The organism is Lachnobacterium bovis DSM 14045 (assembly GCF_900107245.1).
Taxonomy (GTDB): Bacteria; Bacillota; Clostridia; order Lachnospirales; family Lachnospiraceae; genus Roseburia; species Roseburia bovis.
This window is the reverse complement of the sequence record NZ_FNPG01000006.1, coordinates 6291-121633: the sequence shown is the minus strand read 5'-3', so window position 1 is coordinate 121633 and position 115343 is coordinate 6291. Positions and strand designations below refer to the sequence as shown.

General features: G+C 30.7%; 109 protein-coding genes, 3 tRNA genes, 1 pseudogene and 2 riboswitches (1 of these 115 only partly in view). Of the genes and pseudogenes, 25 read left to right on the top strand and 88 right to left on the bottom strand.

Annotation, left to right across the window (positions count from 1 at the left end; genetic code table 11):
* From BLV79_RS02665 to BLV79_RS02635, 8 genes are all read right to left on the bottom strand, one after another.
* Positions 1-555, bottom strand: the 5' portion of a protein-coding gene (locus BLV79_RS02665; protein ID WP_074715949.1) for a vitamin B12 dependent-methionine synthase activation domain-containing protein. It extends 117 nt beyond the left edge of the window; the window shows 555 of its 672 coding nt (coding positions 1-555); it begins with the start codon at positions 553-555; its stop codon lies beyond the left edge, outside the window.
* A 251-nt stretch (positions 556-806) separates the two neighbouring features.
* A complete protein-coding gene (locus BLV79_RS02660) occupies positions 807-2375 on the bottom strand; it encodes a methyl-accepting chemotaxis protein (protein WP_074715947.1) in 1569 nt (522 codons plus the stop codon).
* Positions 2376-2524: 149 nt separating this feature from the next.
* Entirely contained in the window at positions 2525-2680 is a 156-nt protein-coding gene (locus tag BLV79_RS12705) for a hypothetical protein (protein ID WP_159429318.1), read from the bottom strand.
* Position 2681: 1 nt separating this feature from the next.
* The gene (locus tag BLV79_RS02655) at positions 2682-3353 is read right to left on the bottom strand and encodes an ABC transporter ATP-binding protein (protein WP_022749581.1); all 672 of its coding nucleotides are present in this window, start codon (positions 3351-3353) and stop codon (positions 2682-2684) included.
* Positions 3350-4570 (bottom strand): ABC transporter permease, encoded by a 1221-nt coding sequence (locus BLV79_RS02650; RefSeq protein WP_074715945.1) that lies wholly within the window; start codon positions 4568-4570, stop codon positions 3350-3352. Before BLV79_RS02650 ends, BLV79_RS02655 begins: the two co-directional genes overlap by 4 nt.
* Positions 4557-5003: a hypothetical protein gene (locus BLV79_RS02645; RefSeq protein ID WP_074715944.1), complete on the bottom strand. Its 447-nt coding sequence runs from the start codon at positions 5001-5003 to the stop codon at positions 4557-4559. The genes BLV79_RS02650 and BLV79_RS02645 overlap by 14 nt, the downstream gene beginning before the upstream one ends.
* 462 nt (positions 5004-5465) lie before the next feature.
* Positions 5466-6851: an NAD(P)/FAD-dependent oxidoreductase gene (locus BLV79_RS02640; RefSeq protein WP_074715942.1), complete on the bottom strand. Its 1386-nt coding sequence runs from the start codon at positions 6849-6851 to the stop codon at positions 5466-5468.
* A gap of 9 nt (positions 6852-6860) precedes the next feature.
* Positions 6861-6956, bottom strand: a riboswitch (purine riboswitch).
* A 122-nt stretch (positions 6957-7078) separates the two neighbouring features.
* Positions 7079-7663 (bottom strand): biotin transporter BioY, encoded by a 585-nt coding sequence (locus BLV79_RS02635; protein ID WP_242871414.1) that lies wholly within the window; start codon positions 7661-7663, stop codon positions 7079-7081.
* A 265-nt stretch (positions 7664-7928) separates the two neighbouring features.
* Between BLV79_RS02635 and bioB the strand changes: the two genes are divergently transcribed.
* The gene (gene bioB / locus BLV79_RS02630) at positions 7929-8888 is read left to right on the top strand and encodes a biotin synthase BioB (RefSeq protein WP_200795866.1); all 960 of its coding nucleotides are present in this window, start codon (positions 7929-7931) and stop codon (positions 8886-8888) included.
* A 65-nt stretch (positions 8889-8953) separates the two neighbouring features.
* Here the strand turns inward: bioB and BLV79_RS02625 are convergent, their stop codons facing one another.
* From BLV79_RS02625 to BLV79_RS02575, 11 genes are all read right to left on the bottom strand, one after another.
* On the bottom strand, positions 8954-9640 hold the full coding sequence (locus BLV79_RS02625) for a winged helix-turn-helix domain-containing protein (protein WP_074715938.1): 687 nt from the start codon (positions 9638-9640) through the stop codon (positions 8954-8956).
* Between the two features lie 94 nt (positions 9641-9734).
* Complete coding sequence (locus BLV79_RS02620) at positions 9735-12278, bottom strand: ABC transporter permease (RefSeq protein ID WP_074715936.1); 2544 nt, start codon at positions 12276-12278, stop codon at positions 9735-9737.
* Positions 12271-12960: an ABC transporter ATP-binding protein gene (locus BLV79_RS02615; protein WP_074715935.1), complete on the bottom strand. Its 690-nt coding sequence runs from the start codon at positions 12958-12960 to the stop codon at positions 12271-12273. The genes BLV79_RS02620 and BLV79_RS02615 overlap by 8 nt, the downstream gene beginning before the upstream one ends.
* A 200-nt stretch (positions 12961-13160) precedes the next feature.
* Positions 13161-13577: an ATP synthase F1 subunit epsilon gene (atpC, locus tag BLV79_RS02610; RefSeq protein ID WP_022749114.1), complete on the bottom strand. Its 417-nt coding sequence runs from the start codon at positions 13575-13577 to the stop codon at positions 13161-13163.
* A gap of 3 nt (positions 13578-13580) precedes the next feature.
* Positions 13581-14984: a F0F1 ATP synthase subunit beta gene (atpD, locus tag BLV79_RS02605; RefSeq protein WP_074715934.1), complete on the bottom strand. Its 1404-nt coding sequence runs from the start codon at positions 14982-14984 to the stop codon at positions 13581-13583.
* A gap of 37 nt (positions 14985-15021) precedes the next feature.
* Positions 15022-15921 (bottom strand): ATP synthase F1 subunit gamma, encoded by a 900-nt coding sequence (gene atpG, locus BLV79_RS02600; protein WP_074715932.1) that lies wholly within the window; start codon positions 15919-15921, stop codon positions 15022-15024.
* 14 nt (positions 15922-15935) lie between these two features.
* Positions 15936-17471, bottom strand: a complete 1536-nt coding sequence (gene atpA, locus BLV79_RS02595) for a F0F1 ATP synthase subunit alpha (protein WP_408606270.1) — start codon at positions 17469-17471, stop codon at positions 15936-15938.
* A gap of 3 nt (positions 17472-17474) precedes the next feature.
* Positions 17475-17987, bottom strand: a complete 513-nt coding sequence (gene atpH / locus BLV79_RS02590) for an ATP synthase F1 subunit delta (protein ID WP_074715927.1) — start codon at positions 17985-17987, stop codon at positions 17475-17477.
* The gene (gene atpF, locus BLV79_RS02585) at positions 17968-18417 is read right to left on the bottom strand and encodes a F0F1 ATP synthase subunit B (protein ID WP_074715926.1); all 450 of its coding nucleotides are present in this window, start codon (positions 18415-18417) and stop codon (positions 17968-17970) included. Before atpF (BLV79_RS02585) ends, atpH (BLV79_RS02590) begins: the two co-directional genes overlap by 20 nt.
* A 41-nt stretch (positions 18418-18458) precedes the next feature.
* On the bottom strand, positions 18459-18683 hold the full coding sequence (gene atpE, locus BLV79_RS02580) for an ATP synthase F0 subunit C (protein ID WP_143470203.1): 225 nt from the start codon (positions 18681-18683) through the stop codon (positions 18459-18461).
* Between the two features lie 26 nt (positions 18684-18709).
* Positions 18710-19405, bottom strand: coding sequence for a F0F1 ATP synthase subunit A (locus BLV79_RS02575; RefSeq protein WP_074715920.1), 696 nt, complete (start codon positions 19403-19405; stop codon positions 18710-18712).
* Between the two features lie 799 nt (positions 19406-20204).
* On the opposite strand from BLV79_RS02575, the gene BLV79_RS02570 reads away from it, so the two are divergent.
* Both BLV79_RS02570 and BLV79_RS02565 read left to right on the top strand, forming a co-directional pair.
* On the top strand, positions 20205-22304 hold the full coding sequence (locus BLV79_RS02570) for a methyl-accepting chemotaxis protein (protein WP_074715918.1): 2100 nt from the start codon (positions 20205-20207) through the stop codon (positions 22302-22304).
* Positions 22305-22487: 183 nt separating this feature from the next.
* Positions 22488-23495, top strand: coding sequence for an AraC family transcriptional regulator (locus BLV79_RS02565; RefSeq protein WP_074715916.1), 1008 nt, complete (start codon positions 22488-22490; stop codon positions 23493-23495).
* Positions 23496-23563: 68 nt separating this feature from the next.
* Here the strand turns inward: BLV79_RS02565 and BLV79_RS02560 are convergent, their stop codons facing one another.
* From BLV79_RS02560 to BLV79_RS02540, 5 genes are read right to left on the bottom strand one after another with little or no spacing between them, the layout of a single operon-like run.
* Positions 23564-24697, bottom strand: coding sequence for an ABC transporter ATP-binding protein (locus BLV79_RS02560; RefSeq protein WP_074715915.1), 1134 nt, complete (start codon positions 24695-24697; stop codon positions 23564-23566).
* A complete protein-coding gene (locus tag BLV79_RS02555) occupies positions 24698-25756 on the bottom strand; it encodes a FecCD family ABC transporter permease (RefSeq protein WP_074715913.1) in 1059 nt (352 codons plus the stop codon).
* A 44-nt stretch (positions 25757-25800) separates the two neighbouring features.
* Entirely contained in the window at positions 25801-27138 is a 1338-nt protein-coding gene (locus BLV79_RS02550; RefSeq protein WP_074715911.1) for an ABC transporter substrate-binding protein, read from the bottom strand.
* Positions 27125-28126, bottom strand: coding sequence for a hypothetical protein (locus BLV79_RS02545; RefSeq protein WP_074715909.1), 1002 nt, complete (start codon positions 28124-28126; stop codon positions 27125-27127). The genes BLV79_RS02550 and BLV79_RS02545 overlap by 14 nt, the downstream gene beginning before the upstream one ends.
* 38 nt (positions 28127-28164) lie before the next feature.
* On the bottom strand, positions 28165-29067 hold the full coding sequence (locus BLV79_RS02540; RefSeq protein ID WP_074715907.1) for a sirohydrochlorin cobaltochelatase: 903 nt from the start codon (positions 29065-29067) through the stop codon (positions 28165-28167).
* A gap of 120 nt (positions 29068-29187) precedes the next feature.
* A riboswitch (cobalamin riboswitch) is annotated at positions 29188-29362 on the bottom strand.
* 250 nt (positions 29363-29612) lie between these two features.
* Between BLV79_RS02540 and BLV79_RS02535 the strand changes: the two genes are divergently transcribed.
* The 3 genes from BLV79_RS02535 (at position 29613) to BLV79_RS12700 (ending at position 33219) form a co-directional block, all read left to right on the top strand.
* On the top strand, positions 29613-31580 hold the full coding sequence (locus BLV79_RS02535; protein WP_074715905.1) for an OPT family oligopeptide transporter: 1968 nt from the start codon (positions 29613-29615) through the stop codon (positions 31578-31580).
* A 94-nt stretch (positions 31581-31674) separates the two neighbouring features.
* Positions 31675-32046, top strand: a complete 372-nt coding sequence (locus BLV79_RS02530; RefSeq protein ID WP_074715903.1) for a PqqD family protein — start codon at positions 31675-31677, stop codon at positions 32044-32046.
* Positions 32047-33051: 1005 nt separating this feature from the next.
* Positions 33052-33219, top strand: coding sequence for a hypothetical protein (locus tag BLV79_RS12700; protein WP_159429317.1), 168 nt, complete (start codon positions 33052-33054; stop codon positions 33217-33219).
* Between the two features lie 134 nt (positions 33220-33353).
* Here BLV79_RS12700 and BLV79_RS02525 read toward each other — a convergent pair whose 3' ends face one another.
* Positions 33354-33581: a hypothetical protein gene (locus BLV79_RS02525; RefSeq protein ID WP_173334934.1), complete on the bottom strand. Its 228-nt coding sequence runs from the start codon at positions 33579-33581 to the stop codon at positions 33354-33356.
* Between the two features lie 220 nt (positions 33582-33801).
* On the opposite strand from BLV79_RS02525, the gene BLV79_RS02520 reads away from it, so the two are divergent.
* The 5 genes from BLV79_RS02520 (at position 33802) to BLV79_RS02500 (ending at position 38370) form a co-directional block, all read left to right on the top strand.
* On the top strand, positions 33802-34293 hold the full coding sequence (locus tag BLV79_RS02520) for a gamma carbonic anhydrase family protein (protein ID WP_200795864.1): 492 nt from the start codon (positions 33802-33804) through the stop codon (positions 34291-34293).
* Between the two features lie 63 nt (positions 34294-34356).
* A tRNA-Glu gene (locus BLV79_RS02515) sits at positions 34357-34428 on the top strand.
* Positions 34429-34684: 256 nt separating this feature from the next.
* A complete protein-coding gene (locus BLV79_RS02510; RefSeq protein ID WP_074715901.1) occupies positions 34685-36268 on the top strand; it encodes an alpha-amylase family glycosyl hydrolase in 1584 nt (527 codons plus the stop codon).
* A 608-nt stretch (positions 36269-36876) separates the two neighbouring features.
* Positions 36877-37425, top strand: coding sequence for a hypothetical protein (locus tag BLV79_RS02505; protein WP_074715900.1), 549 nt, complete (start codon positions 36877-36879; stop codon positions 37423-37425).
* Between the two features lie 270 nt (positions 37426-37695).
* A complete protein-coding gene (locus BLV79_RS02500) occupies positions 37696-38370 on the top strand; it encodes a TIGR00266 family protein (RefSeq protein WP_074715898.1) in 675 nt (224 codons plus the stop codon).
* Positions 38371-38488: 118 nt separating this feature from the next.
* On the opposite strand, the gene BLV79_RS02495 is transcribed toward BLV79_RS02500, so the two are convergent.
* The 5 genes from BLV79_RS02495 to BLV79_RS02475 form a co-directional block, all read right to left on the bottom strand.
* Positions 38489-39331 (bottom strand): HAD family hydrolase, encoded by an 843-nt coding sequence (locus BLV79_RS02495; RefSeq protein WP_074715896.1) that lies wholly within the window; start codon positions 39329-39331, stop codon positions 38489-38491.
* Positions 39332-39480: 149 nt separating this feature from the next.
* Positions 39481-40425, bottom strand: coding sequence for a transketolase family protein (locus BLV79_RS02490; RefSeq protein ID WP_074715894.1), 945 nt, complete (start codon positions 40423-40425; stop codon positions 39481-39483).
* Positions 40413-41252: a transketolase gene (locus BLV79_RS02485; protein ID WP_074715892.1), complete on the bottom strand. Its 840-nt coding sequence runs from the start codon at positions 41250-41252 to the stop codon at positions 40413-40415. The genes BLV79_RS02490 and BLV79_RS02485 overlap by 13 nt, the downstream gene beginning before the upstream one ends.
* 182 nt (positions 41253-41434) lie before the next feature.
* On the bottom strand, positions 41435-42088 hold the full coding sequence (fsa, locus tag BLV79_RS02480; protein ID WP_074715891.1) for a fructose-6-phosphate aldolase: 654 nt from the start codon (positions 42086-42088) through the stop codon (positions 41435-41437).
* Positions 42089-42139: 51 nt separating this feature from the next.
* Complete coding sequence (locus tag BLV79_RS02475) at positions 42140-42871, bottom strand: L-ribulose-5-phosphate 4-epimerase (protein ID WP_074715890.1); 732 nt, start codon at positions 42869-42871, stop codon at positions 42140-42142.
* Between the two features lie 259 nt (positions 42872-43130).
* Between BLV79_RS02475 and BLV79_RS02470 the strand changes: the two genes are divergently transcribed.
* Positions 43131-44996 (top strand): hypothetical protein, encoded by a 1866-nt coding sequence (locus BLV79_RS02470; RefSeq protein WP_074715888.1) that lies wholly within the window; start codon positions 43131-43133, stop codon positions 44994-44996.
* 4 nt (positions 44997-45000) lie between these two features.
* Positions 45001-45633, top strand: coding sequence for an ATP-binding cassette domain-containing protein (locus tag BLV79_RS02465; protein WP_074715886.1), 633 nt, complete (start codon positions 45001-45003; stop codon positions 45631-45633).
* Positions 45634-45758: 125 nt separating this feature from the next.
* Here the strand turns inward: BLV79_RS02465 and BLV79_RS12695 are convergent, their stop codons facing one another.
* The 8 genes from BLV79_RS12695 to BLV79_RS02430 form a co-directional block, all read right to left on the bottom strand.
* Positions 45759-45908, bottom strand: coding sequence for a hypothetical protein (locus tag BLV79_RS12695; RefSeq protein WP_022748832.1), 150 nt, complete (start codon positions 45906-45908; stop codon positions 45759-45761).
* Positions 45895-46536: an ATP-binding cassette domain-containing protein gene (locus BLV79_RS02460; protein WP_074715884.1), complete on the bottom strand. Its 642-nt coding sequence runs from the start codon at positions 46534-46536 to the stop codon at positions 45895-45897. Before BLV79_RS02460 ends, BLV79_RS12695 begins: the two co-directional genes overlap by 14 nt.
* Before the next feature lie 13 nt (positions 46537-46549).
* Positions 46550-47080: a stage II sporulation protein M gene (locus BLV79_RS02455; protein ID WP_074715882.1), complete on the bottom strand. Its 531-nt coding sequence runs from the start codon at positions 47078-47080 to the stop codon at positions 46550-46552.
* Positions 47081-47141: 61 nt separating this feature from the next.
* Positions 47142-48239 carry a hypothetical protein gene (locus BLV79_RS02450; RefSeq protein WP_143470202.1) on the bottom strand — a complete coding sequence of 366 codons (1098 nt, stop codon included), beginning with the start codon at positions 48237-48239 and terminating at the stop codon, positions 47142-47144.
* Between the two features lie 536 nt (positions 48240-48775).
* Entirely contained in the window at positions 48776-49396 is a 621-nt protein-coding gene (locus tag BLV79_RS02445; RefSeq protein ID WP_074715878.1) for a LytR/AlgR family response regulator transcription factor, read from the bottom strand.
* Between the two features lie 104 nt (positions 49397-49500).
* Positions 49501-49722, bottom strand: coding sequence for a circular bacteriocin, circularin A/uberolysin family (locus tag BLV79_RS02440; protein ID WP_074715876.1), 222 nt, complete (start codon positions 49720-49722; stop codon positions 49501-49503).
* A 194-nt stretch (positions 49723-49916) separates the two neighbouring features.
* Complete coding sequence (locus tag BLV79_RS02435) at positions 49917-50699, bottom strand: TatD family hydrolase (protein WP_074715874.1); 783 nt, start codon at positions 50697-50699, stop codon at positions 49917-49919.
* 101 nt (positions 50700-50800) lie between these two features.
* The gene (locus tag BLV79_RS02430; RefSeq protein ID WP_074715872.1) at positions 50801-51361 is read right to left on the bottom strand and encodes an NUDIX hydrolase; all 561 of its coding nucleotides are present in this window, start codon (positions 51359-51361) and stop codon (positions 50801-50803) included.
* A 209-nt stretch (positions 51362-51570) separates the two neighbouring features.
* On the opposite strand from BLV79_RS02430, the gene BLV79_RS02425 reads away from it, so the two are divergent.
* Complete coding sequence (locus tag BLV79_RS02425; protein WP_074715870.1) at positions 51571-52416, top strand: hypothetical protein; 846 nt, start codon at positions 51571-51573, stop codon at positions 52414-52416.
* Between the two features lie 88 nt (positions 52417-52504).
* Here BLV79_RS02425 and BLV79_RS02420 read toward each other — a convergent pair whose 3' ends face one another.
* The gene (locus BLV79_RS02420) at positions 52505-53431 is read right to left on the bottom strand and encodes a LicD family protein (RefSeq protein WP_074715868.1); all 927 of its coding nucleotides are present in this window, start codon (positions 53429-53431) and stop codon (positions 52505-52507) included.
* A gap of 500 nt (positions 53432-53931) precedes the next feature.
* On the opposite strand from BLV79_RS02420, the gene tyrS reads away from it, so the two are divergent.
* From tyrS to BLV79_RS02400, 4 genes are all read left to right on the top strand, one after another.
* Positions 53932-55155, top strand: coding sequence for a tyrosine--tRNA ligase (gene tyrS, locus BLV79_RS02415; protein WP_074715866.1), 1224 nt, complete (start codon positions 53932-53934; stop codon positions 55153-55155).
* 314 nt (positions 55156-55469) lie between these two features.
* Positions 55470-55667 carry a hypothetical protein gene (locus tag BLV79_RS12535; RefSeq protein WP_143470201.1) on the top strand — a complete coding sequence of 66 codons (198 nt, stop codon included), beginning with the start codon at positions 55470-55472 and terminating at the stop codon, positions 55665-55667.
* A gap of 111 nt (positions 55668-55778) precedes the next feature.
* Positions 55779-57644 carry a hypothetical protein gene (locus BLV79_RS02405; RefSeq protein ID WP_074715863.1) on the top strand — a complete coding sequence of 622 codons (1866 nt, stop codon included), beginning with the start codon at positions 55779-55781 and terminating at the stop codon, positions 57642-57644.
* A 4-nt stretch (positions 57645-57648) separates the two neighbouring features.
* The gene (locus tag BLV79_RS02400; protein WP_027422224.1) at positions 57649-58278 is read left to right on the top strand and encodes an ATP-binding cassette domain-containing protein; all 630 of its coding nucleotides are present in this window, start codon (positions 57649-57651) and stop codon (positions 58276-58278) included.
* A 59-nt stretch (positions 58279-58337) separates the two neighbouring features.
* Here BLV79_RS02400 and BLV79_RS02395 read toward each other — a convergent pair whose 3' ends face one another.
* The 24 genes from BLV79_RS02395 to BLV79_RS02280 form a co-directional block, all read right to left on the bottom strand.
* Positions 58338-59228 (bottom strand): hypothetical protein, encoded by an 891-nt coding sequence (locus BLV79_RS02395; protein WP_074715861.1) that lies wholly within the window; start codon positions 59226-59228, stop codon positions 58338-58340.
* 49 nt (positions 59229-59277) lie between these two features.
* Positions 59278-59811 (bottom strand): hypothetical protein, encoded by a 534-nt coding sequence (locus tag BLV79_RS02390; protein ID WP_074715859.1) that lies wholly within the window; start codon positions 59809-59811, stop codon positions 59278-59280.
* Positions 59812-59816: 5 nt separating this feature from the next.
* Entirely contained in the window at positions 59817-60563 is a 747-nt protein-coding gene (locus BLV79_RS02385; RefSeq protein WP_083354406.1) for an ATP-binding cassette domain-containing protein, read from the bottom strand.
* Between the two features lie 112 nt (positions 60564-60675).
* Complete coding sequence (locus BLV79_RS02380; protein WP_074715855.1) at positions 60676-61335, bottom strand: putative bacteriocin export ABC transporter; 660 nt, start codon at positions 61333-61335, stop codon at positions 60676-60678.
* Between the two features lie 3 nt (positions 61336-61338).
* Positions 61339-63543 carry a hypothetical protein gene (locus BLV79_RS02375; protein ID WP_074715854.1) on the bottom strand — a complete coding sequence of 735 codons (2205 nt, stop codon included), beginning with the start codon at positions 63541-63543 and terminating at the stop codon, positions 61339-61341.
* Positions 63544-64074: 531 nt separating this feature from the next.
* Positions 64075-66156, bottom strand: a complete 2082-nt coding sequence (locus tag BLV79_RS02370; protein WP_074715852.1) for a right-handed parallel beta-helix repeat-containing protein — start codon at positions 66154-66156, stop codon at positions 64075-64077.
* Positions 66157-66604: 448 nt separating this feature from the next.
* Positions 66605-67207, bottom strand: a complete 603-nt coding sequence (locus BLV79_RS02365; RefSeq protein ID WP_022748852.1) for an ATP-binding cassette domain-containing protein — start codon at positions 67205-67207, stop codon at positions 66605-66607.
* 23 nt (positions 67208-67230) lie between these two features.
* The gene (locus tag BLV79_RS02360) at positions 67231-68835 is read right to left on the bottom strand and encodes a hypothetical protein (protein ID WP_074715851.1); all 1605 of its coding nucleotides are present in this window, start codon (positions 68833-68835) and stop codon (positions 67231-67233) included.
* Between the two features lie 90 nt (positions 68836-68925).
* Positions 68926-69486, bottom strand: coding sequence for a stage II sporulation protein M (locus BLV79_RS02355; protein ID WP_074715849.1), 561 nt, complete (start codon positions 69484-69486; stop codon positions 68926-68928).
* Between the two features lie 280 nt (positions 69487-69766).
* Entirely contained in the window at positions 69767-70177 is a 411-nt protein-coding gene (gene atpC / locus BLV79_RS02350; protein ID WP_074715847.1) for an ATP synthase F1 subunit epsilon, read from the bottom strand.
* 10 nt (positions 70178-70187) lie between these two features.
* Positions 70188-71576: a F0F1 ATP synthase subunit beta gene (gene atpD / locus BLV79_RS02345; protein WP_074715846.1), complete on the bottom strand. Its 1389-nt coding sequence runs from the start codon at positions 71574-71576 to the stop codon at positions 70188-70190.
* A gap of 39 nt (positions 71577-71615) precedes the next feature.
* Positions 71616-72476, bottom strand: coding sequence for an ATP synthase F1 subunit gamma (gene atpG, locus BLV79_RS02340; protein WP_074715845.1), 861 nt, complete (start codon positions 72474-72476; stop codon positions 71616-71618).
* A gap of 28 nt (positions 72477-72504) precedes the next feature.
* The gene (gene atpA, locus BLV79_RS02335; protein ID WP_074715844.1) at positions 72505-74010 is read right to left on the bottom strand and encodes a F0F1 ATP synthase subunit alpha; all 1506 of its coding nucleotides are present in this window, start codon (positions 74008-74010) and stop codon (positions 72505-72507) included.
* Positions 74007-74573, bottom strand: a complete 567-nt coding sequence (gene atpH / locus BLV79_RS02330; protein ID WP_074715842.1) for an ATP synthase F1 subunit delta — start codon at positions 74571-74573, stop codon at positions 74007-74009. Before atpH (BLV79_RS02330) ends, atpA (BLV79_RS02335) begins: the two co-directional genes overlap by 4 nt.
* A complete protein-coding gene (gene atpF / locus BLV79_RS02325) occupies positions 74561-75094 on the bottom strand; it encodes a F0F1 ATP synthase subunit B (protein WP_083354405.1) in 534 nt (177 codons plus the stop codon). Before atpF (BLV79_RS02325) ends, atpH (BLV79_RS02330) begins: the two co-directional genes overlap by 13 nt.
* 43 nt (positions 75095-75137) lie before the next feature.
* Positions 75138-75392 (bottom strand): ATP synthase F0 subunit C, encoded by a 255-nt coding sequence (gene atpE / locus BLV79_RS02320; protein WP_074715840.1) that lies wholly within the window; start codon positions 75390-75392, stop codon positions 75138-75140.
* Between the two features lie 35 nt (positions 75393-75427).
* Positions 75428-76165 carry a F0F1 ATP synthase subunit A gene (gene atpB, locus BLV79_RS02315; protein WP_074715838.1) on the bottom strand — a complete coding sequence of 246 codons (738 nt, stop codon included), beginning with the start codon at positions 76163-76165 and terminating at the stop codon, positions 75428-75430.
* Complete coding sequence (locus tag BLV79_RS02310; RefSeq protein WP_074715836.1) at positions 76162-76614, bottom strand: hypothetical protein; 453 nt, start codon at positions 76612-76614, stop codon at positions 76162-76164. Before BLV79_RS02310 ends, atpB begins: the two co-directional genes overlap by 4 nt.
* A 101-nt stretch (positions 76615-76715) precedes the next feature.
* Entirely contained in the window at positions 76716-76958 is a 243-nt protein-coding gene (locus BLV79_RS02305; RefSeq protein WP_074715834.1) for an AtpZ/AtpI family protein, read from the bottom strand.
* Positions 76959-77263: 305 nt separating this feature from the next.
* Complete coding sequence (locus BLV79_RS02300; RefSeq protein WP_074715833.1) at positions 77264-77749, bottom strand: deoxycytidylate deaminase; 486 nt, start codon at positions 77747-77749, stop codon at positions 77264-77266.
* A 219-nt stretch (positions 77750-77968) separates the two neighbouring features.
* Positions 77969-78598, bottom strand: coding sequence for a uracil phosphoribosyltransferase (gene upp, locus BLV79_RS02295; RefSeq protein ID WP_074715831.1), 630 nt, complete (start codon positions 78596-78598; stop codon positions 77969-77971).
* 21 nt (positions 78599-78619) lie between these two features.
* A complete protein-coding gene (locus BLV79_RS02290) occupies positions 78620-79075 on the bottom strand; it encodes an arsenate reductase/protein-tyrosine-phosphatase family protein (RefSeq protein WP_074715829.1) in 456 nt (151 codons plus the stop codon).
* A 19-nt stretch (positions 79076-79094) separates the two neighbouring features.
* Positions 79095-80147 carry an L-threonylcarbamoyladenylate synthase gene (locus tag BLV79_RS02285; RefSeq protein WP_074715827.1) on the bottom strand — a complete coding sequence of 351 codons (1053 nt, stop codon included), beginning with the start codon at positions 80145-80147 and terminating at the stop codon, positions 79095-79097.
* Positions 80148-80338: 191 nt separating this feature from the next.
* A complete protein-coding gene (locus BLV79_RS02280; protein ID WP_074715825.1) occupies positions 80339-81898 on the bottom strand; it encodes a cellulase family glycosylhydrolase in 1560 nt (519 codons plus the stop codon).
* Positions 81899-82194: 296 nt separating this feature from the next.
* Here BLV79_RS02280 and BLV79_RS02275 point away from each other — a divergent pair, with 296 nt between their 5' ends.
* Positions 82195-82365 (top strand): DUF362 domain-containing protein, encoded by a 171-nt coding sequence (locus BLV79_RS02275; RefSeq protein WP_022748875.1) that lies wholly within the window; start codon positions 82195-82197, stop codon positions 82363-82365.
* Positions 82366-82489: 124 nt separating this feature from the next.
* Here the strand turns inward: BLV79_RS02275 and dnaB are convergent, their stop codons facing one another.
* From dnaB to rpsF, 9 genes are all read right to left on the bottom strand, one after another.
* Positions 82490-83821: a replicative DNA helicase gene (dnaB, locus tag BLV79_RS02270; RefSeq protein WP_074715823.1), complete on the bottom strand. Its 1332-nt coding sequence runs from the start codon at positions 83819-83821 to the stop codon at positions 82490-82492.
* A 68-nt stretch (positions 83822-83889) separates the two neighbouring features.
* A complete protein-coding gene (gene rplI, locus BLV79_RS02265) occupies positions 83890-84336 on the bottom strand; it encodes a 50S ribosomal protein L9 (RefSeq protein WP_074715821.1) in 447 nt (148 codons plus the stop codon).
* Positions 84333-86384: a DHH family phosphoesterase gene (locus BLV79_RS02260; protein WP_074715818.1), complete on the bottom strand. Its 2052-nt coding sequence runs from the start codon at positions 86382-86384 to the stop codon at positions 84333-84335. The genes rplI and BLV79_RS02260 overlap by 4 nt, the downstream gene beginning before the upstream one ends.
* Before the next feature lie 344 nt (positions 86385-86728).
* Complete coding sequence (locus BLV79_RS02255; protein ID WP_074715816.1) at positions 86729-87730, bottom strand: SPFH domain-containing protein; 1002 nt, start codon at positions 87728-87730, stop codon at positions 86729-86731.
* A gap of 100 nt (positions 87731-87830) precedes the next feature.
* Positions 87831-88298 (bottom strand): NfeD family protein, encoded by a 468-nt coding sequence (locus BLV79_RS02250; protein WP_074715814.1) that lies wholly within the window; start codon positions 88296-88298, stop codon positions 87831-87833.
* A 56-nt stretch (positions 88299-88354) separates the two neighbouring features.
* A complete protein-coding gene (locus tag BLV79_RS02245) occupies positions 88355-89506 on the bottom strand; it encodes a PucR family transcriptional regulator (protein ID WP_074715813.1) in 1152 nt (383 codons plus the stop codon).
* Positions 89507-90191: 685 nt separating this feature from the next.
* Positions 90192-90443: a 30S ribosomal protein S18 gene (gene rpsR / locus BLV79_RS02240; RefSeq protein ID WP_074715812.1), complete on the bottom strand. Its 252-nt coding sequence runs from the start codon at positions 90441-90443 to the stop codon at positions 90192-90194.
* A 31-nt stretch (positions 90444-90474) separates the two neighbouring features.
* Complete coding sequence (locus tag BLV79_RS02235) at positions 90475-90927, bottom strand: single-stranded DNA-binding protein (RefSeq protein ID WP_074715811.1); 453 nt, start codon at positions 90925-90927, stop codon at positions 90475-90477.
* 12 nt (positions 90928-90939) lie between these two features.
* Positions 90940-91230: a 30S ribosomal protein S6 gene (gene rpsF / locus BLV79_RS02230; protein WP_074715809.1), complete on the bottom strand. Its 291-nt coding sequence runs from the start codon at positions 91228-91230 to the stop codon at positions 90940-90942.
* Between the two features lie 567 nt (positions 91231-91797).
* Here rpsF and BLV79_RS02225 point away from each other — a divergent pair.
* Positions 91798-92529: an NAD-dependent protein deacylase gene (locus BLV79_RS02225; protein WP_074715807.1), complete on the top strand. Its 732-nt coding sequence runs from the start codon at positions 91798-91800 to the stop codon at positions 92527-92529.
* Positions 92530-92719: 190 nt separating this feature from the next.
* The gene (locus BLV79_RS02220) at positions 92720-92911 is read left to right on the top strand and encodes a DUF951 domain-containing protein (RefSeq protein ID WP_074715806.1); all 192 of its coding nucleotides are present in this window, start codon (positions 92720-92722) and stop codon (positions 92909-92911) included.
* A gap of 150 nt (positions 92912-93061) precedes the next feature.
* Here BLV79_RS02220 and BLV79_RS02215 read toward each other — a convergent pair whose 3' ends face one another.
* The 12 genes and pseudogenes from BLV79_RS02215 to BLV79_RS02160 all read right to left on the bottom strand — a co-directional run bounded on the left by BLV79_RS02215 (position 93062) and on the right by BLV79_RS02160 (position 104795).
* Complete coding sequence (locus BLV79_RS02215) at positions 93062-93721, bottom strand: potassium channel family protein (RefSeq protein ID WP_330389909.1); 660 nt, start codon at positions 93719-93721, stop codon at positions 93062-93064.
* Between the two features lie 154 nt (positions 93722-93875).
* A tRNA-Met gene (locus BLV79_RS02210) sits at positions 93876-93948 on the bottom strand.
* Positions 93949-94089: 141 nt separating this feature from the next.
* Positions 94090-94935, bottom strand: coding sequence for a 16S rRNA (cytidine(1402)-2'-O)-methyltransferase (rsmI, locus tag BLV79_RS02205; protein ID WP_074715802.1), 846 nt, complete (start codon positions 94933-94935; stop codon positions 94090-94092).
* 13 nt (positions 94936-94948) lie between these two features.
* Entirely contained in the window at positions 94949-95692 is a 744-nt protein-coding gene (locus BLV79_RS02200; protein WP_173335063.1) for a tRNA1(Val) (adenine(37)-N6)-methyltransferase, read from the bottom strand.
* A 621-nt stretch (positions 95693-96313) separates the two neighbouring features.
* Positions 96314-97201, bottom strand: a pseudogene (locus BLV79_RS13265) (PSP1 domain-containing protein); the annotation flags it as partial.
* A 1-nt stretch (position 97202) separates the two neighbouring features.
* Positions 97203-98192: a DNA polymerase III subunit delta' gene (gene holB / locus BLV79_RS02190; RefSeq protein ID WP_074715800.1), complete on the bottom strand. Its 990-nt coding sequence runs from the start codon at positions 98190-98192 to the stop codon at positions 97203-97205.
* Between the two features lie 44 nt (positions 98193-98236).
* Positions 98237-98677 (bottom strand): YaaR family protein, encoded by a 441-nt coding sequence (locus BLV79_RS02185; RefSeq protein ID WP_074715798.1) that lies wholly within the window; start codon positions 98675-98677, stop codon positions 98237-98239.
* A gap of 67 nt (positions 98678-98744) precedes the next feature.
* The gene (locus BLV79_RS02180; protein WP_074715796.1) at positions 98745-99332 is read right to left on the bottom strand and encodes a nucleoside/nucleotide kinase family protein; all 588 of its coding nucleotides are present in this window, start codon (positions 99330-99332) and stop codon (positions 98745-98747) included.
* A 26-nt stretch (positions 99333-99358) separates the two neighbouring features.
* Positions 99359-100780, bottom strand: coding sequence for an aminotransferase class I/II-fold pyridoxal phosphate-dependent enzyme (locus BLV79_RS02175; RefSeq protein WP_074715794.1), 1422 nt, complete (start codon positions 100778-100780; stop codon positions 99359-99361).
* Positions 100781-100854: 74 nt separating this feature from the next.
* Positions 100855-101787 carry a hypothetical protein gene (locus tag BLV79_RS02170; protein WP_074715792.1) on the bottom strand — a complete coding sequence of 311 codons (933 nt, stop codon included), beginning with the start codon at positions 101785-101787 and terminating at the stop codon, positions 100855-100857.
* 36 nt (positions 101788-101823) lie between these two features.
* Positions 101824-102450, bottom strand: coding sequence for a type IV toxin-antitoxin system AbiEi family antitoxin domain-containing protein (locus BLV79_RS02165; protein WP_083354402.1), 627 nt, complete (start codon positions 102448-102450; stop codon positions 101824-101826).
* Positions 102451-102752: 302 nt separating this feature from the next.
* Positions 102753-104795, bottom strand: a complete 2043-nt coding sequence (locus BLV79_RS02160; protein WP_083354401.1) for a pectate lyase family protein — start codon at positions 104793-104795, stop codon at positions 102753-102755.
* A 319-nt stretch (positions 104796-105114) separates the two neighbouring features.
* On the opposite strand from BLV79_RS02160, the gene BLV79_RS02150 reads away from it, so the two are divergent.
* Both BLV79_RS02150 and BLV79_RS02145 read left to right on the top strand, forming a co-directional pair.
* The gene (locus BLV79_RS02150; protein ID WP_074715790.1) at positions 105115-106149 is read left to right on the top strand and encodes a 3-deoxy-7-phosphoheptulonate synthase; all 1035 of its coding nucleotides are present in this window, start codon (positions 105115-105117) and stop codon (positions 106147-106149) included.
* Positions 106150-106413: 264 nt separating this feature from the next.
* The gene (locus BLV79_RS02145; RefSeq protein ID WP_074715788.1) at positions 106414-106920 is read left to right on the top strand and encodes a hypothetical protein; all 507 of its coding nucleotides are present in this window, start codon (positions 106414-106416) and stop codon (positions 106918-106920) included.
* A gap of 193 nt (positions 106921-107113) precedes the next feature.
* Here the strand turns inward: BLV79_RS02145 and BLV79_RS02140 are convergent, their stop codons facing one another.
* Positions 107114-108367: a D-alanyl-D-alanine carboxypeptidase family protein gene (locus tag BLV79_RS02140; protein WP_074715787.1), complete on the bottom strand. Its 1254-nt coding sequence runs from the start codon at positions 108365-108367 to the stop codon at positions 107114-107116.
* Between the two features lie 218 nt (positions 108368-108585).
* Here BLV79_RS02140 and trmB point away from each other — a divergent pair, with 218 nt between their 5' ends.
* Entirely contained in the window at positions 108586-109230 is a 645-nt protein-coding gene (gene trmB, locus BLV79_RS02135) for a tRNA (guanosine(46)-N7)-methyltransferase TrmB (RefSeq protein ID WP_074715786.1), read from the top strand.
* A gap of 233 nt (positions 109231-109463) precedes the next feature.
* On the opposite strand, the gene BLV79_RS02130 is transcribed toward trmB, so the two are convergent.
* The 3 genes from BLV79_RS02130 to BLV79_RS02120 form a co-directional block, all read right to left on the bottom strand.
* Positions 109464-110681, bottom strand: a complete 1218-nt coding sequence (locus tag BLV79_RS02130; protein WP_074715784.1) for an iron-containing alcohol dehydrogenase — start codon at positions 110679-110681, stop codon at positions 109464-109466.
* 565 nt (positions 110682-111246) lie between these two features.
* A complete protein-coding gene (locus tag BLV79_RS02125; protein ID WP_074715782.1) occupies positions 111247-113277 on the bottom strand; it encodes a YgiQ family radical SAM protein in 2031 nt (676 codons plus the stop codon).
* Between the two features lie 242 nt (positions 113278-113519).
* Positions 113520-113592 (bottom strand) — tRNA-Lys (locus tag BLV79_RS02120).
* A 255-nt stretch (positions 113593-113847) separates the two neighbouring features.
* Here BLV79_RS02120 and pepT point away from each other — a divergent pair.
* Positions 113848-115074 (top strand): peptidase T, encoded by a 1227-nt coding sequence (gene pepT, locus BLV79_RS02115; RefSeq protein WP_074715780.1) that lies wholly within the window; start codon positions 113848-113850, stop codon positions 115072-115074.
* Positions 115075-115343 lie beyond the last annotated feature (269 nt).

Genomic DNA, 115343 nt, shown 5'->3' with positions numbered 1-115343 from the left:
TACTGACTTTCTTGGAATCAAGATTCCACTATCACTAACTGTAAGTCCTATTGTTTTTGCAGTATTTAATGTATCGCAAAACTGATTTTGAATTTCAATTGGTAAATCACCATAACCTGGTGAAAAACGAGTCGTTAAAAATAAACCTTCTCTCGCTACCTCTTTCCTCAAATTGGATTCAACCGTATCACAAACGACCTCTATTAAGACACTTGCACAAGCATCCATAATAACAGCATTAGACATATTCCTGATTTGTTCTCTTCTGATTAACCTTTCAACATTTATACCTATTGTTGCAGCCATCAAAACAACTTTGTGACAACCTTTAAGATGATTTTTTATTCCATCTCCCTTTAAAAAAATGAGCTCCTTGGGAAAACTGTTTTCTTCCATCTCAAAAACTTTATAAATATATTTAGCTTCTGAAGCTTCATTAACCCTTGTAATAGAATCAAGCACTTGCTGTTTAATTCCTTCATCAAGTGCTTGATTATTGTATGCTAAGTATCTTAAAATTTCTTTAATATCACTACTTATCAATTTCACATCCATTATCACGCACTGCTCCTACTTTTATACTTTAATTCTATAAATTAAAACATAAATAGTCAAATTATTTTTTTCATTATCTAGTCATAAATAAAATTTATGATAATGATTTATTACTATAAATGTGATACTTAGTATTTATTTTATATTTTCTTATATTTTATCGATTTTTTCCCTACCTATCTTATTTTGCACCTATATTCTTGTTCAAACACATTTTAGCTCAATATAATTTGCAATAATTTACATAAATCCTACTCTGTAACAAACTTATTAACACTTTCCTTAAGTGAATCAGAAGACAAAGAAAGTTCATTACTAGAAGCCGCACACTCTTGTGAAACAGCCGAATTATCAGTTACAACTCCAAGTATTTCTGCAGACAGCTCATCAATCTCCTTCATCATAACTAATTGTGAATAACTTTGTTCTTTAAGTTTGTCAATAATACTGTCTACTGCATCCGTGTTTTCAATAATTCCATTTAAAGACTCTGCTGCAACATTTACAACCTTTGTTCCATTTTCAATACTCTCTAAAGTATTAGAAATCAAAGCACTAATGTTTTGCGTAGATTTAGCTGATTGCTCTGCAAGCTGTCTAACTTCCTCTGCTACAACTGCAAAGCCTTTACCAGCTTCTCCAGCTCTTGCAGCTTCTATTGATGCATTAAGTGAAAGTAAACTAGTCTGATTTGTGATTCCTTCTAGTGCTACCAAAATAGATTTAATCTCTTCTGACGCTTTAGAAATCTCATTAATAGCATTTACAACATTATTCATTTGCTCTTTACTTTCCTCAACGCTGTCCTTCGTGTTTCCACTTGATTTTAAAGCATCCTCTACATAACTTTCAACTTTTTCATTTTCTCGCATAGTAACACCAATCTTATCCTGCAACGTTTGTATGCTGTCTGTTTGATTTACTGCACCTTCAGCTAAACTCTGAGACACTTTAGAAACTTCTTCTGCACTAAGAGCTACACTGTTTGCCAGTTCTCCCATCTTTGAAATTTCTGTACTCAACGATTTTCTAATATGATTAATATTTTCTTGTATAGAAACATAGTCGCCAACGTATTGCATACCGGTATCTGTCACCAAATCTCCCGAAGCCATAACGTTCAAATTATCGTCAATGTCAGCCACATAATCAACAAGTCCTAATCTCATATTATTTAACAGTTTATATAATATTCCAATCTCATCATCCCTTGTATAAACAAGTTCCTCGCTCAAATGTCCTTCAGAAAGCTTGTTTAGATTACCCTCTAGTGACATAATCGGATCAACAACTCTAAATTTAAAAATTCTGTTTATGCTCTTAAGTACAGCAAATGTTGTAATAACAAAGGCAACTAACATGATATATAAAATTACAGCTATAACATCTACTAAATTTTGAGCATCATTAACCATCGTGTTAGTCATTGTAAAAAATTTTTCACTTTCCTCTAGAAGTTCACTAGCATCCTTTTTATCAGAATTTTTATAATTTTCAATGGCCTCTGACAGTTTCGAATTCCAGTATTTTTCAACTTCATCTCTGCTCGAAGGAAATTTACCAAAATGCATTTTTCCATCTAAATCTTCAATATTAGCAGACACTTTAGAAACCATCTCTGTCTCATCTGCACCAGCCAACACCTGTTTTACGGCTCTTTGGCTTCCTCCTCGTACAACTCCAGCCTCATTAACAACGCCAGTATATCTTGTAAAAACATATAAGCTTACTATAATTATTACTGATACAACCGTCACTAAAATCAGTATTCTTTTTAACAGCTGTTTAATTAAATATGCAATACTCGCTTTTTTATTCATTTACATTCCCCCCAGAATTATTCTACACATGATTAGTTAATTAACTTCCCTAATGTATATTTTTCTTTCTAAATTTATCGTAAAAAAAAACACCAAATGTTAGCTATAACTTTTCTAACATTTGGTGGTCTTATGAACTGTATATGCTTTTATTTTGGTAGTCCCATATATATTGCTGCTCCTAATGATACAATACCTAAAACTATAAGTACTATACGTATAACCTTATTTGTTTTTTTAGTTGCTCCTGTCGCAATTAAAGCAATTCCCACAAAAAATGCTAATAGCATTACATAAAATCCCATTCTACTTACTCCTTTCAAGACGTATTACTCTGTCATGTTGATTGGCAACTTCCAAATCATGCGTAACAGTAATTATCGTTGTATTATACTTTTCATTCATTTTAAAAAGTAAATTCATTATTTTTTCTTTATTCTCAACATCTAACGATGATGTAGGCTCATCTGATAGTATAATGTTTGGCTTCATTATGATGCTTCTCGCAAAAACTGCTCTCGATCTTTGTCCACCAGAACATTGATTGGGTTTTTTCTTTAAAATAGATTCTATACCAATTGTATGTATCATTTCGTTATATTCCTTCTGATCAAAACTTTGATCTTTTGAATCAATATACATTAGTGGTAATTTAATATTTTCCTCAATAGATAATGAATCTATAAGAGCTGACTCTTGGAGTGCAAAACCTATTTTTTTATTTCTCAATTTTGCCTTCTCCTTCTCATTCAGTTTTAAAGTATCTTCACCAAATAATCTATATGTCCCATCAAAATCACTATCAATCAATCCCAATATATTAAGCAAAGAAGTTTTTCCTACTCCTGACTCTCCTACAATAGACAGCTTCTCACCCTCTTTTACCTCTAGATTGAATTTATTCAATATTGACAAGCTTTCTTCTTTTTTTTTACTATACACCTTTTCGTTAATGTTAATTTCTATAATATTTTTCATTGTAACACTCCTAATGAAATTGGAATCTTTTTTATTTTATACATCATGCTTTCTACAAGTATTGTTCCAACTATAACATCTACTACGATAACAATTAAAAGAGCCATCCAATCCTTGTCCGCAAGTCCTAAAACTCCATATATACATCCATATGAATTTTTTTCATGCCATGCTCTCTTTCGGTCAAAAAATATAATCAAAAAAACAATCATAGTATCTGCAGAAAACATCAATGTATAGAAGCTATATAATATTTTTCTCAACTTTGAATAACTTAGTCCCGTCAATAAGCTTATTGTAAAATCTTTTTTCATAAGTCGTACACTTACGATTACGTTCCAGATAGATATACTCATTGTAATCAATAGTATAATTCCTACAATTATACCTATAAATCTAATTGCACTATATAAATAATCATCAAAAAATGCTTTGTTTTGCTCTCTACTCATAAACTCTATGTTAATATTAAGTTTATCTTTAATGACCTTGCTTACTTTATTAGCACTTTCCTTGTTAGTGTTTAAAATAATTAAATTATATAGTCCATTTTCAAGTAAATCCAAATTGGCATTTTTAATTACACTTCTATTTACCGGAAATATAATTGAAAAATTTTGATACTCCTGTGAACAAAACAAACGATTATTAGTATAACAAAAATCCTTCTTCAACACACCTGAAACTTTAAGGACAATTTTTTTATCAAATGATCCTGTCTTGATTTTTATTTTCGATCCAATAGGATAATCTTTAGCTAACTCATTACCTACTAGTACTGGTATTTCAGCATTTTTTGAAAATTTAAAATCAAAATTCAATTTCTTGCCCTTAGAAAGTTCAATATTGCTCAATTTATAATATTCTTCATTAATATAAGTAATTGGGATCTCAGTAATTTCATTATTTATTGGAATATGTATCATTTCTCCCTCGTGATACATTGAATATTGACAATTTTTTTCTAGATATTTGTATACTTCTTGTACTTTCTCCTCACTAATATCTTGTTCATCATCAGACACATTTTCCATTCCAACATAACTATTTTCTGGATTCATACTCTGCATCTGTTTACTCCCCTGATAAGAGGAAATTAAAGTTCTAGATGAAGAAAACACCGTATAATTTACAAAAAGCATCAAAAATATCACACTAATACAAAGTACTATTTTTCTTAAAAAAATTTTATTTACAAAAAATTTAAATGCTCTCATAGTTTTTCATCCCACTTGTACTAACTAATATATACATCAAAAAACAAAAGAACAGATATGAATTTTTAAAGACATCTATATCCAAATATATACTTATTACGTTAAATAATAGATAATTAAGTAACAAAATAGTAACGTTTTCTAATATATATCTTTTTTTAATGTCCTGTAAAGTATCACCAACCAATATTCTACAATAGATTTCCTTCTTTTTGCGAAATACAAATTGATAGTGATAAACGACCACTACAATAGAAAACAATAATACTATTGGTATCTTATATCTTGCAAACCCTGATAAAAAATATTCAACTATTTCTATATTTATTTTAATGTTCTTTATATTTTCAAGCATAAACTCTAACATAAAACAAACAATATATAAAATACACAACTCAATAACATCTTTTTTTCTAAATAATGACTGTTTCATAACTGCCCCTTTATCTCATCTATTTAGTAATTTATCTTATTTTTTTCTATTCCATTTAAAATGAGTAACATATTTATCCCCCAAATACACCTAATGCTACTGTTGTAGCTACTGTTGAAATTAGTTTTTTTCTTGTTTCTTGTTTCATTTATATTTCCTCCTCTATAATTTGAATGTTTTAGGTGTTTATCAAACACCTACGGCCTATCTCTACTACTGCCTCTGCTTTTAGCATAGCACTTTAAAAAATTTTTTCAAGGCTTTTTTGTCAAAAAAAACACATTTTTCATATGATAATATTATGTATTTACAATACAATATTTTTAATTCTAAGCACCTTCTCTTGTAAATCTTATATATTGTAAGTACAAAAAGTACTCTTGTCCCAAAAACAAGTCTTATCAATAAAAATAACCCTCCTTACTGAATTTTACGTTATCCAATAAAGAGGGTATATAAATTTTAATTATTTTCCACTATTCTATCAGCCACATAGACTCCACTAGCTGATGCGTGTGAAAGCGAATGTGTCACTCCACTACCATCACCAATAATATATAATCCCTTATATTTTGTCTCTAGATTTTCATCTATGTCAACTTCCATATTATAAAATTTAACTTCTACACCATATAACAATGTGTCATCATTAGCTGTTCCTGGTGCAATTTTATCAAGAGCATTAATCATTTCAATAATACCATCTAAAATTCGCTTTGGTAAAACAAGACTTAAATCTCCTGGTGTTGCAGCTAATGTTGGACGAACTGTGCCTTCTTCAATACGTTTTTTATTACTTCTTCGTCCTCTAATCAAATCACCAAAACGTTGAACAATTACGCCTCCACCTAGCATATTAGAAAGTCTGGCAATACTTTCTCCATATCCATTACTATCTTTAAATGGTGCTGTAAAATGCTTCGCAACAAGTAAAGCAAAGTTAGTATTTTGTGTTCTCATTTTAGGATCTTCAAAACTATGACCATTTACTGTAATTATTCCATTCGTATTTTCATTTACAACACTTCCATATGGATTCATGCAAAATGTTCTAACTTTATCTTCAAACTTCTCTGTTCTATATACAATTTTGCTTTCATATAACTCATCTGTTAAATGCGAAAAAACTACAGCTGGTAACTCAACTCTAACTCCGATGTCAACACGATTAGATTTAGTTGGAATATCAAGCTCTTCACAAACATGTTGCATCCATTTACTTCCACTTCTACCAACTGATACTATACACTGTTTACAATCACAATATTCCATTTGTCCAGCTTTTTCATATACAATTCTGTATAATCCATTCTCTAGGACTTTAATTGTTTTAATTGGGGTAAAGAAATAAAAATCAACTTTATCCTTTAACTCATTATACATATTTCCTAAAACAACATAATTTTTATCAGTTCCAAGATGACGAACCGAGGCATCTAATAAATTCAACTTATTCTGAATACAAAGTTTCTTTAAATTTGTCCCAGCTGTCGAATACATTTTAGTACCTTCGCCACCATGCTCAACATTTATCTGATCAACGTATTTCATTAATGAAATAGCTTTATCTTTACCTATATGCTCATACAATGTTCCACCGAAATCGTTCGTAATGTTATATTTGCCATCCGAAAAAGCACCTGCTCCGCCAAATCCACTCATTATTGAACATGTTTTGCATTTTATACAACTTTTAACCTTATCGCCATCTATAGGACAATGTCTCTGTTCTAACGATGCACCTTCCTCAAAAACTGCAACGCTTAAGTTTGAATTTTTTTTCATTAATTCATAGGCAGAAAATATTCCTCCAGGTCCCGCTCCTATAATAATAACATCATAATTCATAAAAAATTACCTCCTTTTTTTATGAGTTATAGTGAACTATTTACGGTAGTTGTAGAGACGTCTGACCAATTACAGACTTATATAACCCACCTCAATATAGCACATTCTTTCTTATATATTCAACGAAAATAACGCATTATAATTAATTTGCATGATTACAATAAGCATATCTAATATGTTATAATACCAGTTAGGAGGTATTAACCATGTTTTTTATATATTGTCACTTAATCTTCTATTACATTAGCAGCGATAAGTCTACGTCTAACAGATCTTCCCACTATAATTCCCACTATAACCTTTACAATATCAAAAGGAATAAATGGGAAAACGCATTGTGTAAGTGCTACCTTAAGATTACATTTCATTAAAATCATAAACCAAATTGTTCCACACCCATAAGCTAGAAGAATTCCTAAAAACATTCCAATGCCCTGGATTACAACATTTTTATAAAATCTGTGAATAAAAAATCCACTTAATAATGCCATAAAAATAAAGGATACCAAATATCCTCCTGTTGGACCAAATACTACACTAGGTCCTCCTGAGCCCCCTCCAAAAACAGGTGCCCCAACTAAACCTAGCAACAAATAAATACTATAAGCAATTGTTCCTCTAACAGTTCCAATAATGTATACCGCAAGAAAAACAGCCAATGGTAAAAGAGAAATAGGCACCCGACCAATAGGTACTGAAAAAGGTCCTAAAACACATATAACCGCTGTCATCATTGCAATGGTTGTCATATTTTTTACACTAAAAAAAACAGAACTATTAGATTTTTCCCTTGAGATTTTCATATTGTCCATAATTTTTGCTCCTCCTAAATTATATCAATTTTTAATAATTTACAACCACATTATAATTACAACGCTTTTGATTGTCAACCTGTTTTATTTTTAGGTTGACAATTCATTTTTTTAGTTTTATACTTGCTTTGTTAGAAAATCGTTTCAAAAAAATTATCCCATGTTTTGGATATTTTACTTGTAAAAAAAATTGTCATTAAGACGATAATTATATTTTTTTATTAAATATTTAATATTACATTTTCCGGGAGGTTTAGTTATGAAAGTGAATTTATTAGAATTGGCAAATGAAATAATAGATGGAAAATTATTACAAAAAGATGATAACTTAGATTTTTTGGTCACATGTGACCTCTCTGAGCTAAAAGAAGCAGCAAACCGTATCCGCAAAGCTTTCTGTGGTGACACTGTAGATTTGTGTACTATAATTAATGGAAAAAGTGGCAATTGTGGCGAAAACTGCAAGTATTGTGCCCAGTCATCCTACAATCATACCTCTTGCAAAAATTATAATTTTTTAAATGGCGATTTAATTTTAAGAGAAGCCCGCAATAATGCTAGTGAAGGGGTAAATCGATTTGCGATTGTAACTTCTGGCAAAAGTTTAAGTGGAAAAGAGTTTGAACAAGCCCTGGACATTTATTCAAAAATAAATAAGGAGACAACTCTTTCATTGTGTGCGTCTTTGGGATTTTTAACTAAGAATCAGTTTAAAAAACTTTATGATGTTGGTGTTCGCAATTATCACGATAACATAGAAACTTCAAGAAGGTATTTTCCTCATATTTGTACTACTCATTCGTTTGACGAAAAATTAGCTACAATAAAATTAGCGCAATCTGTAGGTTTTAATGTTTGTTCTGGTGGAATTATAGGTATGGGAGAAACATGGCAAGATAGAATTGACATGGCTTTAACTTTACAAAATTTAAAAATAAAATCAATTCCTATAAATGTTTTAATGGCTATTCCAGGAACTCCTTTAGAAAACCAAGCTCCACTTTCACCTGAGGAAATACTTAGAACTATCGCTATCTTTAGATTAATTAACCCTTCTGCCGATATCCGTTTAGCTGGTGGTCGTAAACTTCTTCCTAATAATGGAAAAGAAGCTTTTTCCTGTGGAATCAGCTCAACTATCACTGGAAATATGCTCACTACAAGTGGATCAACTATAAAAAGTGATAGAAACATGCTTAAACAACTTGGCCGTATTGTAATATAAAGCTTTCTATTGTACTGTCATTAAGTACATATTTTTTAATATTCGTTGTTATTTACTTTTTTAGATTATACCACTTTTTGATTTTCATAAAATTTATATCCGATTCCCTTTACATTTACGAAATACGTCTTCCCTTCCCCTAATTTTTTTCTAAGTCTGCATATTTCTACATTAAGGGTATTAGTTTTTTCTATATCACAATCCCATATTCTATCGATTATATATTCCCTCGGTACTATTTTGTTAGGATTTTCCATAAAGATTTGTAAAATCACCATTTGATTTTTTGTTAACTCTAAATTTTTTCCACCCTTGTTAACTGTATTGTTATCTAAATCATATACAATATCCTTTACCACCAGTACACGATTTTTATGATACTCTAATAATTTTTCTAATCTCATCTCTACTATATCTGGTATATCTAATCTCGATGTATACTCTGCTTTTTCATACTTTAAAACTTTCTTTTCTAGATTTGCGCTATATTTATTAGAAACTATAAAAAATAAATTTTCTTTATTAATCTCCTTAACATAAGAAAAAAGTTCTAATAAATCGCCTTCATCTCCTATGTCGCCCTCCCTATTTTTATAGTCTATGCAAGCCCCTATAAAGTCATATTGTAATAAATTTTCATTTTCTAAAGCCATTTCTATATTTTCTTCAAAAGATAAAGAATCATTTTCTTTAAAAACTTTTTTTACTATCTGCTTAAACATAATATTTTTCCCTATAATTAGTGCCTTCATGTCTTTGCCTTCCTGTCTATAATAACATTTCAAGGACAAACTGAACTGCAATGTCCAATTTGTCCTCTAGTAACCAATCCTTACATTTCCATTATTATAACATATTTGTAACAACATGTTCTGAAAGTACTTTTTTAATTGATACTATAGCTGTAAAAATGCTTACAACTAAGTTTATAATTGCAATGAAAACTATTGCCTTTAAATCGTATTTTACAACTGGATGATAAAGAAAACATACACTTTTAAGGTGTTGACACATTAAATTAGTAACAATATATATTCCTAAAATCATGCATAAGTTTGTATAAATACCATATATTGCCCCTTCTTTGGCCATTACTCTCAATATTTTTTTCTCGTTTGTTCCAATTGCTCGGATTATTCCAATTTCTTTTTTTCTTGATGAAAACATATGTCGCATACTATTAAGCATATTAAAAATGCTAATTAAAATAACGGAAATTGCCAAAACATCTATTAAATTTTCTTGGCGACGTAAACTTGCGTTTTGTTCTTCTAACTGTGTTCTGTTATCTTGGAAATTCATTCTTGGAACATCCTTAACAACTTCTTGTACATCATTTGCTAACTTTGCACTATCTACGTCTTCTGTTTTATCAGCACAAGCTATATCATATTTTGAAATTCCATATAACTTTTCCATTTCTTTATTTGACATAATCAAATCTAAGCCATTACCAGCTGTCCAATAATCGCTAGATACTAATCCCATACGAACTGTTGCTAATACAGTTAACTTTTTAGTTTCATATCTTGCTTCATCGCCTTTGAATGTTAAAATATCTAGCTCATTTTGATTTTGTAATTTTGGTGTTTTAACTTCTAATGTGTCTCCAGCTTTAATATTTAAAATGGTATTAGTTGCTCCTGTTGCGCCATCAACTGGAATAATCACTATTACATATTTTCCCGTATCAAGTTTTGCTTTATCTATTTTTCCTGTTTCAAGATACATCTTCTCTTTTTCAAGCATATCTTCATCATAACCATTTATGTCACCTTTTAATAAATAGTTATTATTTAAATCTTTATTTAATATTCCGTTGAAATAGCCCTTTAATCGCTTATCTTTATTTGCATCTTTATATGATGCATCTGATACCATTTGCTTCTTATGAAGTTTAGTTTCTCCCATAAATTGCTTAAACGCATATATGTTTTTAATTCCATCAACCTTTTTAAGTCTATCTAAATCGCTATTTTTTAGTCCTGAATCAAAAACGTTATTTTCTGATTTAAAAGCATAGTCATAAGCTAACCCTTCATCTCCACCTGCAACTCTCATTTTATTTTCTTCTTTTATAGTAGAAAAATAATAATTAGATCCGCAAAGTATAACTCCGCAAAGAGCTAAAGAAATAATAGTGCATGCAAAAGATACCGGTCTCATTTTACGATATCTTGAAAAAATAGAAGGAATCAAATCTCTTTTTTTACTAGATAGAATAATTCTTTTTTTCTTTAAATGTTTACTTATTTCTCCGAATGAGTTAAGCAAAGTTTTCCTATTTATTTTGTAGGTTATAATATATGACATCACTACAATTAAAATAAGGTATATCGCAAACCCAATGCTTATAGCATTTTTGCTTAATATGAAAATATTAGACTGTGATACTATATAATCATTTGGTCGTAATTTAAACAATATTTTTGAGCCATAAAATCCTACTACTGCACCTATCGTATAACCTGCTACTAAAAGAGTTAATAACTCATTAAATATGATTCTAAACAATTTATATTTAGTCGCGCCTAATGTTACTAGTATTCCATATTGTCTCATTCTTTGTGTCAAAATAATATTTAATACACTATATGTAATAAAGCATCCAAACACTGCAAATAATATCGCAATAACCTTTTCATTTGATGCAATCTGCTCTACAATTTGTGCAAAAGTGCTTTCATCTTCAGATGCAGCATAATAACCTAAAGCTTCTGTCGTATCTCTGTTAACTAAATAATTTTTTGAAGAAACTTTAAACTCATCTTTTAATGTTTTACTTTCTTTTAAAATATCTGATTGATAATCAAAATTTACATTTACCTCATACTTAGGACTAATCGGTTCCTCAACATCTACAAATGTATAACCTACATTTGTATTTGATGTTTTCATGTATGAATCCGAAACTATACCAACTATTTTATATTTTTTACCTTGAAATTTCATAGATGAATTTATTGCTTTTGTCAAAGACATATTAGAAATGCTCCACTCTTCAATTAGCATTTCACCTTTTTTATTTGGATATCTTCCCTTAAGTAATTTAATATTATTTTGCTTAAAAAAATTTCTATCGCATAAATATAAATCAAAATATTTTGGCTTATCTATAGAACACATCCTACTCAAAATACTCCAAGAGTCTACATCTGCTTTGGAATTCTCTATCTTTTTTTCAATGTTTTTATAATTTTCATTTTCAATTCGGTATTTATATTGATAATTTCCTGTTTGTTTGGCATAATATTGGCTTTTATTAATCTGCATACTTTTTAAAGTTGATGTGACACCCACCAACAAAATTGTTGATACAACAATACATAACAATAAAGCAAAAGTATTATTTATATTTTTCTTTATATACTGCCACGAAATTTTATACATTTGCTGTCACCTCTTCTAGTTTTCCATCACTAATACGAATCTGTCTATCACATTTTGCAGCCATATCATTTTCATGAGTAACCATAATGATTGTCTGATTATATTTTTTTGAACATTCACCTAATAGCTTCATTACTTCTAATGTATTTTTTTGATCAAGATTTCCTGTAGGCTCATCTGCCAAAATAATGTCTGGTTCAACAAATAGAGCTCTTGCTATTGCAACCCTTTGTTGCTGACCTCCCGATAATTCGTTTGGATAATTTTTTCTCTTATTCCAAATCTGTAAAGATTCCATTAATGATTTTGCTTTTTCATGGTCTATTTTACATTTACCGTTTATCGTTGCACCTAAAACTACATTGTCATATACATTTAACACTGGAATTAAGCTATAATTCTGAAAAACAAATCCAATATGTTTACTTCTAAATCTAGTTAATTTATCATTTTTCAATGCTGTCATATCTTTATCTGCAATTTTTATTTTTCCTGATGTTGGGACATCTAAACCTCCCAACAAATTTAAAAGAGTACTTTTTCCAGAACCTGATGTTCCTACTACTGCTACAAATTCTCCTTTTTTAATATCAAAAGATATATTTGATAAGGCCTCCACCTTATTTTCATGGCTTCCATATTCTTTGCATAAGTCTTTTACTTCAATAATTGTTTTCTCCATCATATGCTCCTTTTTAACAATAAGCTTTTTGCATACATTATACTCCCTTATCATTACTTAAACATTACTTTTTGTTTCCTTTTTGTTTTTAATTTAACTTTCATTTTTCAAAACAAAATCATAATAAAAAAAGTGCAATAAATCAGTTTATAAACTAATCTATTGCACTTATTACTATATAATATCTTTATATATTCATTTTAAGAATTACGTCTTCCACTTGTAAATTTTAGTCTTGCCATAGCTCTTTGAAGTGAAGCTCTTGAATGATAATATTCTTGAATACTCTGCTTTTGTCTAAGCTGTTCTTCTGCTCTTTCTTTCGCTTCCTCCGCTCTGGCTCTATCAATATCTTCTGGTCTTTCAGCTGTTTCTACAAGTAAAATAACACGGTTATTCGCAATTTGGACAAATCCTTTTCCAACTAAAGCAACTCTCCATTCCGAAGATCCTTCTTCCTGAAACTTAACTTCCCCACCTTTTACAGCAATAACCATATCTTCGTGATAAGCTAATATTTCTTTTTGTCCATCAAACTGAGGAACTATTAAAGATCTAACTCTACCATTAAAAAAATCTCCAGTGGCCGCAATAATTTTCAAATAATATGAACTCATACATTAAGCCCCACTTTCTTTCATTGCCTCTGCTTTCGCTTTTACATCTTCTATAGTACCAACGTTAAAGAATGCAGCTTCTGGATATTCATCCATTTCGCCCTCTAAAATTGCTTTAAATCCTTTAACTGTTTCCTCTAATGGTACATATACACCTGGTACACCAGTAAAGTTTTCTGCAACATGGAATGGTTGTGATAAAAATCTCTGTATTTTTCTTGCACGATAAACTACTAATTTATCTTCATCACCTAATTCTTCCATTCCTAAAATTGCTATAATATCTTGTAATTCTTTATATTTTTGTAATGTTTCCTGCACTCGTCTTGCAACTTCATAGTGTTCTTCTCCAACAACATCAGCTTCAAGAATACGTGAACTTGACTCTAATGGATCTACTGCTGGATAAATACCTTGTTCAACAATTTTTCTTGATAAAACTGTTGTTGCATCTAAATGAGCAAATGTTGTTGCAGGAGCTGGATCTGTTAAATCATCCGCTGGTACATATACTGCCTGTACTGATGTAATTGAACCACTCTTTGTTGATGCAATCCTTTCTTGTAACTCACCCATTTCTGTGGCAAGTGTTGGCTGATAACCTACGGCTGATGGCATACGTCCTAACAATGCAGATACTTCTGATCCTGCTTGTGTAAAACGGAAAATATTATCAATAAATAATAACACATCCTGGTTTCTTTCATCTCTAAAGTATTCTGCCATTGTAAGTCCTGTTTCAGCAACTCTCATACGAGCTCCTGGTGGCTCATTCATCTGTCCAAATACTAATGCAGTTTTTTCAAGAACGCCAGATTCTCCCATTTCAGTCCAAAGATCATTTCCTTCTCTTGATCTCTCTCCTACTCCAGTAAAAATAGAATATCCGCCGTGCTCTGTTGCTACGTTACGAATTAATTCTTGAATCAATACTGTTTTACCAACACCGGCACCACCAAACAAACCAATCTTACCACCCTTTGCATATGGTGCTAATAAATCTATTACTTTGATACCCGTTTCAAGGATTTCAACAGCTGGCTTTTGATCTTCAAATGATGGTGGTTCTCTATGGATTACCCATTTTTCTCCATCATCTAATTTTTTACCTTTATCTAATGTCTCACCTAAAACATTAAATAATCTACCTAATGTCTGCTCGCCTACAGGAACCTTAATTCCATCACCTGTAGCTACAACTTCCATATCTCTATGTAAGCCTTCTGATGCTGCAAGCATAATACATCGAACGGTGTTATTTCCAATATGCTGAGCTACTTCCATAACAAGACGTTTTCCTTCAACTGTTACTTCAAGAGCATCCTTAATATTTGGTAACTCTATTCCTTCTTCAAATTCAACGTCTACTACAGGACCTAAAACTTGCACTATTCTTCCTGTATTCACTTGGAAAACACCTCCCTTTCTTCTATAATTTCAAATGTTATTTTTTCTTTTTTTTCTTTTTCTGAGACTTAGCACCTGCTATTACTTCTGTAATCTCTTGAGTAATCGCCGCCTGTCTTGCTCTATTATATAAAATATCTAAATTATGAAGCATATCCTTTGCACTCTTCGTAGCTGCTTCCATTGCCATCATTCTAGCATTTTGTTCACTAGAGAACGATTCGATGAGTGCACCATAAATGAATCCCACAACATAATCTGGTACAATCTGCTCCATTACTTTTTCTGGAGATGGATCAAACTTTAATTCTTCCATCTGAACATCTACCGGAATATCTGAAGCATTAAATTCATGTTTCTTTAAAGGTAATAACTGAGTTATTACTGCCTCTTCCTGCATTGCATTCTCCATCTTAGTAAATACAATGTGTACCTCATCTAACTCACCTTTTAAATATAACTCAAGAACAGTTTCTGAAATATTACGTGCTCTGTTTAATGATGGATTTTGAACTGTATATTGAAACTGTCTATCTATATCAATATTTCTGTGTTCAAAATAATGGCGTCCTAATTCTCCTAAAACAAAAAGCTCATAATTTGGACAATGTTTTAAATGTTCTTCAGCCAACTTTAAAACATTATGATTGTATGCACCAGCAAGTCCCTTATCTGCTGTTATTACAATATATCCAACTTTTACATCTTCTCGTTTTTTTCCTTCATTAGACTTAAAATATATACTTTCCATGTCAGGAATATGTCTTAATATACGAGCCATAGCCGATTGCAAAGTGTAAAAATAATTTTCAGTTTTTTCCAAACTTTTTCTTGCTTTTTTTAATTTAGATGATGAGATCATATACATCGCATTAGTTATTTTTAATGTATCCTGTATACTACTCATTCTGTCTTTTATTTCCTTTGTATTTGCCATTTAAGCACCTACTTTTATTCTTGACTACTTAATAAGTTCCTACTTACTTTGTATTCCTCTGCTGCTTTAAGTAAAGAACTAATAAGTTCATCATCTATTTTTTTGTTTGTTTCAATCTGTTGTCCAATTTCTGGATGTGTAGCATCCATGAAAGATAACACATCTAATTGTGTACTCTTTACTTTTTTTACATCAACTATATCGAAAAATCCTTCATTAGCAAGTGTAAGTGTTATTACTTGTTCATGTAATGACAATGGATGATTCAAAGGTTGTTTTAACAACTGCATCAAAGCACTTCCGTGTGCCAACTGATTCTTTGTCTGCTCATCAAGATCTGAAGCAAACTGTGTAAACACTTCCATTTCTCTGTACTGTGCTAAATCAATACGAATACTTCCTGATGCTTTTTTCATCGCTTTTGTCTGCGCAGCTCCACCTACACGGGATACAGACAAACCAACGTTTACAGCTGGTCTCATACCTTCAAAAAATAAGTTAGACTCTAAGAAAATCTGTCCATCAGTAATTGAAATAACGTTTGTTGGAATGTACGCTGATACATCTCCAGCCTGTGTTTCAATAATTGGAAGTGCTGTAATAGAACCTCCACCTAATTCATCTGACAAACGACTTGAACGCTCTAACAATCTTGAATGTAAATAGAATACATCACCTGGATAAGCTTCACGGCCTGGTGAACGTTCTAATAAAAGTGAAATTGCTCTATATGCAACCGCATGTTTTGATAAATCATCATAAACTATCAAAACGTCTTTGCCTTGTGCCATAAAATATTCAGCAAGAGCTGTTCCTGAATATGGTGCGATATATTGAAGTGATGCTGGATCACTTGCAGTTGATGACAACACTATTGAATACTCCATAGCACCATTTTTCTCTAAAGTAGATACAACTTTTGCAACTGTAGAAGCCTTCTGTCCAATTGCAACATATACACAAATTACATCTTTTCCTTTTTGATTAATTATTGTATCTGTTGCAATTGAGGTTTTACCTGTCTGACGATCTCCGATAATTAACTCTCTTTGACCTCTACCAATTGGAAACATTGAATCTATTGCGAGAATACCTGTCTCAAGAGGTGTATCAACCGACTTTCTATCAATGATACCTGCTGCTTCACGCTCAATTGGATTATATCCATTAGATTCAATTGCACCTTTTCCATCAATTGGTTCACCTAATGCATTAATAATTCTTCCAACAAACGCATCACCTACTGGTATACCTGCTTTTTTCTTTGTTCTTGTTACTTTTGTTCCTTCTTTGATTCCTGTGTCCCTTCCAAATAAGATAACACCTATCTCATTACGGCGGATATCCTGAACCATACCTTTAACTCCATTATCAAAGACTACGATTTCTCCATACATTGCATGATCAATACCGTAAATAGTTGCAATACCATCGCCAACATATATTACTTCACCTGTTTCACGATCTGTTGCTTCCCATGAAAAATTTTCTATTTCTTCTTGGATAATAGAGATTATATCTGTCGCACTAATTGCGCCCACAGGACTCACCTCCTAAGTTAATTTTCTTTCAAGTTCTTTTAAATAACCTTCATAGCTTTCATCATATTCTGTATTTCCAACTTTAACAAGTCGGCCACCTAGAAGTGACTCATCTACGGCTATATCTAAAACTATTTTCTTACCAGGATATTTTTCTTCCAACGATGCTCTTGTCTTATCGACCTCTACATTCTCTGGATTCTTAGCAAAAATAGCCTTGGCTCTAACAATACCTTCAGCCATGTCACATAAATAAAAATAATATTCAAACACATCCGCCATCTCTGATAACGCATCGTTTTGACATGACTTTCTCAAAAAATTTTTGATTATTTCAGGCTGATTAGTTCTGTTTGAAACTTCATCTATGATTTTATATTTTTTTATCATAGATACTATAGGATTATTTAAAACCATGTTTAATGCAGGTGTTGCAAAATACATTTTTTTAAAACCTTCAACATCAGAACGGCTCTGACACAAACCAAACAAAACCTTTGCCTGATTAATTGCTTCTTGCGTCATTTTGTTCACCTGTTTTTATAATTTTTCTTGCTGCTATAATTGCAAGTCTGGCAACTTCTGCAGAAACCTCATCCTTAGCTTTCTTTTGCTCTGCAACAATATTTTCTTTAGCTTTTGCAATAATTTGCTGACTTTCATTTTTAGCATCTTTTATGATTAATTCTTTTTCTTTTTGTGCATTATCTTTAGCTTCCGAAACAATTTTCTCTGCTTCTGTTCTTGCACTTTCTAATTTTTTTGAGTATTCTTCCTTTTTTCTATCAGCGTCTTCATTTGCCACTCTTGCATCCTCGAATTGTTTTTTTATCAATTCGTCTCTTGCATTAATTGTGTCCATTACCTGCTGTAAAAAAAGTTTTTTAATTACAACATACATAATCAGGACGTTAATGATAGTCAAAATGATTGTACTTAATTGAATGTTTAACATCTATAACCACCTTCACTCACGAGATTTCGTTAAATCAATGATTACTTTAAGAATAAAATAATTAATACACCGATTACGAAACCGTATACAGCAGTTGCTTCTGCTAACGCACAACCTAAAATTAAGTTACTTCTGATTTTACCTGCAGCTTCTGGCTGTCTTGCAATCGCATCTACTGCTGATGATGTTGCTTTACCAATTCCGATTCCTGCTCCGATTCCTGCTAATGCTGCTACTCCTGCTCCAATTGCTATTAATGACATAATGATAATCTCCTTTACACTTTTTATTTTTATTCTTCTGTTTCTGTTTCCTCAGCTATAAATAGCGATGTCAAGAATACAAAAACATATGCCTGGATTCCTCCGTCAAATAAATCAAAATAAAGACTAAATAATCCAGGGACTACAACAGGTGCTACTATTTTTAGAAGCTCCATGATGATAAATGCGCCTAGCACATTACCAAACAATCGCATACAAAGCGATAAGGGTTTAATAAAAATTTCTAGAATGTTAAGTGGTAATAAAACCGGTACTGGCTGCATAAATCCCTTTAGCCATCCTCCAACTCCTTTTTGAATAATACCGCTTAGATGAATCAATATAATACTCATCAATGCTAGCGCCACAGTAACACTCATATCCTTTGTTGGTGGTTTAAATCCAATTACACCGATTATGTTGGCAAATCCTATATAAATCATAACGGTCATCAAATAAAAAATATATCTGACACCATTCTTACCAACACTTTCTGCAACCGTATTGTAAAGACCTTTTACAATCATCTCAATTACAAGTTGCTTTCTACTTGGATTTTCAACGCTCAGATTTCGCCCTAGGAAAAAACACAATACAAAAAGCACTGCCATTATAATCCAGGTAACTACCACTGATTCAGAAATGGAAATTCCACCAAAAATGGGAATTTCAAAAACATTTCGACACTCTAACTGTTCTAATAAATCCTTAACAAGAGCATCCATACATTGAGTCACTTCCTTTCTGAATACAACGTCATTACTTGATAGTCAATACAAACGCATACACTCTCATCGAGAATACTATCGTTTATTTTTTTTTATCAGTATATATTCAATATGCACAAAAAAAAATAAATAATTGGGCAAGTATAATAACCAATGATTGTATACCAGTATAATCTATCATATGTTTTTAATGAACAATCTGTACTTATTAACCGATTTTAACACTATTTTGCACAAAGTCAACACTTTTCACCTATTTAATAAGAAGTAACCTTTCAACTTATTATTGTACTATTTTCAATATTTTTTTATCAATACTTTTTTATTTTTGTCTATTTTTTCTATTGTTTTGCCCAAAAACTTTTACAATTCAAAAAATATCAGTATATTTTTATTTATAAATTCCATAAAAGCGGCAAAATTTTTGTTTCTTTTGTTTGTTTTTTCTAGACAAAATAATAAATATCAAAAAAAAGAGAACATTTTTTAATTTTTCACTTGCATATAATCCTCAAGGACATTATGATATATAAGGAAGCTAATTTTGAAATTAAGCCAAATGATTTATAGCAAAATAAATGTCTCACCATTCATGCCTTTGGTGGGACATTTATTTTTTTATAAAATTTTTTTCAAATATTCCGATAACTATAATGTAAATTCCAACAAATCATATGTGGAATTCGGATTCTAGAGCGGTAGTCTCACTCTTAAATAATCCCAGTACTACTTTATTTTTCAAATACATATATAAAATTTAATCTTAGAATAATTCTATGCAAGGAGGCTATTTATAATGAAAAACACTAAACCGGTGAATGCAAAAAAAGAGGTTTCTTTTTTTAAATCCATAAGTGGAAAACTTATTGTAATTCTTATTCCTTTAATCACAATAATTACTATCACTTTAATGGCATTTATTTTATCTAACGCAGAAAGCGTAATTGTTACAGCGACCAAAGACTCTCTTGATAATGAATCTCACTATCAGGCCGAAAAAATAGCTCTTAAATTAGAGCGTATAGCTACTAACTTTGATGGAGTTGTTGCATCGATTGAATCATTGGATGATTGTAATAATGCGGATATTTTAAGAATTTTAAAACCTACACGTAAGTATGATGAACTTTGCTCTTCTGGGGTATATCTAGGTTTTTCAAACAAGGATTTTTTATACTACAATGAATTTGATAAATCTGATTATTCTGTAGAAACTGATCCTTGTTATAAAGATGGTTATGTACCTGCCGAACGTGGCTGGTATTCTGGTGGAAAAGACAATGAGACCTTTAAATTTGTTGGCTCTCCTTATATTGATAATACAACAGGTGATACTGTAATTTCTATGGCACGAAAAATTAAATTGAAAGATGGCAGAACCGGTGTTGCAGCTGCTGACATATATCTAAATCCACTTGTAAAAGAAATTTCACAAATTAAACCTATGGATTCAGGTGTCATGGTTTTATTAAGTGGCGATGACATTATCTCATATAATGATTCTAAACAAAACGGAAAGAAACTATCTGAACTTACGAACGACTCGTTTGCTTCACATTTGCAAACAATTTCCAAAAAAGCCACAAATAAAATTATATATGGAGAAGATAATCCTACAACTGTAATAACTAGCGATGATGGACAAGGTTATTATGCTTCACCGGCTGTTGTTGGCTCAACCGGATGGACTGTTGTAAGTTGCGTTTCTGAAAATGTTGTTTTAAGTACATTACATAAATTCAAAAATATTGCATATATATTCCTAGTTTTAGCAGTAATTGCTCTTACTGTATTAATGTTAGCTTTAATTAGAACTATTGTTTCTAAGCCTATTAAAGCTATCACAGAAGTTATTCGCGTAATCACAGGAAATGACTTCACAGTAGATATTAATATAAATTCAAAAGATGAAATTGGAGTAATGGGACAATACTTGAAAACTTTTATGAAACAAATGAATGGTGCTTTGAAAAATGTACTTACAGTATCATCAGACCTTACTCTACAGGCAGATAGCAGTAGACAAGCATCTGAATCTCTTAGCACACAGGCAACCGAGCAATCCGCCTCTATGGATCAGATTAAGCTTGCAATGGATGGAATGACTGATGCCGTCACAGAATTAGCCAATAATGCAACAGATTTGGCTGGAGAAGTTAACGGACTTGTTGAAAAAGGTAATAACGCTAACGATACTATGAATTCTCTCGTTACTAAAGCCAAAAATGGACAAAAAGACATGAACAATGTTAAAAACGGAATGGAAGGCATTGCTGCTTCTATGAGCGAAATGAATGAAGTCGTATCAGCTGTCGGTGAGTCTACCCAAAAAATTAATTCTATTATTGAAATGATTAACTCTATAGCTGAACAAACAAACCTACTTTCTCTAAATGCTTCTATTGAAGCTGCCAGAGCCGGTGAAGCCGGAAAAGGTTTCGCTGTTGTAGCAAGTGAAATTGGAACACTTGCTTCCGATTCAGCTGATTCAACCACACAGATAGCTGCAATTATCAAGGACATCACTAACCAGATTGAGCAATTATCTAATAAAGCAAAAACAAATGTTGAAGAGATTGCAAACAGCACCGAAGCAGTTCATATTGCTGGGGATACATTTGCTCAGATATTTGATGGTGTAGAAGAAACCAATACCACAATAAAAGAAATGATTGAAATGATGAACACAGTTGATAGTATAGCTTCTTCTGTTGCTGCTATTTCAGAAGAACAATCTGCTAGTAGCCAGGAAGTTTCCGCAACAGTTGACAAACTTGCTGAAAGCGCACAACAAGTTGCTGCAGAAAGTGAAGAAGTTGCCGCAAGCGCTAATACTGTAACTGAATCTTCTAGTAAGATTAATAGTGCTTTAAACATTTTTAAAACAATTGAATAACTTTCAATAATTACTATTCTCCTTTAATTATTGTTTTGTTATATTTATTTTATACTCTATTAGGCTCCGTAATATTTTTTTACGGAGCCATTAAATATCATTTGAACAATTCACCATTTTTAGTATAATTAAATTATAAATAGTTTCAATCCACACTTTTTCATACACAAAGGAGGAAAATGAATGATATCTCAGGGTAAAGTAGATATTACATATGAATTAGATGTTGACTCTAATATTGATTCAAATGTTGGTTCTGATCTTGATTCAACTGTACTTTCTTCCCCAGAAGCTAATCAGATTCAACCAACTAATAACCTTGATTCTATAACCCAAGTACACTATAACCGTCCTGAAGTTCCACTTTATATCAGCGAACAGAATATTTCCTCTTTTCCCTCAAAACATACCATACCCCATTGGCATGAAGATTTTGAATTAATAAGAATTGACTCCGGTGAAATGCACTGTAAAGTCAACACCAAAGTATTACATTTACACCCAGGGGATTGTTTGTTTATTAACTCTTCACAGATGCATTTTTTCCATTCAAACAATACTGAATGCGTTTATAAATGCATAAATATCCATCCATCTTTTATAACAGGTATAGTATCTTTGTATGATGAATTTATTATGCCTTTTTTTAACGAAAAAGCACAAAATTATATTTATTATCCACACTACAACAAGGATAACTTCGTTATTCAACAATTTATTGATAAAATATTCGAGCTTGAACGGAATAAACCAAAAGCATATGAGCTGAGCATCGTTGGTTTTATAAATATATTGTTTGTCAATTTCTACGGAAAACTTCCTGACGAAGCAATAAGCTTAAATTACATTAACAGGCGCAAAAAAAAGAGAACTGATTTAAAAATATTACAAACCATGATCTCTTTTATACATAACAATTATTCAAAAAAAATTTCACTAAATGATATTGCTGCCTCAGGTGGCATCAGCAGGAGTAAGTGTTGCAATATTTTTGCTGATTTTTTGCACGAATCTCCAAATGATTTTTTAAATTTTTACCGCCTCGATGTAAGTTATAATCTTTTAAAAACAACAGATAAATCTATTACAGATATTTCTGTTTTATGCGGTTTTAAGCATCTTAGTTATTTTTCTAAAAGCTTTTTGCAAAAATACCATTGTACTCCATCTGAGATTAGAAAAAGCAACTAAGATTCTCATCTAATCAAGAACTCTTGTACCTGCGTATCTGCATTCATGTAAGCCACAAAAACATCTGGCTAGGGTACACAAATGAGTTTCTTCGCTTTATTTTTTGCATATTCTACTACTTCTTTTAGCTTAGCATTTGAATCACCATAAGTTAACGGAAGTAGTATTATTTTGTCCATTTTATCTATCTTTTTTTTTGCACACAAAACGTCCTCATCTGTTATTTTTTCAAATGGGGCAATCTCGATGTAATCTACCGCCAGCTTTTGTGCTAGATTATAATCAATATCATTTTTATAGACTATTCCTGCATGAAAAGGAACACCTTCCTTCTGAAGCTGTCTATAAATATCTATTCCTTTTCCGCAATTCGAAAGCACCATAATCTTTGGTTCTCCCGTAACTCTAGAAAATTCCACCGTTGAAAAAACGGGATCATAGCCAATTTCATTCTCATTAATATCATACAACCTATTAATTGTATCCTCACTGAAAACTTCGTTAGTTTTACCATACTTAAATATAGATTTATTTTTTACGCAAATTACTTCGTCTGAAATTTTTTGCGCGAGCTCGACTTCATGTAATGTCATAATTATTGTTATTCCTCTCTTCTTAGCCAAACTCCTTAATGTTTGCAACAATGAAATCTTATGCTTAATATCTAAAAAGGACGTTGGTTCATCTAAAATTAAAATTTCTGGGTTTTGGCAAAGTGCTCGCGCTAATAATACTCTTTGTTTTTGGCCGTCACTGATTTTATTAAAGTCCATATATTCTAAATCTTCTAATTCAAAATTCCTTATAGTCTGTTGAACTATTTCTTTATCACTATCCTTTAACATTCCAAACTGTCCAGTATATGGATAGCGCCCCATTTCAATCACCTCTTTAACAGTCATAAGCTCTGTCGACACTTTATTCGTCAGCATGACCGAAACCTTCTTTGCAAAATCATTCTTGGGAATAGTTTCCAATTTTTTGTATTCATTCTCATCCTGTACATAAATTCCGCCTTTAATCGTCTTAAGTTGTCGAATTATACTCTTTAAAATTGTTGACTTCCCTGCTCCGTTTGGTCCGATTATTACAGTTATTTTTCCTTTTGTTATATCTATATTTATTTTTTGAACAATCGCTTTAGAGCCATATCCAACATCAACATTATCTAATTTAATGCAACATACTTTTTCTGTACTCATCTACCCTCTCCTCGCGTTTCTTGAAATTAACATTACAATTACAACTGGCGCACCAAAAATAGAAGTAACTGTACTTATGTTTATTTCTGATGGTGCAAGTGCAACTCTTGAAACAAAATCACACCCCATACAAAATACTCCTCCGCCTAAAAATATCGCCGGCAAAATCAAAATTGGTTTAACTGTTTTTAACAGAAACTTAATCAAATATGGGACAGCAATTCCTACAAACGAAATTGGTCCTGCAAACGCTGTAACACAAGCAGATAAAAGGCTAGACAGTAAAATTATAACTACTTTAAATTTTCTTACATCTACACCCATTGTCTGCGCGTATTCTTCGCCTAATTGAAGTGCACCAATTGGTTTTGACAAAAACCATACTATAACAAAAACAATTCCAACTAGAATTGCAATAAAACAGACGCTATCAAGATTACTTCCTGAAAAACTTCCCTGAGACCAGCCATGTAAATTAACTATATCTTCATCAGCAGCAAATGTTGTCAAAAAATCTGTTATCGCTGAACAAATATAACCTATCATAATGCCTGCAACTAAAAGTGATGACATATTTTTTACACGATTTGATACAAGTAAAATAAAAAATATAACTGTAAGGGATCCTAAAAAAGCTGCCATTACAAGTGTAATTGAATTCACATAAGCAAATTTTTTTAAAAAAACAATTAAAGTAAATGCAACAAACATTTTTGCTCCGGACGAAATTCCCAAAACGTAAGGGCCTGCTATTGGATTATGAAAAAATGTCTGCAATAAAAAACCAGATACTGATAATGCTCCTCCCAAAAGTAGCGCCTCTAACATTCTAGGAATTCTGATATCTAAAATTATACTTTTTTGCGTTTCACTGACTTTTTTTAACCCAAATAAAATATCAATTATACTTTTAGTTGAAATTTCAGTTGATCCAACACATATATTTAACAGTGCTAAGCCTGTTAGCAATAAAATCAGGCCTACAAAAACAAAAAAACACCTAATTCTTTGTCTTGCATTATAGTCTGTTTTTTTCTTTTTCATATTTTCAGTTTTCATTACACATCCTCACTTTTTTTCATTTCATCCATAATATTTTGCATCTATTCAATATGTTTAATGAAGACTAAATTTTTATAATCCGATTTTAATATCATATTTATATCCACAATAAATTCTGCTACACAGTCACTCGCCTGATACATATATTTATCAGTATTAAAAACATGACCATTTTTTACTGCCTTAAATTTCTTAAACAGATTATTCTTTTGTATCAAATCATCAATGCTTTTTATTGGCGAATCAATTGTTGAATTATAAATCAGATAATCACAATCTTTAGCCTTCGAATAAAATTCTTCCATAGAGATAGTTACTGAACCACTTTTATTCTCTGGATTTGAATTTTTTAAACCTTTAAAAATATAATCTCCTCCACCCAATTTTATCATATTCGGTATATAATCATCACTCTTTCTCACTACAACTTTCCCTGTAGAATTTATAAAAAAATAAGCAACTTTGTTATTTTTTTTATTATGTATTTTATTTTGTGCTCCACTTTTTTCAATACTCTTTTCAGAGTCCACAACCTGACGTTTTATATTATTTACTATCTTTATTTTTTCTTTAAAAAAATCATCTGCCTTATCCCTTTTATTTGTTAGTTCGCCATAAATTTTTATCCATTCAAGTCTGCCTAATGGATTACTTTCATAACTTGATTCATCTATTAAAACCGGAATATTTAGCTTCTCTAGTTTTTCTTTTACCTTTGGAGTGTGTAAAATCATTGTCGACTGTATTGATAAATCGCATTCATTCTCAACAAGACTTTCATAATCTGGCTGTGAATACTTTCCAGCATATTCTATTTTTCCTGATTTCATTGCTTCTTTAGCTTCATCTATATACCATCCATCTGTATTTGTTCCACTAAATCTTATAACATCAAGAGCATCTATTGACTTAAACAGGGACATTACCGATGAGGCGACTAGGTAAATATTGTGGCTCTCCTGATTTATAACAGTATAATTTTTCCAAGCCTTATATATACTCAAATCTGATTTACTAAGACTGTTCTTTGAGCTTTTTGTTTTATACTCCATATACTTCATATAATCTGTTTTTGGAACAATTAAATAATCTCTTCCATTAACTGTCTTAATCATTTTGTATTTTTTGTTTTCATAATAATATATTCTAAAGCCACTAGCATATTTTATCTTTTCTGATTCCATTAATTTATCTTTTTTTAACCCTGTCAAATTTGGAATCTTATTTAAGTTTTCTTCCTTTTTTACTTCTTTTTTTATCCCCATATTATCATTATGATAAGTATTAGAGCATCCCATAACAGCAAAAAGCATACTAAAAAGTATGCTTATTACTGTTGCTAATTTTATTTTTTCTGTTAGATAATTATTTTTTCTCATTTTTCTTTTTCCATACTAAAATACCACCTAATACAGCTACACATGCTCCAATAATGGCAACTACGGCTATATTAGTAGCTTTGTTATGACCAATTTGCTCTTTTTCATTTGCAAATTTAGCACTTTTTTTGTCAAATGTCATACGATACTCGATTTCATGAGGTTTGCTCATTGCTGTAGTATCACCAATTACTATCATTTCTTTATCCAAAACTAAAACCGGTATTTCAAAAACTGAATTACCTTTTTTATTTACAGGAGTATATTTTTTACCATTCACAATCATATAATCATAGTGTTTACTACTCCACTGAATTTTTGCTGTTGCTTTTTTATTTTTTACTACAACTTCTGCTGGTGAAGTAATTTTAGCTCTTCCTGAACCACCTTTTAATGAAACTTTCATTAAATACTTACCATTTTTTAAATCTATTGGAGCAACGTTTGATTTATGACGTGCTTTAGAAGCAGATGCCTTAATCGCACCAGCTGGTAATGAATCTGCTCTAAACAAAATCTGATGATCATACCATTTTTGTTTTCTCTTACTAAATCCAGTGCATTCTAAACTTTGATCTAAAGCATCAACTTTAACTTCATATGTGTAAGCTCCCTTAGCATCCTCGACATATTTAGAATAGGCATCCTCGCCTTTAGTTACAGCTTCTTCGCCTGTTCCCATATATAGCTTTTCATATCCTTTTCCACCAAGTGTAATGACCGCAGTCATACCTTCTGGTTTTACAGATAATTTTGCCTTAACGACTCTAAACATTGAAGAACTAGACTCTACTTTGACATCATATTTTCCTTCAACTACATCTGAAGCTTTGATAGAGTACATACCCTTTTCTTCTACATCACTTTGCTTTATTCTTTCACTTTGCGTTGCAACCTGATTATTTGCTGATGCGTAAGTTGGTACAGCTGATGCCAAAAACATAGCTCCCATTATTAATGAGATTGTAAATTTTTTTAATTTATTCATTGTTATTACTCCTGCAAACATTGATACTTTATCTTATTCTATTTAATTTTATTTACATACATCTGTTGTACGTTGTAATCCTGTCCTAAGCCTTCTAAAACACATGTAACTTCATAGCCTTGAGCTGTAAATTTTGATTTCCATGAATCTGGCTCATCTCCTGCCATATCATTATTAGCATGATCTCCAGCTACAACCATAAGTGGCATAATAACAACTTTTTTGTACTTTGGATTTGCCTTGATTTTTGCAATCAAATCATCAACAGATGGTTTAGCTTCAACAGTTCCAACGAAGAAGTTTTCCTTACCTAAACTTGTAAAGACATTTTGGAATTTTGCATAAGTTTCATTTGATTTTGCTTCTGTACCATGTCCCATAAAACAAATAGCGGTTTCGCCATCATCATATTTTTTATATTTTTCACTCAAAATATTAGCAAGTTTTGTATAATCCTCATCCTTTGATAAAAGTGGCTCACCTACAACTACGCTTTTAATACCTTTTCCATATTTTTTAACATCTTTTTTTACATCTGAGTATTCAAATCCTGACATTAAATGAGTAGGAACAATTGTTAAATCTGTTACACCATCTTTTTGAGCTCTTTGAAGTGCCTGTTTAACATTATCAATTTCAATTCCATCTCTCTTTTTTAACTTGTCGATAATTATTTGAGATGTAAATGCTCTTCGAACGTCACAACCTGGATGAGCTTCTCTAATTGCAGATTCGATACCACCAATAGTGATATTTCTACTATCATTATAGCTTGTACCAAAACTTACAACTAAGATTGCAGATTTTTGCTCTTTTTTTGACTCGCTAGAAGTTGCTTTCTTATCCTCGGAAACAGTTTTACCGCATCCCCCTAATATAGAAGCAGTCATAACTGACACACAACATGCAACTACTAGTTTTTTTAGAATTTTTTTTGACATTTTATAATCTCCTTTTCTTTCCTTGAAATTACCTAATGCCACGTATTGATCAAGTTATAAAATTATTTAACAAACTTATAATTTTATTATACAACCAATTACTCGTGGTTTAAGCATTTCGCTTTTGTATAACAATAGGCAGGTCTCCTGACTTATAGATTTGCTTTTTACACCTTCCCAATTGCTCAGTGGCTTCGTAAAAAATATCTATTTACAGTGACGAGTTCGTATAGGACTTACACCTATTTCCCTTTTCACCTAATAAAAACTAGGCACCTATTGCGTTTGTTAATTACTTCATGTGTTATAGTACACTAAACGAATAAGTTTTACAATACAATTTTGGTCATTTTTCAATTGTATAAACAATGTATACACTATGAATAATCTTTTATTTTTATTCATTCTATGCTATAATTGTTATCTGTGCAAAAAACAAATGTCTTTGCTAGACGAATAATATATAAAGTATCGACTAATTAATACATTTGTTTAATCCGATGCACATAACTATAAAACCAATCATAACTATAAAGGAGAAAAAAATGAAAAAAGCAAATTCAAATGCCAATGAATTCAAACCATTCATTTCATCTGATCAAGTTATCCCTGAAATGACGTTTACTTCAATTCTTCTTGGCATAATCCTTGCAGTTGTATTCGGTGCTGCTAATGCTTACCTTGGATTAAAAGTAGGTATGACAGTATCCGCATCTATCCCTGCTGCAGTAATCTCAATGGGAATTATTCGCGTTATTTTAAGACGTGACTCAATTCTCGAAAATAACTTAGTACAAACAATCGGATCAGCCGGTGAATCCCTTGCTGCTGGTGCAATCTTTACTTTACCTGCAATATTTATGTGGATTAAAGAAGGAAAGGGAGCTCACATTTCTTTCCTTGCTATCGCAGTAGTATCAATTGCAGGTGGTTTATTAGGTATTTTATTCATGATTCCATTACGTACAGCACTTATCGTAAAAGAACATGAAACTATCCCTTATCCAGAAGGAACAGCATGTGCCGAAGTTCTTATCGCTGGTGAAACAGGTGGCTCTGCCGCATCAATTGTTTTCTCAGGTTTAGGACTTGCTTCAGTATATAAATTCTTCTCTGAAGGTCTTCACCTTTGGCCAGGATCAATTAATTTTGAACTCAAAAAATATAAAGGTGCAGCAATCGGCGGCGACCTTCTACCAGCTTTATTAGGTGTAGGTTACATTTGTGGTCTTAGAATTGCATCATTTATGTTTGCCGGTGGTGTTTTGGCATGGTTCGTTATTATGCCACTTATTTCTTTATTTGGTGGTAACGCAGTCATCGCTCCTGGTTCTATTCCAATCAGCAAATGTGATTCATTTACTCTTTGGAAAAGCTACATTAAATACATTGGTGCTGGTGCAGTAGCTGCCGGTGGTATTATTTCACTTGCTAAATCTACTCCACTTATTATCCGTACATTCGTTGATAATATCGCATCATTAAAAGATAAATCATCTACAGATAAATCACTCAGAACAAGCAAAGACTTATCTGTTAGATTTATTGGAATTTCAATAGTTGTAATCTGTGCAGTTTTATTATTAACTCCTGGATTACCATTTAACATTCCAACATTATTATTAATTCTAATTTTTGGTTTCTTCTTTGCAACTGTTTCTTCAAGAATGGTTGGATTAGTAGGAAGCTCAAACAACCCAGTATCTGGTATGGCAATTGCAACTTTACTTATTTCTTCATTCGCTTTAAAAGAAACTGGAAATGCCGGTGTTACTGGAATGGTTGCTGCTATCATGATTGGTACTGTTGTATGTATCATTGCTGCTATCGCAGGCGATACATCACAAGATTTAAAAACTGGTTATCTTGTAGGTGCAACTCCAAAAACTCAGCAAATTGGTGAATTTATTGGTGTAATTGCATCTGGTTTAACAATCACTGGTGTATTATATCTTTTAGATAAAGCTTGGGGATTTGGTTCCAAAGAACTTCCTGCTCCACAGGCTGGCTTAATGAAAGTAGTGGTAGAAGGTGTTATGAGTAACAACCTTCCTTGGACATTAGTTTTCGCTGGTGTTGCCATTGCAATCGTATTTGAAGTATTACAACTTCCTGTTTTACCAATTGCTATTGGTTTATATTTACCAATTACTACATCAACACCAATCCTTCTTGGTGGACTTGTTAGATACTTTGTAGAAAAACGTGCAGAAAAGAAAAATTCAGAAGATAAAGAAACAATAGTTACAAATGGTATTCTTTACTCTTCTGGTTTAATTGCAGGTGAAGGTTTAATCGGTATCATCCTTGCAATATTCCAGATTATTCCAGTTAAGAACTATACTAACCTTGCTGAATTTATTGCTGTTCAACCACGATTAGCTGGTTCAAGCAATGCAGCATTAAAAGGTCTTTCTAACATTTTAGCAAGCGATATTCTTGGTTTAGTAACATTCTTACTATTAACATTATCATTACTTCGCTTCTGCTATAGAAAACATAAAAACAACTAATGTTTGTTTATCAATAACTAAATAAATCATCCCTATCTAGTTTGTGCTCATAAATTAGATAGGGATTTGTTTTATCCACGAAAGGGGACATAAAATGTTCAAAAAGCACAAATCATCTTTCAACTATGTTGATTACATCCCATCTCACAATCCAAAATACAAATGGGATAAAAAAGAAAAAGACTCAAATGAACTAGTTACAATCTATATTGAAAGAAAAAATTTGTCCGATAAATTTGCTCAAAGATTTTTCAAAAAACCAAAAGTAACAAATGTTGACCTTGATAAATTTGGAAGCTTTGTATGGCTAAAAGTAGATGGTAAAAAGACCATATACGAAATCGGAAAAGAAATAAAAAAAGAATATGGCGAATCCGTTGAACCTCTATATGAACGACTAGCCACATTCATCGAAATACTAAGAAAAAATCAATTCGTTAAATTAGAGAAATCTATTAAAAACTAAATACATATAAATACACAAAAAAGAAGTGCCAATGACTCTCGCATAATCATCGACACTTCTTCTTTTACGCTCTCTTAGTCCCCCAACCAAAATAGCTCTTCTCTTTTTGTAAAACCTGTCTTCGATATACGCTTCCCCAAACATATATCTCAAACTTTAATTACCTTTTTGTATATACCATATACTGTTTTTCCATTCCTTTATTCCTATATATACATTCCAATTCCCATATTCTCTTCCTTATCGCGCTCCCCAGCACTTAAGGTATCAAATATTCATTCATTAACTATACTCAATACTCCTTATTAATAGTCCAAAGCCTCACCGTGATCAACTTTTATAACTATTTTATACGCCCTGATAATTCAATTTTTGTATACCTACCTATTAACAACTACTCCCTCCTTGTTTCATTATTTATCAGGTATGGTTATATTATAGCAAATTACCCAAATAAAATCCATCTTTTATTATCATTTTTGATATTTTCTACTATTTGTATAGACTAACTTTTAACATTTTTTAACATTTCGACAATCCCGTTTCCATTTTTGTCCATGACACTTCGGGCTCAGTGGCAATTTTTTTTATTTATATGAATTTCACTATTACTTTTTATTGTTGGAAATACAACATTTTCTATAATTTTTGCTCTTTTTTTTATTTTTAATACCATTTTTTTCTACGAAACTTTTTAGGAAACAATTCGTTTTTGTTCAAAAACAGTTTTCTTTTGTATTTTTTAGAGAACATTAAGTTTTTTGTACACTTTTCACAAAAATGCTCTTTACAACAGAATCGAAAATGATTATAATCTAATTTGGCTGTAAAGAAAATAGCTTTTTAAATCCCTAATTTTATTTAATTTTTTACTATTTATAGATACGACTTTAAACTATATATTATGTAATTTATATTTTTTAAAAAATTAAATCAAGCTATTTTGTAGACAACTTATTACTAAACTATACACTTTATTAATCAAACACAAAAGAGGAGAAGAAAATGAAAAACATTACCCCAAAAAAGAAAAAACTAATTATTAACTCAGTAAAAGCATTGGTTTCAATCACTTTATTATTAGTAATTGCTACTCATGCACCTAATTTGACAAATACACATAATGATTCTTATGCACAAAAAGCAAATTCATCATATTGCCAAAACAAATAATTTCTATTTTCGATAAAATCCCATATTAAGATATACCTTGGGTACAAAGGTGAAATTTAAATAAAAAAGACGATAACGGCAAATAAAACATTATTTATCACTATCGTCTTTTTATTATACTTTTTATTACTTAACTATTTTAAATTTTTCAATTCATTCATAATTTCTAAATCTGAAGCAAGAACCTTCATGTTTGTAGTTATAGGATCTTCCCCAGGTTTTGTTACTGTAACCTCAATAATTGTTCCTTCTGGCATTCCGTTAACTACAACTCTTCTAAAAAACTCAGCCACTTTTGGATGATTATTTATAAATTTATTGCGCATTCCCATTACTTTCATTAGTGATGCTGGATTAATCATTTTTTATACCTCATTTTCTAAATTTTTTTGTAAACCTATTACAAGTTTCATTTACCATAATTATACTTTTTCAGATGTTATTGTCAACGGATTAAATAAAATTATGAATAATTTCTTTTTTGCGTTATAATTAAACAGTGTTTAAAGGTTTAAAAATAAATCTTTAATTAAATATCAAAAAACAAAACTATATAAATTCTATTCACAAAGGAGAACTACTATGATGCAAAAAAACACCCCAAATATTGATAATTCGTGCTTTCTTGCCGATGGATGTATTGTAAGACAAGATGTAACACTAGAAAAAGATTGTAGCGTTTGGTTTAATGCAACACTTCGTGGTGATGAAGACTCTATCTACATTAGGTCCTGCACAAACATACAGGATAATGCCGTGATTCACTGTGACAAAGGTTTTCCTGTTACAATTGGTCATAATGTTACAATTGGTCACGGAGCAATTATACACGGCTGTTCTATTGGCGACAACAGTTTAATTGGTATGGGAGCAATCATCCTAAACGGAGCCAAAATCGGTAACAACTGCATAATCGGAGCCGGTTCTCTTATAACTCAAAACACAATAATTCCAGACAACACAATGGCTTTTGGAAATCCTTGCAGAATAAAAAGAGAGCTTACACCAGAAGAAATTGAATCTAACCAAAGAAATGCTAATTTTTACGTAGAACTTTCAAAAAGTTATCAATAATTTTTTCATGTTTTTCAAAAAAATCTATTGATTTTTTTTATTTACTGTGATATTATAATAAACGGTTCGTTGGTCAAGCGGTTAAGACGCCGCCCTCTCAAGGCGGAATCACGGGTTCGATTCCCGTACGAACTGCTATAGCACATCAGAGGATGTGCTTTTTTTATACCCAAAAACATTATTCTAATTTTATTCTTTTTTATATTTCCTTTTTTATTTCATTATCATTTCTATTCTTTTTTATATTTCACTATTTATTTTTTTCACAAATGTGTTATACTTTGTATAGAAGAACCTTTTCGTTTTTTTTCGAAAAATAATGTTTTATTGTTCTTCTTTACAAAAATTATTACACTTTTAAAACACTTATATTTAATGGAGGAATTTAATTATGCCAAAATGGTTACAAGATGCGGTTTTTTATGAAATATATCCACAGTCTTTTAATGATACTAACGGGGATGGTATCGGAGATCTCGATGGAATAGTCGAAAAACTTGATTACATTAAATCTCTAGGATGCAATGCTCTTTGGATTAATCCATGCTATGATTCACCTTTCAAAGATGCTGGATATGACGTAAGAGACTATAAAAAAGTAGCACCTAGATACGGAACAAACGCAGATTTATATCGCTTATTTGGAGAAGCCCACAAAAGAGGTATACACGTTTTATTAGATCTTATTCCTGGTCATACTTCTGAAGAACACGCTTGGTTTAAGGCTAGTCAAAAACAAGAACGTAACGAATATTCTGACCGTTATGTATGGGCCGATCATACTTTTAGAATTGAAAACTATCCTTACGTTGCTGGAGAAAGCGAACGTGATGGAATTTATATGTTAAATTTTTACAAATGCCAACCTGCACTTAATTACGGATTCTTTAATCCAACTGAACCTTGGCAGATGTCTTATAAAGACCCTGCTTGCCAAAAAACAAAAGAAGCATTAAAAGATGTAATGCGTTTTTGGTTAGATCGCGGATGCGATGGCTTTAGAGTTGATATGGCAAACTATCTCGTTAAAGGGGAAGATGAGAATCGTACAGGTACATGCGCAATATGGAAAGATGTTCGAAAAATGCTAGAAAAAGATTATCCTGATGCAGCCCTTGTTTCAGAATGGGCAAATCCACCACAGTCGATTGGTGCCGGCTTCCATATGGATTTTCTTTTGAATAACCCTGGAACAGGATATAGCACTCTTATGCGTGATTACAGCAATGCTAAATCAAATGCTAATACAAGTGGTGTCAACAACAAAAAAGTGGACGTCACTAGCGACAGAAGCTTCTTTAAAAAAGATGGTAATGGTGATATCATGCGATTCTTGAATGATTATTTGCCTATGTATAAAGAATCAAAAGAAAAAGGGGGCTATGTAAGTATCGTTACTTGTAACCACGATACTCCTCGTGCAAGAAGAACTCTTGATTACGATGAATTAAAACTAGCATATGCTTTTATTTTCACCATGCCAGGTGTGCCATTCCTTTATTATGGTGATGAAATTGGTATGAGATATCTAGATATTCCAACCAAAGAAGGTGGATACGGCAGAACCGGAAGCCGTACTCCTATGCAGTGGAATAGAAATAAAAATCTTGGTTTTTCAGATGCTCACGAAGAAGATATTTACCTTCCTGTAGATTCATCTTCTGATGCTCCTACAGTTGAAGCCCAAGAAAAAGATCCAAACTCTCTTCTTAATACAGTTAGAAACATTATAAATTTAAGACATGAATACACAGACTTAAATGCTGATGGAGACTTTGAAGTAATATACGCTAAAGAAAGCGAATTACCTTTCATTTATAAACGCGGAGAACTATATATAGCAATCAACCCTTCAGCTAAAACAGTAACTGCTAATGTTAAAACAGGATCAAAAATCATTTATTCCATTGGGAATGGCACCCTAAACAACGAAGGCATTACTCTAGAACCACAGAGTTTTGTAGTTATTAAATAATATTTTTTATTAACACATTTTTCTCTGTTTTCCTTTTCATAATTTTTTCATGGAATTTTCTCCATGTATTAAATAAGCCACCGTAATTGGTGGCTTATTTCTTTTTATCAATGTTATATTTCTATTACAAGTTTCTTTTTTCTAAAATTTGCTTCGTTTAATGCATAAAAAAAACACCACAAATGCATTAGCATTTCTGGTGCATCGTTCTGATTCCTAACAGAACATAAGGTAATATAATTAATAAAGGAATTTAAGGAAATGGTTTACAATATATAGTCAAACGAATTACGGGGGGGGAAAATATATAATTCGTTTACTAATCTATCGCTTCAACACGTATATAATATCATGGTTTTTTTTATCTTCAAGGTAGTATTTTTGATTGTCAAATTTGACCCTGTTTTGATTGTTTTTGAATGATTTTTGAATTTTTTTGCCCTTTTGTGAGAGTTATAATACGTTTAAACCATAACTAAGAGAACATATATTTTAATTGATAAAGTTTTCTTTTTTTAATATAATTATAGTGTCATAAGTTGTTTCAACTTACGTTCAACGATATATAGACTATAATATTTTATTACACATAGAAAAGGATGAAGCATATGAAATCATATTTTAAAAATTTATATAATTATCAATTAGTACCCTTTGAAAAAGAAATAGTTTTGTTTTGTTCTAGAGACTATATTAACGAAGCACTTAATATCCGAAAGGATTTAAACGAAGAAATCGTTGCAAAGGCTTTTTTTGCCTCTGAAATCGATTCATACATAGAAGATGTCGCTAACAAGATTCTTGAAATTGTAATGGAACAAACTGAATGGTTTTTAGATGACAAAGAAAAAGAAGCTGCATACCAGGCAGAGCTAGATGAAACTATTACTTCTATCGAAGAAACCGAAGGTATATCTTTTGATGAATTGACAACTGAAGATTGCTTGGACTTTTGGGGAGTCGAAACAAAAGAAGAAGTTCTTGACGAGATTCGTATAGCTGCTGATTTTAGAATTAAATATGCTCTATTTTGTTCATACCACAATGGTTTAGATTTAAAAGCAATTGATCTCTTCACACCAGATGCATTTAATTCAGACTTTTTGGTTAATTATATAAAAAAAGATCTAATTGTGAACAAAGAAATCGAATTATAAACAAAATATATACATATTTTAATACTTCTTTCAAAAATTAAACACATTATAGACACATTAGTACGTTATATTATATACATAGTTGAGCAACAGTTACTGTTTAATTACTGTAGCTAGTAATTTTTTTCATAATACTCCCCTTAGAGAGTCCTTAGGACTCTCTTTTTTTGTCTTTTTTCTTTTATTCCATATTTTTATATGATAAAATTTCTATATAGCTTATTTATAAAAATTAAATATAAAAAACTATGAAAATATGGAGGACGAATTATGAATTATCAAATCGAGGGTGAACCATTACCAGTTGTTTCTGTTTCACTAGCGCCAGGGGAAGCTATGATTACAGAAAAAGGTGCCATGTCATGGATGTCACCAAATATGAAAATGGAAACATTAGGTGGTGGACTTGGAAAAATGTTAGGTCGAGCTTTTTCCGGCGAAGCAATGTTTGTCAATCGTTATACTGCAATGGGCGGAAATGGTTTTATCGCATTTGCATCAAGTTTTCCTGGCTCAATTAGAGCATTTGAAATCACACCAGGAAATGATTTAATATGTCAAAAGAGTGCCTTTTTAGCTTCTACAGAAGGTGTTGAATTCTCTATTGCTTTCCAACGTAAATTAGGAAGCGGATTTTTCGGTGGAGAAGGCTTTATCATGCAAAGACTCTCAGGAAATGGTACTGCATTTGTTGAATTTGATGGTTATATCAAAGAATATAATCTTCAACCTGGACAACAAATCATTATCGACACTGGATACCTTGCTGCAATGGACAGCACTTGTACAATGGACATTCAATCTGTTCCAGGCGTTAAAAATATGTTATTCGGCGGAGAAGGTATCTTCAACACTGTAATCACAGGTCCTGGACGTGTTTGGTTACAGAGTATGCCAATTTCTCAAATGGCTTCAACAATTAGTCATTATATTCCTGGAAAATAAATCAATTTTAAATTTTAACTAAATACTCAAGCTTAATACAGCAGATGTTAGCCTACATCGGATAACTCTGCTGTATTTTTGATACGTTTTATTTTTTGTAATAAAATATGTTTCTTTCTTAAAATCTATCTATTTCAAATATTTTTGAGGCACCATTATTTTCTTTATTATTTTTCATGTTGTCGCTTTCTATGTTTTTGCAAATTAGCTTACTGTTTTTTAAAATTTCCTTAATATTTATCGCACTTTCTACTATTCCACAATCTTTTGGAATCAACGAAGTATAATCCACAATTTCAAGTTGATTTTCTTTAAAATATGTGGAATTTATTTCTTTTTCGCGAGTATATTTGCTATACCATAGCGCATACATTCCATAATCCATTGGTCCTTTTACATCTTTTTTGATAGAATCTCCAATAAATAGACATTCATTTGGACATGATTTTGCTTTTTTTATAACTAAATCAAGTATTTTCTCACTTGGCTTCTCCGCGCCGCTTTCTTCACTCGAGACGATAAAATCAATTTTTTCTGATAGACCCAAGCGTTCAATTTTGTCATGTTGTATCAAAGCCGTCATATCAGTACAAATACCTACTTTGATTTTGTTTTTTCTCAGAAAATCAATACTTTCAATCAAATTATTCTCTAATTTCATATTTTCTAACATAGTATCCCAGTACATTCTCGTCAAAATACTCGTATGTGGAAAAACCGGCAAATTAAATTTTTCCAAAAGCATCTGATATCTAATCACCCTACTATGAATTGCGCCAATATCTAATCCTACTCGATTTTTTTGTTCTTTCTTTAATTTTTCTAAAGTTACATTCGTTTTTTCCTTATCTATATCAAATTTATTTTTCAAATACTCTGCGACCTTATCTGCTGCAATATTATCGCAATCTTTAAAACTATAAATAGTATTATCTATATCAAAAATAACAGTTTTTATCATTTTTCTCACATCCTCAGAACTTAATTCTAAATAAACTTTAAATAACTACAAAGCCCCAAACAATTAAAAAGCCCTAGATGCACTAACTATGTATATTGCAAGATTTCACAATATCCATATCCTCACCTAGGGCCTATTCTACTTATTTTTTATTTGTTTAAAAACTCTTTAACCTGTTCATAAATGCCTTGTGCATCTAAGCGATATTTTTTCAATAATTCAACTGCTGGACCTGACTCTCCAAATGTATCATAAACACCAATTCTCTTCATTGGAACTGGTTCATTTTCCATTAAAGCTTCAGCTACAGCTCCACCAAGACCTCCGATTACAGAATGTTCTTCTACTGTAACAACTTTCTTTGTCTTTCTAGCTGATTTAACAACCAAATCAACATCTAAAGGTTTAATAGTGTGGATATTTATAACTTCTACAGAAACACCATCCTTCTCAAGCATTTCAGCAGCCTGAAGTGATTCATTTACTTCTAATCCTGTTGCAAAAATAGTTAAATCTGTTCCTTCTTTTAAAACAATTCCTTTACCAATTTCAAATTTATAATCAGCATTGTCATTAATTACAGGGACAGCTAAACGTCCAAATCTTAAATAAACAGGACCATCCATCTCATAAGCAGCTTTAACAGCAGCTCTTGCTTCAACATCATCTGATGGATTAATAATTGTCATTCCAGGAATTGTACGCATTAATGCGATATCTTCATTACACTGATGTGTTGCTCCATCTTCACCTACAGAAATTCCTGCGTGTGTTGCTCCAATTTTAACATTTAAATGTGGGTAGCCTACAGAGTTACGTACCTGTTCAAATGCACGTCCTGCTGCAAACATTGCAAAAGTGGAACAAAATGGAACTTTACCTGTTGTTGCGATACCAGCTGCAACGCCAACCATATTGCTTTCAGCAATACCACAATCTATATGTCTTTCAGGAAAAGCATCTTTAAAAATGCCAGTTTTAGTAGCTGCAGCAAGATCTGCATCTAAGACAACTAGGTTGTCGTGCTCTTTACCTAATTCTACTAAAGCATTACCATAACTTTCTCTAGTTGCTATTTTTTTTACTTCTGACATAATGCTTCACCTGCTTTCTTTAATTCTTCCATAGCAATTTCAAACTGTTCATCATTTGGCGCTTTTCCATGCCAGCCAACCTGGTTTTCCATAAATGAAACACCTTTACCTTTTACAGTCTTCATTACGATTGCTGTAGGCTGTCCTTTAACTTCTTTAGCCTCTTTAAATGCAGCACGTAACTGTGAAAAATCATTCCCATCTTCTACATTAATTACGTGGAAATTAAAAGCTTCAAATTTTTTATCGATTGGATATGGCGAACATACTTCATCAACAGAACCATCAATCTGTAAACCGTTATTATCAACGATTACACAAAGATTATCCAATTTACGGAAACCTGCAAGCATAGCAGCTTCCCATACTTGTCCTTCTTGAATTTCTCCATCACCTAAAAGAGTATATACTCTATATTTATCATTTGATAATTTAGCTGAAAGGGCCATACCAACTGCTGCTGAAATCCCCTGTCCTAATGATCCACTTGACATATCAAGCCCTGGAGTGTGCTGAATTGCAGGATGTCCTTGTAAATCAGACCCAATGTGTCTTAATGTTTCCATCTCACTTTTTGGGAAAAATCCTCTCTCAGCTAATGCTCCGTATAAACCAGGTGCAGTGTGACCTTTAGATAGAACGAATCTATCTCTATCTGCTTTCTTAGGTTCTTTAGGATCAATGTTCATCTCTTCAAAATAAAGATATGTAAATAAGTCCGCTGCAGATAATGATCCACCTGGATGTCCAGATTTTGCAGCATGAACTCCTGTAAGAATACTCTTACGGACTTCAACAGCGATTTTTTGAAGTTCTAAATCTGTCATTTTTTCTCTCCTTATGTACTTTTAGGTTATAACAAATATTAACAAAAATGTTTTAATGCATAGTTACTTCTACTCTAACTCATAATATGCCTTCTTGTCAATCAATCATTGCCACATTCTTAGTTTAACAGATAAATATAATTTATTCACTATAAAATTATTACTATATCCATTTTTTTATACTATTCTCCAAAAACAGCTATATAATCCTTCTGAAATTTTTCTATTCCCTGATCTGTTAAAGGATGTTTAGTCATTTGATCAATTACTTTATATGGAACTGTTGCAATATCTGCTCCAGCTAATGCACAATCAGTTACATGAATAGGATTTCTAACTGATGCAGCGATTATCTGAGTTTTGTAATCATAAATGGCAAATATTTCTGAAATTTGTCTGATTAAATCAATTCCAGGAGTATTAATATCATCTAATCTTCCTAAAAATGGTGATACGTAAGTTGCGCCTGCTTCTGCTGCTAATAGTGCCTGATTAGCTGTAAAAATCAATGTGCAATTAGTTTTTATCCCTTCTGCTGTTAATGCTTTAATTGCTTTTAAACCTTCACTTGTCATTGGAATTTTAACAACCATATTTGGATGTATTTTAGCAATCTCACGTCCTTCTTCAATCATTCCCTTAGCATCTGTTGTAGTAGCCTTTACTTCGCCACTGATAGGTCCATCAACAATTGATGCTATTTCCTTGATTACTTCATTAAAATCTCTTCCTTCTTTAGCAATTAATGATGGATTAGTTGTCACTCCACTAATTACCCCCATATCATTTGCTTTTTTGATATCTTCTACATTCGCTGTGTCGATAAAAAATTTCATTGTAAGTTTCCTCCCATTCCTAAATTTAATTATTATTTTCTTTATTAATTATCACACTTTAATAGTGTCATTTACAGTAACCTTAAGATCTTTTTGTCCATAATATGCATTCGCCCCATGCTTACGGTAATAATGCTTATCCTGAAGTTCTTTAGGTGCTTCCTTCTCATTCGGATTAATCCACTCACTTTGTGCTGCCATCTTAGCTACTTCTTCTAAAACTACAGCATTGTGAACAGCCTCATTTGCATCTTTCCCCCATGTAAAAGGTCCATGATTTTTACATAACACTGCCGGAGTAGCCTCATAATCCTTTGCTCTTCTTTCGAATTCATCTGCAATTAATATTCCTGTATTTTTCTCATAATTCTCGTCAATTTCTTTTTTCGTTAGATTTCTAACACATGGAACTTCCCCATATATATAATCAGCATGTGTCGTGCCATAGCAAGGAATGTCACGCCCAGCCTGAGCCCAGCTTGTAGCCCATGGTGAATGTGTATGTACTATTCCACCAATATCTTTAAATCGGTTATACAAAACAACATGCGTAGGTGTATCTGATGAAGGATTATATCTTCCTTCTACCTTATTTCCAAAAAGATCAACCACAACCATATCATCTGGCGATAACTTGTCGTAGTCAACACCACTTGGTTTAATAACAACTAGTCCTTTTTCTCTATCAATTCCACTCACATTTCCCCATGTAAATGTTACTAAATGATATTTAGGCAAAAGCATATTTGCTTTATAAACTTTCTCCTTTAATTCTTCTAACATGTCTCTCTTCTCCTCTCCTTCCTTTACCTGATTTTATAATAACCCCTATTCAATACTTTTTCAAGTATTTTTAAAATATTTTAATTCTTTTTAAAATATAAATCAGCTAATCATACAAATTTTTCCAATAAAATCAACTATTATCCGTCTTTTGTAATATTATTTGATATGATTGACAAAATTTCAATTAGTTACTTGACATTATATATATATATATATAATTTTTATGATAATTATAACATTTTAAGGAGGCAGCTTTATGATAAAAATACTAACATTTGTTGGAATATCGATAGGCATATTATCAATATTTTTTATATTTAGCATCAATTGCCAACAAGTCTCAATCACTAATAACTATAAATGTCTAATGATTATGACTGATAAAGAGATACCACTAAACAAAATGTATGATATTGCTAAAGAAAACAATTTAACTTTTCAAATACGCAATTTTTGTAAATCAAATTTGTTTGACAGAACAATCAAAATAAAAACAATTAATCCAACATCTAAAATAAAATTAGGAAAACAAAATTCTCTTTTACCTAACAAAAATGTATACGTATCAGAATATAAAAAAGAGAATCAACAAAAAACAAATATATATTTTATAGAACCTAACAACAAAAATGATTTAGATAATGTACAGCACATATTAAGTTCTAATGGCATTAATGCATCTTATAATAATAGTGACAATTACCATCTTGGTTATAATTTATTTTTCCAAACCAATATCATTTTTGTCATTGTATTGTCGTTGATTACGGTTTTTGCCACTCTAATGCATTACATTTCTCGAACCAAAGAAATATCTATTTTAAAAATAAATGGTAAATCTGCATTTTCAATCTCCTTTGCGCTATATAAAAAAGAGCTTTTAGCTACATTCAAGGGACTATTGATGATAATAATTCCATTCTCCATTTATATTATTTTAAAAGATGCATCACAACTTTTTTATTATTTCGAATTAGTTTTTATTATTTCTTCTCTGACATTATTTATATATTCAATTATGGCTTTACCTGGTTTGATATATATAAATTTACTAAACGTAACAACTAGTGTAAAAAATAATAAAAATAATATACTTGTATATCTAATACTACTTGTATTTAAAACGTTATTAACTGCAACTTTACTCATAAACATTATTAATGTTTTTAATGTTAGTAAGGAGCTCTATATTGCATTAGATAATAGCAATACTATAAAGGACTTAAATTTATATGAATTAAACATAACAAATTATACCTCTTCAAAGGTAAACAAAGAATTGATCGCTTATATTTCAAATATATCATCTGGCATTTATAAATATAAGTATTGTCCTGACGAGGATATTGATAAAGATTATATAATTAATGCTAATGATAGTAACGATTTGTATCTTCATAGCATTGAGGCATCTGCTAATCTGTTACCAAAACTAAATATAAAAGATATAAACAATAAAAAACTACATCTATCTAGTTCAAAAAATTATATTTTAATTCCTGAAAAGTATTGGAGTAACAAAAACTCTATCAAAAGAAACTATGATTCAGCGATAGACTATAAATGCATATGTATAAAAAATGATCAAAAGATTGTAAACTATACATCTCCAGATAGTTATTCGTATAATTTATTAATATCAATAACACCATTAAAAACTGATTTTTCTCCCGCTACAGGGCTAAGAATCTTTATGACAAAAGAAAATGCTAAGTTAGTAAGCCAAAAAATATCCAACCTAAAAATTGAACAAGCATCCATTAAGGTAAGACCTCTAAGCAATGAATTAAATGAAACTACTGGTAATATTAAATATTCTTTGCTAGGTAATATAATGTTTTTAATAATGCTAGTAATAGCTGTTGCTGTTGCAAACTATGTAAGTGTTATATCTTATTATGAAATAATAAAGAAAAAACTTGCAATCAAAAATTTTCTAGGTCAAAGTAACTTAAAAGATATCAGTAACTATTTATTAACCAACGGAATTATCACTGTAGTTATAAGTTTAGGAATCAATCCTTTCTTTATTCTTTTAATAATTCCTGAATCCATCGTATTTTTAATAATTCTACAAACTAAGTCATTTAAAAATACTACACTTATTTTAAAAGGAGAATAACAAAATGAAAGCTATTGTTTTAAAAAATATAAAAAAGAATTATAACGAACATGTAATTTTAGATAATTTTAACCTAGAAATTGAAGATGGTGATTTCGTTGGAATTAAAGGAAATAGCGGACGCGGAAAAACGACTTTACTAAACATCATCGGTCTTTTAGAAAAAGCAGAGGGCAACATTAAAATATATGATGAAACTGTAAATTTTTCTAACAAAAAGCAAAAGCTTAATATCCTTAAAAATACAATTGGATATCTCTTCCAAAATTATACACTTGTTGACGATTTAACTGTATACGAAAACTTAAAAATCGTCTTAGAAAAGAAATCGAAAAAAACTGCAAAACCACTAATGATAGATGCGTTAAATAAAGTTGGATTAAATGAAAATATGCTATTCAAGAAAGTCTGTACTTGTTCTGGCGGTGAACAACAACGAATAGCCATTGCCAGATTGATTCTTAAAAAATGTAAATTAGTTTTGGCTGATGAACCAACTGGAAGTCTAGATCCTGAAAATACAAAAATTGTAATGAACCTTCTAAAACAGCTTAACCATGAAGGTAAAACCATTTTATTAGTTTCACACGATTCTGAAGTCATTTCAAATTGCAAACGTATAATTGATTTAGAGTAGTTGATTTTTTATTTATAGTCTTTTGCACTATATATATCACTACAGCGTTAATAATAATAAGGGCTATGAAAACTAATTTTCCATATGCCCTTATTTTTTACTTTGTCTAATTACACTAAATATTTTTATTTTCCTATAAAACGTGTAATAGTAGAAATGCAAAAAGATGCAATACACATAATCACAATAGTTGCAACTGCTTTTTTTATAACTAATGATGCCGCAACAGCAATCAGCATAATAGCTGCGCAAACAATAATTCTATTCTTCCTCATAAAGCTTTCCTCCTTTTAAATGATATACTTTGCTTGATAATTCTGAAACTATTGTATCTATATGACTTGAAAAAATGATGCTATTTTTCCCATTTGATACATAATCTTTCAAAACACTAATGGCTTTCTTTTGACTCTTACTATCCATAGCATTTAATGGCTCATCCATAAGTAAAATTGGAATTTCTAGGGATAAAACTGCTGCCAAAAAAGTTTTATATTTCATTCCCAAAGAATAATCTCCCAAATCATCATTTATATAACTTTCCACCTCAAATATTTTCATATATTTTTTAAAATTATTCTCAAACTCTAATGAATTTTTTTTCCATAAAGCCCTTAATAATTCTGCATTTTCTCTTCCTGATAAATTGTCATACATATCTGGCGCATTAGAAATATAAATAGAATCCTCTCTAAATTTTTTTAAATTGGCATCCATATTATATTCATCAAGAACACCCGCAAGTATCTTAAGCAGCGTTGTCTTACCAGCTCCATTCATTCCATTTATACATACTATTTCTCCACCTTGTATTTCAAATGAAACATCTTCTAAAACCATATTTTCTGCATTATAAAAAAACTGTAGATGCTTTACAACCTTTTTTTCTTTCTTATTTTCCATTTTTCACCTCTCTTTAAATTTTAACATATGAAATATTACCTTCTATCAATGCTGCAATAATTAACAAAAATAATGCATCAAAGAAAAGTATAATATCAAACTTTAAATGAATTATTTTTGGTGGTCTATCCATTACTGCATTTAACACTAACTTAACTGTCTCTAATGATATAGACATAAAAAATATTAATGCCACAATTTCGAAACCTGCATGAAGAAATATTCCAGTTCTAATTGCATCATATGATCCAGCATTAATAGCACCCTCTACTACCCCTCCTAAAATTGCACCATTTATTATCATTATAATGCAACTTCCTATTCCTGCTGTAACAATTCCAATAAACAAAATTAATATAGCTGTTTTAGTATTATTTAACAAAAGTTCTATTGTTTTCATATTTTTAGGCCTTACTGCAAGTTTTTTATTCAAAAAAATAAGTACTCCACCTATAAAACCAATTAAATATACTATAAATGAAATTATTATTTCATTTTTAAAATATATAATTGTATCTATTTGATTTTTTATTATTGATTTCATAATTCACCTTTCAATTTTATAATTTATGATATTGCTTTGAGAAAAAAGTTCTTACAATAATTTAAAAATCATTTTCTTTAAAAATCTTTTTAATTATCGTAAACATCATAACTGACAAAATGATAATATATCCCAAATATATGTACTCAGCATTTTTCCATGTCACTCCATTTATCCAACTCCCGATGCAATTTATTATTAATACATATATCATTGGTATTAAATATAAATTTTGGGGAATACTTGTCATTTTGTGAAGAATTGAATAAATCTTATCATCCTCCAAATCTTCTATCTTGTGTTTTATGCATACTATGTATGGGTAGTGGTACATAACTGATGCTACTAATCCAAATATTATAGTTGTAAAAAATGTAATTATAAGTCCTTTCCAACCAAATGCTTTTGAATTTAAAAATATTACAATGCTCGCAATTATTGTCAAAATTGCATTTGCTATGTAAAATATACCTGCTAAACGCATTTTAGATATAATTAAATCCTTAATTTTATATTTAGACATCTTATAAAGATCTAACACTTTCCAATCATCCTCTAGCATAAATACTTTTTCAAAAACGCTTCTAATTGTACCTATTCCAGAAAAACAGTTTGACATAACAACAACAATAGTTACAATATCTGATAAGTATTGATTATTAATACTCATTTCTAATTTATACCACACAATTATTTTGATCAAAAAATCTAGTGGAAAAACAACATTCAATATCGTTTCTATAAGATTTTTTCTAAAGGTTTTAGATATTATTTTTATATCCTTCTTTAAAAAAAAGTTCTTAGGTTCAAATATTTTACCTATATAATCAATGTTTTTTAAATTCTTTATATGTTTTCTGTTTCTTAGTCTTTTCTCCAATATTACGCAGCTTGATAATTCAATAATTATTGCACATAATAACACCAATAAACAAAAACGATATACCTTCTCATCCCTTGTTACAATATTAAATATTTCTTTGAACTTAGACAAAAATAACATTTGGTAGTATTTTTCATCTAAGCTGTAATTAAGTAACTCTCCTATTGATTTAATGTTTTGTCTCATAAAAAGAATTTTTTCTATAAAAAAATCCATACATTTCAATGTAATTACACTAAATTCAACACTAAATATAACTTTTAATATTAAACTCAAAAAAAATATATATTTAGATATATATCCTTTTTCTTTGATAAGTCTCTTGTAAATTTTAGCACTTTTTATCAAGAAAAACGCTAACTCGAATACTATAATATATATAATAGCTTTAATATTGTAATATAATATAAAATAAAAAGACGAAGATATTATTACTGAGATATTTTCATATAAAGAATTAATTCTTGTAGAAAAAATACATATTCTTATTCTATCTGACATAGAAAAATTTGAAGTACAAAACATTTCATTTTTAATGATTTTATTTTGTTTATTTTCATTACGAAATTCTATATTACTAGTAATTGCAAACATATTCCATATCAAAAAAATACCTATTTTACCATATTTATAATTTAAAGACCTCAAAAAAAACCCTATTATTAATGTATAAATTATTATAAACACTACTTTTATTATTAAATCTTTCTTTCCATTTAAATTTAATTTAAATATTTTATTTTTATTTTTTAACCTTTTTCGAATATTTTCATTAAACAAATTTTTATAAACTACATATCTGTCTCCCATTTTTATAAGTTCTCCATCTCCTTCGTTATTTTTTTCTTTATCTCACCATATCTACTCTTAGGAATAGGCAAAATAATCCCATTATTCAATATAACTCTCCCCCATTCAATTTTTTTGATATAACAAATGTTAACTAAATAGCTCTTGTGTATTCTCACAAAACTATAATCCGACAACATTCTTTCAATCTGATCCAACTTATTGTAACTAAATAATTCTTCATCTGATATATTAAGTATGAAATTTACTCTATTTTTTTTACTTTCAATAAAAAGAATTTCCCTTATATCATTAATTACTTTCCCATTTTTAAAAAAAATAGATTTCCCACTAATTCTTAAATTCCTATTTCTTTGCACCTTATAATTCTCTATGAACGTAACAACTTTATGGAAATCTAATATTTTCTCCTTATCAACAACAATCATATTCTTTTTTTTGATAGATATTTTTTCAAATATATGCTTACTCAAAAAAATAATATCATATTCTTCTATAAATATTTTTTCATAATAATTCTCAGACATGATACTGACTTTATAACTATTGTCTTGATTGCATACAAAAGATTCTAATAAAGGCCAGAATCTTTTGTCTTTAATACCAACGACTAATATCTTCATCTATATCTTCCTGCTCCTTTTCTTTTAAACAAACGTTTTATAAGGACATACTACTCTTACCGTAATATGTCCTAGAAAAATTTCAACCTACTAATTATTTAGTTTTACCATGCAATTGCTCTTGCCATACTCTTTTTTGCAAGTCTTTTTACTGTCGCCTTAAATGCTGTCCATCCCATTGTCATAAGAGTTCCTGCTCCGCCTGATGCAATAGATCCAAGAATTCCTAATACGGTAACTAATGTTCCTGCTTTTAAAACAACATTAACAACTGTTGTTGCAACCGCTGAAGTTACTCCTAATTGTGCTGCTACTAATGCTATCATTATTTTGCGTACCTCCTTCCTTTAAAATATTCAAATGATTTTCATAAATTAGCTTATCATTTTAATCTATTATTTACAATAACATGAGTAAAGTTCGTATAAAAAACTATATAAAACGGATATTTTTTTTAATTATAATAGATTTTTATACAAAAAAGCCCTAATCTATAGGGCTTTTATTAAACATTTATGACTTATATACTTTTTACTCTTTTAAACAAATTCATTGCATTATCCCATGTAATTTTTTCAACTTCTTCTGTTGAAATTCCTTTTATTCTCGCAATTTCTTCCACAACATATGGAATATTACTTGAATCATTTCTCGTTCCTCTATTAGGCTCTGGTGCCATATAAGGACAATCCGTTTCAAGCAAAATTTTCTCAATTGGTATTTCTTTTACTGTCTGTTTTAGTTTTTTCCCATTTTTAAATGTAACAACTCCTCCAACTCCTATATAATAACCCATTTTTATATATTCTTTAGCCATCTCTGGTGAATAAGAATAACAATGAATTACACCTGGTATTTCTTCTGCTCTTATTTCTTTCATCACCCTAAACGTATCCTCTGCTGCATCTCTTGAATGTATAATTACTGGTAAATGTGCTTCTCTTGCTAATTCCATCTGTCTCTTAAACCAAAATCTTTGTGCTTTTTGAATATCCTTGTCCTTATCCCAGTAATAATCAAGTCCAATTTCACCTATCGCTACTGTTTTTTCCCATTTAGTCTGTTCTTTAAGCCATGCAAATGTTTCCTCATTTAAGCAATCAACATCACTAGGGTGTACTCCAACTGCTGCATATACATAATCATATTCTTTAGCAATTTCAATAGTTGTTTTAGTTGTTTCAATTGATGAACCTACATTAATTATCCTTCCTATACCTTTAGAAGGCATCGATTCTATTAGTTTTTTTCTGTCTTTATCGAATTTCTTGTCATCATAATGTGCATGTGTTTCAAATATCATTTTTAATCCTCTTACTACTTTCTTTAAAATTATTAAATTCTGTCAAAAATCAGCTCGCTCACCTGGCGCCTGCGCATTTAACTTTTAACTTTTTTATTGAATTATTCATCCTTATGTGTATCAACATAATCCTTTACCATATTCAACTCGTCAATATCTATGCAATGTTTTATAGTATTATTTGCAACCGCCTCAATACATTCATTTAATTCAAGCCAAAGAATTCCCGCAAGCTCTTCTTTTTGTAACTTAAACTCTTTTATATTATTATCAAGCCAAAGCAAGTAAACACGGCTAACCTGTCTGTCTACGTATTTTTCTCCATAAAAGGAATCAAATGTATCTTTTTTGTACAATCCTAAGTCAATAAGTTGATTTTCTCTAATTTCTAAATCTAATTCTTCTTTTAACTCTCTAATTGCAGATGGCATATAATCCGCACCAGCTGGTACATGACCTGCGCTTGAGATATCATAACATCCCGGAAATGAGTCCTTGTTACTCGCTCTTTTTTGCAATAAGACTTCAACTTTATCGCAAGTTTTTCTAACAATCCAAACATGCGCTGTTCTATGTCTTTTTCCTTCTCTATGAGCAATTTCTCTAGCAACAATTTCACCGGTAGGATTTCCGTTTTTATCTACTACATCTAAAAATTCCATATGAAAAACCTCTCATTCTATACTATGCCATCTTTTTGAGATGTCCATAATTTACTCTTTTATTTTTCGTTTTATTTTACTTTTTTTATAATACTCTTTAATCCTATACTACTGCAATATATTTCGTCAATGAAGTACGGCAACATTCTTGACATTTATAGTAAAAAAACTCTACAATACTTACATATATTTATAAATTGGAGGTTATTATGCAAAAATATTTAAAAATGCAATACATTGCAGCTGTTTTTTTACTTATAGTAGGAATATTATCATTTACTGTAATTGGTAATTATGCATCTTCTGCCGAAAACCACACAGCGTCAATTAAATCACTTGATGAAAAGAAAAAAGTTGTTATGAATTTAACCGCATCATCTACACTTCTTTCCGTTGCTTTAACAGCACTTCCAGGAGATACAGCTACTCCTATTGCTGAAAAATTAGCAGATTTAAGCGGATATTTCTTATTCATCATGACAGCCATCTACCTTGAAAAATTTCTACTAACTGTTTTAGGATTTGCCGCATTCAAAGTAATCCTTCCTATTGCATGTATAATAGGAATTTTTGCTGTATTTTTTCCGCAGCAAGCTCGTTTAAGATATATTGCTATTAAATTAGGACTTTTTGCTATTATTATTGCAAGCGTTATCCCTTTAAGTTTGACTATATCCAACAAAATCGAAGACACACAAAAATCTAGTATTTCAGAGTCAATCGATAGTGCAAATAAAACTGCCACCAAACTTAAAAAAAGCTCAAAAAGTAATAGTTCAAGTAAAAAATCTGATAATATTTTTGATAAAGCCAAAGATTTTGTTTCAGATGCAAAAGATAAAGCTGCTGATATAGGAAATAGTATTTCCGTTTCATACGAAAAAATTAAAAATGCATTAAATTCATTTATTGATATTATTGCACTTTTTATTGTTACCACCTGTATTATTCCTATACTCACTTTAATTGCACTTATATGGATTACAAACATGTTTTTTAATCTACAACTTAATCATCCCTCATTACTTCCAAGTAATTTAATTAAACGTTCATAAATCACATTTTGCAATATAATTTAGAATCTAAGCAACATTTATCTTGTTTAGATTCTATTTATATCACTGATTTATTATTTTAGTATCATCAGTCTTCTAACTTTATTCCAAATTTTTTTTCTAAATACTCTTTTTGATTCAGAAAACAAGGATACGTATGTCCAGCAAAATTTTTCTTAGGTATCATATAATCCTCCCCATATATTTCTTTTAGAATTTCAGAATAACCATTTGGGACATTTATGGTTATCCTTTCAAAAGGTACTTCAATCACATCAGAAAACCACTCTCTTTTATAGGTTTCAGATTTATAATCGTTAGTTACGAATCTGTAAATAATCGATACCTCTTTAGTATCATCATCCATATATATTCCTGCCAATTGTTCTGACAGCTTCCACAATTCAAGTTTTACATCTCCTGTCCTGTCAATTTTACAATTTAGGAACTCTTCAATTTTTGCTAAATATTCTGCTGCCGTCTCTTCCTTAACGTAATTTTCATAATGATCTGCCACATCACAAACCATACCGTATACATCAATAAAAAAATCTCTTTCTTTTTTATCATCAGGAATTGCATCAATACAAAATATATCTATTCCAACTATATATGGACATCCGAAATTTTCTTTCATACGCTTCTCATATTCATCAATTCTATCTGAATTTGAAACGAACTTGATAGGGCTATACCCATTTCCAAAACCTTTTATACAATATCCTTCTGGCATTTCCACAAGTGCTACTTTTTGAAATTGTATAAAATCTTTTCTAAACATAAACAAATCTATATCATCATCCCAAGGAATAAACCCATTATGTCGCACTGCTCCTAAAAGAGTTCCATATGCCGCGAAATATTTAATTCCATGCTTTTTGCATATGTCTTTTATGATAGTAAGGACCCTTAAATTTGTCGCCCAAAAACGTTTCATAGATCTTTTTATAAAGAAATCTTCTCTGATTTCTTCCTTCAAAAAATCTTCATTAACTATTTCATCAAAAGAATTCATTGCACCCTCCAAGAAAAATACTATTATAGTTTTTTTCGACCATTTTAAAATTAAACCTTAAAAAATCTCTTATTGACATAAAAATTTTTTTATGTTTAAATTAAATCGTTAGTACAATTTTATATATCATTGCTACGATAAGGAACAAGTACGTAATTATTGAATCTACAGAAAATTACCGGTTGATGAGAGGTTTTAGAAAGATTAATTGCCGAATACATCCTTTAGCTTTGCACTGAACACATCTTGTTGATTTAAGCATTTTGTTATTAGGCTGCAACGAATTGGTGCTCGTTATTGCACTAAAGTGTTGTTTGACACTTACTAAGGTATTCTTAGTGATAAGAATATAAATAAAGGTGGTAACGCGAATTATCTCTCGTCCTTTTTTAAGGACGGGAGTTTTTTTATTTTACATTATTTTCCATGCTGGCATCTATTACACTTATTATTGCCAGCACTATACTTAAAACATTTTATTTTTTTATGGAGGAATTATTATGACAGTATATGACGAATTAGTTGCCCGTGGACTTATTGCCCAGGTAACAGATGAAGAAGAAATCAAAGAATTAATTAACAATGGTAAAGCTACTTTTTATATCGGATTTGATCCAACTGCAGATAGTTTACATGTTGGTCATTTCATGACGCTTTGCCTTATGAAGCGCCTACAGATGGCTGGAAATAAACCAATTGCCCTTATCGGTGGAGGTACAGCTATGATTGGTGATCCTTCAGGAAGAACTGATATGCGTCAGATGATGACACCTGAAACTATTCAACACAACGTTGACTGTTTCAAAAAACAAATGTCACATTTTATTGATTTTTCAGATGATAAAGCTCTTCTTGTAAATAATGCAGACTGGTTAATGAATTTAAATTATGTTGATGTATTACGTGAAATCGGACCTCATTTTTCTGTAAACAGAATGCTTACAGCTGAATGTTACAAACAACGTATGGCTCGTGGTTTAAGTTTCCTTGAATTCAACTACATGATTATGCAAAGCTATGACTTCTATACTTTATTCCAGAAATACGGATGTAACCTCGAATTTGGTGGTAATGATCAGTGGAGTAATATGCTTGGTGGAACTGAACTTATCCGCCGTAAACTTGGAAAAGATGCGTATGCAATGACTATCAACTTACTACTTAACTCTGAAGGTAAAAAAATGGGTAAAACAGTTGGTGGTGCAGTTTGGCTTGATCCTGAAAAAACATCTCCATTCGAATTCTTCCAATATTGGAGAAATGTTGCTGATGCTGATGTGATCAAATGTATGAAGATGCTTACATTTATCCCTCTTGAGGAAATCGAAGCAATGGAATCATGGGAAGGTGCTAAGTTAAATGAAGCTAAAGAAATCCTTGCGTTTGAACTTACTAAACTTGTTCATGGAGAAGATGAAGCAACAAAAGCAAAAGAAGCTTCTCATGCTTTATTCTTAGGTCAAGGTTCCGATGAAAACATGCCTAAAGTAACATTATCTGAAGCAGATTTATTAGATGGCCAAATTGACATCATGGGAGTATTAGTTGCTGCAGGTCTTGCAAATACAAGATCTGATGCTAGACGTGCTGTTCAACAAGGTGGTGTATCTGTTGATGGCGAGAAAGTAACTGACATTAAAACTTTCTACACACTTGATGACTTTTCTGATGAAGGAAAAGTTGTGAAACGTGGTAAAAAGAAATTTGCTAAAGTTTTAGCTTAATTGTTGAATTTTATCATTCTAATCCCTTTATCTCTGAAATAGCTTGCTATAAGAATTTCAAAATTATTAAATAAACATTCACATTGACAGAATAATATTGTAATGTTAGAATCAGTTATGTAATATAATTATTAATTTATGGAGGTATTGTTATGAAAAAATTTTTTAAATACCTTTGTATTGGAATAAGCATTCCAATAGTCACTTTATGTTTCTCCTCTCTTGTATTTGCTTGGTCTGCAACAACACTAGACCACGGTAACGCAAAATGGGAAGGTGGAGAAAGCAAAAATTCTTATCTTTATTCCAGGGTCATGGATTTAAAAAGAGATGGAATACGATATCATGCTACAGTTTGGGTAAAGTGTGATAATGGCTCTTACAACTATAAAGAGGGAAAAACTACAGACTTAGGCTCAAATGGCTGGATACAAGTCAGAAAAAAAGCATCCCATACTAATCCTTTCGTAAGTGAAAAGGCGGGATATAAAGATTTCGGTCGGGTCAAGTAATAATAATAAAACATTCTCACATAATAATATATAATAATAAAACTTATGTAATAATATTATTACATAAGTTTTATTTAAATGTTTATTCACACAATAGAAAGAGGAAATAATATGAAAAAAATTCTAAAATTTGTAGGAATATCAATAGGAATATTGTCAATATATTTTATGCTTAGCATCAATTTACAAAACGTCTCTATCACTAATAATTATAAATGTTTAATGATTATGACAGACAAAGATGTGCCTGTAAACAAAATGCTTAATGTCGCTCAAAACAACAATTTGACATTTCAAATACGTAATTTCGTTCAATACGGTTTTTTTGATAGGACTGTAAAAATAGAAGCAATAAACCCTACAGCCAAAATCAAATTAGGAAAACAAAAATCCCTTTTACCCAACAAAAATATATACATATCAAAATACAAAAAGGAAAATAAACGAAAAACAAACATTTTTTTTATAGAACCTAACAGCAAAAACGATTTAGATAACATTCCACACATTTTAAGTTCTAATGATATTAACGCATCTTATTGCAATAGTGACAATTTTCACCTTGGTTATAACTTATTTTTCCAAAGCAACATCATATTTGTAATTGTGTTATCTTTAATTACGGTATTTGCTACTCTAATGCATTATATTTCTCGTAATAAAGAAATCGCAGTTCTAAAAATAAATGGTAAATCTACATTTTCAATATCCTTATCTTTATATAAAAAAGAACTTTTAACTACCCTCAAAGGAATATTGATAATTATAATACCATTTTCCATTTATATACTTTTAAAAGATGCATCACAACTTTTATACTATTTTGAATTGGTAGGCATTATTTCCTCACTAACCTTGCTTATATATTCAATTATAGCTTTATTGGGTTTGCCATATATAAATTTTCTCAATGTAACTACAAGTGTAAAGAACAATAGAAATAATACTGTTATATATCTAATATTACTTTTATTTAAAATAGTATTAACTACTACTTTGTTTATAAATATAATGAACGTTTTTAACAGTAGCAAGGAACTCTACTTAACATTAAATAATTCTAATTCTATAAATAAATTTAGTTTATATGAATTAAATATAAGAAATTATAAACCTTCAACAGCAAACAAGAAATTGACTACTTATATTTCAAATTTCAAAACCGGGATTTACCGTTTTGAATATTGTCCTGAAGAAAATATTGATAAAAATTATACCATTGATGTTAATGACACGGAAGATTTGAATTTTCATAGTATCAAGGCATCTTCTAATCTGTTACCAAAACTAAATATAAAAGATAACAACAACAACGGAATAACCCTCTCTCCTTCAAAAAATTATCTTTTAATTCCCCAAAAATATTGGGCAGATAGAAATATTATCAAAAAAAATTATAATTCAAATACAGAGTATCAATGTATATGTATAAAAGACAATCAAAAAATTACAAATTTTACTGACCCTAGTTGCTATTCATATAACATGATATTATCATTAACACCTTTAAAATCCAACTTTTCTATTTCATCTGACCAAAAAATATTTATGACAAAAGAAAAGGCTAAATTGATAAATAGAGAAATAGACAAACTAAAAATTGAACATGCTTCAATTAAAGCAAGCCCCCTCAGTGATGAACTTAACGAAACTACTGGAACTATTAAATATTCTTTACTGACTAATACAATATTTTTAGTAATACTCTTAGTTACTGTTGCTGTTGTTAATTATGTGAGTATTCTTTCTTATTATGAAATAAAAAAGAAAATGCTTGCAATCGAGAATCTTCTAGGCCGAAGTAACCTAAAAGATATTAGTACATTTTTGATTATTAACGGAATTATCACATTAATTATAAGCTTAGGTGTCAATCCTTTCTTTATTCTTTTAATAATTCCTGAATCCATCGTATTTTTAATGATTCTACAAGCTAAGTCATTTAAAAATACTACACTTATTTTAAAAGGAGAATAACAAGATGAAAGCTATTGTTTTAAAAAATATAAAAAAGAATTATAACGAACATGTAATTTTAGATAATTTTAACCTAGAAGTTGAAGATGGTGACTTTGTCGGCATAAAAGGAAATAGTGGTCGTGGAAAGACTACTCTTCTAAACATTATTGGTCTACTAGAAAAGGCTGAAGGTACTATTAAAATATATGGTGAAACTATAAACTTTTCAAACAAACGACAAAAACTTAATATCTTAAAAAATACAATTGGATATCTCTTCCAAAATTATGCACTTGTTGACGATTTAACTGTATACGAAAACTTAAAAATCGTCTTAGAAAAGAAATCGAAAAAAACTGCAAAATCACTAATGATAGATGCGTTAAATAAAGTTGGGTTAAATGAAGACATTTTATTCAAAAAAGTATGTACATGTTCTGGAGGTGAACAACAACGCATAGCCATTGCTAGATTGATTCTAAAAAAATGCAAATTAATCTTAGCCGATGAACCTACTGGCAGTTTGGATCCTGAAAACACACAAATCGTTATGAATCTTCTAAAGCAGTTAAACAATGAAGGTAAAACTGTATTGTTAGTTTCTCACGATTATGATGTTATAGCAAATTGCGAACACATAATTGAATTGTAAATAAATATTAAGGGCGTATAGGTGAATTTATTTCATCTTACGCCCTTTTTAGCTTAAAATTATAGTTTTATCTCATATTTATAAAATATTTTTTCAAAAGGAACAACATATACTATTCCAGCCAAAATTATTTCTATAATGCATTTAATTATTGAATCTATTTTCAAAAAGTTAACCGTAAATACAATAACTTGTATATAAATCACGACGCAGCCCATCGCTTTTTTAAATAAATAATTCTTATATGTATTATCATAATCATCCATATACTTTTCAATCTGTAATTGGACACATGCCATATAAACCATAAATATACTTTCATAAATAATTATTATATTTTGTTTGAAAAATAATACAACTCCTGCTCCAATGATAAAAGTCAAATTTTCTTGTAACACTAAAAAATTATATCTATATAAATAACTTTGATTGTAATCTCTTATACATGAAATTTTCCTTGATTTTTTATTAACTTTATTAAATCCACACGACATATAAAAATCTTTTACCAAAATCACTATAACAACTAACATGGCAAAAAAATTAATCACCAACAGTTTTATATTGAAAAATACTAATAAACTCTCCAGAAAAAGCCAAAAAAACATAAAATGTATTGCATAATAATTATTTTTTAAATATAAATACATTAAATATTTTATTTTATTTCTTGTAACCATAAGTATTTTTTTGCTTCTAGTCTCTTTATACTGTTCCACTGTTTTTAACCAATATTGATTTAAAACAGAGAAAATCATCAATACCTCAACACCTATAATAATAAAAAAATTGCATACACTTGTCATTAAAGCATATGAAAAAATCAAATATAATAAACCTATTATTATGCCTATTATATTATCCATGACAAAATATTGTTCTTTCGATAAATTATTTTTTGAAAATCTCCAACGATATAATTGTATCAGTTTTAGCATCTTTAAATACATTTTTCCTCCAAAAAAATATGTACTGATTTAAACAATCAGTACATATTGATTAAAATAGTCCTATCAAAAAAATAACTACAAATAATAAAATTGTTCGCTTTTTATAATCTTTATTAATTTCTTTTGAAATCAAAGTATATAACCCTGTGCAATATATTAAATTACTAATAATTCTTACCACTAAATCAAAATTTGTCAAATTTCTAAATAAATTAGACACAATTATAGCAAATAATAAGCTTTCAAATTTAGCTAAGAAAATTACATTTAAAGATTTAGCTCGACTAATATGATTTGATCTGCATAAACCTATCACAACTCTTAATAATAAATAATTTAAGATTACCACACAAATGGCTTGAATTATAATTATACTTATAACAAAAAACATTGGATTTTTTAAATCACCTTTAATCAAGTTTAACGCTTCTTCTATTTTTCCATGCATTTTTTTATTATTAAAAATAATTGTATAATTACACCACAAATATAGCCCTAAATATATAATAAAGTTTAATGTAGTAAACCATATATTAAAATCTTTTTTCTTGCATTCTTTTTTATTAGTGCTTTCCATATTCATGACCCCTATATATCTCCTTTGACTAACTTAATTGTTTTTATACTGCTATCATCTATATCTTCGTGGTCAATCAAAAAAATAACTGCCTTTTTGTTTTTTGCGTAATTTTTTAATTTTTTTAGATATTTTTCTCTGAAAATTGTATCTAAATGTGCTAATGTTTCATCTATAAAAATTAATTTATAATCATATAGTGAATACAACAAGGATAATCCAACTTTCATTCTAGTTCCTAACGAACACTCTACAGCAACTTTTTTGTAATCTTCCTCAAGAATATTTAATTCTCTATACAACTCTACTGTCTCGTCCATTTTAACCCCACTCATAACATGTAACCATTCGATATTTTCTTCTATCGTAAGCCATTCTTGACATAAATCAATGTCTGGTAGATATAAAATTTTATTGGCTTTGGAATATTCTTCTATGCTAATCAATTTTTTTTGATTTTGAACCAATATAGTTCCACTTTCACATTGTTCTAAACCGCTTAAAATTCTTAATAACGTAGATTTACCTGTTCCATTTCTACCTTCTATTTTATATACATTTCCGCCTACAAATTCATACGAAAAATCCATTATAACTTCGAGGTTTTCATAAGTTTTATTAATATTTTTTGCAAGTAAATTCAATATAGTAAACCCTCCAGAATTGCAGAAATCAATAACATTATAATACTTAGCAAAATATGATATTGCTGTATAAAACGCGATATTTATACTTTCTAATATACCATGTTTGTCCATCTTTTACAAATACTTTATCAATCCATAATTGTTTATAAAACTAAATAAATTGTAAGTCGAAAAAGCGATGCACTTAGGGTAGGTGCATCGCTTTTTACATTCATTTATATTTTTATTTTCTAATCAGTGGCATCTCAACAATTCTATCTGCTCTTTTTGCTAATTCCATATTATGAGTTACCATTACCACTGTTTTACCATTTTCCTTACACAATTGTTTAATTAAACCAAATGCATTATCTGAGGATTTGGGATCTAACGAACCGGTTGGTTCATCGGCTAATACAATGTTTCCTGGTTTTAATATAGTTCTTGCTAAGGCCACTCTTTGTTGCTCTCCACCTGATAAAGTATTTACAACTTCCTTTTGTAAATGTTTTAATCCCACATAATCTAACGTTTTTGAAATCATATTTATCTTTTCTTTATGAGATTTATTTACAAATTCCATTGCTATAAGCAAATTTTTCTCTACAGTCTCATTATCTATTAATGCATAATTTTGAAAAAGATAGTTAATTACATTTCTCCTAACCATTGTAGCTGCCTTAGAGTTTATTTCTGGCAACTTTTTCCCATTTATTTTAATTTTTCCTCCATCATATTTTTCTAACATTCCCAAGACATTAAGAAGCGTAGATTTTCCGCATCCACTAGGTCCTACAATTGCTACGAACTCTCCTTTTTCTATTTCAAGATTAAAGTTTTCTATAATATGTCTGTTTCCAAACTTTTTATTTAAACCAGTTACTTCTATGGCATTTTGTTTCATTTTTTAATTCTCCTTAAATTCTGTGATTATACTTTCTACTGCATTTTTTGACAAGTACACTTTAAGCACAACCAATTGCACTATTCCTAACAATGTTGTCATAAGCATACCAATTCTGCACTGTAACAATTTTGCAATTAAAATTTCTATTATTACAGCCACAATAACTACAGTCGAAATTTTTCCATGCATTTGTAAATTACTATAACCTAAAAATTTCTTTATACTGTTTTTCTTGATATTAGTCTTTTTATAAAGTACTGCTATTGCCAATAAATTTCCTGTTACTATAACGGATAAAATACCAATAACGACTCCAAACCAACATATTGATGTTCTTAGGCTTTTTTGTATTCCATTTATATATTCTCTTACTGCAATAAATTTAATTTTATTATCATTCAAATGATATTTCTTTAAATACTTTATATCAGAGTACTTGTCAGCAAGTTTTGTATTTTCAAATTTAATCATAGTATTTTCAAGCGTTTCCGCCCTTAAATTATCACATTCGACAGAATTTATATTTTCAGACGTTGTCAACAAAATATAAGGTGAATCTGTTTCGATTTTTTCTTTAGATTTAGTTCCCCATGTAAAGAATTTTTTCTTTGGTTTGTAGTATACAAACTTATACTCTTTGTTTCTTTCAAATGAAGTTTGAATATCATCATCAGATATGTTGCTTTCTGTGTCTTCCTTAATCCATTTTTCAACCTTGATTTTTTCTTTTTTTGATAGTGTATCTGGTAAAAGATATACTCTCACTCCATTTCTTGCCTCATCTAACAGTTTCGAATCTAAATCTGGAATCTCTTTTTTAGCATAATTAGGTGAATAATAAAAATACCAAAATGGCTTATCTGGTATATTTTTATAAGACTTGTAATCTTTCCACCTCTGGATTATACTGCTACTATACTCGGAAGTATTAATTATATATACACCTTTTTTATCTTCCATGCTCTTATACCAATCAAGCACATCCATACTTAATTTGTTAGAATTATTAGCGAATGATTCTTGATCATCACCTGGTAAAAGATCATACAAGACGTTATAATCTGACACCTTTTCCCAACGACTTAGCAGTTTTGAATTTTCATCTATACTTTTTTTCAAACCATCTACGTACCAACATGATCCTTGCAACATTCCTACAACAATCAAGTATACAACTGACATAGACATATACAACATTTTTTTCGGCACTCTACCATGAATAGCATTAATAGGTTTTACACTAAAACATGTTAATGCAACTGGAATTAGTTCGATAAACATTAAAATCACATTTATCAAACCTGCCAAAATACAATAACTAATAAAACTTATAGAACTATTATTCCATCCCGAAAAAACAAATAACGCTATTGCAACTATTGGAATCAAAATAAATGCAGCATTAATAATCTCTTGATAGCACATTGCGAAAAAAGATTTTCTAGACCATCCCATTAATATATATTTTCCTTCATCCTTCATTCTTAACAAATAAAGTATCATATTGGCTACTACATTAAGTATAACGCTTCCTATTACAAATCCTATTATAAACATATCCTTTAATGCCGCTGTCACACTTTCTTGACGATTTGATATCAAGAAATTATCTCTATTTTGTTTTGTTGCTTTTGCTAAATCATTTACTAAACTGTCAAATTTTGCAGTATCTAATCCCGATATGTAATATTGTCCATTTACAGTTTCCTTAGTTGTCTGTTTTAATTTTTCTATAACAAAGTTATCTCCAAAGTTAAAAAGGGGAATATTTCCAATTGAATTTGCACTACCATTTAGAACTCCTAAAGTAGTTTCATCTTTCTCTGACTTTAACAATTTTTCGACTGATTTCTTATTTACAATATCACGATCAAGGAAGTCAAACTCTGGCATACTATTTACATCTCCGTATACCCCCATCTTCATTCCTCTTATGGATTCTCCCTGGTTAAGACTTACTTTTTTAAAAATAAAAGCGTGTTCCCTATCTACTTCTTCTAATAGTAAACTTCTAATCTGTTCTTGTTTGTCATTTGATATATCTTTAATATAGAGTTTATGAGTTTTTTGCTCATTCTCGCCATAATTTTTCCATTTATCATTATACATATTACTCAAACAATTTAAAACAAGCAATGTGCATATAGCGCCTTGCATAATTAATAAACTGATTAAGACATATGTAGAAGTATTTTTCTTCTTCATTTCCTTTACCTCTTTGTTTTCCTTGCCACCATGATGTCAAATTATTTAGTAAACCGTTTACACAACAATAATAATAGTAGCAAAAAAGATCGTCAATACTTTTAGCTATCTTTTTTTTAATTTTAATGTGTATTTACCAAAAAATTAATCAAAACTTAATATATTAATACTTTTACAAATTTTATACAGCTGAAAACGTTTCAATATTGAGAATAAATCATACATATAATAGAACCACACTCTTATATATTAAATGTTACATATATAGAATGTGGCTCTTTTTATTTTTTCTAAAATTATTACATACTATACAAAAATTATTATTTATGATTTCTTAAGAATCTATATAACATAATTAAAACGACCATTATAAATATAAGATTTGCACAAGAAATTGCAATCATTATTGCATCAAATGCTAATTGACTCATTTCATAACACCTCCTTTACATTCTTAGAAGTTATTTTCTTCTTCATTTCTTTTATCTCTTTATTTTCCTTGCCGCCATAATGTCAAATTTTATAAACTGTTTACATTTTTAGGGTATCAATAGCAATTTTATTTGTCAAGTTTAACATTGTTTTTTCACTTTTATCAAAAGCAAATGGTCCTGGAATTGTTGACTTTTCTCTCATGTTACCATAGAAATCTCTGTCTAAAATTAATGGCTCACCATTTGGATTTTCAAATTGTTCTTCTGGTTCAAATGCTATTCCAAGAGTTTTTGTTGTTACTAAATTACTCTTTACTTCTGCTACAAAGTCATATATATCAGTATCTAAATACCAACCATTTTCGTCAGAAACAAGTTTAAGCTTGTATTTTTTATCAGAATCCACCTTATAATTTTTTTCCTTTTTCCAAGGTTTAGCTCCATTTAAAAATACATTTCCATTTGTCCATACTGGAAGAGGCATATAATATCTATCTGTATCCGGCGAACCCATTCCACAATATCCTTCAAACTCATGTTTCCACTCGTCAAATGACAAAAATCCATTATCAAATACATCTGTTCCAACATTTATATTTCCATCATCCCATCTATTGCCGTCCTTTGATAACTCTTCCATAACATTTTTCATAACTGCTCTTTTTTCTTGCTGAATAAAAATGTTATTATAGAACTTATCATCTCCATGTAAGATAGTCATAAATCCCATTATGTCTGTACTATGTGCCATATGATATGGTGTATACCTAACTGTTTTATCTTTAAGTTTCACTCCACCATTATCTGTGCCTATCCCAATTGATACTAATCCTCCTGCAATTAAATTGTGAACAACCGCCACACCCTGACTTGCAAGTTTAATAGCTCGATCTGATAAAAGAACATTATTATCTATCAGTGTTGGTCCATGTGACACTTCTACAAAAATATCTTCACCCATCCCTTGAAAAGCTGCTACATTTAATTTTTCAATCTTTTCAAGCTTTGGCAGCGTATTATGATGGAACAAATTTTGAGAAACCCTTGTTCCTTGCGCCTGCCAGTCTAACCACAATCCTCGTGTACAATTATAAATATGATTTCTTCTGATAATCGTATCTATTGCAGCATGTAATTTAATTCCTCCAATTTCAGCACCTGCAAGATTCTGCTTATTATTAATATTGTAGATTTCATTATTCTCAATTATACTAAATACCGCGCCTAAATGTCCCACTATTCCGGCTTGTCCGCAATCGTGAATCTTACAATTTCTAACAATATGACTACCTATATTATCTTTGTTCCATCCATTTACAACTGCTTCACAGATACATTCTCGTTCAGTTTGTGCTCCATCTTTGTATTTCCAATTCAACCATTTGTTGTCATTATCCTCTTGTTTGTACTTTCCCAAAGATATTCCAACACATTTGCTTTCATATACATCACAATCTTCTATCATCCAACCTTTTGACCAATGTGGGCCAATCATTCCATCCTGAAAAGCTGTAGGTGGTGCCCATTGAGTTGCTGCTTCTCTTATAACAAAACCGCTTAGATGTATATAATTTTTCCCTATTTGTTTTGGGAAAAAGCAATTTTTTCTTACGCTTATCTCAACTATTTCCTCATTTGGATCTACTTTATCAAAATTACAAAGAAATACTATCTGATTATTTTTTTTATCCTCTTTGGCATACCAAACATATTTTGAAAATTCTTTATCCCATGAATTTGGATTTAATTTAGGATTTTTTACATCTTCTTCAGATGTTACTTCATACATAGATTTATGATTCAAATAAACATCTCCTGTATGTGCAACAAAATCCGCAATAAACCAATCCCCAGAAACTCTCGTTGTGTAAGGATTATAATCTCCAAAAATTTCGCAGTTTATCCTTCTTTCCCAAACACCCTTTCCAAGCGTCTTCCAGCCTTTAACTCTTTCTGCACCCGTTATAATTGCCTTATGTTTTTCAATACTGGTATACTTAATAGGTCTATCTTCCTCTCCTGAATTAATTGGATTTACAGCCTCTCTATACTCACCTGGAAAAACAAAAACCTCATCTCCTGGCTTTGCAATTTCTGCTGCTTCCTGAATTGTTAAAAACGGATTATTAATATCTCCATTTCCACTTTTTTTAGCACATGCACTTACATAAAACTTCATAAACCTTCCCCCTTGGTTATTTTATTCTTGTAAATCATTAAATTTTTGTCGGTATAACCCATCTATATTCAAAATATCACAAAAATGTCTTACATACAACGTATTAATTTTGTTCCCTAAAGCCCACTATTGACTGTCCTTCTGTGTGCAAAATACATTTTTGCGACAAAAAAAGACCGTTTCGTGACAAAAAAATTTATTACGTTAAATTCCTGCTATAGTATAACCATAAAGTGATATCGCAATTATTTGATTTTGTTTGGTTAGGGGATTCCTTACAGAATCAAATAGCAATAGTACATTGGGGAGTGTATTATTAAGTTGCAACGTTGGAGTATAATTTAATTAACTAGGGCATGGGAGTATTTATAGTTATAGGGTTAATAAAGTTAGGGATTATATTTAAAAAAGTAGCTTAGGGGTAGGCTACTTTTTTTATAGAAAATTTTTACATGCTTATTTCTAATTCAGCCAATTCCTGCCTAATTTTTTTTATATGAGATGTCATTATTACTGTATTTCCGTTCTTTACATATTCCTTCAAAATTATTTTTATCTCTTCATATTTTTCTGAATCAATTCCTGAAAAGAATTCATCCATCAACATCAATTTTGGCTCAAGAACCATTCCACACATGAGTTGCACTCTTTTTTTCATTCCTAGCGAGCATTGTTTTATTTTTTTATTCTTTATTTCTTCACAATAGAAATGTTTAAGAATTTCTTGTTTCTGAGATGTATTCTTCTTTATATCGTTTATATCTAAAACAAGAGCAAGCATCTCACATACAGTTAAATTATCATATAAAATCACCTGATCCGTTATAAAACAAATATCTGTTTTTTTCTTAATAATAGAATCATCTATCAAAATTTTTCCATCATCTACTTTTACCATTTGCATAATTGCTTTAAATAGTGTAGTTTTTCCTGAGCCATTTTCACCACATAAAAAAATGAATTTTCCTTTCGGTATTGTAAATGATATATTTGAAAACACCTCTTTATCACCATATCGTTTGGTCAGATTTTTTACAATTAAAATATCCATCTATATGCTCCTTTTTTACATCTTTATTCAAAAAAAATATTTAAAAAACTTTCAATCCGTATTATTTTTTTTATTTGTCGGATTCTAATTAATATATAAATTTTTATGATAATAATAATTATAATTTGATAAATAATCATGCAAATTTTATCAATTTCCCCACATGCAAATAATATCGTTCCTAAAACCAAAAGCACCGACGCAATAAAAACTTTAAAATCCTTTGAAACTTCATTTGTTCTACGGTTATACGTATTTTTCATTGCGTCATATTGGGCACTAATAGAAACGGGATTATCAACTATAAGATAATTCTTTTCAACAAATACAAGCTCCATTAAAAAAGCTACTGCAACCAACAAATATATTATTATTCCAACATCTGTTACTTTTTTTATACATGTGAAATATGTCGCCCCATATATTGCAGTCACTGGAATGATTTCTCTTTTATAATACATTTTTCTCTTTACTTCAAATAGTTTTGAAAAATCATTAATCCATAATAGAATCCTCTCCCTTTCATAGTCAAAACTGTATTGATTATTCATATCTAAAATGTCGCTACATATAAAAAACAATGAATTTGATATCATTACAAAAGCCAACATCAACGTAGCTTTATTATAAGTCACTCCACTTACCACTAATATTCCAACAAAAAATCCAATTATAGCACATTGAAAAAATCCAATTTTTTCAATAAAATTTTTTTCTTCTTGTCCATAAATATTCATTTTTATATTCTGTGAGTTTCTTTCATTTAATATTGTTTTAATTTTCATTACCACAGCATAAATCACTGCTACCACAACAAATCTTATGCTAATTCCAAAAAAATATGTCGGATTATTCACTATATTAGCAACACTTTTTCTTATACAACTTTTCACATCAAACGAATAAAACCACTTCCAAAAAATATTTGAATTTTTTGCATTAAATTTTAATGGTATTAGAATCACATGTTTTGATATAACATTTCCTGCGATAATTGCCGCAATAACTTCTAAATATTTTAAAATTATTTTAAATCTTTTCGATGTAATCCTAAACGCTTTTTTACTATTAGAATTATATGTTTTTACTGAATTATTTTCGTGACTTATTATCTCATGATATAGTTTTTGACACATTACCACCGAATAAATAATCACCATAATAATCCCACAAAAAAAATTTACAATACTTGACACTTTTGTTATTCCTAATATGTTAAATATTGCAATAAAAAGGATTACATTCTCTTGTAAACTCCAAATCACTTCTGCTTTTATTATGTTTTTTAAAATTTGTTTACGAGTTAGCTCAGAAAAAATCAGATATATTTCAAATTCCTGCTCTTCTATTATATTTAAAACTCTGATTTTCAACTCTCTCCATGTCAGAATCACAGATAAAATAATTATTGCACTCAATAATCCTATACGTATTTCTTCTTTATCTATTTCAACATTCCAAAATTTCGTTACACTCGATGCCAGGATTATCATGGTTCCCAAAGCGAACAAATATATTGGAACGAATACAGAAAATGGTATATTTTCTAATAAAACATTACTACATATTCTATCTTTGAGTTTCCTTTTCAATTCCCATATAAGCATTTTTGTACTTTCTTTTTTCATTTTTTCTCCCATACTCACACACTAACAACATTGTAATTTTTTACGTTGCTTTTTTTTAATTTATAATAATGAGCTTCTATGCGTTTTAACTTATAATGTTGCTATTTTATAAGAAATATTTGCTTCTATTAAAGCCGCTACTATTAACGCCAGTACTATAAGAATTCCCAATTGTAAATATTTTCTCCACACAACATGATTATTAATTTTAATTATTTGATTTACACCGATGGATGCACATACTATCAATGCTGTAATTTCTATTATTCCATGTGGTAAGAGCGACAAATATTTAAAATGGGATTCAATATAGAAATCAGCACCAACTACGACGCCCCAGAAAAAGCCATTTACAAAAATTATAAGATATGATAACAATTTATTTACAATGATTCCTGCACATAACAAAAAACATACAATTAAATTTTTTAAAAAAATCATATTCCACTTTGGTGCACCTTCATTGCTCAACACATCTGTTTCTTTTACAAATTCTATACTTCTGGATACATTTCCATATTGGGAATAAATAACACAAATAATTCCTAAGACTACTCCAACAAACAAAACAACGCATACTTTTTTACTGTTTTTTAGATAATAAAGAACTATATTTTGAGTATGGTTTTCTTTAATTTCTACGTTTTTCATATTTCTTGTTTCTACCTTTATTCATAGAGATATATTCCTATATACAAAATTTTTATATAGAGAATATATCTCATTGTATTTTTTATGCTGCAATTATTACTTTTTTTTCATCATGATGTAATTTTTTAAGTAAACTGTTTACGTAACAATAATAATAATAATAATATCACTTGTCAATACTTTTAACTATATTCTTTTAGTTTAATATATTCATAATATTTTACGTCTATAAAAAATGGATGCCCCCCCTAAATGGTTGACATCCATTAATAAATTGCACTTATTCTTTATAATCAGATACATCAATACGAGTCAAAGCTTTTCTAAGAGCATACTCTGCACGTTTAACATCAATTTCATTTGCATGATCTTTCAAACGTTCTTCTGCTCTTTCACGAGCTGCTTGCGCACGATTGATATCAATTTCTCCTGGCCATTCTGCCACTTCAGCAAGTACAGTGACTTTATCTTGTAAAATTTCAACGAATCCAGAGTGAACTGCTGCTACTCGTTCTTCTTCTCCTTCATATATAGAAACCTTACAAGGGACTATTGGCGCAGTAAGTGGAATATGATTTTTATACACACCCATCTCACCCTTTACAGTTGTAAGCTCAATAAAATCGGCTTGTCCTGTATAAAAAACTCGATCTGGTGTGATTATCTCTACTTTAAAAATATTGTCTGCCATAAGCTCCCCCTTAATTCATGCGGGCACGTACATCATCAATACTTCCTGCATTTAAGAAATAGCTTTCTGGAACATCATCATGTTTTCCATCAAGAATTTCACGGAATCCACGAATTGTTTCAGCAATTGGAACATATTTTCCTTCGAGTCCTGTAAACTGTCCAGCAACGAAGAAAGGTTGAGATAAGAATCTTTGAATCTTTCTTGCTCTACTTACAACAAGTTTATCATCTTCTGATAACTCATCCATACCTAGAATTGCGATAATATCTTGTAATTCTTTGTATTTTTGTAAGATTTCCTGAACACCACGAGCAACTTCAAAATGCTCTTTACCTACAATTCTTGGATCAAGAATACGTGATGTTGATGCTAATGGATCTACGGCTGGATAAATACCTAACTCAGCAATAGAACGCTCTAATACTGTTGTTGCATCCAAGTGAGCGAATGTTGTTGCAGGTGCAGGGTCAGTTAAGTCATCGGCAGGAACATATACAGCTTGAACAGATGTGATTGAACCATTCTTTGTAGAAGTGATTCTCTCTTGTAAAGCACCCATTTCAGTCTGTAATGTTGGCTGATAACCTACGGCTGAAGGCATACGACCTAGTAAGGCTGATACCTCTGAACCAGCTTGTGTAAAACGGAAAATATTATCGATGAATAAAAGTACGTCTTTACCACCTTTATCACGGAAATATTCTGCCATTGTAAGTCCAGTAAGAGCAACTCTCATACGTGCTCCTGGTGGCTCATTCATCTGACCGAATACCATTGTTGTTTTATCAATAACGCCAGATTCTTTCATTTCATAGTAAAGATCGTTACCTTCACGAGTACGCTCACCAACACCAGTAAATACTGAATATCCACCGTGCTCTGTAGCGATATTGTGAATTAACTCCTGAATTAATACAGTTTTACCTACACCGGCACCACCGAATAATCCAATCTTACCACCTTTTTGATATGGACAAAGCAAATCTACTACTTTGATACCTGTCTCTAACATCTCTTGAGATGTAGCCTGATCCTCGTATTTTGGTGCTTGTCTATGTATTGGCCATTTTTCTTCTGTATCTGGTGCTGCAATTTCATCAATTGCATCACCTAATACATTAAAAATACGTCCTAAAGTTTTTTCACCAACTGGTACACTAATGGCTGCACCTGTTGCAATTGCATCCATTCCTCTTACCAATCCACTAGTAGGACCCATGGCAATACATCTTACTGTATCATCACCCAAATGCTGAGCAACTTCTACTACTAAATCTTTTCCATCTTTTAATGGAACTCTAATAGCTTCGTTGATTTCAGGCAAATTGCCTTCTGTGAATTTAATATCCAAGACGGCACTGATAATCTGAGTAATTTTACCTACATTATTTGCCATTTTAATTCTCCTTGTTTGTTTTATCTAAATATGCACTTTTTATTGTTCAACCGCATTTGCACCAGCAATAATTTCTGTAAGCTCCTGAGTAATTGAACTCTGACGTGCACGATTGTACTTCAACGACAAATCGCTAATGATATCTTCTGCATTACTTGTAGCAGAATCCATTGCTGTCATTCTTGCGCCATTTTCACTGGCAACCGCTTCTACCAAAGCTCCATATAAAAGACTTGTAACATACTTTGGTATAATCATATCTAGTGCTTCAATTTCATTTGGTTCATAATTCATTCGAATTTCACTATCGCCTTCGTCTACTTCAATTTCCGATACATCTACTGGAAGTAACTTAATCATCGTAGGAACCTGACTAACAGTGTTTTTAAAATGTGTATAAACCAAATAGATTTCACCAATTTCTCCATTTTCATAAGCTTCTAGAACTCTACTACAAAGTCCTGCTGCCTCATCATATGATGGAGATTCGATAAGATCTGGAACGCTTTCTTTAACACTATATCCGCGTCTCTGAAAAGCTTCCGCACCTTTATTACCAACAGCATAAATTTCTAAGTCTTCTTTTTTTAACTTTCCATCAGCTACTAGTTTAACTATGTTAGAATTGTATCCACCTGCTAAACCTCTATTAGAAGTAATAACCACTACTCCTTTTTTATTAGTTTCAGGCTCTTTCAAATATTTATGATCAATATTTTGACTTCTTGCTAACATACTTGCAACTGTTTTATACATATAGTTAAAATATGGATTTGTTTGCTCTGCACGGCTTCTTGCTTTTTGCAATTTAACGGTAGAAACAAGCTTCATGGCATTTGTGATTTGCTGAGTACTTTGTATACTGCTTTTTCTTCGCTTAATGTCTCTCATTGAGGCCATTTCTTACCACCTACTCTTTCCTACCGATTTATTTAAACTGAGCTTTACATTCCTCAATTGCTTTAACAAGTTCTTTTTCAGTATCTTCATCAAGAACTTTCTTAGAAGAAATTGATTCAAATACTTCTGGATATTTTGTATCGATGAAATCAAATAATTCATCTTGGAATCTTAAAATATCTTCAATCTTAACATCTAACAAATATTTCTTTGTAGCTGCATAAATAATAACAACTTGTCTTTCAACTGGCATTGGCTGATACTGTGGTTGTTTAAGAATTTCTCTAATTCTTTCACCTTGTGCTAGACGCTCTGCAGTATCTGCATCTAATTCAGAACCAAATTGAGCAAATGATGCCAACTCACGATACTGTGCTAACTCAACACGGATAGGAGCAGCTATCTTCTTCATAGCCTTAATCTGAGCAGAACCACCTACACGGGATACTGAAAGTCCGGCATTGATAGCTGGTCTAAATCCTGAGTTAAACATCTCTGTTTCTAGATAAATCTGACCATCTGTGATTGAAATAACGTTTGTAGGGATATATGCTGATACATCGCCTGCCTGTGTTTCAATAATTGGTAAAGCTGTAAGTGATCCTCCACCTAACTCATCTGAAAGTCTAGCTGCTCTTTCAAGCAATCTAGAATGTAAGTAGAATACATCACCTGGATAAGCCTCACGTCCTGGTGGTCTCTTAAGAAGTAATGAAAGTGTACGGTATGCTGCAGCATGTTTAGACAAATCATCATAAACAATGAGAACATCCTCACCTTTTTCCATCCATTCCTCACCAATAGCACATCCTGAATATGGTGCAATATATTGTAATGGTGCTAATTCACTAGCTGTTGCAGCTACTACTGTTGTATAAGCCATAGCGCCTGCTTCTTCAAAAGTTTTAACTAATGAAGCAACTGTAGATGCTTTCTGACCGATAGCAACATAGATACATTTAACACCTTTTCCTTTTTGGTTAATAATTGTATCGATTGCGATAGCAGTTTTACCTGTCTGTCTATCGCCGATAATAAGCTCACGTTGTCCACGTCCAATTGGTACCATGGAATCGATAGCTTTAATACCTGTTTGTAATGGAGTATCAACTGATTTTCTTGAAATAACACCAGATGCTACTCTTTCAATTTGACGGAATTTATTTGACTGGATTGGTCCTTTACCATCTATTGGCTGACCTAACGCATTTACAACACGTCCTAACATCTCGTCACCTACTGGAACTTCAACTACTCTACCTGTAGTTTTTACGGTATCTCCCTCATTGATATTTTTTGAAGCACCTAATAATACGGCACCTACATTATCTTCTTCAAGGTTCAATACCATTCCATAAACTTCGCCTGGAAATTCAAGCAACTCATCTTGCATCGCGTTCTCTAAACCATGTACACGAGCAATACCATCCGCTACTTGTATAACTGTTCCAACATCAGCTACTTCAAGTTCAGAAGCATATCTTTTTATCTGCTCTTTAATAACTGAGCTGATTTCTTCTGGTTTTAAATTCATGGAGTGTTGTCACCTACCTTCAACTGTATTTTCGATAAATCACGTGTTAAATCATATAATTTAGTTTTAACACTACTATCAACGACTCTATCGCCGATTCTAATAACCATTCCTCCAATTATAGAAGGATCGATATTAAAGTACATTTCGAATCTATTATAATCCGTTGTGCTTAAAAGTTTCCTTTCAATTTCATCTTTTTGATTCTTAGATAATTCGATAGCTGTTGTAATTTTAGCAATACCTATGCCTTTGTATTCATTAACCTGATCAATAAAGTACTCTAATACTTTATCTACTTCATTATAATGTTCTTTTTCAACAAGCATACTAAGCAATCCAATAATCTCTTTAGAAACGAACTTTTCAAAGCAATTTTTTAAAATTATAACTTTTTCGTCTTTATCTATTTTAGGATGATTCATAAGTTTGTTCAGGTCTTCATTTTCCTGTAACGCTGTACGAATCGCTTTAACTTCATCTAAGAACTGACCGATTCTACCTTCTTCGACAGCTACACCAAACAATGCATCACCATATGTTTTTGATACTAGCTTCGCCATGTTGAATCACCCATCTCTCTAAGTGTTGCATCTATCAATTCATTCTGAATAGATGTATCAATATTTGCCGCTACAACTTTGCTTGCCATTAATGATGCAATCTGAATAACTTCTTGCTTCATTTCATCCATAGCACGCTTTTTCTCAAGTTCAGCTTCTTGCTGAGCTCTTTTTGTAATACGGAAAGCTTCTTCTTTTGCGCCTTCTATAATTTTGGCTTCTTGGCGAATAGCTTTCTGACGAGCCTCTGCTAAAATAGTTTCAGCTTCTTTATCTACATCTTTTAGTTTAGCCTCATACTCAGCTTTGAGTTTTGCCGCAGCGTCTTTGTCTGATTCTGCATCACTTATATCTTTTGCAATTCTATCAGATCTGTCTTTTAAGATTTTCTTAACCGGATCAAATAGAAGGTATCCCATAACGAAAGATAAAACAAGAACTGATAATCCGATTGTTGATGCGTCAAACAAAAGCTGTGGATCAAGACCAAACAATCTTGTATAATCTACTGCTATAAGCAATTCTCAAACTCTCCTTTCTATTGGATTTTTACTCCAATATTTATTAACTTAATGGCTGTACGAAGAGTAAAAGCATTGCAACTAATAATCCATAAAGACCAGTTGTCTCAGCTACGGCCTGTCCTAATAACATAGTTGCCATAATTTTTCCTTGTGCACCAGGGTTTCTACCTACTGCAGAAGCACCGTGACCAGCTGCAATACCTTGACCTACACCAGGTCCAATACCTGCTATAACTGCTAATCCCGCACCAATTGCTGAACATGCTTTAATTAAATCGCTACCATTGATATTCATAATGAAATCCTCCTTATTTATAAAAGATAATAATACTATTCTTCAGACTCACAAGCCTGAGCTATGTATGTCATTGTCAACATACAGAATACGTATGTTTGAATTGCTCCTGAGAACAAATCAAAGTAAACATGTAACGCTGCCGGCCAAATTTTTGCAACGGCTGTTAATAATCCATATACTAACGCCATCATTACTGTACCTGATAAAATATTGGCAAACAAACGCAAAGATAATGAAATTGGAACTGCAATTTCACTTATCAAGTTGATTGGGAACCAGATTGGCAACCATGGTGGTAATGGCGAGCACATATCTGTCCAAATCTGTTTTCCACTCTGATGCTTAAACTGGTTAAAGTGAATCAGAATAAACGTCATAATACCTAAAGCAAATGTTGTACCATAATCTGCTGTTGGTGGTCTCAATCCTAACAAGCCTGAAATATTACTAAATAGTATAAATATAAAGAGTGTACTAATGTAATTTACAAACTTTGGAGCCCATCTACCCATAGAGCCGTTTACCATCATATTTAGTAGCTCTACTATAAACTCAACAACATTTTGGAAGCCCTTTGGTACATCTTCCGCTTTTTTTAACTTTACGTGTGCGACTATTGAAAAAATCAATAAGACCATCATAACAATAAATACACACACATGTGTCGTCGTAATATAAATAGTTTGACCAAATAATTTGAATTTAGTTAGACCATGAACCATGAAATCAATATTTTGGTTGCTTGACGACAAGAGTATTGCTTGATTCACGAAGTCACCTCCTTATCCAAGTTTTCGCTATTTTCTTCCTTGGCAGACGCATCATTCCTACCAAGCAATCTATTTATGATTTTTGTCCTTATAGGTTGGGTATATGCTGAGACTTTAAGTCCTAACACACCTATAAAAGCCATAAATAAATTTCCTAACTTAAAATAGCCCAATATAATAAACAAAACTACTACAACAATATACCTAAAAACACTTTTAGTAATAATTTTGCGATTGGCTTTTTCAAAATACTGTAAATCTACAGCATCTCTAATAACTTGTGCGATATTAATAGCTAACCAACAGGCTATAACTATTCCACACCATAATCCAATACTATAAGAGATTTTTTCAGATACAAACCATACTCCTGCTAACTGAACTAATACTCCATAAAGCACTATGCCTCTAACCAATCCTGGTAGAGCATCATTTATTCTTCTAAGCATAGCTTCCTCCTGATAATTACTAACATTCATATTTTTTTATCGACTTTTTATATGAAATTCTTAAATTTAACAGTTCATTCTTTTATGTTTATATAGAATTTTTATTTTTCATCTTTAAAAAACTTTTTAAACTCTTTATAAACATTATTTCCACCAGCTAAAGCACCTACAAAAAATAATGGAACTGGAAGCCATTTTATATCAAATTTCTTTCCAAAATAAATTCCAATTAATGTCATAAGCACGATTGGAACAATCATATTTATACTTATTCCAACAAACATTGTCATAGCTTGTCGTAATTCTCTTGAATCTGAACTACTCCTTTTTCGATCTCTTCTCATAATTGTTTACCCTTTCTTATAATTGTTTGCCGCTATTTTACAATCATTTAATTTTAAAGATTATTATTATTACTTAACATTTCAACAATCATTTAGCAAACAATCCCTTTCTTAACAATCGCATTACTAACAATCACATTACTTGCATTATACTGACACAATATTTAATTGTATGCCACTTTGTATTCAAAAAAAAGTGAGCTTTAAAACTCTTTTACTTCTATCAGCAACAAAATGCAACTAACAAAAGTAATTTTAAGTTTAACAAGGCTCACCTATCATTCAAAAAGTCTTCAAATCAATTATTACATATGAACTTCTACGTTTCTTCCTGTTCGTCTGTATCTTCGAGTCTTAACTCCAGCTGATTTTAGCATTCTTTTTGACGCAATGACGGTTTGAGTATGTTTATACTTATCATCATCATATATAATTTCTTTAATTCCTGATTGAATTATTGCCTTAGCACATTCATTACACGGAAATAAAGTTACATATATTTTTGCGCCTTCAAGGCTTCCACCTCTATAATTTAGAATTGCATTCAATTCACTATGGGTTGAATAAAAATATTTATTATCTTCGCCTTCTCTGTTCCAAGGATACTCATCATCCGAACATCCTAACGGAAAACCATTATATCCCATAGATAAAATCTTATTATCAGAACTTACTATGCAAGCTCCGACTTGTGTGTTGGGGTCCTTCGATCTTAATGCCGACAACATTGCGACGCCCATAAAATATTCGTCCCAACTAATAGCATCAAGTCGTTTCGTTGTCTGACTCATCCGATACCTCCAATCTACAAAACGTATTTCTTCTCTTGTAGCATTTTTACTATAATATGAATCAAAAAATGAACTATTTCTATAAATTGATTCCATCATAGCACGAATATAACACTTATTTCAATACACAAAATGAAGAATATGTATATCTTTCTGAAATTATTATTAAATTTTTCTACCTAAAAGTTTATTTTATAAATAAATTTATGATTTCTTTAACTATTTAGTTCCGAAAATTCTATCTCCTGCATCACCTAATCCAGGAACAATGTAATTTTTTTCATCTAAATGATCATCTAATGCTCCAATATATAAATCAACATCTGGATGTGCTTCTGTCATTCTTTTAACACCTTCTGGAGCAGCGATAATACACATAAAATGAATATTTTTTACTCCGCGATCTTTTAACATTTGAAGAGCTGCTACTGATGAACCACCTGTTGCTAACATTGGATCTACAACAAACACTTCACGATTTGCACAATCTTCTGGAAGTTTACAATAGTATTCTACTGGTTCTGATGTTTCTGGATCTCTATATAATCCAATATGACCAACTTTTGCTGCTGGAATAAGATTTAACATTCCTTCTACCATTCCTAATCCTGCTCTTAAAATAGGTACAACAGCTAATTTTTTTCCTTTCAACTCTTTTACTGTTGTTTTGCAAATTGGTGTTTCAATTTCAACATCTTGTAACTCTAATTCTCTTGTTGCCTCAAAACATTCAAGAGCAGCTATTTCACTTACAAGTGTTCTAAATTCCATAGAACCTGTTTCTTTTCTTCTTAACATACCAATTTTGTGTTGAATCAATGGATGATCCATTACTACTACTTTAGACATACTAATTTGTTTCTCCTTTTGTTAAATTTCTAATATTTTTACTAATTTTTTCATGGTGTTACGAAGAGATTCATAACACAAGCCATATGTTTGGAGTGGTGCTCCATATGGATTTATAATTTCAAGCTCATCTCCAACGTAATCCGATAAAATAAATGTATTATCTTCATTTGCGTTTTCAAATTGCTCAATTATCTTATATCTAATTGCTTCTTCCATTGCAAAAACAATAGTACTTTCTGTAATATCTTCATTTTGCAATTGTGAAGACACATAATTTTCTTTAAAATTAATTCCATTACTTATCAAAACTGCTTCTGCCTTTTGATTAATCGGCTCTGGAAATAAAACTACTAACCCTTTTGAACAAACTTCAATCGGATCTGTTACTAAAATATCCCTCAATACCCCCTCAGCCATAGGAGCTCTACATGTTCCTGTTTTTTCGACAAAAATCACTTTATTATATTTTTTCATATACCCCTCCTATTTCTTATTACGCTTGTATAACTTGATGTCCTGCTGCCTTAAGTAACCTATTCATAATTGCATTACCAATTCTTGGTGTCTGAAAGCTTTCTGAAAAAATCGAATCAATTTCTAATTCGTCGCATTCTCTCAAAATTTTATACAAATGACGCGCAATAGAATCTTCATCATTTCTACTTCCGATATTTAGTATTACATCTGCTTTATATTTATTTCTTGTCTCATCTGTTGCAATAACTGCAACTCTCTTGTCCTGTTTATGCTGTTCTTGCACTAATTCATTAATTTTAGAAACCACATTATCCTGTTCACCTTCTACCAATACCAATGATGCTTTTGGCGCATAATGTTTATATTTCATTCCAGGTGCTTTAGGTTTAGTTGTGTCATCCTGAGCAATAATGCCCGGATCTATCTTTACTTCTTTTCCAATTACCTCTGATAACATCTGTGGTGTTATATAACCTGGTCTAAGAACTAAAATTTCATCTTCTGTCAAATCAACAATAGTAGATTCGATTCCTATTCCAACTTCTCCACCATCTAATACCATGGCAATTTTTCCATCTAAATCTCCTACAACATGCTTAGCCTCTGTAGGACTAGGACGACCTGATGTATTAGCACTAGGTGCTGCAATTAAACATCCACTTTGTCTAATAAGCTCTAATGCAATTGGATGATTAGGCATTCTAACTGCAACTGTATCCATTCCGCCTGTTGTCTCATATGGAACTTTATCATTTTTATTTACAATCATTGTAAGAGGACCTGGCCAAAATCTATCAGCTAGTTTTCTAGCTTCAATTGGCAAATCTTTTGAAATCATCTCTAACTCTTCAAATTTAGAAATATGTACTATCAAAGGATTATCTGATGGACGACCTTTTGCTTTATATATTTTCTCTGCTGCTTTCGCATCCAAAGCATCTCCACCTAATCCATATACTGTTTCTGTCGGAAAAGCTACAAGCTCTCCTTCTGAAATTAATTGTCCTGCTTCTTTTAAAGAGTCCATATCTATGTTATTTAGATCGACTTTAAGTATTTTTGTATTCATGACATAACCTTCTTTACTATTGCATAGTCCTTTCTATTATAACACATATGAACTCTTTAGCAAATTTAAGTTTAATAATATTTGTGTATTGTTTTATTAGCTAATTTCATTTTTGTAGTTTCGATTTCAAAAGAAAATTTACTGGTACTTTGTTGTCTTATATCTCTTTCACTCTTATTTTTTATTATATCCTATTGACAATACTTTACATTATATACTGTTATATACTGATTTGATGCTCCCACATATACCTTGTCTAAAGTTGAAAAATTATTGCTTCCATAAGCAGCCACTACATCACTATATTTAAATTTAGCAAAATAATGTCCGTTTATTGTTACAGTTTTTGATCTTTTTACTTTTACCCATTTTGCTCCACCAGACCATGACTGCAAAATAAATTCAATACAACTTGGTCTGTAGCCTGAGTATTCAACATAAAAATATCCATTTGGTGTCATTATATATGGATCTAACCAACCACCATTTTTCTTTGTAACTATCTCTAGTGCCTGACCCCATGGCTTAGAACTTGAAACACTGTTAAATAAAGTAATTTCCTTATGCTGCTGTGCAGGTTGTGTTGGCTGACTTGGTTGTGTTGGCTGATTTCCACCGTTTGAACTCTGTGAAGGATCTCTTTTTCCATAAACACTTACTAACTCATTTGCAATATCTGGTCCTCTAAATCTCATAGTATTTCTGTCAAAAATTCCAAAATTTTCTTGTCCATACTTAAATGCGTTGTTATCCCACCATACAACTGGCATTTGCATTCCTTTAGCCATCTGTGCATATGTTCTGGCATATACTAAACGTGAACTGTCATTTCCAAAGTTAGAAGCGCCAAATTCACCAATTACAACTGGTATTCCCTTATCGATAAATGTTGTTTTTATTCTATTTAATATTCCCCATAATTCATTTTTATCATTGTCATTCCATTGAGTATGATATCCATTAAAAGCAAAATTGAATGGTACATATGCATGAATTGATGCAGCTACCATATTGTCGTTTCCTATTTTTTTCCATGCATCCATTTTAGGTGCATCACTTGACGCACAATATGTTGGCATCATCACCAATCTATTTTTATTATTTCCACCTGTTGCTCTAATTGCAGCTCTTGCTTCCTCGTTACATTCATTTACTGCATTATATAAACCACTATTTCCGTTCCAATCGTCTCCCTGACGTGGCTCATTAAAAGTTTCAAAAATTAGTTTTTGATCATATGATTCAAAATATTTTCCCACTTGTGTCCAAATAGCCTTTAACTCATTTTTGATTTGCTGTTTCTGCCACCACTCTGTAGTTACTTTTTGCTGAATAGCATTGTGATGAACGTTGATTATTACATACATATTATTGTTATATGCATAATCTACAACTTCTTTAACTCTTTTTAAATAATTTGGATTTATTGTATAATTAGTTTTGTTTGTGTAATTTTCATCCCATCTTACTGGAATTCTTATTGTTCTAAAACCTTTATTCTTGATTGCGTCAATCATTGCTTTATTTGTTCTTGGATTCCCCCAATTAGTTTCTCCTCCTGAAGATTCAAGTGAATTACCAAGGTTCCATCCTGCCCCCATGTCCTGAGTGATTTGCATTGCTGTCTTACCATAGACTCCTGCTGAAACTTTCTCTGGTCTTTGAATCATAATCATTCCTACAACCATAACAAACACCAAGAGTTTAGATATGAATGTTACTAGTTTTCGCTCTCTTCTTAAGTTTTCCATTAATCTTTTCCTTTCCATAATAAAACTAAATCTTTTGAACCTAACTACAAAAATTCTTTCTAAGTATAGCATTAATACTTTTTTTAAGCTATAACTACTTTTTTATTTATTCAACAAACTTTCTATCAGAATTTTGTTAATTTTGTATGAATTCCCAATTAAATGTCTTCAAAAACTATATTGTGCTAAAAAAAGAACAAAAATAGGGTATTGTTTTTAATTATTTTTATGCTACAATAAGAGTAGTCAATAAATGACTACACTATTTTTTAACAAATCTAAGGAGGAATTTATTTATGGCATACGTAATTTCTGATTCATGTGTTAGTTGCGGAACATGTTCTGATCAGTGTCCAGTAGGCGCTATCTCAGCTGGAGATACACAGTACAACATTGATGCTGATTCATGCATTAGCTGTGGAACATGCGCTGGTGTTTGTCCAACAGGAGCTATTTCTGAAGAATAATTTGCACCATTAATAATACATTAACGCGTTAAACAAAGGTGTGCTTTTTAGCACAAAAAAGAAAGACTGTCATCTTTTTACTATTTACAGTAACTAGATTGATAGTCTTTTTTTTTACTTCTTATTAATGTTCTAAGTTAGCAAATCTTGTATATTCTGGTAACCATGCTAGCTTAACTGTTCCTATTGGACCATTACGTTGTTTTGCAATAATTATTTCAGAAACACCTTTTTGATCGGTGTCTTTATTATAATAATCATCTCTATAAATGAACATAACAACATCGGCATCTTGCTCGATTGCTCCCGACTCACGCAAATCAGATAACATCGGTCTGTGATCTGGTCTTTGTTCTACGGCACGAGACAACTGTGACAAAGCAATAACAGGAACATTTAATTCCCTTGCGATTGCCTTTAAAGATCTAGAAATATCTGAAATTTCCTGTTGTCTTGAATCTTTACCCTTTCCTGATCCTGACATAAGTTGAAGGTAATCGATAATGATTAGCTTCAAATCATGCTCTAATTTGTATTTTCTACACTTACTTCTTAACTCAGCAACACTTATACCAGGCGTATCGTCAATTATTAATTGAGAATCGCCAATTATTCCTGCTGCCTCTATTAACTGCTCCCAATCCCCATCCGATAAATTACCCGTTCTAAGCGCTTGAGCATCAACATGACCTTCTAGCGAGAACAAACGATTCATCAACTGTTCTCGTGACATTTCCAAAGAAAATATTGCTGTACACATGTTTTCATGAAAAGCAATATGCTGTGCCAAATTTAAAACAAATGCTGTTTTACCCATTGAAGGTCTAGCAGCAACAAGTATTAGGTCGGACGGCTGTAAACCTGCTGTTCTATAATCCAAATCAATAAATCCTGTAGGTATACCTGTAATAGATCCGCTTTGTTTAGACGCTTTTTCTATTCTCTCTAAAGCATTCATTACAACAGTTCGAATTGGAACAAACTCTCCACCTGTTCTTGTTGATAATAAATCAAAAATATCCTTCTCTGTTTTATCGAACACTTCATCAACAGATGTTCGCCCTGCATAACATTCATTCGCAATATTTTCATTTACACGGATTAATTTTCTCTTTATTGCATTATCTCTTACAATTTCAGAATAATATCTAACATTAGCAGATGTTGGCACCTGAGCTAAAATATTACCTACAAAACCTAAACTTGCAATTTCTTCCGGTACATCTTTTTCTTTTAACTTATTCTGCAAAGTTATAAGGTCAACCGGTTCTCCTTCCGCATTCAACTCAAGCATTGCGTCAAATACTTCTCCGTATTGTTTTTCATAGAAATCATCTTTAGTAATAATTTCTGATGCTGTAATTATAGCATCTTTATCCATAATCATAGAACCAATAACAGATTGTTCTGCCTCAGTACTATGGGGCATTATTCTTTTTGCAACCGATTCTTCCACTTTATCTTTTCTCCTTGTCACCTTGCCTCAATTTTTTCAGTTTTTTATTTTTATCTTTTCCTGAAAAATTAACTTTCTGAGACATGTACTGCTAATTTAGCCACAACTTTAGGATGCACTTTAATCTCAATATTATATGTTCCTAATGAATTGATAGGTACATCACAATGCATTTTCTTTTTATCTAAATCATAGCCTAATTGTTCTTTTACAGCTTTTGCTATTTCCTTTGTTGAAACAGATCCAAATGTTCTTCCATCTTTACCTGTTTTAAGTTTTACTTCTACTTTTTTTGTTTCTAATTCTTCTGCTAGTTTTTTAGCATTTTCTAAATTCTCTTCAGCAACTTTTTCTTCATGTTTATTTCTTAATTTCAAATCATTTAAGTTCTTGTTTGTAGCTTCAACGCCTAATTTTTTTGAAATAATAACATTTCTTGCATAAGCATCATTTAAATCTACAACATCACCTTTTTTACCAATTTTTTTTACATCTTCTAATAAAATTACTTTCATATGTTAATTTCTCCTTCTTTAAGCATTTCATCAATGGTCCTTAATATTACCTTCTTTGCTCCAATTAGATTAACATCTTTTAATTGAGCTCCGGCAACATTTAAATGTCCACCACCACCAAGTTTTTCCATAATCAATTGAACATTGATTTCATCAATTGATCTGGCGCTTATGTATATTTTTTCCTTGTACTCTGTCAACACAAATGTCGCTTTTATGCCAATAATATTCAACAATTCGTTTGCCGCCATTGCCGCAACTACTGTTGGACTCTCTAAATTTTCTGACGGACAAATCGAAATTGCAAAAATATCTCTATACACTTCAGCCTGTCTTACTGTCTCCGCTCTCGCTTTATACGCTTCCATGTCATTTCTAAGAAGTTTTCTAACATGTGCAACATCTACACCGTTTCTCTTTAAATAAGCTGCCGCTTCAAATGTTCTAACTCCAGCCTTTGTCATAAAGTTATTTGTATCAATAATTATACCAGCGTAAATACATTCAGCTTCCGCCGAATTTAATTTTAACCCTTCTGAGAAATATTGTAAAACTTCTGCAACCATTTCACACGCACTTGACGCATATGGTTCAATATAAGAAAGTAAAGGATTTGTAATAACTTCCTTACCTTGTCTGTGATGGTCAAAAACAACAATTGTATTTGTTTTTTCTAGAATTTCAGGGCACTCCGTATAACTTGGTTTATTTGTATCAACAACCATAACCAATGTATTCATATTTGTTTCTTCTATCGCTGTTTCACTATCTATAAATAAATCCGCAGGATATCCGTCTTCTTCTCTAAAGGTATCCATAAGTGGTCGGACAGAGGTCGAAGGTGAATTAATACAAATCTGTGCCTTTTTTCCGATGTTTTTAGCTGCACAATATATACCGATTCCTGCGCCTAACGAATCAATATCTGTCACGCTGTGCCCCATAATAACAACATTACTAACACCCTCCATAATTTCTCTAAGCGCATGCGCCTTAACCCTAGCTTTAACTCTTGTATTTTTCTCAACCTGTTGTCTTTTTCCACCAAAATACGAAATATTTTCGCCTTCTTTTACAACAACCTGATCTCCACCTCTACCCAAAGCTAAATCAATTGCCGCTCTAGCGTATTCATAATTATGATTATAATTATTATCTCTTATTCCAACACCAATACTTAATGTAACCGCCATCTCATTACCGACTTTAATCGTTTTAACATCTTCGATTACACTAAATTTATCTTCTTCAAGTTTTCTTAAATATTTATATTTAAAAACAAGAAAATACTTGTCTTTTTCTATTTTACGAACTAAAGCATCATACTCTCTAAAATAATTATTAACCTTTCGATCAATCAAAGCTGTTAACAATGAACGTTTAACATCTTCTATGCTTTCAAGTGCTTCCTCATAATTATCAATATACACTAATGCAGATACTAATTTTTGTTCAACATTTTCATTTTTGTAATGCTGTAGTTCCGTCTCATCATAAATATATACCGCTGTCAAAAATTCTGTACTGTCACTAGCATCCACATATTCACTTCCATCAGTGATTTGATTGAAGTAAATTCTATTTAAAATGATTTTAAATTTTCTGTCTTCCTTATCAGCATGAACCACGTCTTCCTCTTCAGACTTCTGTAAAAATTCCTTAGTTATTGATGAGAAAATAGTCGTTATTGACTTATGATAATTCTTATCTATTCCCGTAACATCTCTAAAATGATGATTTTCCCACAAAATCTTTCCATTAAAATCTAACAACGCATATGGAATATCAAACTCATCTATCAACTTCTTTTGGACTGATGAATATTGTGTTGCAAAATCAATCAATTCATTCATTACTTTCGCCTTTGAATTGCTATAATTAACAAGAGTAAAAATAAAATAAAACACTACGCAAGCACTAACCAAAGCCCCCGCTCGTATATCTATAAAATACAAGGGAATATCTACCAACACTAAAATTATAGTCAATAATAATGGTGCAATAAGATATGATTGAAGTTTTCCCTTAAACTTAATATTTCCTTTCATTTAGCATCTCCCTTTTCTCATAATCTAGCTTATTTATAAAATAATACGCTTTATTTATTTTTTCTCAAAAATCAAGTAAAATCTTGTTACATTATACCATTTTTATTAGTTATATAAAAGTAATTTATGATACAACAACACCCAATACATCATATATTAAATCGGCAATTCTAAAAGTTTTCTATATTGCTCATTCGAATTAAAATTGTGTTAAAATTTGCAACAAAAAGAAGTAGACTTCTCTCCTTCTGCACTACTATACCCAAAAGATAATCTACTTCTTTCTATAATTCTTTCGTAACACTTTATTATTACGATTTCTTTACAATATTTATATACTCTTTTTATTCTGCGACTTCAGGATTTGAAGCTACTTTTGAAACTGGCTTAGTATCTTTTGTAACTTCAACAACTGATTTAGCAAGCCCTGCCAAACCTTGGATTTCTGATGGAATAATAATTTTTGTAGCTTTTCCATCTGCGGCTTTTTGGAATGCCTCTAAACTCTTTAGCTTAATTACCTGATCATCTGGTGCAGCATTCTTGATCATCTCAATACCATCTGCTGTTGCCTGTTGAATCTTAGCAATAGCCTCTGCTTTACCTTCTGCTTCTCTAATAGTTGCTTCTTTCGTAGCTTCAGCTGCCAAAATTGCTGCCTGTTTTGCTGCTTCAGCTCTAAGGATTGCTGCTTCTTTTTCAGCCTGAGCATCCAAAATTGCTTTTTCCTTATTACCTTCTGCAACCCTGATTGTAGATTCCTTTTTACCTTCTGCAATCAAAATAGATTCACGTTTTTCACGTTCTGCCTTCATCTGTTTCTCCATTGCTTCCTGAATAGCTCTTGGAGGAATTATATTCTTTAATTCTACACGGTTTACTTTAATCCCCCATGGATCAGTAACTTCATCTAAAGTTGCTCTTAATTTTGTATTGATTTCTTCTCTTGAAGTCAATGTTTCATCAAGTTCAAGATCACCAATTAAGTTTCTTAATGATGTTGCAGCTAAGTTTTCAATAGCAATCAATGGATTATCTACTCCGTATGCATATAACTTAGGATCAGTAATCTGATAAAATACTACAGTATCAATCTGCATTGTAACATTATCTTTTGTAATAACTGGTTGTGGTGGAAAATCTGCAACCTGCTCTTTTAATACAACTCTTTTAGAAACTCGATCAATGATAGGCATCTTAATATGTGGACCCACCTCCCATGTTGTCAAATAAGCTCCTAATCTCTCAACGATTCTTGCCTCAGCTTGAGGTACAAAACGGATACATCTTACAATTTCGATTATAATAATTGCCAAAATTATTAACCCTATGCTTAATACTTCCATTTTCGTTCTCCTTTTCTTTTTTATTATTTTATTGCTTTTATATAAAAATTAAATATCATTTTAATTTTTATGCTTTAATTATTGTCTTTATTCAGTCAACTTACACATCTGAATCAACTTTCTTCACTACAAGTTTAACACCTTGAACTTTAACCACTTGACAAATCTCTCCAGCCTCAAACTCTTCCTTTGGATTTTCAGCAATTATTGACCACTCTTTTCCTTGAAGTTTACCTACTCCAACTTTGCCATACGATTCGACTTTTTGTGTTATTTCTATCTTTTCGCCGATTATACTGTCAATATTTGTTGCAACTTTACGTGTCACCACATATTTGTCCATAAACGGTTTTGTATAAAACAATAAAACTATCGACACAGCTAAGAATAAAATAATCTGTACATATATTGGAGCACCCAAACCCGCAGCCAATGTTGCTACAGCCGCCCCAATTGCAAACCATATTGTCACTAGTCCAACTGTTAAGATTTCATTTATTATTAAAATCATCATTAATGTCAACCAAAATATGACGTCATTCGAAAAAATTGATAATAGCGATTCCATTGATAAACCCCCTTTTTTTTTTACATTAACATAAAATAAATAGAATGTAAATATTTTTACATCTTTCTTATATAGTATGCAATTTGATATGGAAGCCTTTCATCTGGTGTTGCTAAATCATTATCTAACAATTTTTTTATATTCGAAATACGGTAAATCACTGTATTTCTATGTGTAAACATTTCCTCCGCCACAGCTTGAATACTTCCATTATGCTTTAAAAAACACTCTAAGGTATCAACATAATTACCTTTATGCTTTTGATCATATTCAATTAATGGTTTTAAGGGTTCATCTCTCATATTCATTAATAAACTAGTATCACTTACTGAATATAATAACCTAAATAATCCCAAATCATCAAAATATTTCAATTTTTCATCATGACGCAACGACATCCTAACTGCCCCTTTTGCCCTCATAAAACTTATATAAAGATTTTTGATATCAATAACTTCGCTTCCTACTCCAACATAAAGTGGAAATTGCACCATTCTCTTTTGCGCACGACTAAGCATTCCTTCAACGATTTCATCTAAATCCTTTTTTTGTACATCATTTACAACTAAAACAAAATAAGAATCATAATAAAAGAAATTACCATTATGCGTTATTTTTTCTAAATACATCTGTATTCTATATGATAGTTTTTTTCTTTCTACAGTATCCATCGTGTCTAATCCCTGTAAAGTTATCAAAACAACCTGAAAAGATCCATCCACATCAAAATAAGGCAGTAACTCTTTTCGGTATGCATCCTGATTATCCGGAGCTTCAATTGCCTTAATCATTGCATTCGAAATCTGTTCATCAGCACTATCCTGTAAAAAAATTCGTATATTAATATCTTTAATCATATCACCCATATGAATTTCTTGTGGAACTGTAAGTAACGGAAAATCATTTTCATCGCAATAATCCATCAAATCTTGCGGTACTTCTTTTATATAATGTCCTGTATTTAAAATTAGTCCTGCGCCATGATGTCGAACCATCTCTTTGGCTAGTTCCATCAATGATTCTGTCGTTCTAAATCCCAATCCTGTTGTAACTGCTAATTCTTTCCCCCAAAAGTTTTGCACAATTGTTGTTTCTTCTAACATATGTGTCCAAACTATTGAATTAGACCATCCATTTTTTCCTGCAATCATCTTCATGTTGTATCTGTTTTTACATACTAACATCATATCTTCAATTGTATATCCCATATAATCACCTCAAAAATGTAATTTTTCCGTGTACAAAAAACACTTGTCCTTATTATAGCATTTTTTGTGCTCCCAGTACATATATCGACATTTCTTTTTATTATCGAAATCCATTGGATGTTTTCATAAATATGATATTATATATTGTGTTGAGAAAACAACACGAAACTTTTTGATAAAGATTTGAAAAACCAATTTTTCAAATTAGCTTCATGTAATGAAGCCACTTAAAAAGCTTTTTTCATAATATAATTCCTAATATATATAAGGGACAGTCATTTAATGACGGTCCCTCTCTTCCTTTTTATTACATGGTTTACACAACAAATACCTTTTTATGAAAACAATTATTAAACATTTTGGTTGTTTTTCATTATAAAAAACAATTTTGTTTTAGGAATTATTTTTTCTTATTGTTTATAATTGTTTTTATTTTATTAATATCATATTTAAACTATTTTTATATTCTCAGTACTAAACTGGGATTTTTTTTGCAAATATATCTTTCAACTTCTTTTCTCTTGCCATTCTCTTGGATTTCACTTTGCTTTTTTCATCTCTTTTTCCCAAAACAAAAAACACTCCTTAAGCAAGCATCTATATTTCAATCAAATCAACTTTAACCGAAATAATAAATCTGTACTTAAGAAGTGTTTCAAAAATTAGATATTTAATTATCTAAAAATTATTCGCAAACGTATGGCATCATTGCTAAATGACGTGCTCTCTTGATTGCTACTGTAAGAGCTCTCTGGTGTTTAGCACAGTTACCTGTGATACGACGAGGAAGAATTTTACCTCTTTCAGAGATATATCTCTTTAATTTGTTTGTATCTTTGTAATCAATGACATTGTCTTTTCCACAGAAAACACAAACTTTTTTTCTTCTACGCATTGGTCTTCTCTTTGAAGAACCTTCGCCTTTATTGTAAGCCATCTTAGTTACCTCCTTTTAAATTGTAAATCTACTAATTAAATGGTAATTCTTCTTCAATTCCATCAGGAATTTCCATAAAACCTTCACTTGGAGCTGCTTGGCTTGGTGATGGTTTAAATGGCTGTTGATTATATCCTCCACCAACATTGTTATCACTTGTGCTTTTGCTCTCAGCAAACTCAACTTGTTCAACAACAACATCAGTAGTATATACTCTCTGGCCATCTTTATTGGTATAGCTTCCAGTTTGGATTCGACCTTCAACGACAAATTTAACGCCCTTGTGTCCAAATCTTTCCATAAATTCTGCTGTCTTTCCGAAAGATACACAATTTATGAAATCTGCTGTCTGCTCCTCATTATTTCTTCTAAATCTTCGGTCTACTGCAAGAGTGAATCTTGCAACTGCACTTGAGCTTTCACCTTGAGAATAACGGATTTCTGCATCTCTGGTTAAGCGTCCCATAAGAATTACTTTATTCATATAATCTCCTTTTTATGCCTCGTCTTTTCTAACGCATAAGAAACGAAGAACATTGTCCATAATACGAACATCCTGCTCTACTAAAGCTGGAACATTAGATTCTGCCTCGAACTGAATGAAGTAGTAGAAAGCTTCGTTCATTTTCTGAATTTCGTAAGCTAATCTTTTTTTGCCCCATTCTTCAACTTCTGTAACAGCACCGCCTGCACGTGTGATGTACTCTTTTGCTTTTTCTACAGTTGCTGTTCTCGCATCATCTTCGATCTTTGCACTTACAACGAGTGCTAATTCATATTTATTCATGCGATTCTTTACCTCCTTCTGGTCTCTGGCTCACGACATTTCGTGAACAAGGAAAATTTATTATACCACGAGAATAAATGATACCATGTTTTTATTTGATTTGCAAGTGATTTTTGGGATATTTTTACTTTGTTTTTCAAATATCTTTTTCATTTTTAAATTATAAACATTTATGATTTTTTAAAAGTTTAATCTAAATATAACCCCCTTATTTTTTGTGAATTAATACGCAATTTTATTTTTATAGTTTTTTATTTATAAATTAAGTAATCATATTATTTATAAATGCTTTATAATATTTATAAAGAGTTTATTTTTTATAATTTTTGATTTCTTTTTTCCATTTTTTATAAATCAGCAAACTCAGATTTACAATATCGTATTTTTTTTAATTTAACCTTAATACAAACTTAAATTATCCTTTTTAGAAAAGTGTGATATATTTTTTTAATCAAAAGACTATAATGTAATTTATTATAGAATTTTATTATAGAATTATTATGACATTTTTTTACATAAATCATAACTCTTAACACAAAAAAATTTTTATAAATGGAGGGCTTATTTATGAACAAAATAGAAATTTTATCTAACTGGATTAAGGAATCTCATTCAATTGTATTTTTTGGTGGGGCCGGTGTTTCTACTGAAAGTGGCATTCCTGATTTTAGAAGTGTCGATGGTTTATATAACCAACAGTACGATTATCCACCTGAAACCATCCTTAGCCACACTTTTTTCCGCAAAAATACCGCTGAGTTCTATAAATTTTACAGGGCTAAAATGCTTTGCCCTGATGTTGAACCTAATATAACTCACAAAGTTCTTGCAAAGCTTGAGGAGAAAGGAAAACTCACTTCTGTAATCACGCAAAACATTGATGGTCTTCATCAAAAAGCTGGAAGCAAACGAGTTCTAGAACTTCATGGTAGCACTCTAAGAAATTACTGTGAAAAATGCCACAAATTCTTTCCTCTTGAAACAATTTTGTCTTCTAAAGATGTTCCGCTTTGTGATGAATGTGGCGGAATTATTAAACCAGATGTTGTTCTTTATGAGGAAGGTTTAGACGATTCTACTCTAAAAAATGCCATTCATGACCTATCAAAAGCTGATATGCTTATTATTGGTGGTACATCTCTTACAGTTTATCCAGCTGCCAATTTAATCTATTATTATCGCGGAAACAAACTTGTTCTTATTAACAAAACACCTACTTCTGCCGATAGCAATGCCAATTTATGCATAAATGATGGTCTAGGTAACGTATTTTCACAATTGGATATTGACTCTCTATAATTTGACGATTTTTTACAAATATAGTTTTCCCAAAATAGGGGTTATTTTTTTAGAATTAAATCTAGAATAAATTAACCTTGAAATTTAGACTGATTTTTTTTAGAAAATAATAGACTATTTTGATAGAAATAAAAATAAGTTTGTGATATCATATTTTCAACTATTAACTTAATTCTTTATGGAGGTTTTTATGGAATACAAATACGAAGTAGGCGATATCGTTAAGCTTAAGAAGAAGCATCCCTGCGGCAGTTTTGAATGGGAAATTCTACGAGTTGGTGCTGATTTTAGACTAAAATGCATAGGATGCGGACACCAAATTATGATAGACAGAAAAAGCGTTGTTAAAAACACTCGCGGTCTTAGACATAAAAATGATTAATTATATAATTGCTTAAATAAATTTAGCCCATATAATATAATTTATATGGGCTTATTTTTTTGCATTTTCCTTAATATTTATACTATCGTAGTTTTATCGTTTATTTATTGAATAAATCCAATCAATAAAAACAATTACTTAACTAGTATGCTAGTTACCAAGCATTGGCTCAATATCATTTTGACGACCGATTACTATCAAATGATCTTTATTATTGAATCTGTACTCTGCTGATGGTAATACATCTGTACCTTCTTCATTTCTAATTCCAATAATTGTAATACTATAGTTTTGTCTGATTCCAACCTCTTTAATTGTTTTTCCAAGCCAATCTGCTAATGGTTCAATTTCATATAAAGAATAATCTTCTGTCAATTCCATATAATCAAAAACATGATTTGTACTACATCTTTTTGCTAGATTAAATGCCAAATCTCTATCTGGATAGATTACCTCATCAGCTCCATTTTTCAATAAGAATTTCGCCTGAACATCTCTATTTGCCTTACTAATTACGTATTTTGCTCCCATCTCTTTAATTAGAGAGGTAACTTCTAAACTATTTTGAAAACTTGTTCCAATACAAACAAATACAATATCAAATTTCTCTAAATTAAGTGATTTAACTACTTTAGGAATAGTACAATCTCCAATTTGTACATTACCTACTTTATACATCATATCTGTAACATTTGCTTCTTCTTTATCTACTATAGTTACATTATTGTCTAGCTTTATTAAATTATTACAGAGATGGTGTCCAAATCTTCCCATTCCTATAATCAGTAAATTTTTCATTATTTCCTCCAATTTTTGTTTTTGTTAAATAATGCCTTCTTACGACAATTCTAACATGGACTTAACCTGTCTGTGTGAACAATTTGTGTATCTACTTTCAAACACATATTATTTAAAATATTCACTTTTCACAAAAAAAAAGTGGCCTTAGAAAAGCCACTCATAGTTGCGGGAATAGGACTTGAACCTATAACCTTCGGGTTATGAGCCCGACGAGCTTCCAATTGCTCCATCCCGCGTTATCAACCTCAACAAACATATTGTACTACTTTATTTTCGTGCTGTCAACTTTGAAATCTTTATATATCTTCAAAAATTATATAATTTCAAACTTTTAACCTTCTTAAAAAATATTTATACAACTCGAATATTCCTACAATTTATTTATCTTCAAGCAATGATTGATAAACATCTCTTTTTTTCATTCCACGATCTTTTGCTACTTTTTTCATAGCTTCTTTATGATCTACACCTTGTTTTTCGTAATAATCCATATGTTCCTGGATTGACATTTCTTTCCATTCATTTTGCTTATCTTTAATTATATCTTCGAATTCTCGACCAGCTATAACCATCACATACTCTCCACGGGGTGAATTTTCTTTATAATACTCTAACAAATCATCAAATGTTGTTCGAACCTTTGTCTCGTGTTTTTTTGTTAATTCTTTGCAAATGGTAAGATTTCGATTTCCTAAATATTCTTTTAGCTGCTCTATTGTTTTTACCAAATGATGAGGTGCTTCATAAATAATTATAGTCCTTGTTTCGTTTTTTAATTCTTCAAGAACCTGCACTCTTTGTTTTTTATCTCTTGGCAAGAAAGCTTCAAATGCAAATCTTCTTGTTTTTTGTCCTGACATTGTAAGTGCTGTTACGCATGCGACTGCGCCAGGTAAAGATGTAACAGGAACACCTTGCTCATAACAAATCCTCACTATATCTTCACCTGGATCAGAAATTCCCGGAGTACCAGCATCTGTTATTAATGCAATATTTTTTCCTTCTTTTAGCTTTTCAACTAAATAATATGCTTTTTCAATTTTATTAAACTCATGATAACTTGTCATCGGAGTTTTTATTTCAAAATGGTTTAATAGCTTAATCGAATTACGTGTATCTTCTGCTGCAATTAAGTCTACTTCATTTAAAGTTCTTAAAACTCTAAATGTTATATCTTCTAAATTACCAATTGGAGTTGCACACAAATATAATGTTCCTATCATACAATCTCTCTTTCTAATTATTATAAATATCTAAAATTTCATTAGTATAACTTCCGTCTTTGTTATAAACAATAAGTGGAGGTTCAACTGTCATTCTACTTTTTGCACCTCTGACACCTTCTATCAAAACCATATTTGGTTCTTTGTCAACATACGGATAAACTAATCTTATTCTTTTAGGTTCAATACGATACTTAACCATTTCACTTAAAATTTCTGCTAGTCTAAATGGTCTATGAACCATATATAATTTTCCCTTAGGTTTTAATAGTCTTGCGCTTTCTCGTAGTAAATCTTCTAAATTACAAAGCACCTCATGACGCGCAATTGTTTTAGCATCATTTCCGTTTTGTAAACCATGTTGCCCTATCATATATGGTGGATTAGATGTTACAACATCAAAAGAAGATGCTCCAAAACGACTCGAAACATCTTTTATATCACCTTCTATAATATGTATCTTATCTTCTAAGGCATTAAGCTTAACACTTCTGCTTGCCATATCTGCACTATCTTTTTGAATTTCTAAGCCATAAAACTCTCTACCATAGCCTCTTGCTTCCATAAGAATAGGAATAATTCCCGTACCCGTTCCTAAATCAATAACCCTGGCGTTTTCTTTTGCTCGGGCAAATGCAGATAACAAAACTGCATCCATCCCGAAACAAAATCTATTTTTATCTTGAATAATCTTATAGCCTTTTCTTTGTAAATCATCTACCCTTTCGTTTTCATGGATAAATGTATTTTCTATCATTTTTGTTTAATCCTCTCGCTTGTTATTACGAAAATTTTTCTTATTTTTTCCATGGAATTCTTTTTTTCCACGATGTGATGGTTTCCCACCCTTTGAAAATTTCTCATTTGTATCGCTATTTTTCTTTCCTTTGTTATTAGGATTCTTTCTATAGCGATGTTTTGTTTTATTTGGTGCAAAATCGTTTTCTTCATGATTTGAATAACTCTTGCCCCAAGTATTATGATAACCACCGTTAGTATTTTCTGAATCAGAAGAGTTGTAATCCTGCTTCATATTTTTATTTCTTAAGCGACGATCACCTCTTGTTTTTTTTCTTGAATGATTTTTCTTATTTTCCTCAGAAAAAATCTTAGATTCTTCTTCAAAAATTTCATTTATCTGTGGTTTAATTGGAATATTTATATCAAATTCGTCTTTTTTGATATTCTTTATTTTCTCAGCTACATTTTCAATTGCCTTCTCTTTACGCTTTGTTTCTGAGAAAAATTTATTCTCATTTTTATTTTCAAAAAAGCTATCATTTTTTTGTTCTGCTTTTTTCTCTTGCTGCTTTTCTTGATTTTTTTTCTTGTCCTTTTTTTCTTTTTTATTCTTTTTATTTGAATTAGAAGTTTCTATTGTTTTCTCTTCAGTATCTTCTAAATCCTTTAATTCTGCAAGTTCTTCTTCAGTAACTTTTACAACTTTTTTCTTTGTTGATTTAAATGAGATTTCATCAACTTTATAGTCACGTAACTCTTTTACATCACCGTTTTCCACCAAAACTTTTACAGTTTGTCGTAAAACACTCATGCCTGTAACTTCTCCCTTAAAGCCATCATAAGTTGTTACAATATCACCAACAACCGGTAATTTACTATTCAAATACTCATATGTTTCTTGTTCATTTTTTAGACAACACATAAGTCTTCCGCATACACCAGAAATTTTTGCAGGATTTAATGATAAATTCTGTTCTTTTGCCATTTTTATCGATACTGGTGCAAAATCAAATAAAAAGGTTTTACAACATAATTCTCTACCACAAATTCCTATTCCACCCATAATTTTTGCTTCATCTCGAACACCAATCTGTCTCAACTCAATTCTTGTTCTAAAAATTGCTGCCAAATCTTTTACGAGTTCTCTAAAGTCAATTCTTCCATCTGCTGTAAAATAAAACAACAATTTATTATTGTCAAAAGTATACTCTGCATCAACTAATTTCATTTCTAAGCCGTGCTTTTCTATCTTTTCTTTACAGATTACGAAAGCTTCTTTTTCTTTTCTTTTATTTTCTTCTACTATTAAGTCATCTTCTTCTGTTGCAATTCTAATAACGGGTTTTAATGGTTGAACCACTTTTTCATCTTCTACTTCTCTATTTCCTAATAGAACCGTTCCCATTTCTATTCCTCTTGCAGTTTCTACTATTACATGCATTGGTGGCTCCAACTGAAAACCTGCTGTAGCGAAATAATAAATTTTCCCCGCGTTTCTAAACCTAATACCTACTATTTCTGTCATTTTAATTCTCCTTAATTGCAAGTAGTAACAATTCTATAACCAAGTCAAAATTTACGTTTGCCCTTATTCTGATTTTTGCCTTTTCTAAAGCATTAACGATATTTTCAATTCCAGCGTATGAATGTTTCTCTACTTGTCTTTTAATTTCATAAACTTCTTCCTTAAAAATTAATCCATTTACATCTCCTGTTGCTTTAAAATACAATATATCTCTATACCATGTCATCATTAAATCAAAGTAGTCACCAATTTCTAATTTATATTCTGTAATTTTTTTTACAGCTTGACCCATTTCATATAAATCAATTTCGCCTACTCTTTTTACAAGTTGTAAAACAGATGCTTTTAATTCGTTAAATTCTGGAGATCTTGCAAGCTGAATAGCTTTTCCAACGTTCCCCTGTGAAAAAGCAGCACATACCTCAGCCTGATAATCCGGAATTCTATAATTTTTCATAAGATAATCTACAATTACATCTTTTCTTACAACTTTAAGATCTAATTTAATACATCTTGATAAGATTGTTGGTAAAAACAAATCTGCATTGGTGGTCAATAAAATAATAATTGCATATGCTGGTGGTTCTTCTATAGTTTTTAACAGAGCATTCTGTGATTGTATATTCATTTTTTCCGCTTCATCAACTATGTACACCTTATACTTACTATTATATGGTTTAATTGCTATATCATTATTAAGCTGTAAACGTATATCGTCTACGCTTATTGTATTTGGTTTTTCATGTGTTACATATATCACATCAGGATGATTATGTCCTAGAACCTGTTTGCATGAATGACACTCCATACACCCTTCTGTATCGTTATTCTCACACATAAGAGCAAGCGCAAATGCCTCTGCTAACATTTTTTTCCCAGAAGAATCCGGTCCATTAAAAATATATGCGTGTGAAACTTTATCTAATTTAATTGCATTTTGTAAATGCTCTACAATTTTTTCATGCCCTACTATATCTTTAAATCCAGCCATAATAAATACCTACCTATCCTATTTCTACTACTTTTTCCGACAAATCACGTCAAAATATCAAGAAGTAATCCTTCGATTTCTCCTATTTTACTAAGTATTTCTATGTGATTTGATTCATCTTTTACAAGCTCGCCTGCTAATTCATCAAGATTTTCATCTATTAATTTAATAATTCCATACACTCTGTGTCTTCCTTTTCTATCAAGGAAATTTTCTCTTGAAAACTTGTGTGAACGATATACCACTTCGTTGAGGAAATCTTTTATCATTCCTCTATATCTTTTCATATCTCTAATGTCCATATGCTGAGCAATTCTGTTTCCTTGTGCAGTAATGTCATTTAACAATGTTTCAATTCTCTGCTGCAGCTGCGCATCATCTATCGCACTTGACAAAGTAAACTTAAATGATCCATCTGTATTTTCAACCTTTACTGTATCTGGCACTTGTGAAACTTGTTGAACATTATTAACCTTGATATCCAATATTATCACCTCACTTATTTAAATACAACTACTTAAATATTTTCTGCGAAGCCAACACATAAAAAAACTATCTGTTACTGTTAATATATGAAACTATTTCTTCAACTGTCTCTTGTAAATCATTATTCATAAAAACCCTATCCACCATTGCATTGTTTAGATTTTCTTTAGAAAAGTCCTTTTGATCTGCTAGAAATCTTCGACACATTTCTTCATATCGTGGAGAACTTTGTTTACGTTCTCTCTCTAGCGCACGAGCTAGTCTTTCGCCATCTTCTACTTCAATATATATCGGAATAACTCTACCAACACCATAATATTTTCTAAGCGAAATAAAAGTTTCAAGCGTGCCAATCAAAAGATAACTATTCTCATCTAAATCAATTTGTCCATCATCGGCTGTAAAATATTTCCAAATCCCATGAACAGTTTTATATTCTCGCAATTCAATTATTTTATTTTGTTTGTTTAATTGTGTCACTTTTTCTTCATCACAAAAATAATATTCTCTACCATTTTGTTCTCCAACTCTTACAGGTCGAGTTGTATACGGTATAATTTTCTTGAGATTGAAGTCTTTTCTATTTATTAAAGTTCGGTAAATAGAATCTTTACCCGTTGAACTTTTTCCCATAATACAAAAAATTTTATTCATATTCTTGCCCTTTAAGTATAATATAGTTATTTTGTAATGACAACTTCAATTCCATCTGAATGAGGTAAACCACATAAATTCAGCTTTAAATCAATGCATCTTTTTATATTAGAAACAACCTCTGATGAAATTATTTCTCCCGGAACTAAAATAGGTATTCCAGGAGGATATAAAAACACATAATCTTTTGAGATTTTACCCACAGAATCATCCAATTTCACTTCAATATGTTCTTTTTCTTCTGCTTGATGAATTTCCATTGCTTTTTTATTGGAAATATATATTTTTTTCACAAAATCATAATTATCTTCTTCATAATCTGGTTTTTTCCCAATATACTTCTTATCTATTTCTTTTAAAGCAAAAGATAACCTTTCAAATCCTTCTTCTGAATCTAAAATACTCGTCATCGCAACAACATAGTTTCCTGAACACATCTCCATTTGTAAATGGTATTTATCCAGTAAAATAGTGTATAATTCTACTCCTGTCAGATTCGTTTTTCCTGTAAAAATAAGGATTTTTCCAAAATCAAAATCAAATGCTTCTTTCTTAGAAAAATCTTCTTTTTTCACTATTCTCAAATTTTGAATATCACTTATATTTTTATAGAAGTTATCGAGTTTTTTTGAATAATTATCAAATAAACGTTGCCTATCATTTTTTATCATCAGAAGACTTTTCTCAATTCCTGACATTAAAATATATGACGGCGAACTTGTTTCATATATTCCCAAAAATTTTCTTATTTTATCAATTGAAACTCTATCACTACAAACATGTAATAGAGCTGTTTGTGTAAATGCAGCAAGTGTTTTATGTACGCTAACAATTACAATATCTGCTCCTAACCCTACAGCATTTTGAGGAAATCTCTTAGAAAAACCAAAATGTGCCCCATGAGCTTCATCAACAATAAGTACTGCTCCATATTTATGTGATATTTCTGCAATTTTCTTCACATCCGAAACCACTCCATCATAAGTTGGCGAAGTAATTACAACAGCAGATATATTCTTATTGTTTTTTAGTTCTTCTTCTATCCTCTCTGGTTCAATACATCCTTGTATTCCTAAATGAGTAACTTCCGGCATAACGTAAGTTGCTTTTAAATCTCTTAAAAAAATACCATTATACACCGATTTATGGGAATTTCTTGCTACTAATATTTCTCCATCTTTATCCACTGCTGCAGAAATAGCAGATAAAATTCCACACGTACTACCATTAATCAAGTAAAACGATTCCCTCGCTCCATACAAGTCAGCTGCCATTTTTTGAGATTGTTTTATTACATTACAAGCATCATGTAAATTGTCAAATCCATCTATTTCCGTTATATCAATCTCATATGGATTAGCAAAATCTATGTTTTTTCTCTTATGCCCCGGCATATGAAAAGGATAATAGTCACTATCCCTGTATTTTAATAACTTATCGTATAACAAATTTTTTTCCTCTCAAATCTTTGGTTCATACCTTCTTATTATAACATTTTTGCACAAATTTGAGTGAAAATCTTTTATCCAAGAAATCTGTTGAGGCCTGGCATCCAATCCTTTACAAAAACGCTGTTTTTACAATATGCATTCCAAATTGGATCTATAAAACTTACTATTCTATCCATCACAACTTCCCATGAATCAGATTCTATTTTTTTATTATGTAAAAACTTATCCCATCTTTTTCGCATATATGAATAGTTTTTGTATTCTTTTAGTTTTTCAACATATTGTATTTTTTTAGTTTTTTCATTTGATATTGACTTAGCATACTCCATCAAATGCATTCCACTTAATGATTGTTTTTTTAATATTTCATTTAATGTATAGTAAGCATTCATACTATCAATAAGTTCAAGTTTTCCTAATATTTCAAACATCTCATCAATTGCCAAACGTTCTCTTGGGTATATTAAAATGTCTATATCTTTTTTTGAACCTATTGCATCTACATCAAGAAAATAAAACTTATAACTCATGTATTCCTTTTTAAAACTCATTGTAGATATCTGGCGAATATGCAATGTAATTGGAATCTTCATCTGTTCGTAAACTGCTTCAAGATTCCATTGTGCATCATCTTCTTGATAAAAAAACTCCGCATTCCATTTAATTGGACTATCTTTATCATTTTTCATAATTCTGATTAACATCTTTTTTGAAAAATCGAATTCTAAGTCTTGTATACAGAGTTCTTTTTTGGGATTATTTCTTCCATATATTGCCTTTTTTTTATTTTTTATATAATAAAAGTTCAAACTTTCTCCTACTGTGTTACTTTCTACATTTACAACCAAAGGGTTTATCAAATAAAGGTTTTCTCTATATTCGGACGTATAAATTCTTTTCAATACTTCTTCAAGTGCTAAATATCTAAGCGCTAATGAGTAACTGATTTTTAATTGTCCACTTTTTTCCTTGATTTTGGTACTCTTTTCCACACCTATCTTCATTTATCCACCCCTTTTGTTGAATCTTATTGAATCAATTTAAATCCATACTCCAATCATTGTTTGTACTTTTCGTAGCACCTTTCTTTCTCTTGCATATTCCATCAAACGACATACATCTTTGTCTTCATCTGTAATATACGACTGTAGTGCTTCTTTAAAATCCTGCCTTTCAAGCTTTCCTTCGTATTTCAGACAATCACATATTAATCTTTCTTTATCATATATCCGAAATTTACAACCTTCAATTTCAATTTCTGTACTACCTAGCTCAAGCACTTCAGGCTCTGTATAATAAGGAATAACCCTTGGATAATCTAGTTTAAAACGAGATTTTGAAGTATTTTTATCAATTGCAACTGACCAGCCAAATGGTTTTCTTGATATGTATCCGTACGCATATAATGCACTTTCCATGCACAATCTTCCATCTGGAAAAAGTTTCGCTACCAATTCTGTTTCAGAAAATCTATCAATTTTATCAGTATAATATCCATTCTTGATTCTAACTATTTCTCCTAAATCAACAAAATCCAAAATAATTCTATAGTCAATACCTAACGTCATTAGATCTTCTTTTTTTGCTATTCCTCCCTCTTCTTCAATAAACTCTTTAACCTTTACAAGCAATTCTTTTCGCCTTTTTACACTCTCCCTATTTGTCATTTTCTTCCGCTCCAATACTTTTTCTTTTATAATAACTTTTTTAAGTTGTATAGTCAATTAAACTTTTTTTGTTTATCTGTAAAATAATTTTTTATCTAACAAACAAATTTATGATATTATAAAATGACTTTTCACTTCTTTTATATTATAAAAAAAAGATTACACCTCCACACATTTTTATGTTTTGGCATAATCTTTTTATTTCATTCCATCTTTGTTTTTAGTTTGTTTTTTAGTTTGTTTTTAATTTGTTTTTTATTCGTTTTTTATAAATGTTTTTTATAAGAATACTTGTATTATTTTTAATCTACTGAATATGCTAATCTACTAGATTTAGAACCTGCATTATTTAATACCCATGTTTTAGCATCATATGAACTTCTTGTTCTATATCCATAATTATTAGCTGGATTCCAATTTACCCTTCCAATATTGTAAATTTTATAACGATTTTGGTCTGTAGTTGATTCATAATCTACAAATTTACTATTATTTCCATTTCCATTTAATGGAGAACCTTCATTATAACCTTTTTCAAATCTATTTTTTTCCGAATAAATTGTACAATTAGTGTATGGTGTAAATCCAATATTGAAGTCATAAATATAGTTGTTATACACATGGAAATTACCATATCTCATAAGACCTGGTGCTCTAGTTATGGTCGAATGAAAATAATTATTGCAAATGGTCATACATGGATATCCGTCATAGGTTCCACCACCATTATCCTGTGGATAACCTAAAATCAATCCATATTTATGTCCACCAAAATTACAACCCGAAATTGTCACAAATGAAGCTTTAACTCCTACATAAACAAATTTGTCAGTATCATTATGATGAATGTTAGCATCTTTATTCATATCATGTCCCGTCCATGTACAATGATCTAACCAATAGTTAGGACCATCTGAAACATACATTTGGATGTCGTCATTATTATTGATTCTTACATCATGACTAAATGTGATGTTTTTATATATATTATTCCCTGAATTAGAAATATTTCTAAAATGAATATTATATAAAGTCTTATTTCCATAAGAACCAATAAATGTTTTGTTTTTTCCAACATTCACTTTTGTTAATGAATTTGCACTAATATTATTATTAATAACTATAGTATATGGAGTTGAGCCTGAAGCGTATCTCTGAAGTTCTGAGACATTGTTTACTTTTACAACCTGTCCTAACACTCCTCCTATTGTACATGCTTTTTCTCTTCCATACATATCTTTAGAATAACCACCGAATCCTTCTAAACCATATGAATTAATTCTAAAACTCTGTGAGGCTGTTTTATTATTTCTAGTAAGTTTAAATCCATTGCCATTAGCTGTTAAAGCAAGGTTTTTATTAGCATAATTTACTAGCGTATAATATAATCCTGTTCCCTGAGCATCGTTTTTTACAGCTTGAATCATCCAATATTGAGCATTATTTGATACACTTCCTGTTGTAACAACACTTGCTCCTTCAGTAGTATTATTGTTGTAAGGCGCAAGAACGTAACCTGTGTTCACATTTACAATTCTAAACACTCCTTGTCCAACATAGTTTATAACCCATCTATTAATTGTCGAATTACTATTATTCGACACAACTTCCTTGTTTAAAGATGATCCGGCCATCATCAATCCATTTTGAGCATTAACAAAATTTAATTCTTGATTTGGAAATGTTCCATCAATCGCAACTTTATTACTTGTGCCACCTTGATTTCCTGAATTTCCAGAGTTACCCGAATTTCCTGCATTGCCAGAATTTCCTGAAGAAGGCCATGGCGCATTTTCAAAATACCAAATCTGGTTATCTCCACCTGTTTTTTTGTATTGAATAACGTTTGCACCATTATTCTTTGATGCCCTATTTACTTCAACACAAGAATTAAAATTAGTTGTTTCTGTCATCAAATAATATCCATTATTATTATCTGCCTTAACTAATTTAAAATTTTGTGCAGAACAACCATTGTTTTTAAATATTCCAATATTTGCTCCGTTTGATGATGACGCATTAGCAACATCTAATGAAACCGAACCTGTCATATCTGTTGCTGGATGAAGTCTGTATGTTCCTGACGAATTTTTTTCGAGAATCCATCTTTGTCCTTCTGCTCCGGTTCCATTTGCCTGAATTACATTTGAGCCACTATTAGAAGAATTATTCGCAACCTGCAAATATAATCCACTATTTTTATTCTTTATATAGTAGATATTTCCTGTACTTGGTTCCACTGCTGCTGCATTAACTTTTGTTGACTGTATTGGTAAAAATAACGAAGTTAAACTTAGCATCATACTCAATACAACAATAAAAAATTTCTTCAATCTTTCTTTCATTTTTATCCTTCCTTCCTGTTTTGTCTTGTAAAAAAGACCATTTAATATTATACTAACATTAATTTATACAAACAAGAAATAATCGTAAAAATTTTAATTTTTGGTAGTCTATCATAAATTTTTTATATTATTTTTGCGTAAAACTTCCAAAAGTTCTATTTTTAAAAATTTCATTTCTATTATTTTATAAAATTCCCCTTTTCAATCGCTATAATACATTATTACTTTAAAGCAAAAAAGCTTGTTTTTTTACAGAAAATAGAATATTATATATTTAATAAAACTTTATTTTATATTTGAATAGATAGGAGATTTTAATATGGAAATGCAAATGAATTTTATTCGTAAGTTACCTACTCCAAAGGAACTTAAAGAACAATATCCACTTGAAGACAAAATCAAACAATTAAAAGAAGCTAGGGACAACGAAATTTTTGATATTTTTTCTGGAAAAAATGATAAATTTATCTTAATCATCGGACCTTGTTCTGCTGATAACGAAGATGCTGTCCTAGATTATATGACACGTCTTGCCAAGGTACAGGAAAAGGTTAAAGATAAAATCTTTATGATTCCTAGAGTTTATACAAATAAACCTCGTACTATCGGCGTTGGTTACAAGGGTATGCTTCACCAGCCTGATCCTGAAAAAGCTGAGGACATGTTAAAAGGAATAATTGCAATTAGACAAATGCATACTCGTGTTGTTAATGAAACTGGATTTACTTGTGCAGAAGAAATGCTTTATCCAAGTAATCACCGTTACTTATCTGATTTACTTTCATATGTAGCAATCGGTGCACGTTCAGTTGAAGATCAATCTCATAGACTTGTCGCTGGTGGAGTTGGTATCCCTGCAGGTATGAAAAACCCAACTGGTGGAGATTTAACTGTAATGATGAACTCAATTATCGCAGCACAAAATGGTTCTAAATTTTTATACCGTGGATGGGAAGTTGAGACAAACGGAAATCCATTCGCTCATGCAATCATGAGAGGTTATGTAGATAAATTTGGTCGCAGCATTCCAAACTACCACTATGAAGATTTAATGACTGTTTTTGATTTATATTCTGAAAAAAATTTAGCAAATCCTGCAATCATCGTAGATTGTAATCATGCAAACTCTGGTAAAAAATACTTAGAGCAAATCAGAATCAGTAAAGATGTATTAAATAGCAAACTAATTTCTCCTGACTTGAACAAAATTGTTAAAGGTCTTATGATTGAAAGTTATATCGAAGATGGAAACCAGAGCATCGGCGAAGGTGTTTACGGAAAATCAATCACTGATCCATGTTTAGGATGGGATAAAACCGAAAAATTAATCTATGAAATTGCTGATTTATTATAATTTGAAGGTTATTTGTTAACATCTTTTTTTACAAAACATTGTTAATTTGTATCATAATTTTACAATAATACTTAATATATTTTTCTAAAAAAAATTACATTACAAGCGCTTATAATCTGTTTTATCATTTTATTAGCGCTTGTTTTTTTTATTTTATAAATTTTATTGAAAGTTTTTCTAATATTCAAGTTTTTTATTGTAATTATCTTTCAGATATTTTATAATTTTTTTATAAAAATTTATCGTTTAATTGGAGGGGGAAAAATGAACGAATCAACAACACGGAAAAATCCATCTCGTGAAAACTGCGAACATGAAATTTTACGCATTTTAAATACAGAAATTAAACAAACTGGAAAAAATACTCATTTTCGAAGTGCCTCTGATTTCATGAAGTATTTTGAATCACTCTATCCCACATCTGGCGCTTTAGCAAAACAAGTTCAACGAGCAGTTAAATCGCTTGATATGCCAAAAGATAAAGATGGATATTTTATTATAAATAAAACAAAACAACAATATGCCAACGAATGTGAAATTTCCAAAATTTTAAAACAAAATAATTCATATCCAATTGGTACCTCTAATTTAGAATGCGTTTTTCTGAATTTACCAACTGATTGTTCAAAATACGTTATAAGTTTATTCAATAAATTAGATTCTTTAAAAGAAACTTACATTACGATAATTGAAACAACTAATGGTATTATGTTTTTGACAGAAAACAAGGATTTATTGTTATCCGAGATAAATGACATTATTAGTCTGTAATCTATTTACCAATAAGCTACAGGGCTTTTTGCTTGAAAATTTATTTATTTTAATAAAAAAGTCCAATACCGCCTTCATAAATGAGATTATTTTTCTCTTTAATGAAAACGGTTCTTGGACTTATTACTATCATTATACATATAGTTATATATAATGTTTCTATAATTCTTATCTATATTTTATCAATATTTTTCTAAATGTACCCTTTCCTCTTTCTATAAATTGTTATTCCGACAAAAATAACAACAATTACAAATATTATTGCAAAGCCAACATTTGCGTCTTTCATATTTTTTTTATTAAGCTTTTTGGGATTAGTTGAAACTTTTTTTTGAGGTATTTTAAAATTTACATTTCCTATCTTTCTTCCTTTATAGTTATATTCTACAACTAAATTCTTACCTACCTTTTTTATTTTTTTTTCAACTTCTTTATAATCAACATTTTTTGGAACAATAATGCATTTATCGCTACTAATTTTATGCTTTTTCCCTTTATACTGAATTGTTTTTTCATAATTTGAAAGTTTCAATATTTTATAATTATTAAAACAGTAATCGAAAAGCCTTATTGTATCTAAATAATGATTCGGTGTTTTTGTGTTTAAGACAACACAACATAATACCATATCATTTCTCTTAGCAAATGTAACAAGCGTCGAATTTGCAACAACTGTATATCCTGTTTTTCCACCTAAGCATCCTTCATAAAGATATTTTTGTGTTTTTCTTGGATAGTACATCATATGATGATTTCTTAAATAAGTTTCTTCTGGATGTTTATTTGTTGCTGGTATAGTATATTTTTTTGTTGACATAATTTTTCTAAATATCGGATTATTATATGCTTCTCTAGAAATTAATGCCATATCATATGCTGTTGTATAGTGCTGATCATCCGGCATACCGTTTGAATTGTTAAAATGTGAATCTTTGCATCCGATTTCTTTTGCTCGTGAATTCATCAAATCAATAAAAGTTCTGTAATTTCCACCTTTTTTGATTCCTACATGTTCAGCCAAAGCATATGCACATTCATTAGCAGACTCTAACATCGAAGCGTATAGACACTGCTCCATTGTTAGCACTTCCCCTTGATCTCGAGCAATATGAGATGCATCAATTTCATTTTTTATTGCATCAGCTGAAAAAGTAACGTTCTCATTCAACTTGCAATTCTCAACTGCAATTAGTGTCGAAAAAATTTTAGTTATACTTGCTGGATAATGTCTTTCATTTATGTTTTTTTCATATAAAATAGCACCTGTATTAACATCCATCACAATTGCATTTGGTGTTTCAATTTCAATTCCAGCTGGCCATTTGTCCTCACCTTCTGCTCTTACTTTACACGAATTTATATTAAACGCCGAAACACTTAATCCCAAAATCGTCGTTGCAAGCATTATTTTCTTGAAAAAATCTCTTTTTTTCCCCCTACTTACCATTATATTACCTCCGCTTTGTCAAAAAACTTTCTTTCTTGTATTAATTTGTCGTACACTATTTAAACTTTACGCATACTTTCACACTTTAATTATACAAATCATATTTTTAAAAAACAATAAAAAAATATTTTTCTTTTTTATTTACTCAAAATATATTACAATATACTAAGTTTTAAAAAGTTATAGTATAAAGAAGATTTATTCAGAAAGGATTTTTTATGAGACTTAGAAACATTCCAGGTGCCACAGAAGCTATTGAAAAAAGTGAATTCTGTATTAATGAACCAATGCTTTTAAAGGGTAAATGGCACGATTTTTTTAAAAATGATAACCCTATACATATCGAAATCGGAATGGGAAAAGGACGATTTTTAATGGATCTTGCGCAAGCCAACCCTAATATTAATTACATTGGCATTGAACGTTACACCTCTGTACTTCTTAGAGCCGTTCAAAAAATGGATGAACTACACTTAGAAAACGTGCATTTTTTATGTATAGATGCCAAAACTTTAAATGAAATTTTTGAAAAAAATGAAGTTGATAAAATATATTTAAATTTTTCCGATCCATGGCCAAAAGACCGTCATGCCAAAAGACGCCTTACATCTCATCAATTTTTAGATGTATATAGCCAGTTTTTAGCAAATGAAGGTTGTATTGAATTTAAAACTGATAATGTTGATTTATTTAATTTTTCACTTGATGAAATTAATGAATCCTCATCTTGGAATTTAGATGCCTACACATTTGATTTACATCATGACGAAAAGATGAATATTGGAAATATAATGACAGAATATGAAGAAAAATTCTCATCAAAAGGGAACAATATATGTAAATTAATTGCTTCTCAAATTTAATAAAAAACAACCCAGGTATCCATTACTACTAATATTTTTATAGAATATAATTGAAAACAAAAATTTTCAAAAATTATAATTTATAAAAATAACTTTTAAGTAAGCAGATAATTTCTGGGTTGTTTTTATTTTTTATACAATTCTCACGTTTTTATTAAAGTTTCCATTTTTTTATTATAGGAAACAAATCATTAATTATAGTATGATTCTTTATTTCAAAAAAGTTTCTTTTTCTAAAAATCAACATCTGTATCATAGTAACAGCATTTTAATAGTTTTTCCATTTCAGCCTGTGTAGGAATTCTTGGATTAGATCCTGTACAAGCGTCACCTATTGCATTTTTTGCAATTTCAGGCAATCTTTCTAAGAATACTTCTTTTGGAACAAATCCTTCTTCTGCTGGTAAACCATCAGCGCCATAATTTTTTATACAATGAGGAATATTCAAATCATCGTTCATTTTACGCAAGAATTTGATCAACAACTCTACTTTTTCTGTAAGAGAATCTCCTCCCAAATGCATGTAATCAGCAATAACTCCATATCTTTCTTTTGCAACTGGATCTTTTGCATTAAATGCAACAACCTTTGGTAAATACATTGCATTTGCTGCTCCATGAATAATATGTGAGCCATAATCAGCAAACGCTGCACCTGTCTTATGTGCCATTGAATGCACAATTCCTAATAACGCATTAGAAAAAGCCATACCTGCTAAACATTGTGCATTGTGCATTTTATCTCTTTTAACCATATCTCCTTTATATGATCCAACTAAATCTCTTTGAATCATTTCTATTGCATGAATTGCAAGAGCATCTGTATAATCACAGTTTGCGGTAGAAACATATGCTTCAATAGCATGTGTCAACGCATCCATGCCTGTATGTGCTATTAATTTCTTTGGCATTGTTTCTGCCAATTCAGGATCAACAATAGCTACATCTGGAGTGATTTCAAAGTCAGCTATTGGATATTTAATTCCCTTATCATAATCTGTTATAATCGAAAATGCTGTAACTTCTGTTGCTGTTCCAGAAGTTGATGATACTGCACAAAAATGAGCTTTTTTTCTTAGTTGTGGAATTCCGAATACTTTGCACATTTCTTCAAATGTAATATCAGGATACTCATATTTAATCCACATAGCTTTTGCTGCATCAATTGGTGATCCACCGCCAATCGCAACAATCCAGTCTGGATTAAATTCTTGCATTACTTTAGCGCCCGCCATAACTGTTTTAACAGATGGATCAGGTTCAATACCATCGATAATTTTTACTTCCATTCCAGCTTTTTTCAAGTATTCTTCAGCTCTATCTAAGAATCCAAAGCGCTTCATAGATCCGCCACCAACACAAATAACTGCTTTTTTTCCTTCAAAATTCTTTAGTTCTTCTAAAGCTCCTTTTCCATGAAAAACATCTCTTGGTAATGTAAATCTTGCCATTGTAAATTCCTCCTACTCTTACTACATTAATAAAACCCCATTTTAATATAATTCTAACTTATTTTTCGATATATAAAATTGGCATTAGTAGTATATTGTTTTATATTTACAATTTTTCTCTCGAAAAATACACTCTTATTGTACTACACTTTATATTTTTTTTGAATATCTTCTGTTAATTTTATGTTTTTTCAGATATTTTTCACATATTTTTTATGTGATTTTTATATGATTTTACTGTATCTTTTTTTTATATTTTTTTAAAACGCTAAAAAGTTTCTAAATCATTCTACAAAAGTTTTTTTGCTAGTTGTCAGACAATATAAATATTTTCTTTTTTTTTAAAAAATTACATGAAGCAAGCACAAAGGAATACTACAGAAGAAGTTTACAGGGAAACTACAAAAATTCACAAGAATAACTTTATTTTCATAACAGTTCAGATTAATATATTTATAAAAAAAGATGTACACTCCATGCTTTCCTAAAAAAACACGAAGATACATCCTTTTCTTTCAAACAATAATAAATCCATTTATATTAACAGTTGTTTTTTACTGCTTTTCTATTTTTTCCTTTTTTTGCTAGTTTTTTTCTTATTAACCAGCTTGTTTTTTCTTGCTTTATTATTATTTTTACTAATACTCATCTTATTTATTTCTGTTTTAGTATTTTTATTATTAATACCAGACTTATTATTTATTTTATTATTTGTTCTCTTATTATTTGTTTTATTCTCCTTATTATCTTTTTGATTATTATTATGTTTATTATGATAATGTCCCGAAAAATTCTTTATTTTTCTTGGAGGAATAAGGCATTTTTCTTCAAAACCAATTAAATCTTCCCTATTTTCTCTAATTAAAGCCTCTTTAACTAAATCATAATTATCCGGATTTCGGTACTGAATTAATGCTCGCTGCATTGCTTTTTCATGTGGATCAGTTGCAACATAAATTTCTTCCATTGTCATAGGATCTAGTTTTGTATAATACATACATGTAGATATCGTACCTGGCGTAGGATAAAAATCCTGAACCTGCTCTGGCATATAACCCAAATCTCTGACATATTCCGCTAAAGCTATTGCATCTTTTAACGTACTACCCGGATGAGATGACATTAAGTAAGGAACAATGTACTGATCTTTATTTAACTTTTTATTAACTCGAGTAAACTCATCCACAAATTTATTATATATATCAACCCCCGGTTTACCCATTCTTTTTAAAACATTATCACTAATATGCTCTGGTGCAACACGTAACTGTCCACTAACATGATATTTACACAATTCCGATAAAAACTCTTTATTTTTATCAGCAACCAAATAGTCAAATCTAAATCCGGATCTAACAAAAACTTTTTTAACACCGTCGAGATTTCTTATTTTTCTCAAAAGTTCAATATAATCACTGTGATCTACTTCTAGATTTGGGCAAGGCTTAGGAAATAGACACTGTCTGTTTTTACAAGCGCCAAATCTTGTCTGTTTTTTACACGCAGGCTTTCTAAATTCCGCTGTAGGACCTCCAACATCGTGGATATATCCCTTAAAATCAGAATCTTGTATGCATTGCTTTGCTTCCTTTATAATAGATTCATGACTTCTTGTCTGAATTATTCTTCCCTCATGAAAAGTTAAAGCACAAAAATTACAACCTCCATAACATCCTCTATTAGATGTTAAACTAAATTTTATTTCAGATAAAGCTGGAATTCCACCATCTTTTTCGTATTTAGGATGATAATTTCTCATAAAAGGTAAATTATAAACATCATCCATTTCCATCTGTGTAAGTGGTTTTGCAGGAGGATTCTGTACTATAAACATTTTTCCGTCATAAGCCTCATACAATCTTTTGGCTTGAAATGGATCTGTATTTTGATACTGAATCGCAAAACTCTCAGCATATTTCCTTTTATTTAACTTAATCTCTTCAAAATCTGGAAGCCTAATAGCATCATAAATATCTTCCTCTCTACGAGTTTTATAAACTGTTCCGTTGACAAAAGTAATATCTTTAATATCAATCCCACTAGCTAGCGCATCAGCAATTTCAATTATACTATGTTCTCCCATTCCATATGAAATTATATCTGCACCTGAGTCTAATAGAATTGAACGTCTTACTTTATTCGACCAATAATCATAATGTCCTAATCTTCTAAGACTCGCCTCTATTCCACCTATAATAATAGGTGTATGTTTATAAACTTGTCGAATCAAATTACAGTACACAATAACAGCATAGTCCGGACGTTTTCCCATAACTCCACCAGGACTATAAGCATCCTTACTACGATGTTTCTTGTTAACCGTATAGTGATTGACCATTGAATCCATATTTCCTGCCGATACCATAAAACCATATTTTGGTTCGCCATACTCCATTATGCTCTCTGGATTTTTCCAATCTGGTTGGCAAATCAATCCAACTTTATAACCATATGCTTCTAACATTCTACATATAATTGCACTTCCAAAACTCGAATGATCAACATACGCATCACCAGAAACATACACAAAGTCTAATTGATCAATTCCTTCTTCTAACATATCTTTTCTACAAATAGGTAAATATCCGCGACTCATAAATCTCCAATCTAAAAACCAAAAATCTAATTATTATTCTTAACCATTTGATTTAAACGACAACATTGAATTGTTTTTTATACACACACAATTACTATTTTACAGTGTAAATATGATTTTTATTGGATATAATTAGATCTTAGTACGACATACAATCGTGTCTTTTTTTTAAATAATTCTTTTTTATATAACAAAAAAAGTACTAACCTGTAACATAATCTGTCCATAATTAGTACTGGTAATGCGTCATCAGGGGTTCGAACCCTGGACACCCTGATTAAGAGTCAGGTGCTCTGCCAGCTGAGCTAATGACGCATATTATTTACTTTTTCGCCTAACGACAAGTATTATTATATACCACTATTTTGTTTTTTGCAATACTTTTTTATAAATTTTTTATTTTTAAAAAGACTAATTTTGTATATTATTCACCCAATTTCTGTATTATAATATATTCTGTGGTTCTATTCACAACATTTAAAAGTTAACCACATTTTTTTGTGGATAAGTAGTCGTTTATCCACATCTTATTAACTTGAAAGGAGATTTATCCACAAGGATATAAACATTATGGCAAAAAAAGTAGAAGAAAGATTTTTAAACTATGTCTCTTATTGGACAACTTCAGATGAAAATAGTAATACTACACCAAGTAGCAAAAGAGAATTTTCTCTTGGCAAAGTTCTTGAAAGCGAATTAAATGATCTTGGACTTTCCAATGTAAAACTAGATGAAAAATGTTACGTATATGGTCTTTTACCAGCGACTCCTGGAATGGAAGACACTAAATCTATTGGTTTTATTTCTCATATGGACACTGCTCCAGATTTTTCTGGTGAAAATATCAAACCTCAAATCATTGAAAAATATGATGGGAAAGACATTTTACTCAAAGGATCAAATACATATTTAAAAACTTCTGATTTTCCTGACTTAAAAACACTAACTGGAAAAACTTTGATCACAACAGACGGTACGACATTGCTTGGCGCTGATGATAAAGCTGGTATTGCTGAAATAATCTCAGCATTAGAATTAATTATTGATAGCAAAACTCCTCACGGCGATATTTGGGTAGCTTTTACTCCTGATGAAGAAATCGGTGCAGGAGCATCTAATTTTGATTTAAATTATTTTAAAGCAGATTACGCATACACAGTCGATGGCGATTATGAAGGTGAAGTTGCTTACGAAAACTTTAACGCAGCAAGTGCAACAATTAAATTTAAAGGTGTTAATGTTCACCCAGGTGAAGCAAAAGATATAATGGTAAACTCAGCTCTCTTAGCTTGCGAATTTGCAAATAAACTTCCAAAAAATGAAGTACCAAGTAAAACATGTGGTCGTGAAGGATTCTTTCATTTAACAGATTTATCTGGCGATGTATCTCATTCAACTTTAAACTATATTATAAGAGATCATGACTTAGAAAAATTCAATGATAAAATAAAATTTTTAGAAAATCTTACAAACGAATTTAATTCAAAATACGGAAATGACACAGTTACAATAAATACATCTATTTCCTATAATAATATGCTTTCTATCATTGAAAAACATATGTATGTAGTTGATTTAGCTAAAGATGCTATAAAATCTGTTGGCCTCGATCCAATTTCAAGACCTGTTCGTGGTGGCACTGACGGAGCAATGTTATCATTTAAAGGGCTTCCATGTCCAAATCTCGGAACTGGTGGATATGGTTTCCATGGTCCTTTTGAACATATCGCACTTGAATCCATGCAGACTGTTGTAAAAATATTAGTTGAAATAGCAAAACATCCTGTTAAAAAATAAAAAAAATTTTTATATTTTTAATTTAAATATATAATTTAAAAAAGAGACTAATATTTCTTGATTTTATAATCAATTATATTAGTCTCTTTTTTTTATTTTACTTCGTCATCAAACATCAAAGCAATTTCATCAGCAGAGAATCTTTCTTCCTGGTTTTGCTCTTCTTCATTTTCTATTGCTGAGTCGATTTCTTTATTTTCTGATTCTAATACCAACTCTTCCTCAGGTTGTATTAATTCTTCTAAATTTATTTCTGGTTCTTCTAGTTC

Excerpts from the sequence above, each read along its gene's own strand:
- BLV79_RS02660 (WP_074715947.1), bottom strand. The coding sequence starts at position 2,375 with ATGAATAAAAAAGCGAGTATTGCATATTTAATTAAACAGCTGTTAAAA.
- BLV79_RS12705 (WP_159429318.1), bottom strand. The coding sequence starts at position 2,680 with ATGGGATTTTATGTAATGCTATTAGCATTTTTTGTGGGAATTGCTTTA.
- BLV79_RS02655 (WP_022749581.1), bottom strand. The coding sequence starts at position 3,353 with ATGAAAAATATTATAGAAATTAACATTAACGAAAAGGTGTATAGTAAA.
- BLV79_RS02650 (WP_074715945.1), bottom strand. The coding sequence starts at position 4,570 with ATGAGAGCATTTAAATTTTTTGTAAATAAAATTTTTTTAAGAAAAATA.
- BLV79_RS02645 (WP_074715944.1), bottom strand. The coding sequence starts at position 5,003 with ATGAAACAGTCATTATTTAGAAAAAAAGATGTTATTGAGTTGTGTATT.
- BLV79_RS02640 (WP_074715942.1), bottom strand. The coding sequence starts at position 6,851 with ATGAATTATGATGTTATTATTATAGGAGCGGGACCTGGAGGAATATTT.
- BLV79_RS02635 (WP_242871414.1), bottom strand. The coding sequence starts at position 7,663 with ATGGACAATATGAAAATCTCAAGGGAAAAATCTAATAGTTCTGTTTTT.
- BLV79_RS02625 (WP_074715938.1), bottom strand. The coding sequence starts at position 9,640 with ATGAAGGCACTAATTATAGGGAAAAATATTATGTTTAAGCAGATAGTA.
- BLV79_RS02620 (WP_074715936.1), bottom strand. The coding sequence starts at position 12,278 with ATGTATAAAATTTCGTGGCAGTATATAAAGAAAAATATAAATAATACT.
- BLV79_RS02615 (WP_074715935.1), bottom strand. The coding sequence starts at position 12,960 with ATGGAGAAAACAATTATTGAAGTAAAAGACTTATGCAAAGAATATGGA.
- atpC (WP_022749114.1), bottom strand. The coding sequence starts at position 13,577 with ATGAGTTCATATTATTTGAAAATTATTGCGGCCACTGGAGATTTTTTT.
- atpG (WP_074715932.1), bottom strand. The coding sequence starts at position 15,921 with ATGGCAAATACAAAGGAAATAAAAGACAGAATGAGTAGTATACAGGAT.
- atpH (WP_074715927.1), bottom strand. The coding sequence starts at position 17,987 with ATGACGCAAGAAGCAATTAATCAGGCAAAGGTTTTGTTTGGTTTGTGT.
- atpF (WP_074715926.1), bottom strand. The coding sequence starts at position 18,417 with ATGTTAAACATTCAATTAAGTACAATCATTTTGACTATCATTAACGTC.
- BLV79_RS02575 (WP_074715920.1), bottom strand. The coding sequence starts at position 19,405 with ATGGATGCTCTTGTTAAGGATTTATTAGAACAGTTAGAGTGTCGAAAT.
- BLV79_RS02570 (WP_074715918.1), top strand. The coding sequence starts at position 20,205 with ATGAAAAACACTAAACCGGTGAATGCAAAAAAAGAGGTTTCTTTTTTT.
- BLV79_RS02565 (WP_074715916.1), top strand. The coding sequence starts at position 22,488 with ATGATATCTCAGGGTAAAGTAGATATTACATATGAATTAGATGTTGAC.
- BLV79_RS02560 (WP_074715915.1), bottom strand. The coding sequence starts at position 24,697 with ATGAGTACAGAAAAAGTATGTTGCATTAAATTAGATAATGTTGATGTT.
- BLV79_RS02555 (WP_074715913.1), bottom strand. The coding sequence starts at position 25,756 with ATGAAAACTGAAAATATGAAAAAGAAAAAAACAGACTATAATGCAAGA.
- BLV79_RS02550 (WP_074715911.1), bottom strand. The coding sequence starts at position 27,138 with ATGAGAAAAAATAATTATCTAACAGAAAAAATAAAATTAGCAACAGTA.
- BLV79_RS02545 (WP_074715909.1), bottom strand. The coding sequence starts at position 28,126 with ATGAATAAATTAAAAAAATTTACAATCTCATTAATAATGGGAGCTATG.
- BLV79_RS02540 (WP_074715907.1), bottom strand. The coding sequence starts at position 29,067 with ATGTCAAAAAAAATTCTAAAAAAACTAGTAGTTGCATGTTGTGTGTCA.
- BLV79_RS02535 (WP_074715905.1), top strand. The coding sequence starts at position 29,613 with ATGAAAAAAGCAAATTCAAATGCCAATGAATTCAAACCATTCATTTCA.
- BLV79_RS02530 (WP_074715903.1), top strand. The coding sequence starts at position 31,675 with ATGTTCAAAAAGCACAAATCATCTTTCAACTATGTTGATTACATCCCA.
- BLV79_RS12700 (WP_159429317.1), top strand. The coding sequence starts at position 33,052 with ATGAAAAACATTACCCCAAAAAAGAAAAAACTAATTATTAACTCAGTA.
- BLV79_RS02525 (WP_173334934.1), bottom strand. The coding sequence starts at position 33,581 with ATGATTAATCCAGCATCACTAATGAAAGTAATGGGAATGCGCAATAAA.
- BLV79_RS02520 (WP_200795864.1), top strand. The coding sequence starts at position 33,802 with ATGATGCAAAAAAACACCCCAAATATTGATAATTCGTGCTTTCTTGCC.
- BLV79_RS02510 (WP_074715901.1), top strand. The coding sequence starts at position 34,685 with ATGCCAAAATGGTTACAAGATGCGGTTTTTTATGAAATATATCCACAG.
- BLV79_RS02505 (WP_074715900.1), top strand. The coding sequence starts at position 36,877 with ATGAAATCATATTTTAAAAATTTATATAATTATCAATTAGTACCCTTT.
- BLV79_RS02500 (WP_074715898.1), top strand. The coding sequence starts at position 37,696 with ATGAATTATCAAATCGAGGGTGAACCATTACCAGTTGTTTCTGTTTCA.
- BLV79_RS02495 (WP_074715896.1), bottom strand. The coding sequence starts at position 39,331 with ATGATAAAAACTGTTATTTTTGATATAGATAATACTATTTATAGTTTT.
- BLV79_RS02490 (WP_074715894.1), bottom strand. The coding sequence starts at position 40,425 with ATGTCAGAAGTAAAAAAAATAGCAACTAGAGAAAGTTATGGTAATGCT.
- BLV79_RS02485 (WP_074715892.1), bottom strand. The coding sequence starts at position 41,252 with ATGACAGATTTAGAACTTCAAAAAATCGCTGTTGAAGTCCGTAAGAGT.
- fsa (WP_074715891.1), bottom strand. The coding sequence starts at position 42,088 with ATGAAATTTTTTATCGACACAGCGAATGTAGAAGATATCAAAAAAGCA.
- BLV79_RS02475 (WP_074715890.1), bottom strand. The coding sequence starts at position 42,871 with ATGTTAGAAGAATTAAAGGAGAAAGTTTATAAAGCAAATATGCTTTTG.
- BLV79_RS02470 (WP_074715888.1), top strand. The coding sequence starts at position 43,131 with ATGATAAAAATACTAACATTTGTTGGAATATCGATAGGCATATTATCA.
- BLV79_RS02465 (WP_074715886.1), top strand. The coding sequence starts at position 45,001 with ATGAAAGCTATTGTTTTAAAAAATATAAAAAAGAATTATAACGAACAT.
- BLV79_RS12695 (WP_022748832.1), bottom strand. The coding sequence starts at position 45,908 with ATGAGGAAGAATAGAATTATTGTTTGCGCAGCTATTATGCTGATTGCT.
- BLV79_RS02460 (WP_074715884.1), bottom strand. The coding sequence starts at position 46,536 with ATGGAAAATAAGAAAGAAAAAAAGGTTGTAAAGCATCTACAGTTTTTT.
- BLV79_RS02455 (WP_074715882.1), bottom strand. The coding sequence starts at position 47,080 with ATGAAATCAATAATAAAAAATCAAATAGATACAATTATATATTTTAAA.
- BLV79_RS02445 (WP_074715878.1), bottom strand. The coding sequence starts at position 49,396 with ATGAAGATATTAGTCGTTGGTATTAAAGACAAAAGATTCTGGCCTTTA.
- BLV79_RS02440 (WP_074715876.1), bottom strand. The coding sequence starts at position 49,722 with ATGATAGCATTAGTAGCAGCACAATTAGGAGTAACTTCAGCGGTTGCA.
- BLV79_RS02435 (WP_074715874.1), bottom strand. The coding sequence starts at position 50,699 with ATGATATTTGAAACACATGCACATTATGATGACAAGAAATTCGATAAA.
- BLV79_RS02430 (WP_074715872.1), bottom strand. The coding sequence starts at position 51,361 with ATGGAATTTTTAGATGTAGTAGATAAAAACGGAAATCCTACCGGTGAA.
- BLV79_RS02425 (WP_074715870.1), top strand. The coding sequence starts at position 51,571 with ATGCAAAAATATTTAAAAATGCAATACATTGCAGCTGTTTTTTTACTT.
- BLV79_RS02420 (WP_074715868.1), bottom strand. The coding sequence starts at position 53,431 with ATGAATTCTTTTGATGAAATAGTTAATGAAGATTTTTTGAAGGAAGAA.
- tyrS (WP_074715866.1), top strand. The coding sequence starts at position 53,932 with ATGACAGTATATGACGAATTAGTTGCCCGTGGACTTATTGCCCAGGTA.
- BLV79_RS12535 (WP_143470201.1), top strand. The coding sequence starts at position 55,470 with ATGGATTTAAAAAGAGATGGAATACGATATCATGCTACAGTTTGGGTA.
- BLV79_RS02405 (WP_074715863.1), top strand. The coding sequence starts at position 55,779 with ATGAAAAAAATTCTAAAATTTGTAGGAATATCAATAGGAATATTGTCA.
- BLV79_RS02400 (WP_027422224.1), top strand. The coding sequence starts at position 57,649 with ATGAAAGCTATTGTTTTAAAAAATATAAAAAAGAATTATAACGAACAT.
- BLV79_RS02395 (WP_074715861.1), bottom strand. The coding sequence starts at position 59,228 with ATGTATTTAAAGATGCTAAAACTGATACAATTATATCGTTGGAGATTT.
- BLV79_RS02390 (WP_074715859.1), bottom strand. The coding sequence starts at position 59,811 with ATGAATATGGAAAGCACTAATAAAAAAGAATGCAAGAAAAAAGATTTT.
- BLV79_RS02385 (WP_083354406.1), bottom strand. The coding sequence starts at position 60,563 with ATGGACAAACATGGTATATTAGAAAGTATAAATATCGCGTTTTATACA.
- BLV79_RS02380 (WP_074715855.1), bottom strand. The coding sequence starts at position 61,335 with ATGAAACAAAATGCCATAGAAGTAACTGGTTTAAATAAAAAGTTTGGA.
- BLV79_RS02375 (WP_074715854.1), bottom strand. The coding sequence starts at position 63,543 with ATGAAGAAGAAAAATACTTCTACATATGTCTTAATCAGTTTATTAATT.
- BLV79_RS02370 (WP_074715852.1), bottom strand. The coding sequence starts at position 66,156 with ATGAAGTTTTATGTAAGTGCATGTGCTAAAAAAAGTGGAAATGGAGAT.
- BLV79_RS02365 (WP_022748852.1), bottom strand. The coding sequence starts at position 67,207 with ATGGATATTTTAATTGTAAAAAATCTGACCAAACGATATGGTGATAAA.
- BLV79_RS02360 (WP_074715851.1), bottom strand. The coding sequence starts at position 68,835 with ATGAAAAAAGAAAGTACAAAAATGCTTATATGGGAATTGAAAAGGAAA.
- BLV79_RS02355 (WP_074715849.1), bottom strand. The coding sequence starts at position 69,486 with ATGAAAAACGTAGAAATTAAAGAAAACCATACTCAAAATATAGTTCTT.
- atpC (WP_074715847.1), bottom strand. The coding sequence starts at position 70,177 with ATGGCAGACAATATTTTTAAAGTAGAGATAATCACACCAGATCGAGTT.
- atpD (WP_074715846.1), bottom strand. The coding sequence starts at position 71,576 with ATGGCAAATAATGTAGGTAAAATTACTCAGATTATCAGTGCCGTCTTG.
- atpG (WP_074715845.1), bottom strand. The coding sequence starts at position 72,476 with ATGGCCTCAATGAGAGACATTAAGCGAAGAAAAAGCAGTATACAAAGT.
- atpA (WP_074715844.1), bottom strand. The coding sequence starts at position 74,010 with ATGAATTTAAAACCAGAAGAAATCAGCTCAGTTATTAAAGAGCAGATA.
- atpH (WP_074715842.1), bottom strand. The coding sequence starts at position 74,573 with ATGGCGAAGCTAGTATCAAAAACATATGGTGATGCATTGTTTGGTGTA.
- atpE (WP_074715840.1), bottom strand. The coding sequence starts at position 75,392 with ATGAATATCAATGGTAGCGATTTAATTAAAGCATGTTCAGCAATTGGT.
- BLV79_RS02310 (WP_074715836.1), bottom strand. The coding sequence starts at position 76,614 with ATGCTTAGAAGAATAAATGATGCTCTACCAGGATTGGTTAGAGGCATA.
- BLV79_RS02305 (WP_074715834.1), bottom strand. The coding sequence starts at position 76,958 with ATGAGAAGAGATCGAAAAAGGAGTAGTTCAGATTCAAGAGAATTACGA.
- BLV79_RS02300 (WP_074715833.1), bottom strand. The coding sequence starts at position 77,749 with ATGAGTCAGACAACGAAACGACTTGATGCTATTAGTTGGGACGAATAT.
- upp (WP_074715831.1), bottom strand. The coding sequence starts at position 78,598 with ATGTCTAAAGTAGTAGTAATGGATCATCCATTGATTCAACACAAAATT.
- BLV79_RS02290 (WP_074715829.1), bottom strand. The coding sequence starts at position 79,075 with ATGAAAAAATATAATAAAGTGATTTTTGTCGAAAAAACAGGAACATGT.
- BLV79_RS02285 (WP_074715827.1), bottom strand. The coding sequence starts at position 80,147 with ATGAATACAAAAATACTTAAAGTCGATCTAAATAACATAGATATGGAC.
- BLV79_RS02280 (WP_074715825.1), bottom strand. The coding sequence starts at position 81,898 with ATGGAAAACTTAAGAAGAGAGCGAAAACTAGTAACATTCATATCTAAA.
- BLV79_RS02275 (WP_022748875.1), top strand. The coding sequence starts at position 82,195 with ATGGCATACGTAATTTCTGATTCATGTGTTAGTTGCGGAACATGTTCT.
- rplI (WP_074715821.1), bottom strand. The coding sequence starts at position 84,336 with ATGAAAGTAATTTTATTAGAAGATGTAAAAAAAATTGGTAAAAAAGGT.
- BLV79_RS02260 (WP_074715818.1), bottom strand. The coding sequence starts at position 86,384 with ATGAAAGGAAATATTAAGTTTAAGGGAAAACTTCAATCATATCTTATT.
- BLV79_RS02255 (WP_074715816.1), bottom strand. The coding sequence starts at position 87,730 with ATGGAAGTATTAAGCATAGGGTTAATAATTTTGGCAATTATTATAATC.
- BLV79_RS02250 (WP_074715814.1), bottom strand. The coding sequence starts at position 88,298 with ATGGAATCGCTATTATCAATTTTTTCGAATGACGTCATATTTTGGTTG.
- BLV79_RS02245 (WP_074715813.1), bottom strand. The coding sequence starts at position 89,506 with ATGGGATATACAATTGAAGATATGATGTTAGTATGTAAAAACAGATAC.
- rpsR (WP_074715812.1), bottom strand. The coding sequence starts at position 90,443 with ATGGCTTACAATAAAGGCGAAGGTTCTTCAAAGAGAAGACCAATGCGT.
- BLV79_RS02235 (WP_074715811.1), bottom strand. The coding sequence starts at position 90,927 with ATGAATAAAGTAATTCTTATGGGACGCTTAACCAGAGATGCAGAAATC.
- rpsF (WP_074715809.1), bottom strand. The coding sequence starts at position 91,230 with ATGAATAAATATGAATTAGCACTCGTTGTAAGTGCAAAGATCGAAGAT.
- BLV79_RS02225 (WP_074715807.1), top strand. The coding sequence starts at position 91,798 with ATGAACAAAATAGAAATTTTATCTAACTGGATTAAGGAATCTCATTCA.
- BLV79_RS02220 (WP_074715806.1), top strand. The coding sequence starts at position 92,720 with ATGGAATACAAATACGAAGTAGGCGATATCGTTAAGCTTAAGAAGAAG.
- rsmI (WP_074715802.1), bottom strand. The coding sequence starts at position 94,935 with ATGATAGGAACATTATATTTGTGTGCAACTCCAATTGGTAATTTAGAA.
- BLV79_RS02200 (WP_173335063.1), bottom strand. The coding sequence starts at position 95,692 with ATGATAGAAAATACATTTATCCATGAAAACGAAAGGGTAGATGATTTA.
- holB (WP_074715800.1), bottom strand. The coding sequence starts at position 98,192 with ATGGCTGGATTTAAAGATATAGTAGGGCATGAAAAAATTGTAGAGCAT.
- BLV79_RS02180 (WP_074715796.1), bottom strand. The coding sequence starts at position 99,332 with ATGAATAAAATTTTTTGTATTATGGGAAAAAGTTCAACGGGTAAAGAT.
- BLV79_RS02170 (WP_074715792.1), bottom strand. The coding sequence starts at position 101,787 with ATGAAGATAGGTGTGGAAAAGAGTACCAAAATCAAGGAAAAAAGTGGA.
- BLV79_RS02165 (WP_083354402.1), bottom strand. The coding sequence starts at position 102,450 with ATGACAAATAGGGAGAGTGTAAAAAGGCGAAAAGAATTGCTTGTAAAG.
- BLV79_RS02160 (WP_083354401.1), bottom strand. The coding sequence starts at position 104,795 with ATGAAAGAAAGATTGAAGAAATTTTTTATTGTTGTATTGAGTATGATG.
- BLV79_RS02150 (WP_074715790.1), top strand. The coding sequence starts at position 105,115 with ATGGAAATGCAAATGAATTTTATTCGTAAGTTACCTACTCCAAAGGAA.
- BLV79_RS02145 (WP_074715788.1), top strand. The coding sequence starts at position 106,414 with ATGAACGAATCAACAACACGGAAAAATCCATCTCGTGAAAACTGCGAA.
- BLV79_RS02140 (WP_074715787.1), bottom strand. The coding sequence starts at position 108,367 with ATGGTAAGTAGGGGGAAAAAAAGAGATTTTTTCAAGAAAATAATGCTT.
- trmB (WP_074715786.1), top strand. The coding sequence starts at position 108,586 with ATGAGACTTAGAAACATTCCAGGTGCCACAGAAGCTATTGAAAAAAGT.
- BLV79_RS02130 (WP_074715784.1), bottom strand. The coding sequence starts at position 110,681 with ATGGCAAGATTTACATTACCAAGAGATGTTTTTCATGGAAAAGGAGCT.
- BLV79_RS02125 (WP_074715782.1), bottom strand. The coding sequence starts at position 113,277 with ATGAGTCGCGGATATTTACCTATTTGTAGAAAAGATATGTTAGAAGAA.
- pepT (WP_074715780.1), top strand. The coding sequence starts at position 113,848 with ATGGCAAAAAAAGTAGAAGAAAGATTTTTAAACTATGTCTCTTATTGG.